Below are 84,785 nucleotides of genomic sequence, written 5' to 3' on the forward strand. Positions count from 1 at the left end.
TGAATTGAGACGCACGCCGTCGATGAGCACGACGATGGCGCGTCCGCGCATGTTCATGCCGTAGTTGGTACGCCCCTGGCTGCTGACATCTATCCCGGGGATCAGCTGCGCGAGGACATCTTTAAACTCTTTACCACCCTGAACCTGTTGCTCAATCTCCTGGCCTTCAATCACCCAGGTGGTTTGCGCCATCTCGGCGACGGTACGGTGGTTACGGTTGGCGCTGACGATAATATCGTCTTCATCGGCGGCCTGCGCGGTAAAGGCTGGCAGGGCGGTGGCCAGCAGCAGAGGATTGAGCAGCCAGAGGCGCTTGTTCATTCGCATTCCTTGATATGAGTTAGTCATTACTGTTGTTATTTTTTTCAGCCACAGGCGCGGCTGTTACAGCGTGAAACATATAGAAAAACAAATGCGAATTTTGCACATATTGATTATCGTTATCAATATCATTTACAACAAATCAACATAATGAAAATATTGAGAAATGTAAGGTTATTCAGCAGATGGGGAAAAAACCGGCGAGCGACGGCCGCCGGTAGGGGATTAAGGTTGCAGGATTTGCGGCCACAGGCGCAGCGTCGTGTCACTAATCTGTTTCAGGGTGGCAAAATCAGCGCCTTCGCGCGCACTGATCGACATTCCTTGCAGCATGCAGTTTAAAAACTGCGCCAGCTGCAAGACATTGCCCTGCGCAGGGAGTTCGCCGCGTTGCTGACGCTGCTGTAAAAATTGCGTCAACGTTTGTTCCTGCACCGCGTGCCGCGACTTAATGGTGTTGGCGATATCGGTTGAAGAGGCGGCCAGCGCCGCGGAGGTGTTAATCATAAAACAGCCTGCCGGGGTATCTTTGCTGGTAAAGCAGGTGGCGACAGCGGTGAAATAGTCGCGCAGCGCCTGATCGACGGTTTTGTGGTCATCGAATAGCAGGGCTTCGTGTTTGGCGGCGAAGCGGGAAATGTAGCGATCCAGCACCGCGCGGAATAAGCCTTCTTTGTTCACGAACTCGGCGTATAGCGTCGGGGCTTTCGCACCGGTCGCTTCGACGAGATCGGCCAGCGAAGTTGCTTCATAGCCGTGCTGCCAGAAAAGTGTCATGGCCTTGTCCAGCGCCGCGTCCCTGTCGAACACTTTAGGTCGGCCACGGCTTTTTTTTGCGCAACTTTGAACGTCAGTTGTCATGATGCCGTTGTACCTATGTTGGGTTGTTGAACGGCCATTATAAAAATAAACGTGTCACGCTACCAGCGGCAGAAGTCCAAAAATAAATAATTCATATATGTATGAAAATTAAGCATTTTATAAATAGTTAAATGATCGTTATAAAAATGAGTTGACCTGTGACCTGGATCACATTATCATTTACCTATCGATCGTTAAGTTAATTCTTGCGACCCTACTATAAAAATCATCTGCATAGGTATAATAATCATGAAAAACGTCCAAAAACTGGCACTTGCTGCCGTACTGAGCTCACTCTCATTCGCAAGTTTCGCCGCTGTTGAGGTGCAATCCACCCCAGCAGGTCAACATAAAATCGGTACCGTTTCCGCATCCGCCGGCACCAATCTGGGTTCGCTTGAAGAGCAGCTGGCGCAGAAAGCCGACGAGATGGGGGCGACCTCTTACCGTATTACCTCGGTAACCGGTCCTAATACCCTGCACGGTACCGCAGTTATCTATAAATAAATGTTGTAACCCCTGTCATGCCACTGACAAAACGCGTTCCTGACCCCCTTCAGCAGAACGCGTGTAGTAAGCAGTAAAAGTCGTTCCCTTTGTTATGCCACTCTCGCGACGCGGTCCACACCCCTTCATGGGACCGCGCCCCGCGAAACCTCGTCAGCGAAGCTGGCGATTGCCACAAAAAAACCCGCCGTGCCTGGCGGGTTTTTTACATTCTACCATCCGGAAATGCACTACATGGCTTGCTCAGCGGGAAGCTGATGGCGGGTCACATCGACCGGCATTCCGGAGCGCAGCTCCATCGCGTATTCCATCACCTGCTGATTGGTCTGCGGTGCCTGTTTAAAGTTCTTCATGCCGGCATTCAGGACGATTGGCAGCGTCTGCGGATCGTCATTGATATGTTCGGACAGCGGCTGGTGGACTTCCACCAGACGGGTACCGTTTGGCTCTACCGAAACTTTGATAGGTTCGTTGATGATATTCACCCTGGTGCCCGGCGTGATTTTGTTATACAGAGACTTTATATCAGCATCGCGCAGGCGGATACAGCCTGAACTGACGCGCATCCCGATACCAAAATCGGCGTTGGTGCCGTGCAGTAGATAGACGCCGCCGTAGGCCGCGAGACGAATCGCGTGATGTCCCATCGGGTTATTCGGCCCGGCAGGGACTACGGCCGGCAAATCGATCCCCATCGCTTTATATCGCGCGCGGATGTTGGCGGTTGGTGTCCAGGTGGGGTTGGCGCGCTTATCGGAAACGGTAGTGACCATCGTCGGGGTCAGGGTATCGCCGCCAAGCTGGCCGATACCTATCGGATAAACGGTCACGCTATTCTGTCCAGGTGGATAGTAGTACAGGCGCAGCTCGGCGATATTGAGCACCAGACCTTCACGGGGGGCGTCAGGCAGCAGCGTCTGCAGCGGGATGGTCAGCACGCTACCGGCGCGCGGCACATAAGGATCGACCCCGGGATTAGCCTGCAGCAGCGCGAGAAAACCAACGTTGTATTTTTTGGCAATCGCTTCCAGCGATCCGCCGTTATCCTGCACTACATGAAACTGATTCTGCCCGACCAGACGGCTACCGCTCGGCGGTAACGGCCAGGTATTGGCGCGGGCGGGAAGGGCCAGCGTCGCCGCGAGAGCGAATGCCGTAAGCCAGGTTGAAACACGCGAGATATTTATCATTACCATAATTCCACAATAAACAAATGGTTATTTTTATAAGATAATCAATGTCAATTATGGCGCGGGAGAGTGTTGGGAAATCCAGGTGGATTGCAAAATGTTTGTAAAGTTTGCTAACTGTGACAGGTAAAGAGATGCGGTTCTGACAACCGCATCTCTTTTTTATCAAGCGGTGGCGTTTTCTTCCAGCTGACGCATAAACTGGCGTACCCAGTCCATACGTGTTTTACGCTCATCCAGCTCCTGGAAGAATTTAAGACGAGTTGGCCCATCCAGCCGGTAATGCTGCGGCTGCTTCTGCAGCAGACCGATAAGCCAGACCGGGTTCACATTATTTTTCTCGTTAAACTCGATCACGCCGCCTTTTTCATTGCACTCCAGCTTACGGATCCCCAGCTTTTGCGCCTGCTGGCGTAGGCGCGTGATATCCAGCAAATTACGCGCCGCATCCGGCAATGTGCCAAAGCGATCGATCAGCTCGACTTTGATCTCATCCAGATCGTGTTCGTTTTTGGTGCTGGCGATACGCTTATAGAACGACAGACGGGTGTTCACGTCGGGAATAAAGTCATCCGGCAGCAACGCCGGCATGCGCAGCTCCACTTCCGTCTGCTGGCTGGTGAGATCTTCCAGCGACGGCTCGCGACCCTCTTTCAGGGCATCGACGGCGTTCTCCAGCAGTTCCATATACAGCGAGAAGCCGATAGTTTCCATCTGTCCGCTCTGACCTTCTCCCAGCAGTTCGCCGGCGCCGCGAATTTCAAGATCGTGGGTCGCGAGGGCAAAGCCGGCGCCGAGGTCTTCCAGCGAAGCGATAGCTTCCAGGCGTTTCTGCGCGTCGGTAGTCATCGCTTTCGGATGCGGGGTGAGCAGCCAGGCGTAGGCCTGATGGTGCGAACGGCCCACACGGCCGCGCAGCTGGTGCAGCTGGGCAAGGCCGAAGTGATCGGCGCGCTCAATGATGATGGTATTGGCGGTCGGGATATCGATGCCGGTTTCAATAATTGTCGTACAGACCAGCACGTTAAAACGCTGGTGATGGAAATCATTCATCACCCGTTCCAGTTCGCGTTCGCGCATCTGGCCGTGACCGATGGCAATTCGCGCTTCCGGTACCAGTTCAGCCAGACGATCCGCCGCTTTCTGAATATTTTCAACATCGTTATACAGATAGTAAACCTGACCGCCGCGCAGGACTTCACGCAGGATCGCCTCGCGAACCACCAGCGCGTCATATTCGCGGACAAAGGTTTTTACCGCCAAACGGCGAGCTGGCGGGGTGGCGATAATGGACAGATCGCGCATTCCGCTCATCGCCATATTCAGCGTACGCGGGATCGGCGTGGCGGTCAGCGTCAGGATATCGACGTCCGCGCGCATCGCCTTGATGCGTTCTTTATGACGCACCCCGAAGCGGTGTTCTTCATCGACGATTAATAACCCCAGGTCGCGCAGCTTGACTTCATTTTGCAGCAGCTTATGGGTGCCGATCAGAATATCGATTTTACCTTCTGCCGCCTGTTCGAGGATCTGCGCCTGCTCTTTGGCGCTGCGGAAACGCGATAGCATCTCAATGCGTACCGGCCAGTTGGCGAAGCGGTCGCGGAAGTTATCGTAGTGCTGCTGGGCGAGCAGGGTGGTCGGCACCAGCACGGCCACCTGTTTGTGGTTTTCGACGGCGAGGAAGGCGGCGCGCATCGCCACTTCGGTTTTCCCGAAGCCAACGTCGCCGCAGACCAGGCGGTCCATTGCCAGCGGCTGGCACATATCGCTGAGAACGGCGTTGATTGCCTGCGCCTGATCTGGTGTGGTTTCGAACGGGAAACCGTCGCAGAATAATTGATACTGCTCGCGGTCATGCTTAAAGGCGAAGCCTTCTTTGGCCGCGCGTTGGGCGTAGATATCCAGCAGTTCGGCGGCCACGTCGCGCACTTTCTCCGCCGCTTTTTGCCTTGCCCGCGCCCAGGCATCGCCGCCCAGTTTGTGTAGCGGCGCATTTTCCTCCGCGCCGCCGGCGTAGCGGCTAATCAAATGCAGTGACGATACCGGGACGTACAGTTTGGCGTCGTTGGCGTAGGTCAGCATCAGATATTCGCCTTTGATGCCCCCGGCTTCGAGGGTGGTCATCCCCGCATAACGACCCACCCCATGTTCAAGGTGCACCACCGGCTGTCCGATATGCAGTTCCGCCAGGTTGCGAATGAGCGTATCGGGGTTGATGGTACGGCGGGAATCCTGACGACGGCGGGCGACGCGTTCGCCCAGCAGATCGCTTTCGCAAATCAGCGCCAGATTAGCCTGGCTGTCGATAAATCCGTGCTCGGCGGCGCCGATCATCAGGAAACGACCATTGCCGCTGGCTTCCTGCAGGCGCAATATATGTTTTGGCGCAACTTTGATGCGCGCCAGCATCTCGCCCAGCGCCTCGCGGCGGCCTTCGCTTTCAACGGAGAAAATCACCGGGCCGCTGAAGGATTCAAGGAAGCGACGCAGATTGTCCAGCGGCGCTTTATTCTGCGCCTGAATCGCCAGCTCGGGCAGGGGTTGATAGCCGAGATTAGTATGAGCGGCTTTCTCCGCCAGACGCTCGGTTTTTAACTGGACCCGCGGCCATTTTTTCAGCTCGCTAAAAAGTTCGTCGCTGCGCAGCCACAGTTGTTCCGGCGGTAGCAGCGGGCGCATCGGATCGACGCCGCGGTTTTCAAAGCGGGCGCGGGTTTCATTCTGGAAACGCTCGGCGCTGTGCTCCAGATCGCCGGTATTCACAATCAGCGTACTGGAGGGGAAATAGCTAAACAGCGGCGGCAGCGGCTCGTTGAAGAACAGCGGTTGCCAGTATTCGATCCCGGCAGGCAGGGTACCTTTGCTTACCTGCTGGTAGATATGTTCCGGATCGCGCTTCACGTCAAAGCGATCGCGCCACTGGCTGCGGAACAGTTCGATCGCCGCCTGGTCGGTTGGGAACTCATGCGCCGGCAGCAAATTGATGGCCTCGACTTCTTCCAGAGTACGCTGGCTATCAACATCGAATAACCGCAGGCTGTCTATTTCGTCATCAAAGAAATCGAGGCGATAGGGCTGCTCGCTGCCCATCGGGAAGAGGTCGAGCAGGGCGCCGCGGGTCGCGTATTCGCCGTGTTCCATTACCTGATCGACATGGCGGTAACCGGCGCTGTCCAACTGCGTGCGTAGCGCATCGCGCGACAGACGCTGCCCTTTTTTCATTACCAGCGCGTGACTGTGCAGATAATTATGCGGGCAGACCTTCTGCATCAGAGTGCTGACCGGAACGATAAGCACGCCGCGCTGCATGGTTGGCAACTGGTATAAAGTCGCAAGGCGCGAAGAGATAATATCCTGATGTGGCGAAAAGCTATCGTAGGGCAGGGTTTCCCAGTCAGCGAGGCCGATCACCATGCTATCGGTAAATTGCCTGATTTCATCATTCAAACGCAGGGCGTTTTGCATGTCAGGCGCCACCAGCACCACCGGGCCATGATGGCGTTCGGCCATTTCGGCTACCAGCGTGGCGCAGGCGGCGCCGGTGAGTTCGCCAAGCTGGCGCTGATCGCCGGCTTTGACCGGCAGAGTATAGCGATATTGTTCAGGCATAACGGTTGTCAGGATCCCTTAGCGCCTATCCCATCAGGCGATTGTGTGTACTGTTTGGCCGCAGTCGGCCAACTCGCTCTTCGATGTAGGGGCAAATTGCTGATATTCAATGTCTCTGATTATCCGCAATTGGTCTGATTTCGCCAACCCGAATGGCCTTCTGCGCCATGTTTTCTACAGCGCGTGGCGATTGATAAATATATACACTCTAAATTAACTTTCTGATTTAAAACTATTATTTTGTTATTTTGGCGAAAAAATCTACCGTATCAGCGATTTACGCGTTGGGCTATGCCATATATACTCGAACATCGGCTATCAGCAACCAGATGGATTACATGTACCAACCTGCCGCACTATTTATCGGCCTTCGCTACATGCGCGGGCGCGCAGCCGACCGCTTCGGCCGTTTCGTCTCCTGGCTTTCGACCATCGGCATTACGCTTGGCGTGATGGCGCTGGTGACCGTCCTGTCGGTGATGAACGGTTTTGAGCGCGAGCTGCAAAACAACATCCTGGGGCTGATGCCGCAGGCTATCATTAGCGCCCAGCAGGGCTCTATCAACCCGCAAAAAATGCCGGAAAGCGCCGTTAAGCTGCAGGGCGTGACGCGCGTCGCGCCGATCACCACCGGTGATGTGGTGCTGCAAAGCGCCCGCAGCGTCGCCGTCGGCGTGATGCTGGGTATTGACCCGGCGCAAAAAGATCCGCTGACGCCTTACCTGGTGAACGTGAAACAAAGCGATTTGCAGGCCGGCAAATATAACGTCATTCTCGGCGAACAGCTGGCGGGTCAGTTGGGGGTTAACCGCGGCGATCAAATTCGCGTGATGGTGCCTTCCGCCAGCCAGTTTACCCCGATGGGCCGTGTCCCGAGCCAGCGTTTGTTTAACGTCATCGGCACCTTTGCCGCCAACAGCGAAGTCGATGGCTATCAAATGCTGACCAACATTGATGACGCCTCCCGCCTGATGCGCTATCCGCTGGGCAATATTACCGGCTGGCGTCTGTGGCTCAGCCAACCGCTGCAGGTTGATACGCTCAGTCAACAGAAGCTGCCTGATGGCACCAAATGGCAGGACTGGCGTGAGCGTAAAGGCGAGCTGTTCCAGGCCGTGCGGATGGAAAAAAATATGATGGGGCTGCTGCTGAGCCTGATCGTCGCCGTTGCCGCTTTTAACATTATTACCTCGCTTGGCATGATGGTGATGGAGAAGCAGGGCGAGGTGGCTATTCTGCAGACCCAGGGGCTGACGCCGCGGCAGATCATGGCCGTCTTTATGGTACAGGGCGCCAGCGCCGGGATAGTGGGCGCGCTGCTTGGCGCGCTGCTCGGCGTGCTGTTGGCCAGCCAGCTGAATAATTTAATGCCGATTATCGGCGCGTTTTTGGACGGCGCGGCCCTGCCGGTGGCGATTGAGCCGCTGCAGGTGATTATTATCGCTCTGGTGGCGATGGCGCTGGCCCTGCTGTCTACGTTGTATCCTTCCTGGCGCGCTGCCGCCACCCAACCCGCTGAGGCTTTACGTTATGAATAAGATCCTGCTGCAATGCGACAACCTGTGCAAACGCTATCAGGAAGGCAACGTGCAAACCGATGTGCTGCACGATGTCAGCTTCAGCATTCAAGAGGGTGAAATGATGGCGATTGTCGGCTCTTCAGGCTCCGGCAAAAGTACGCTACTGCACCTGCTTGGCGGGCTGGATACGCCGACCTCCGGCGATGTTATTTTCTCCGGTCAGCCGATGAGCTCGCTCTCCGCCGCGGCTCGCGCCGATCTGCGTAACCGCGAACTCGGGTTTATCTATCAGTTCCACCATCTGCTGCCGGATTTTACCGCGCTGGAAAACGTGGCGATGCCGCTGCTGATTGGCAAGAAAAAAGCGGCGGATATCGAACGCCAGGCGAAAGCGATGCTGCAGGCGGTCGGCCTGGAACACCGTAGCCACCATCGTCCGTCTGAGCTTTCCGGCGGCGAGCGCCAGCGCGTGGCGATTGCTCGCGCGCTGGTGAACAAACCGCGGCTGGTACTGGCGGATGAACCGACCGGCAACCTCGACGCCCGCAATGCCGACAGTATTTTTGAGCTGTTGGGCGAGCTCAACGTGGCGCAGCGTACCGCTTTCCTGGTGGTGACCCATGACCTGCAGCTGGCGAAACGCATGAACCGCCAGTTGGAGATGCGCGATGGCCGCCTGACGGCTGACCTGACCCTGATGGGGGCCCAGTAATGGCTTCACCGTTATCGTTACTGATTGCGCTGCGTTTTAGCCGCGGCAGACGCCGCGGCGGTATGGTCTCGCTGATTTCCGTCATCTCTACTATCGGCATCGCATTAGGGGTGGCGGTACTGATCGTCGGCCTGAGCGCGATGAACGGTTTCGAGCGCGAGCTCAACAACCGCATTCTGGCGGTGGTGCCGCACGGCGAAATCGAGCCGGTTAACCAGCCGTGGAATAACTGGAACGAAGCGCTGACGAAAGTTGAAAAAGTGAAAGGCATCGTCGCCGCTGCGCCTTATATCAACTTTACCGGGTTGGTGGAGAGCGGCAGCAATATGCGCGCCATTCAGGTCAAGGGCGTCGATCCGCAGCAGGAGAGCCGCCTGAGTTCGCTACCAAACTTTGTGCAGAACAACGCATGGGCCAACTTTAAGGCCGGCGCGCAGCAGGTGATTCTGGGTAAAGGCGTCGCCGATGCGCTGCACGTGAAGCAGGGCGATTGGGTGTCGATCATGATCCCCAATTCAGATTCCGAGCACCAGCTGTTGCAGCCGAAACGCGTCAGGCTACACGTGACCGGGATTCTGCAACTGAGCGGCCAACTGGACCATAGCTTCGCGATGATCCCAATGGCGGACGCCCAGCAGTATCTGGATATGGGCAGCAGCGTGACCGGCATCGCCATTAAAGTCACCGACGTGTTTCACGCGAATACGCTGGTACGCGACGCCGGCGAGGTGACCAACAGCTACGTCTATATCAAGAGCTGGATCGGCACCTACGGCTATATGTACCGTGATATTCAGATGATCCGCGCCATTATGTATCTCGCCATGGTACTGGTTATCGGCGTCGCCTGTTTCAACATTGTCTCGACGCTGGTGATGGCGGTGAAAGATAAAAGCGGCGATATTGCGGTGCTGCGCACGCTTGGCGCGAAAGACGGCTTAATCCGCGCGATTTTCGTATGGTATGGTTTATTGGCCGGTTCGGTCGGGAGTCTGATCGGGGTAGTGATCGGCGTGATAGCCGCGCTGAAGCTGACATCGATTATCAACGGTATCGAAGCGTTGATCGGGCATAAATTCCTTTCCGGCGACATCTATTTTATTGACTTCCTGCCGTCTGAATTGCACTGGCTGGATGTCGTTTATGTGCTGGTGACAGCACTGTTGCTGAGTTTGCTGGCCAGCTGGTATCCCGCCCGCCGCGCCAGTCGTATTGACCCGGCGAGGGTGCTGAGTGGCCAGTAATTTATCGTCGTGGCCCGTCAAACGCCGCATCCCTTAGGCCAGTGCTGTGAAAGCAGATACAGCCCAAAGGATGAGGGGTTGGGGCCAATAAGAGGAATGGCTGAAATGTACTACGGATTTGACATTGGCGGCAGCAAGATAGCATTGGGCGTATTTGATAACGCCCGGCAACTGCAGTGGGAAAAACGCGTCCCCACTCCAACGGAAAGCTATGAGGCTTTCCTGCAGGCGATTGAAGCGCTGGTTCGCGAAGCCGATCGGCGCTTTGGCGTGGAGGGCGCGGTCGGTATCGGTATCCCCGGCATGCCGGAAACCGCGGAGGGCAAGCTGTATGCCGCCAACGTACCCGCCGCCAGCGGCCAACCGCTGCGCGTTGATCTCAGCGCGCGCCTGGGGCGTGAAGTGCGTCTTGATAATGACGCCAACTGTTTTGCGTTATCTGAAGCGTGGGATGATGAATTTACCCAATATCCGCTGGTGATGGGATTAATCCTCGGCACCGGCGTGGGCGGCGGGATCGTGCTTAACGGTAAATCGATAACCGGCCACAGCTACATCACCGGCGAGTTCGGCCATATTCGTCTACCGGTAGACGCCCTGGAAGTGGTGGGGCGCGATTTTCCGCTGACCCGTTGCGGCTGTGGTCAGCTCGGCTGCATCGAGAACTATCTTTCCGGCCGCGGATTCGCCTGGCTGTATCAGCATTTTTATCACCAATCCTTAACTTCGCCGCGGATCGTCGATCTGTGGCTGCAGGGTGATGCGCAGGCGCGGGAGCACGTCGAGCGTTATCTCGATCTACTGGCCGTTTGTCTGGGCAATATCCTCACCATTGTCGATCCGGATCTGCTGGTGTTGGGTGGCGGATTATCTAATTTTACTGCTATAACCGAAGGGCTGGCGCAGCGCCTGCCGCGTCATTTGCTTCCAGTCGCCCGGGTGCCGCGCATTGAGCGCGCGCGTCATGGCGACGCCGGAGGTATGCGCGGTGCGGCCTTCCTTCATTTGACTCATTAATTACAGGGGTAGCTATGCTGTCGCGCCGCTTACATCGCTTAAGCCGTTTCCGCCGTAAAAAACGCCAGTTACGCGATCGCTTACGGCAACGTGTCTTCTTCGGCGAAGACAAAACGCCGCCGCAGGCAATAGATAAACCGCGGGTGGTGGTGTTAACCGGCGCCGGTATTTCGGCAGAGTCGGGGATTAAAACCTTCCGCGCCGCCGACGGTCTGTGGGAAGAACACCGGGTGGAGGACGTGGCGACACCGGAAGGTTTTGCCCGCGACCCGGCGCTGGTGCAGGCGTTTTATAACGCCCGCCGCCGCCAGTTGCAGAGCGCGGAGATCGCGCCTAATGCCGCGCATCTGGCGCTGGCGAAGCTGGAAGAGGTGCTTGGCGATCGTTTTCTGCTGGTGACGCAGAACATCGATAATCTGCACGAGCGCGCGGGTAACCGCCGGGTTATCCATATGCATGGCGAGTTGCTGAAGGTACGCTGTTCGTGGAGCGGGCAGGTGCTAGAATGGACCGGTGACGTGACGGTGGATGACAAATGCCACTGCTGCCAGTTCCCGGCGGCGCTGCGCCCGCACGTGGTATGGTTTGGCGAGATGCCGCTGGGGATGGATGAGATCTACAGCGGGTTGGCCGAGGCCGATATATTTATTGCTATCGGAACCTCTGGTCACGTTTATCCGGCGGCGGGTTTCGTCCATGAAGCCCGTCTGCACGGCGCGCATACCGTCGAGCTAAACCTTGAACCCAGCCAGGTCGGCAGCGAATTCGCTGAGAAACATTACGGGCTGGCAAGCGAAGTAGTGCCCGAGTTCATTGATAAGCTGCTGAAAGGACTTTAGTGGTCATACGCCGCGCCTTTTACTACGGGCGCGGCTTTCTGGTTCATTGCCCGCGGTTTTACTCTTGCGTAATCCCTCAATCGTTCCCCGGTAACTCAAATTTTGTGCGTTAGCGCTGATTTCCGTACGTTTTTTTGCGCGCAGCGACGAATCTGAACCAGATTTAAAGGCACCAGCTTTAACTCAGATAATCCCAGCAGCTATATCCTCAGCCTGTCCAGGAGCTTCAGTGATGCCTTCGCCGATGATTTATCAGCACTTAACTACCTCAGCGCTACTCGAACACGCGGCGCAGTATCATCGCGAGACGGAAATCGTCTCGGTGAGTACTGCCGGAAAAATAGAACGTAGCAGTTGGGGAGAAGTGGCCCGCAACGCCCGACGGCTGGCCTCGGCACTGGCGACGCTGGGCCTGCCCGCTGGCGCCCGCTGCGGTACGTTAGCGTGGAATAACCGTCGTCATCTCGAAATCTATTTCGCCGTCGCGTCCGGCGGTTGGGTGACACACACTATCAATCCGCGGCTGTCGGTCGAACATCTGTTGTATATCATCAATGATGCCGCCGATGAGGTGCTGTTTATTGACCAGACTTTCCTGCCATTAATACGGCAACTGCAGCCACAGCTACCGACGGTTAAACATATCGTATTGATGGAGCCGCATAGTGAAGACGCGCAGGATCTGCTGCCGTCGTTACGCTTTTTTGACCAGCTGTTGCAGCAGGGGGATGCCGACTATTGCTGGCCTGGGTTGAATGAGCTGACGTCTGCTTCGCTTTGTTATACCTCAGGGACCACCGGCAGGCCGAAAGGCGTACTGAATACCCATCGCTCGCTGGTGCTGCATGCGCTAAGCGGCAACCAGCCGGACGGTGCAGGCATTTCAGCGCAAGATTCGCTGTTGCCGGTAGTGCCGATGTTCCACGTCAACGCCTGGGGAACGCCGTTTATTGCCGCGATGGTCGGCGCGCGGCTGGTGTTGCCGGGGCCGCACCTGGATGGCGATAGCCTGTTGCGTCTGCTGAGCGCCGAGAAGGTCAGCGTGGCTTTTGGCGTGCCGGTGATTTGGGCCGGACTGCTGGCGGCGCTGCGTAAATCGGATCTTCGCCTGCCTTATTTCAAGCGCTCCTTCGTCGGTGGCTCGGCGTTACCGCCATCGATGAGAGAAGCGTTTAAGCGCGATTATGATATTGAGCTGATCCATGCCTGGGGGATGACGGAAACGTCGCCCATCGGTACGATCAATACGCTGCTCAGTAAGCACGCCGTACTCCCGGCGGAGCAGCAGCGTCAGCAGAGTGATGGGCAGGGACGGCCGATTTTCGGTATCGATCTGCGGGTGGTGGATATCGACGGGAAAGCGCTGCCTTGTGATGGCAAAAGTCAGGGATATTTGCAGGTTCGTGGCCACTGGGTGGTCGATCACTATTTTGGTCGCGATGAGAGTGCGCTGACCGCTGATGGCTGGTTTGATACCGGCGATATCGGAACCCTCGACGTTAACGGCTATCTGGTTATCCACGATCGAGCGAAAGATATTATTAAATCTGGTGGGGAGTGGATCTCGACCGTCGAGCTGGAGAATATCGCCATCGCCCATCCAGCGGTGCGCAGCGCCGCAGCGATTGCCGCACGTCATCCGCGTTGGGATGAACGCCCGGTGTTGCTATGCGTCCGCGCTGACGGGGGCGAAGTCGAAGAGGCCGATCTGCTGGCCTGGTATCAGGAGCGGGTGCCGAAATGGCAGATCCCCGACCGCATAATTTTTATCGATGCGTTGCCGGTTAGCGCCACCGGTAAGGTGCTGAAGAATCGCCTTCGTGACGAGTACGGCCAGATTTTAATGCGCGAGGAAAGATGACCACTGCTGAGTCTGTGCATTATCTACAGCATCGGGCGGGCAGGGGGAAAAAGGCGGAACCAGGGTTCCGCCTTACGGGGTTAGCGCCCGGCTTTCAGTTTCTGGTAATACTCTTCATAAATGGCGCTGGCGCTGCCGACGTCATTTTGCCATTCGCCTTTTTCGATAGTGGCGGCATCCGGATACAGCGATTTATCGTTGGCGACTTCCGGGCTGAGCATTTTGCGCGCGGCCAGGTTTGGCGTCGGATAGCCGATAGTTTCGGCTACCTGTTTCGCGACATCAGGGCGCAGCAGGAAGTTAATCAACTTCAGCGCGCCGTCAACGTTTTTGGCATTCGCCGGAATCGACAGGCTATCCATCCAGAAAATGCCGCCTTCTTTTGGCCAAATCACTTCCAGCGGGGTACCTGCCTGACGCGCGACATAAGCGGAACCGTTCCAGACCATGCCAAGGTTCACTTCGCCTTCCATATACGGGTTTGCCGGGTTATCGGAGTTGAACGCCGCGACGTTTGGCATCAGCTTTCTCAGCTCGTTATAAGCCGCTTCAATCTCTTTTGGATCGGTGGTGTTGCCGGAATAGCCCAGTTTGCGCAGCGCCATCTGGAACACCTCGCGCGCGTCGTCGGTCAGCAGCAGGCTGCTTTTATATTCCGGTTTCCACAGGTCGGCCCAACTGGTCACGGTTTTCGGGTCGATAGCATCGCTATTGACGCCGATTGCCGTCGCGCCCCAGATGTAGGGAATCGAGTAGTCGTTATTTGGGTCGAAAGGTTTATTCAGCATCTGCGGATCGAGGTTGCTGAAGTTACTCAGCTTGCTCTTGTCAATCTTTTGCAGCATGCCTTCTTTGCGCATTTTGTCGACGAAATAGGTTGATGGCACCACCAGATCGTAAGCGCCGTCTTTATAGGTTTTGAGCTTGGCGTACATGGTTTCATTCGACTCGTAGGTCGAATAGATCACCTTGATGCCGGTCTCTTTGGTGAACTGTTCCAGCAGGCCTGGCGGCACGTATTCAGTCCAGTTATAGAAGTAAAGCGTTTTGCTATCGTCCGCCTGCGCGGCGCCCATGCCCAAAGCCAGAGCGCCCGCGGCGAGCAGGTGGCGTGACCATTTTTTCATTTTAACGTCCCCTGAGTTTTATCACGTGCAATTAACTGACTGGCGATAACCATCACCAGCGAAAGAACCAACAGAATCGTCGCCAGCGCGTTCACTTCTGGTGAAACGCCGACCTTCACCATGGAGTAGATCTTCAGCGGCAGGATTTCATAACCCGGACCGGTGACAAACGAAGAGACCACCACGTCATCCATCGACAGGGTAAAGCTCAATAGCCACCCGGCCGCTACCGCCGGCAGCGCCAGCGGCAGGATGATTTTGCGCAGGATGGTCATCTCGCTGGCGCCGAGATCTTTCGCCGCTTCCAGCATGCGCACATCAAAGCCTTTCAGGCGAGAGAACACGGTCACCACCACGAATGGCAGGCAGAAGGTGATATGCGAAAACAGCAGCGACCAGAAACCCAATTGAATACCGATCAGCATAAACAGCACCAGCAGGGAGATAGCCATCACGATATCCGGCGACATCATCACGACGAATAGCATTCCGCTGACGAACGGCTTACCGCGAAAACGGTAGCGATACAGCGCCACGGCGGTGAGCGAGCCGATAAGCGTGGCGAAGGTTGCCGACAGCACCGCCATGGTCAGCGAGTGCTGGGCGGCCTGCAGCAGGCTATCGTTATTCATCAGCAGGCTATACCAGTCGGTGGTGAAGCCTTGCCAGTTAATGCCAAAGCGCGAGCGGTTAAACGAGTTAACGATCAGAATAATAATAGGGATGTAGAGATACGCGTAAATGGCGGTCATAAAGCCGCCGCGCAGCAGTCGACCGATCATTCCAGCTCCACTTTTTTATTCAGCAGGCGCGCCGCGCGCCAGTAAATCAACAACATCAGCCCCATCACCAGCGTTAAGGTAATACTGGTTGCCGCGCCGAACGGCCAGTCGCGGATATTAAGGAACTGACTCTTAATAACGTTGCCGATCAGCAGGTTTTTGGCGCCGCCCATCAGGTCTGAGACGTAAAAGAGCCCCATTGCCGGCAGCATCACCAGCAGACAGCCGGCGATAATTCCCGGCATGGTCAGTGGAATAATGATGCGGATAAAAGTCTGCAGCTTGCTGGCGCCGAGATCTTTTGCCGCCTCCAGCAGCGGGCGATCCAGTTTCTCAATGCTGGAGTAGAGCGGCATCACCATAAACGGCAGCAAAATATAGACCAGGCCGATAATCACTGCCGATGGCGTGTACATAATGCGTACCGGCGTATCGATAACCCCCAACCACAGCAGGAACTCGTTCAGATAGCCTTTGGTGCTGAGGAAAATCTTCAGCCCATAGATGCGGATCAGCGAGTTCGTCCAGAACGGGACGATCAGCAAGAACAGCAGCAGCGGGCGTACCTTTTGCGGCAAGCGCGCCAGGAACCACGCGAACGGGTAGCCCAACGCCAGGCAGGCGAGGGTCGCCAGCAGCGCCATATTCAACGAGTGCAGCAGCACATCGTAATAGAGCGGATCCAGCAGCCGCGAGTAGTTATCCAGCGTGAAGACCATTTTGACGAAGTTCGCATCGTCGCGGGTCAGAAAGCTGGTGGCGATGATCATCAGGTTGGGCAGGAAAACGAACAGCACAAGCCAGCCCACGATGGTGGCGATCACCACATTCTGGAATTTACTGGTGTTCTTCATCGGCCAGCACAACCTCCCAGCTTTCTACCCAGTTAATCGCCATTTTCTGGTCGAGCGAGTGGTCAAAGTCCGGATCGTCTTCATTGAAGAATTCGCTGACCATAACCATCTTGCCGTTTTCCAGCTCAACAACCGACTCAAGGGTCATCCCCTTGTAGTTGCGCTCGCGCACGTAGCCGATAAGGCCGTCAGCTTCGCTGCCGTGATGAATTTCATCCACGCGGAGATCTTCTGGACGCAGCAGTACGTTCAGCTGTTGCCCTTTTTCAACGGCGAAGTTGACGTAGATATTGCACTCGCGGCCTTCGACGCAGGCGCGTACGCGCTGTTCATCCAGACGGTCAATGACGGTCGCGTTGAAGATGTTGATTTCGCCTATAAAACTGGCGACGAACAGATTCTTCGGCTCTTCGTAGATTTCACGCGGAGTGCCGTCCTGCTCGATTTTGCCATCGCGCATCACCACAATGCGGTCGGACATGGTCAGGGCTTCTTCCTGGTCATGGGTGACGAAAACAAAAGTGATGCCGAGCTTGCGCTGTAGCGCTTTGAGTTCGTTCTGCATCTGCTTACGCAGCTTGTAGTCGAGCGCCGAGAGGGATTCATCAAGCAGCAGCAGACGCGGTTTGTTGACCACCGCCCGGGCGATGGCGACGCGCTGCTGCTGGCCGCCGGAGAGCTGGTGGGGCTTACGCTGGGCAAACGCCTCCAGCTGTACCATTTTCAAAGCGTCCATCACCCGCGGGGTGATTTCTGCCGCCGGGGTTTTCTGCATCCGCAGGCCGAAGGCGACGTTTTCAAACACGGTCATGTGCGGGAAAAGCGCATAGCTTTGGAATACGGTATTGACGTGGCGGTTTTCCGCCGGAACATGGGTGATATCCTGGTCTTCAAGGTGGATACGTCCGACATCGACGCTTTCCAGACCAGCGATTAGACGAAGAACGGTTGTTTTACCGCAGCCAGAGGGGCCAAGCAGGGTGAGAAATTCACCATTATTGATGGTTAAGTTGAGATCGGAGATAACGGTCTTACCATCAAAGCTTTTGCGAATTCCCGCCAGTTGTACCAGCGGAGAAAGCGAACGCGGTTGTATATTCAATTTTTGACTCTGTCCCATGTAGACGCAACGGAAAAGGGATCGCTGCGGGGTTTGTGATTAACCACCTTTGGGGTTGCACATAATTAATAAGGGCCAGCATTTTACGGCAAACGATTGTAATCGCCAATCATTGTTGTACCGCGGTGTACCACCTTTACACATAATGCATGTAAATGTATTAAATTTTGGTTTACGGGCTAAAAATGACCTGACGCAATATTTGTCTTTTCGCCCTTATTGATAATGTTGTCACAAAAAAAGAGGGTGGCCACATGGATAAATTGCTTGAGCGTTTTCTGCAGTATGTTTCTTTAGATACGCAATCGAAGCCTGGCGTGCGTCAGGTTCCCAGTACCGAAGGGCAGTGGAAGCTGCTGCGTTTGCTGCAGAGCCAGTTGGAAGAGATGGGGCTGGTCAACGTGACGCTAAGTGAAAAGGGCACGGTGATGGGGACGCTGCCGGCCAACGTCGCAGGCGAAATCCCGGCCATCGGTTTTATTTCCCACGTTGATACCTCGCCGGATTTCAGCGGCAAGAACGTGAATCCGCAAATTGTCGAAAACTACCGCGGCGGCGATATCGCCCTCGGCATCGGCGATGAAGTGTTGTCGCCGGTGATGTTCCCGGTCCTGCATCAGCTGTTAGGCCAGACCCTGATCACCACCGACGGTAAAACGCTGCTTGGCGCCGACGATAAAGCGGGCATCGCAGAGATCATGACGGCGCTGGCGACGCTGCAGGCGAAAAAGATCCCTCACGGCGATATTCGCGTCGCCTTTACGCCGGATGAAGAAGTCGGCAAAGGCGCGAAGCACTTTGACGTCGCCGCATTTGATGCCCGCTGGGCGTACACCGTGGATGGCGGCGGGGTCGGTGAGCTGGAATTTGAAAACTTCAATGCCGCGTCGGTCACTATCAAAATCGTTGGCAATAATGTGCATCCCGGCACCGCGAAAGGGGTGATGGTTAACGCTTTATCGCTGGCGGCGCGAATTCATGCCGAAGTGCCCGCCAATGAAGCGCCTGAAACTACCGACGGTTATGAAGGCTTTTATCACCTGACCAGCATCAAGGGCAGCGTCGACCGGGCGGAGATGCACTACATTTTGCGCGATTTCGATCGCAAGCAGTTTGAAGCGCGCAAACGCAAAATGATGGAGATCGCCAAAAAGGTCGGTAAAGGGCTACATCCGGATTGCTACATCGAACTGGTGATCGAAGATAGTTATTACAACATGCATGAGAAGGTGATTGCCCATCCGCATGTAGTGGACATCGCGCGTCAGGCGATGGTGGACTGCGATATCGAGCCGCAGATAAAGCCAATCCGCGGCGGTACGGACGGCGCCCAGCTCTCTTTCATGGGCTTACCGTGCCCGAACCTATTTACCGGCGGCTACAACTATCACGGTAAGCACGAGTTTGTCACTCTGGAGGGCATGGAGAAAGCCGTGCAGGTGATTGTGCGGATTGCGGAGCTGACGGCAAAACGTTAAACCCAGAGCCCGGTCCTGTAGGCCCGGTAAGCGCAGCGCCACTGGGCAGGGTGTAGGTTGATGCCGTTTGTAGGCCCGGTAAGCGTAGCGCCACCGGGCAGGATGCGGGTTGATGCCGTTTGTAGGCCCGGTAAGCGCAGTGCCACCGGGCAGGGTGTAGGTTGATGCCATTTGTCGGCCCAGTAAGCGTAGCGCCACCGGGCGGGGTATGGGTTGATGCCGTTTGTCGGCCCGGTAAGCGCAGCGCCACCGGGCAGGGTGTCGACTCAGTCCTCGAAGAACCAGTATCCGCTGTTGACCAGCGCCGCCAGCATGGCGAGGAAAGATGGGTCTTCCAGCGCATCGCCGAAATGTTCGGCGCGTAGCGACAGATGCGTTGCCAGGGCGTCAAGCGCCGGGCGATGCGGAGAGTCGATTTTCTCGCCGTTAACGAACACTTCGCCATCGATCCGCAGCACGCGCAGGCCGCCAAGGCGGGCGAGCTTATCGCCCTGCTGCAGCGCATCGTAAATTTCATCCGGCTGGTATGGCGGCTCCGGCGGCGCTACGTCAAGCTCGTGGCGGGATTGGGTAATGAACTCGCCAAACCACTGCTTAAAGTGTTCAGGTTGGTTAATCAGCCCCAGCATCATCTCACGCAGGCGATCCAGTTCAACCGGCAGAATATCGGCCGGATGGTCGCGGGATGGCACGTCCGGATCGGCATAGCGCTGGCTGCCCAACTCTCGTTGCAAAATATAGTCAGCAAAACCGCTGAACAGCTCGCGGGCATTCGGCGCACGATAGCCGACCGAATAGTTAAGCGAATTTTCCAGAGAATAGCCTTCATGTGGGAATCCTGGCGGAATGTAGAGAATATCGCCAGGTTCCATCTCTTCATCGATGATGGCCTCGAATGGATCAACCTGTAGCAGATCGGGATGCGGGCAGTGCTGCTTCATCGGCACCTTTTCGCCCACGCGCCAGCGCCGGCGCCCGGTGCCCTGAATAATAAACACGTCGTATTGATCAAGGTGTGGACCCACGCCGCCGCCGGGAACGGAGAAAGAGATCATCAGGTCATCGATACGCCAGTCCGGCAGGGCGCGGAAGGGATGCATCAATGCCGCCGTCGGCTCGTGCCAGTTGTTTACTGCTTGCACCAGCAGCGACCAGTTGTTCTCGCTAAGATGATCGTAGCTTTCAAATGGACCATGGCTGACCTGCCATTTTCCGTCCTGATGGCTCACCAGGCGGCTGTCGACCTCACTCTCCATGGCCAGGCCGGCCAGTTCATCCGGGCTGATTGGGTCGATGAAATTGGCGAAGCCGCGCTTTAACACTACCGGGCGTTTTTGCCAGTAGCGTTCGATGAAGTCGGGCCAGTTAAGCGTTAATTGATAGTCCATATTTATATTCCACAGCAGGTGTCTGTCTGGGATTATAACGGATGCGGCGCCGCGGCGATGCAGGCGCCGTTAAAAAACTGTTGCGTTAGCTCTCTTTATCATCAGGAAGCTGGCGGCCAAAGATAACTTCCATGCAGGCGCCGCCGAGCAGGCTGTCGCCGGTCAGGATATCGCCGTCGTACTGTTCGACGATATCGCGGGCGACAGACAGGCCTACCCCCTGACCCGGACGCAACGTATCGGCGCGCTGGCCGCGATCGAACACCGCCGTGCGTTGGTTGCGGGGGATACCGGGGCCGTCGTCCTCCACCAGAATATGCAACTGGTTGTCGTTGGTCTGGCGTACCGAGACTTCGACAAACTCCAGACAGTACTTGCAGGCGTTATCGAGAACGTTGCCCATCACTTCCATAAAGTCGTTCTGCTCGCCGACAAAGCTTATCTCCGGCGAAATATCCAGCGTGATGTTGACCCCTTTACGCTGGTAGACCTTATTTAAAGCAGAGGTCAGGCTATCCAGCAGCGGGGCGATGGGGTGCAGTTCCCGGCTGAGAAGCGCATTGCCGCTGCGCATGCTGGCGCGGTGGAGATAGTAGCCGATTTGCTGCGAGATGCGGCTAATCTGCTCCAGCATTACCGGCTCAGCTTCGCTGACGCTGATTTTCTCGCCGCGCAACGAGCGCAGGGTACTTTGCAGCACCGCCAGCGGCGTTTTCAGGCTGTGGGTTAAGTCAGTGAGGGTGGTTCGGTATTTGTCATAGCGGTCACGCTCGCTTTTCAGCAGGCGATTGAGGTTACTGACCAGGCCGGTAAGTTCACGAGTGGTGTGAGAATCGAGCCTCTCGCGATGATGTTCTTCCAGCTCGCGGACCTCTTTCGCCAGGGATTCGATAGGGCGTAAACTCCACCAGGCGGCAAGCCACAGCAGCGGAATGACCAGCAACAGGTTGGCCGCCAGCACGTAAATAAACCAGCTCCACACCATATAAGAGCGTTTTAGCTCCACCGGAATGGTGTCGACCACCACAATACTCAATTGCGGCATCGTCGCGGTGGCTGGATAGAGATTAATCGCCACCGAGTGCGTCATCTCCGAGGAGTCGTCTTCCTCGCGGATGGCGTCAAGCTGTTCGCGCATTTCATCATTATTGCGCAGCAGCAGACTACTGCTGCCAACATCGGCTTCTATTTCATGAAAGCCGTTGCTTTTCAGCCATTCAGGTTGGATCCGCTTCACCAGCCACGGGACGTCATGCTGCGCCCACAGCAGTTTACCTTTGGCGTCGTAAATCAGCGTCACCGTCGGGCTCTGCATGTTCAGGTGTTCGGGGATATCGACATCGATGTGGTTATTTTCCCACTTCGCCAGCATGTAGAACAGGTTGCTCTCGCCGCGCAGCAGGCGGAAGGTGGTTTTATCAAAGCTCACGCTGTAGCCTACCAGCGCAACCATGCCGTACGCCAACGACAGGATCAGTACCACGGCGGCGGTCGCCAGCAGAAAGCGGACGCGCAGAGAAAGCGGAAGAATATGTCGTAACACGCTTTTCATCCGCGCAGTTCGAATAAGTAGCCCTGGCCGCGCACGGTGGTGATCACGTCCTGCGGATATTGCGCCTGGATTTTCTTACGCAGCCGCCCCATCAACACATCGATGGTGTGGCTTTCGCGGAGTTCGGCATCCGGGTAGAGCTGCAGCATTAGCGAATCTTTGCTCACCACTTTGCCGCGGTTACGGATCAGCGTTTCCATGATGGTGTACTCAAAGGCGGTGAGCTTGATCGGCTGTTCATTGACCGATAACTCGCGGCGCGATAAATCCACCTGGAACGGCGGGATCGAGATAACCTGCGAGGCCAGACCGCTATTGCGACGCAGCAACGCCTGCATGCGGGCGGCGACCTCTTCGATATGGAAGGGTTTGGTGACGTAATCATCGGCGCCAGCGCTCAGCACCTCAACTTTATCCTGCCAGCCTTCACGGGCGGTCAGCACCAGTACCGGTACCGATACGTCGTGACTGCGCCAGCGGCGGATTAGCGACAGACCGTCTTCATCCGGTAGGCCGAGGTCAACGATGGCGACATCCGGGATGTGCTCGCCCAGGTAGTAGTCTGCTTCCTTTGCATCTTCCGCAGCATCCACCTGATGCCCCAATTCCTGTAGCTGGACCTTGAGGTGATGGCGCAGCAGAGCATTATCCTCAACGACGAGTACGCGCATGCCCATTCTCCATTTCATTTTCGATTTTAATAGTTTAACGCCATTATGTGGGGCTGGGGGTAAACATTATTTAAACCAGGCGGGAGAGCGCGTTTTTCTGCGTGGAAAGCGGGGGATTGCCAGGTAGCATGCGCGAAGAGATTGCCCATGCTACCTGAGTCAGGCCGGTTACTTCAGCTCGTCGACCATGGTGGTCGCGCGGCCGATGTAGTTAGCCGGGGTCATCGCCTTCAGGCGGATTTTTTCTGCTTCCGGCAGCGGCAGGCCGTCGATGAACTGCTGCATGCCTTCGGCATCAACGCGCTTACCGCGGGTCAGCTCTTTCAGCTTCTCGTACGGTTTTTCGATACCGTAGCGGCGCATGACGGTCTGGATCGGCTCAGCCAGCACTTCCCAGTTGTGGTCCAGTTCGTCCAGCAGACGATCCTGGTTCAGCTCCAGTTTGCTCACGCCTTTCAGCGTGGATTGGTACGCGATCAGCGCATAACCGATACCTACGCCGAGGTTACGCAGCACGGTGGAGTCAGTCAGGTCGCGCTGCCAGCGGGAAACCGGCAGTTTGCTGGCCAGATGCTGCATCACGGCGTTCGCCAGGCCGAGGTTGCCTTCGGAGTTTTCGAAGTCAATCGGGTTCACTTTATGCGGCATGGTCGAAGAGCCGATTTCGCCGGCGATGGTTTTCTGTTTGAAGTGGTTGAGCGCAATGTAGCCCCACACATCGCGATCGAAATCGATCAGGATGGTGTTGAAGCGCGCCATGCAATCGAACAGTTCGGCAATGTAGTCGTGCGGCTCGATCTGGGTGGTGTACGGGTTCCATTGAATGCCAAGCGAAGTAACGAACTCTTCACTGAACTGGTGCCAGTCAACTTCCGGATAGGCAGCGATGTGGGCGTTGTAGTTACCGACCGCGCCGTTGATTTTACCGAGGATTTCCACCTGATTCAGCTGACGGTACTGGCGCTCCATACGGTAGGCGACGTTGGCCATCTCTTTGCCCATGGTGGACGGGGTAGCCGGTTGACCGTGGGTACGAGAAAGCAGCGGCACGTCACGGTATTGGGTCGCCAGATCTTTAATCGCGTCAATCAGCTTGCGCCAGTACGGCAGCACCACTTCGTCACGTGCGGTTTTCAGCATCAGCGCGTGCGACAGGTTGTTGATGTCTTCAGAAGTACAGGCGAAGTGAATGAATTCTGACACCGCGTGCAGCTCGGCGATATCGGCGACTTTTTCCTTGAGGAAATATTCTACCGCTTTCACGTCGTGGTTGGTGGTGCGTTCGATGGTTTTGATACGCTCCGCGTCCTCTACGCTGAAGTCGGCAACGATTTTATCAAGGAAACCGTTTGCGTCGGCAGCAAAAGCAGGAACTTCCTTGATCGCTGCGTGCGCGGCCAGTTTTTGCAGCCAGCGGACTTCTACCTGTACACGGAATTTCAGCAAACCGAATTCGCTGAAGATACCGCGCAGCGCGCTGACTTTATCGCCGTAGCGGCCGTCTACGGGGGAAACGGCGGTCAGTGAGGATAATTCCATAAATCATAACTCCGGGGTTAAATGAGCAAGAATTTGTTTTGCCTGGTTAACCAGACGATTGCGAGAAAACATGAGCTGCAGACGTCCGCCGCCAACCTGATGCCATAGCACGGCGGAACGAATGCCGGCGAGCAGGGTAGAACGGACTTTCGCCTGAACCTGCGGGCTTTGCAGCACGGCAGGGGAACCTGTGACCTGAATGCGCGGCCCCAGTGGGCTGATGACGTCAACGTAAATGCCGGCCATCGCGCTGAGCAGCGTTTCAGATTGTAGATCAAAATGTTCTAACTGACGGCGCAGGCCGCCGATGCGGTTGCCGAGGGTATCCATCGCCCCTTTGCTGGCGGCGAGTTTACGTTCCAGCACCATCAGGCTTAATGTGTAGCGGGTGAGCTCCGCGTTGAGGCCCTGACGGCTGCTGGTATTCAGCACGCCGAGCAGAGTCTCAAGCCCGAGACGAAGATTGGCTTCACTCCCACCGAATACCGCCAGCGTTGAATCCGGGTCGAGATCGATGATGCTGTTCAGCGAAACGTGCAGGGCGTCGCTGTCGCAATGCCCCTGATGCGCCAGTTGCTGAACCAGCCGCGCCGCCTGGCATACGCCCGCCAACGCCAGAGTGATGTCATAATAATTCTTCGCCACGCTTACTCCTTGTAACCCGCCGGGCGTTAATCAGGCATCCGGCGGAAAATGGTCGATCAAGACGCCAGCGGCAGACGCTGTTCGATAATTCCGCCGCCGAGACACACTTCGCCGCTATAGAAAACAGCCGACTGTCCCGGCGTCACGGCGGCGACGGGTTCATCAAAGATAACCTCGATGCGGTCGTCATCCAGCGCCTTCACGGTGCAGGGGATGTCGGTCTGGCGGTAGCGGGTTTTCACCGTGCAGCGAAGGGTGCCCTGCAGCGGCTGACGATCGACCCAGTGTAACTGCTGGGCAATCAGGCCGACGGACATCAGACGCGGGTGATCGTGACCCTGGGCGACGATCAGCACGTTGTTTTCCACGTCTTTATCGACCACGTACCACGGATCTTCGCTACCTTCTTTGGTGCCGCCGATGCCGAGCCCTTTACGCTGGCCGAGGGTGTGATACATCAGCCCCTGGTGTTCGCCGATCTCATCGCCGTCGACGGTGATGATTTTGCCCGGCTGCGCAGGCAGATAGCGGCCCAGGAAGTCGCGGAACTTACGCTCGCCGATAAAGCAGATGCCGGTAGAGTCTTTTTTCTTCGCGGTGATAAGATCCAGCTCTTCGGCGATTTTACGCACCTGCGGTTTTTCCAGCTCACCGACCGGGAACAGACTTTGCGCGATTTGTTCGTGGCTGAGGGTGTAGAGGAAATAGCTCTGGTCTTTATTGCCGTCGAGCCCGCGCAACAGTTGGCTTTTGCCGTTGACATCGGCGCGGCGCACGTAGTGACCGGTGGCGATGTAGTCAGCGCCGAGGTCTTCTGCGGCGAACTCAAGGAAGGCTTTGAATTTGATCTCTTTGTTGCACAGGATATCCGGGTTCGGCGTACGGCCTGCTTTATACTCTTCGAGGAACAGCTCGAAGACGTTATCCCAGTATTCTGCGGCAAAGTTGACGGTATGCAGTTCAATACCGAGCTTATCGCAGACGGCTTGCGCGTCGGCGAGGTCGGCAGCGGCGGTGCAGTATTCCTCACCGTCGTCTTCCTCCCAGTTCTTCATGAACAGGCCTTCCACCTTATACCCTTGCTGTTGCAGAAGGTAGGCGGAAACAGAGGAATCGACGCCGCCGGACATGCCGACGATCACTTTTTTTGGACTTTCTGACATTGGAATACTCACCACATTGAACTTCAAGGCGGCGTATTCTAGCACGCGTCAACCGTTCAGGCACCCCCTGTGAACGGCCAGTTAAATTCCGCAATCAGCGACAGCGGATGCCGCGGATCCTGCTGATAGCTGCGAATGCTTTCCGCCACCAGCGGCGAGCGCAGGTTTTTAGCGTTAAGAATTTCCTCAGCGCTGAGCCACAGACAGCGATCGATGTCGCTGTCGTGCGGTTCAGTAGCGCACGTATCGTTAAGCTCAATGGCAAACAGGAAGCGCAGGAATGGCGTATTATCCGGGGCCTGCCACTGGTGCATGCGGATGAAGTGCTGCGGCGCGGCGCGAATACCGGTCTCTTCCCACAGTTCGCGCTCGGCGGCCTGCGCCAGGGTCTCATTGGCCTCAAGATGACCGGCTGGCTGGTTCCATAGCGCTTTGCCGTTAATCGTCTCTTCAACAATCAGGAATTTGCCTTTGGCGTGTACCACGCAGGCGACGGTGACGTGCGGTTTAAACATCGAGCTTCCTTATGAATGCGGTTATTCGGTTTGACGCCACTCGCCGTTGGCTAAACCATCAAGCGTATAGCCGCCCATGGCGTAGCGAATTAGCCTTAGCGTCGGAAAACCGACGTGGGCGGTCATCCGGCGAACCTGACGGTTGCGTCCCTCATAGAGGGTGATTTTTAGCCAGCGAGTGGGAATCGATTTACGCTCGCGAATCGGCGGATTGCGCGGCCAAAGCCAGGCGGGTTCATCCACCAGCTCCACGCCGGCGGGTAGGGTGGGTCCATCGTTTAGCGTCACTCCGTCGCGCAGCGCGCGGATCGCTTCTTCTGTAGGTTCGCCTTCCACCTGAACGAAATAAATCTTGCCGGTGCGCTTGCCGGGCTGGGTCAGTTTTGCCTGTAGCGCGCCGTCGTTGGTCAGCACCAGCAGACCTTCGCTGTCGCGGTCAAGGCGACCGGCAGCGTAAACGCCGGCGACAGGGATAAAATCCTTCAGCGTGCGACGCCCGGACTCGTCGGTAAACTGCGGCAACACATCGTAGGGTTTATTGAACAAGATCACAGTTTTAAGCTGGCGTTCTTTACGTTGTCTGGTCACTTGTTGTGTGCTGAATCGCTCAACGCGATGTTTTCTAAATGAAGTTTTCTGCATGGTATTTTCAGGCTCTCTCAATTGCCGCATTATAGCCTAATTACGAATGCCTTTCATGGACGCAAACATTCAGGTAGTATTGACATGCTCATTACAAATTATTAACAAAAAATTGCTCAAACCGATTCGCAATACAGGCAGGAAGGCAACACGGACGCGAATCTCCGGTTAGCGGGGCAACCCGGTACTCAGGAGTAGGCCGACTAAGCCAACACCAGGCTCGCGTGAAGAGGGAAGAGCAGAACCAGAAGCGCTCGAAGGAGAGGTTAATGGAAAGCAAAGTAGTAGTTCCGGCGGAAGGTCAGAAAATCACCCTGCAAAACGGCAAACTGAACGTCCCTCATAACCCGATTATCCCGTTCATTGAAGGCGACGGTATCGGTGTTGACGTTACCCCAGCGATGCTGAAAGTGGTTGATGCCGCCGTTGAGAAAGCCTATAAAGGCGAGCGTAAAATTTCCTGGATGGAAGTTTACACCGGTGAAAAATCTACCCACGTTTACGGCCAGGATGTCTGGCTGCCTGCTGAAACCCTCGATCTGATTCGTGATTACCGTGTTGCTATTAAAGGTCCTCTGACGACGCCAGTTGGCGGCGGCATCCGTTCTCTGAACGTGGCGCTGCGTCAGGAGCTGGATCTCTACGTTTGCCTGCGTCCGGTACGTTACTATCAGGGCACCCCGAGCCCGGTTAAACACCCGGAGCTGACCGATATGGTTATCTTCCGTGAAAACTCCGAAGATATTTATGCGGGTATCGAGTGGAAAGCAGACTCTGCCGAAGCTGACAAAGTTATCAAATTCCTGCGCGATGAGATGGGTGTGAAGAAAATTCGCTTCCCGGAACATTGCGGTATCGGCATCAAGCCGTGCTCTGAAGAAGGGACCAAACGCCTGGTACGCGCCGCTATCGAATATGCGATCACTAACGATCGTGATTCCGTGACCCTGGTGCACAAAGGCAACATCATGAAGTTCACCGAAGGCGCGTTCAAAGACTGGGGTTACCAGCTGGCTCGCGAAGAGTTCGGCGGTGAGCTGATCGACGGCGGCCCGTGGGTGAAAATCAAGAACCCGAAGACCGGCAAAGAGATCGTGGTTAAAGACGTGATCGCCGATGCGTTCCTGCAGCAAATCCTGCTGCGTCCGGCTGAATACGATGTTATCGCCTGTATGAACCTGAACGGCGACTATATCTCTGACGCCCTTGCGGCGCAGGTTGGCGGTATCGGTATCGCGCCGGGCGCCAACATTGGCGACGAGTGCGCGCTGTTCGAAGCCACCCACGGTACCGCGCCGAAGTATGCCGGCCAGGACAAAGTGAACCCAGGTTCCATTATCCTATCTGCAGAAATGATGCTGCGCCACATGCAGTGGTTCGAAGCCGCAGACCTGATCGTTAAAGGCATGGAAGGCGCCATCGCCGCCAAGACCGTGACCTATGACTTCGAGCGTCTGATGGAAGGCGCGAAACTGCTGAAATGCTCTGAGTTCGGCGACGCGATCATCAAAAACATGTAATCCATTTTTCTGTATTAATGCGAAACGGGAGCCTAAGGGTTCCCGTTTTTATTTGTTGTGTACCGGGTTATCCATAATTAAATAACAGTGAGCTATTCATGCCCGCTGCCGCTTGCTACGGTAAATCATCCATTGGCTGTATTTATTGCCATATTTTGCCTGGTTTTTTTCAGGTTATTATTATTAGAGGTGATATTATGAAAAAGATTATTCTGACCCTGGTATTAGCATCAGCAAGTATTTCTGCCTTCGCGGGTTACCATCCGGTCGCAAGGACCGCAGCTGTAGCCTCAGCCGATCATCCAGTGGCGGTCGCGGCGGCAACCAGCGATAATGGCAACCATCCGGTGGCGCGTACTACGGCTGTCGCCACAGCGGACCATCCGGTGGCGGTGGCGGCGGCAACCAGCGATAACGGTCGCCATCCTGTGGCGCGTACCACGGTTGTCGCTTCAGCGGATCATCCGGTCGCGGCGGCGGCAGTGACCAGCCATTAATAATCATCTTCCCGGCGCCACGCCGGGATTTTGCCCCCGCCACCTCAGCGCATCGATTTCCTTTCCTGCTCCGTTTTACGCTATATTGGCGTTATTATCGTAAATTCTCTCTTTATCACAGGTAACATCTGCCATGGCTTTGATCCCCAAAAACTACGCCCGCCTGGAAAGTGGCTATCGCGAGAAGGCGCTTAAAATTTATCCATGGGTATGCGGACGCTGCTCGCGCGAATTTGTCTACTCCAACCTGCGTGAACTGACGGTACATCACATCGATCACGATCATACCAATAACCCGGAAGATGGCAGCAACTGGGAGCTATTGTGCCTCTATTGCCACGATCATGAGCACTCCAAGTACACTGAGGCCGACCAGTACGGTACCAGAGTGGTGGCCGGTGAAGATGCGCAAAAGGATGTCGGTGAAGCCACCTACAATCCTTTTGCCGATTTAAAAGCCATGATGAACAAGAAGAAGTAGTCACGCTTCGTCGTAATTGCACACCGCCTGGCGGTTAATTAACACCCAGGCGCAGGGCTAAAGCCTGCGGGTAGGGATCAAAATAGTTTTGCGTCTGCAGATAGCGATCAGGATACTCGGCCAGGTAATGCTTAAGCAGCGTAAGGGGCGCCAGGATTGGGAGCAGCCCCGCGCGATAATGCAGTATCACGTCACGCAGCTCGCCGCGCTGGCGGCTATTCAACCGTTCGCGGAAATAGCCCTGAATATGCATCAGCACATTGGTGTGGTTTTTCCTGGAGGCGGTGTTTTTCAGGATCGCCATCAGCTTATCGCGGTAGGCGACGAAAAAGGCATCCAGGTCTTGCCATTGATGCATCGACGCGACGAAAGGGCCAATTTCGCGATAGCCGGCCTGATGATGCGCCAGTAGCTGCAGTTTATAGCGGCTATGAAAATCCATTAACGCCCGACGGGTCAGGCCATTGGCCCGCAGCGTATTCAGTTCATGCAGGGCGAAAAGACGCTCGACAAAATTCTCTCTTAACTGCGGGTCGTGCAGTCGTCCATCCTCTTCTACCGGCAACCACGGATAGGCTTCCATCAACGCGTGGGTAAACAGGCCGGTTCCTTCTTTGCGCCCGCGGTTGCCTTTTTCATCATACAGGCGCACGCGTTCCATGCCGCAGCTCGGTGATTTGGCGCAGACGATAAAACCTGCTAATTCGCCAAGCCCAGGCAGGTAACCGGCGGTAAAGTCCGCCATTTTGCCCGTGACATCGTCATGCGGCTCGCTGCTAAAACGCATCTGAATCTCACCTTCGTCGGTCCGCACCAGGCGCAGAGCCGGACGAGGAGAGCTGAGACCGATGGCCATTTCCGGACAAATGGGTTTGAAGGTTACCCACGGCGCCAGTTCATCCATCGCAAATGGCAATCGTTTATGTCCGCCATCAAAGCGCACGGACGAGCCGGTTAAACAGCCGCTGATGCCAATGACAGGTTGCTTATTCATGGCGTACTCCTCGCTTTGTTCTCACTGGATGGGCCATCGCGCAAAAACGTTTAGCCCGATACATTAAACTTACACAATCACGTATTTTTGTCCAAGTTTTTGGCGTGCTTTTTTAGCGGAGAACATGGCGTAGGGGAGCAAAGCTTTTTTACAAGAAGATAACGTCCAGAGAAATAACCAATTGACGCCAGAGATCTATCTGTCTCTGGCGTGCGGCGGTGAGCTGGCCCGTGGTCACCAGCAACCAGTGGCGTTGAGGAAATATTTCCGGGGCCAGCGCGGTGGACGGCATCGGTAGCACATCGATGCGATGACCTTGTCCGGTACGCATGAGCGCTTCCAGCCAGATTTCACATGGGTCGCTCAGGTGCCAGCCGGTAATCAGAGAGTTATCGCCCGGCGCGCGTTTATCGCCTTCAAGACAAAAAGAGGTGTAGGAGATAATGATGCCGTCGAGGATCTCACGTAGGGTCTGCATCGCCGGCACATTAGCCGATACTTTACTGCGTAACGGGCGCAATACGTTGGAAACCAGCTCAGGGCGGGGATTTTCCCGACCGGCATCGTAGATCAGCTGGCGCAGGGATTCGATTTTTCCCTCTTTCAGCCGCTGCAGCATATTGTCCTGCAGGACAAGCCAGTTATCACCAGGGCCGGCGTCAGGACGGGTCAACAGCGGTTTAACCTGGCTTACAGGCACGCCTTTTTTTACCCAGTCGAGAATTTTTAGCGCCAGTTGGACATCATCATCGTTATAGAGGCGGTGGCCTCCATCGGTACGTTCGGGTTTTAGCAGGCCGTACCGGCGTTGCCAGGCCCGCAGCGTGGTCGCATTGATGCCGCAAAGACGGGAAAATTCGCCGATGGAGTAGGACATTCCGTATACCTGATAACAGAGATTGTTTTTAATATACTACGAATTACGGTCGGTTGAATGCCATGCTGCTGGTAATAAAGCGCTAGTCTTATGCTTTAAAATCAATACTGGTATTTTTAAACGTCTGATAAGCGTCATCATCCGGCGCGGCGGGAATGTCTGCTTGCATAAATGCGGCTACAACAGTGTTGCATAGTTCTTCATCACCCTTTTCCACGGTAGCGGAATTTACGGTGCCATCACGCTGCAGCGACAAACGAATCCGACAGGTTTGCCCGGGATACTCCACGGAATCAGGCATTTTTGCCCTGATGGCGGTCATTATCTGTCGGGCGTAGGTAGCCCGACTTGATGGTTTCGACGAAGGGAGGCTGGCGAACAGATCGTCTACTTCAGTGGCGCTCGCCGCCGCGCGCGGCGTGGGCTGATGATGGTGACAACCTGCCAGCAGTAAAGGGAACAATAACAACACCAACGGCGATTTGTTCAGCATGGTAACGCGTCCTTGTTTGTTTGGTATGGGCCAATCATAACGGTAGGCGCTACGCCCTGATAGCTGCTAAACATAGGTGCTTCTACTGTTCGCTCGCCGATTCCCTGAGGACGATTATCACGACGGTTATTACGACTGTTAGCGTAAATGCTGTGTTTCTGCGCCGCAGATACTGCGTCGCCAGGCGCCGGGCGCCTGACCATACTGGCGCTTGAAGCTGCGGTTAAAGGATTGCTGGGAGTCGAAACCCAGTGCGATCGCCACGTTTAAAATAGGCTCGTCGCTGTTGGCTAAGCGTTCGACCGATCTTTGTAGCTTATGCATGCGAATATATTCAGCGAGAGGGTAACCGGTGTGCTCCTTGAAGATCCGCTGCAGGTGCCATTTCGAATAGCCCGCACGCCTGGCAACGGTCTCAATATCCAGACGGCTCTCGAGATTGTTGTCGATCCAATCGAGTAGATCGTGAATAACCGCAGCAGTGTTCATCTTGTTGCTCCACGCAGATAATAAAAGCATCTTTAATTGTTGCATTTAAGGTGGCCCGTTTTAGCATTAATTGCAAGTTTTATTGTTGCAATTAATCCCCTGCCTGAAATGGGCTTTTTTCGATCCAGAAGAATAGCACATAAAGTGCAACAATTATTCTTGCACTTAGTTTAGCGCCTTCCTACAATCGCCGCGATAGTGTATTCGCAACTGTTACAGTTTTGTGGCGATGAACGACACAAATGGCCTCAAGCCTGCCCGGACAAAGGAAGTGGCGCAGCGTCTCCCGCAGCGTCTTGCCCGGCGGCGACAATTACCGGAATAAAAATAATGAGCCTGCAAAAAACCTGGGGAAAACGTCATCTGACTGCAGTAGGTATGGTGCTACTCTCGGCGCTGCTCACCGGCTGCGATGAAGGCGTCGCGCAAAACGCCGCGCCGCAAGCGCCTGCCGTCAGCGCCGCTGAGGTGGTGGTGAAATCCATTAGCCAGTGGGATAGCTTTAATGGCCGGATTGAGGCGGTGGAAAGCGTGCAGCTACGTCCCCGCGTTTCTGGTTATATTGATAAAGTGAATTACACCGACGGTCAGGAGGTGAAGAAGGGGGAGGTGTTATTCACCATTGACGATCGAACCTATCGCGCGGCGCTGGAACAGGCGCAGGCAACCCTGGCGAGAGCGAAAACGCAAGCCAGCCTGGCGCGAAGTGAAGCAAACCGTACCGATAAATTAATCAATACCAATCTGGTTTCCCGTGAAGAGTGGGAGCAGCGCCGCTCCGCTGCGGTCCAGGCGCAAGCGGATATTCGCGCCGCCCAGGCGGCGGTTGATGCCGCGCAGCTTAATCTGGATTTCACCAAAGTGACCGCGCCCATCGACGGCCGCGCCAGCCGCGCGTTGATCACCAGCGGTAATCTGGTCACCGCTGGCGATACCGCCAGCGTGCTCACCACGCTGGTGTCGCAAAAAACGGTTTATGTCTACTTTGACGTGGATGAGTCGACCTATCTTCACTACCAAAATCTTGCCCGTAGCGGGCAAGGGGCCTCCAGCAGTCACCAGGCATTACCGGTTGAGATCGGCCTTGTGGGCGAAGAGGGCTACCCTCATCAGGGTAAAGTGGATTTTCTGGATAATCAGTTAACGCCGAGCACTGGTACGATCCGCATGCGCGCGCTGCTGGACAATTCGCAGCGTCTGTTCACGCCAGGGCTCTTTGCCCGTGTCCGCTTGCCGGGCAGCGCTGAATTCAAAGCCACGCTTATCGACGACAAAGCGGTACTGACCGATCAGGACCGTAAATATGTCTATATCGTTGATAAAGAGGGTAAAGCCCAGCGTCGCGATATTGCGCCGGGGCGGTTGGCTGCCGGTTTACGTATCGTCAAGCAGGGGCTGAACCCTGGGGATAAAGTCATCGTCGATGGTTTGCAAAAAGTGTTTATGCCGGGAATGCCGGTTAACGCGAAGACCGTTGCCATGACCACCAGCGCCGCCCTCAACTGATCCCTTATCTGAGAATCCGCCATATGGACTTTTCCCGCTTTTTTATCGACAGGCCGATTTTTGCCGCCGTGCTGTCGATTCTGATTTTTATCACCGGCTTGATCGCCATTCCGCTGTTGCCGGTCAGCGAATATCCTGATGTCGTACCGCCTAGCGTGCAGGTGCGGGCGGAATATCCCGGCGCCAACCCGAAAGTGATCGCCGAAACCGTGGCGACGCCATTGGAAGAAGCCATCAACGGCGTCGAAAATATGATGTACATGAAGTCCGTCGCAGGCTCTGACGGCGTATTGGTCACTACCGTCACTTTCCGTCCGGGAACCGACCCCGATCAGGCGCAGGTTCAGGTGCAAAACCGGGTCTCGCAGGCCGAGGCGCGTCTCCCGGAAGATGTGCGCCGTTTAGGCATCACCACCCAGAAGCAATCGCCAACGCTGACGCTGGTGGTGCATCTGTTTTCACCCGGCGGTAAGTACGATTCACTGTATATGCGTAACTACGCCACGTTGAAAGTAAAAGATGAACTCGCGCGTTTGCCAGGCGTCGGGCAGATCCAGATTTTTGGCTCGGGTGAATATGCGATGCGCATCTGGCTGGATCCCAATAAGGTTGCGGCGCGCGGGTTAACAGCATCGGATGTGGTGACGGCGATGCAGGAGCAAAACGTTCAGGTTTCCGCCGGACAACTGGGCGCCGAGCCGCTGCCGAAAGAGAGCGATTTTTTGATCTCTATTAACGCCCAGGGGCGTCTGCATACGGAAGAAGAGTTTGGCAATATTATTCTGAAAACGGCGCAAGACGGTTCGCTGGTGCGCCTGCGCGACGTGGCGCGTATCGAAATGGGCTCGGGTAGCTATGCGTTACGTTCCCAGCTTAACAATAAAGACGCGGTCGGGATTGGTATTTTCCAGTCGCCGGGGGCGAATGCTATCGATTTGTCTAACGCCGTACGCGCGAAAATGAACGAACTCTCCACCCGTTTCCCGGAAGATATGAAATGGGCGGCGCCGTACGATCCGACCGTGTTTGTGCGCGATTCGATTCGCGCGGTGGTGCAAACGCTGCTGGAAGCGGTAGTGTTGGTGGTGCTGGTGGTGATTTTGTTCCTGCAGACGTGGCGCGCGTCGATTATTCCGCTGATCGCGGTGCCGGTATCGGTGGTGGGTACCTTCAGCATTCTTTATCTGCTGGGCTTTTCGCTGAATACCCTGAGTCTGTTCGGGTTGGTACTGGCGATCGGTATCGTCGTGGATGATGCCATCGTGGTGGTGGAAAACGTCGAACGAAACATCGAAGAGGGGCTGGCGCCACTAGCGGCGGCGCATCAGGCGATGCGCGAAGTCTCCGGGCCGATTATCGCTATCGCGCTGGTGTTGTGCGCGGTGTTTGTGCCGATGGCGTTCCTCTCCGGGGTAACGGGGCAGTTTTATAAGCAGTTTGCGGTGACGATTGCGATATCGACGGTGATCTCCGCCATCAACTCCCTGACGCTCTCGCCAGCGCTGGCTGCGCTGCTGTTAAAACCGCACGGCGCGGCGAAAGACTTCCCGACCCGGCTTATCGATCGCTTGTTCGGCTGGATTTTCCGTCCGTTTAACCGTTTTTTCCATCGTAGCTCAAACGGCTATCAGGGGCTGGTAGGCAAAACGCTCGGGCGACGCGGCGCGGTGTTTGTGGTCTACGTTCTGCTGCTCTGCGCCGCTGGCGTGATGTTTAAAGTCGTACCCGGCGGGTTTATTCCGACGCAGGATAAACTGTATTTAATTGGCGGCGTGAAAATGCCCGAAGGCTCTTCACTGGCGCGCACCGACGCCGTGATCCGCAAAATGAGCGAAATCGGTATGAATACCGAAGGCGTGGATTATGCGGTGGCTTTTCCGGGGCTTAATGCGCTGCAGTTCACCAATACGCCGAATACCGGGACGGTCTTTTTTGGTCTGAAACCGTTCGATCAGCGAAAACACACCGCAGCGGAAATTAATGCCGAGATTAATGCCAAAATCGCGCAAATTCAGCAGGGCTTTGGTTTCTCGATTCTGCCGCCGCCGATTTTAGGGCTGGGTCAGGGTTCCGGCTATTCACTGTATATTCAGGATCGCGCCGGTCTGGGTTATGGCGCGTTGCAAAACGCAGTGAACGCGATGTCGGGTTCGATTATGCAGACGCCGGGGATGCATTTCCCGATCTCGACCTATCAGGCGAACGTGCCGCAGCTGGATGTGCAGGTCGATCGAGATAAAGCGAAAGCGCAGGGCGTGTCGTTGACCGACCTTTTCGGGACGCTGCAAACTTATCTGGGGTCATCGTATGTGAATGACTTTAACCAGTTTGGGCGTACCTGGCGCGTAATGGCGCAGGCTGACGGGCCGTTCCGCGACAGCGTGGAAGATATTGCTAATTTACGCACCCGCAATAATCAGGGCGAAATGGTGCCGATTGGCAGTATGGTGAATATTAATACCACCTACGGACCGGATCCGGTGATTCGCTACAATGGTTATCCGGCGGCGGATTTGATTGGCGATGCCGATCCCCGCGTGCTCTCGTCCACGCAGGCGATGACGCTGCTGGCAGGCATGTCTAAGCAGATACTGCCGAATGGGATGAATATTGAGTGGACGGATCTCAGCTTCCAGCAGGCCACGCAGGGCAATACGGCGCTGATCGTCTTCCCGGTCGCGGTATTGTTGGCGTTCCTGGTGCTGGCGGCGCTATATGAAAGCTGGACGCTACCGCTGGCGGTGATCCTTATCGTCCCGATGACCATGCTCTCCGCGCTGTTTGGCGTCTGGCTGACCGGCGGCGACAATAACGTATTTGTGCAGGTGGGGCTGGTGGTGCTGATGGGGCTGGCCTGTAAAAACGCGATTCTGATTGTCGAGTTTGCCCGCGAACTGGAAATTCAGGGCAAAGGGATTATGGAAGCGGCGCTGGAAGCCTGTCGTCTGCGTTTACGCCCGATTATCATGACCTCGATTGCCTTTATTGCCGGGACGATTCCGCTGATTCTTGGCCACGGCGCGGGGGCGGAAGTGCGCGGCGTCACCGGGATCACGGTGTTCTCCGGTATGCTCGGCGTGACGCTGTTTGGGCTGTTCCTGACGCCGGTGTTTTACGTGACGCTGCGAAAACTGGTGACGCGCGGCGAACCGGTTAGGGACGTCCTGCCTGAGTAGGTCGCTGCTAATAACAAAAAAACGCCTTTTCGTTTAAGGCGGTTTTTTTTCGCAACAAGAAAAGTTAATGCGCTTCTTTATAGCGGGCAGTCAGCTCAGGCAGCGGATCGCAGCCGCTGGTATCGGCTTTTTTGACCTCTTCCAGGGCGCTTGCCACGGTATGGCGAGCTAACACCGCGAGCGACGCCTGCTCGGCTTCATCGGCTACGGACTTAAAGTACCAGCAGGCGTTGGCGCTGATCACGCAGCGAGCCGGGACATCAGGGCGGGACGCCCACAGTTTTTTATCTTCAATAACGGAAAGATAGATATCACGCAGCGTGATTTGATCGGCAGGACGGCCAAGATGAATAGAGCCGTTGCGGCCAAGCGTGGAGACGATGATGCCGTCGCGGGTGAGCGGAACCATGAGTTTACGGATAAAGCTCGGGTTGGCTTCCAGGCCGTAGGCCAGGATCGCACTCGTCGAACGTTCACCCAATTGCTCCGCCATCGCTACGCTGAGAACCATCTGCAAAGCTGTCGGGAAGCGGTAATCTAGCATTTTCTTGTCCTGGGTTGCGGTGAATCTTGTTCTTTTTGGCACCGCAGAGGTAAATAATCAGTGAGTAACACTATAACAAATACGGTAATTTTTTTGAAGCAATCTTAGCCAGGCCCCTCGCTTCCAGCCGCCAGCAGCGGCACGACGACATCGCTGATGGGGGTGGCAACGCCCAGCGTTCGGCCATAGCGCTGTACAACTCCGTTGCGAATGTCCCATTCCAGCGGACGATTGGCCTGACGGTCGGCAAGTATCGAGGTGCTTAAATCCGCCGGCGCCTGATGAAACCCATCAACAATTTCCTGCGGCACGCTATCGGCGAGTACCGCCCCTGCGGCGCGGGCCACCGCCAGACACTCGTGTAGATAGGCCAGCGCCAGCCCGGTGATGTCCTGGCGCGAAAACATCCCGGCGCGGCGATTCGCCAGCACCATCAGGCCAGCGACGGCATTTTGCAGCAGTTTCCGCCAGGCGACCGATGCGAAATCTGCCGTCAACTCAACCGCGCAGCGGGTACCGTCGAGAACCTCGGCTATCTTCTTCCCATGCGGCGTATCGGGTAGCGTCAGACGCGGTTTGGCGCGTAACCATACCGAAGCATCCGCCTCCCGTTGTGCCGGAAACCAGACAACCGAAGGCAACACCTTTGCGCCGTTAACATAAGGGTCAAGCAGGCTTTCTTGTTCGACACCGTTCTGTAGTGCGCAGACCACCGTGTTTTCATCGCACAGCGCGTTAAGCCAGAGCGCGCAATCCGCTACCTGGGTGGTTTTCACCGCCACAAACAGCAGCTCAATCGGGTGTTCCAGCGTATGTGGATCGGTCAATACTGGTCCTGGAATAATCGTTTCGCCGTCATCGTGGCGTAAAATCAACCGCTGATGCGCGGTGCGCCCGCAGAGCAGCGGTTTGCGGCCCGCTTCATGCAGTACGGCGGCGATGGTCGTGCCGATAGCGCCAGGACCTAGCAACGCAATGGAGGGTAGATTAGGCATCATGCATTCTCCTGAATGAACCGTACTCATTAATGAATCAAATTTTCGGCAAAAGCCAGGATCAATTGCCGATATCAGGCAACACTTAGAGCAAAGGCATGGTCTACGCTGGCATTGTGCTTTAAACTGCGCGCTGCAAAATTGAGTAGATAAACGATTAATCAGGCGGTAATGGCGATGAACGGTACGATCACAACGTGGTTTAAAGATAAAGGTTTCGGATTTATCAAAGATGAAAATGGTGATAACCGCTATTTTCACGTGATTAAGGTCGCCAATCCGGAGCTGATTAAGAAAGATGCGGCGGTCACGTTTGAACCTACGACCAATAATAAAGGCCTATCGGCTTACGCGGTGAAGGTCATCCCGGAAAGCAAACATCTGTATATTGCCGGTGAGCGCCTGAAGCTGACATCGATTAAGTCTTACCTGGTCTACAGTGAGGAAGTGCCAGCAGATACGCATATCGACAAGGAAAATGCGGTGCTCTCCGTGGGGCTGCTGATGAACAGCATCAAGCCCAAAGCGAGCGTGAAGCCGGGCGAAATGCGTACGCTGAAAAAGCTGGCGATCACTACCTTTCAGGGCACCACGCTCATCTTCTCTGAAGATGAAATCGACATCGACGCCACGGTGAAGCTCCTGAAAGTCTGACCCTGATTTACCGTATCCAAAACATCATTCAAACGATTGTAGAAACGACGATGACAAAACTTACCTTACAAGAGCAGATGCTGAAAGCGGGTCTGGTCACCAGTAAAAAGATGGCTAAGGTTCAGAGAACGGCGAAAAAGTCACGTGTTCAGGCGCGTGAAGCCCGCGAGGCCGTTGAGGAAAACAAAAAAGCCCAGCTTGAGCGCGACAAGCAGCTCAGCGAGCAGCAAAAGCAAGCGGCTTTAGCAAAAGAGTATAAAGCGCAGGTTAAGCAGCTGATCGAAATGAACCGAATCACGATTGCGAAAGGCCATATCGCTTTTAACTTTACGGATAATAATCTCATCAAAAACATTGATGTGGATAAAACCACCCAGGCGCAGCTCATTAGCGGCCGTCTGGCGATTGCCCGCCTTGCTGTTGATAATAACGGTAAATATGAATACGCGATTATCCCTGCCAGCGTGGCGGATAAAATCGCCCAGCGCGACGCCGAGAGTATTGTGTTGAACAGCGCCCTGAGCCAGGAAGCAGAGGACGAAGACGATCCGTACGCTGACTTTAAAGTACCTGATGATTTGATGTGGTAATCAGGAGCAATGCGTTGCTGCCATTCATTGTGCGCCTTTCGTCATGGGGCGGGGGCGCAATTTCAGATACCGATCACAATTTTCCCGTTTATAAATATCCTTTCTGTCACTGGATGTTATCATCCAGCCGGTAAATACCTTTCAACTCTACCGAGGCTTTGATGCTGGAGAATGTAATCATCTGATAATCAGTTTACCGACCTTTCAGGCCGGGCTGGTTATCACTGCGCTGAAATCGAATGCGGACACCGCTGCGTGTTTGCACGTTTTGCACATGATGATTAAACAGGTTTTCCAGTATGAATTTATCCCGTCAGGAACAACGTACCTTACACGTTCTCGCGAAAGGCGGACGTATTGCGCACATTCGCGATACCTCAGGCCGCGTCATCGCCGTGGAGTGCTATAGCCGCGAAGGCCTACTGCTCAGCGACTGTACGCTCGCCGTCTTCAAAAAACTCCGCACTAAAAAACTGATTAAATCCGTTAACGGCCAACCATACCGCATCAACACCAGCGGGCTGAATAACGTTCGCGCCCAGCCGGATAACCGCTAAGGAGAGTGACATGACCACAACTATCGATATCCCACGTATCTTTACCATCAGCGAAAGTGAACATCGTATCCATAACCCCTTCACGGTGGAAAAATATGCCACGCTTGGCCGCGTACTTCGCCTGCAGGCGGGGGCGCAGATCCTCGACCTTGGCAGCGGTTCTGGTGAAATGCTCTGCACCTGGGCGCGGGACCATGCTATCGGCGGTCTGGGCATTGATATGAGCCCATTGTTTACCGCGCAGGCTAAACAACGCGCCGCAGCGCTTGGCGTTAGCGATCGCGTCACTTTTCTCCATAGCGATGCGGCAGGTTACGTTGCCGAACGGCAATACGATGTAGCGGCCTGTATCGGCGCGACGTGGATTGCCGGCGGCGTCGCTGGAACCGTGGCGCAGTTAGCCCGCAGCCTTAAGCCTGGCGGTATGCTACTTATCGGGGAACCCTGGTGGCGTAAGGTACCCGCCACAGAAGAAGAAGCGCGCGCCTGCGGCGTTTCTGCGGTGGCCGATTTGTTGCCGCTTCCAGCGCTGGTCGCCTCTTTTGGCGAACTGGGCTATGACATCGTTGAGATGGTGCTGGCTGACCGCGAGGGGTGGGACCGTTATGAAGCTGCTAAATGGCTGACGATGCGCCGTTGGCTGCAGGCGCATCCGGATGATGAATTTGCGGCTGAGGTCCGTGCGGAGCTCAATGCCGCACCGCTTCGCCACGTCACTTATACCCGGGAATATTTCGGTTGGGGCGTTTTTGCGCTGATGCAGAAATAACCGTCGTTATATTTGGTCAATTTATTTGAACCATTCTGTTAAATAAACGCCATTTATACATTTTGGCTAAGGGGTAGAGTAGGAGAACCACAAGCAGACGCGGAACGTTATCTCCGCGTCTGCTGAATGTTTTGCCGAAATCAGGGGCTATCCTCATGAAAAAGATTGGATTTTTGTCATTTGGCCACTGGACGCCATCGTCGCAGTCGGCGACCCGTTCCGCTGCCGACACGCTTTTACAATCCATCGATCTGGCCGTTGCCGCCGAAGAGTTAGGCGCGGACGGCGCCTATTTTCGGGTGCACCATTTCGCCCGCCAGCTCAGTTCACCGTTCCCGCTGCTGGCCGCTATCGGCGCGAAAACTAAAAAGATTGAGATTGGCACCGGCGTTATCGATATGCGCTACGAAAACCCGCTATATATGGCGGAGGATGCCGGCGCTGCAGATTTGATAGCCGGTGGGCGTTTACAGCTTGGCATCAGCCGGGGCTCGCCGGAACAGGTGATTGATGGCTGGCGTCATTTCGGTTTTCAACCGCAGGATGGCGAGTCCGACGCTGATATGGCGCGGCGCCACACTGAGGTACTGTTGGACGTGCTGCGCGGCGAAGGTTTCGCTAAACCTAACCCGCAACCGATGTTCCCCAACCCGCCGGGATTGCTGCGCCTTGAGCCGTATTCCGCCGGACTACGCGAGCGTATCTGGTGGGGCGCGGGCTCTAATGCCACGGCGATGTGGGCGGCGAAGCTCGGTATGAACCTGCAGAGCTCGACGCTGAAAGATGATGAGACGGGCGAACCATTTCATATTCAACAGGCGAAACAGATCCGCGCTTATCGTCAGGCCTGGACGGAGGCGGGGCACACGCGTACGCCGCGGGTATCGGTCAGTCGGAGTATTTTTGCCCTGATGGACGATCGCGACCGGATGTATTTTGGCTCCAGCCGGGATAACAGCGACAGTATTGGTTTTCTTGATGAGAAAACCCGCGCCATTTTCGGCCGCAGCTATGCCGCTGAACCCGATAAGCTCATCGAGCAACTGAAACAGGATGAGGCGATCGCAGAAGCGGATACTTTATTGCTGACGGTGCCGAATCAGCTGGGCGTGGATTATAACGCTCACGTGATTGAGTCTATTCTGAAGCACGTTGCACCGGCAATGGGGTGGCGTGATTAAAAGAATGCCACGCGGGGCATTAATTGATGCTCCGCGATGACATAAAAATATTAGCTTTGTTTATCTTTTGAACAAAAAGTGTGATCTTGATCAAGCCATACCCGCGCGGACTTAAAGAATATTGCAATGCTGTAACAATATTATTCATGGCGAGGGATTTTATGGCAATTAAGGACTTTTTTGTACAAACTGCACCAGGTCGGCGTCGCTATGGCGTCGCATTATTAGTTGGGGTTATTGCCGGAATTATGTCGGCATTCGTTAAGTGGGGGGCGGAAGTACCTCTGCCGCCGCGAACATTTTCCGGTGGGCGTGATGAATTTAATCCTCCTTATCTCTTTTTACGCGACTATCTTGGCATTGACCCTACACATACCGTGTACACCTTCTCTGAGCATATCATCAATCCGGTAATGGTCACGCATATCATCTTTTCGCTGGTGTTCGCGATTGGCTATTGCGTGGTGGCGGAGATATTCCCAAAAGTTAAATTATGGCAGGGAGTATGGGCCGGGATTGTCGCCACCATTGCGGTACACTGGATTTCATTTCCGCTATTAGGACTTACGCCGTCGTTATTAAACATTCCGGCTGATGAATATATTTCTGAACTGCTTGGCCATATTTTTTGGTTCTGGGCAATTGAAATGATTCGTCGCGATCTGCGTAACCGAATTACCCACGAGCCTGACGCAGAAATTCCGTTAGATGCGCCATTCAGATAATTTAAAGCCTCGCGAGTCATAAAACCTGCGAGGCTTTGAAATGAAAAATCCGCGCCGGAGCGCGGATTTTATCGTCCGGGATTAGACGTTGAACAAGAAGTTCATTACGTCGCCATCTTTAACGATGTAGTCTTTCCCTTCCGCACGCATTTTACCGGCTTCTTTCGCGCCTTGTTCACCTTTATAAGCAATGAAATCTTCATAGGCGATGGTCTGGGCGCGGATAAAGCCTTTTTCGAAGTCGGTGTGGATTTTACCGGCAGCCTGTGGCGCGGTAGCGCCAACCGGAATAGTCCATGCGCGAACTTCTTTGACGCCAGCGGTGAAGTAAGTCTGCAGGTTCAGCAGAGCGTAACCTGCGCGGATCACGCGGTTCAGGCCCGGCTCTTCAAGGCCCAGCTCGGCCATGAACTCGTCACGCTCTTCGTCGTCCAGCTCGGCAATGTCGGATTCAACGGCGGCGCAAACCGGAACCACCACGGAACCTTCTTGCTCAGCGATAGCGCGAACCTGGTCGAGATACGGGTTGTTTTCAAAACCGTCTTCGTTAACGTTGGCGATGTACATGGTCGGCTTCAGGGTCAGGAAGCTCAGATAGCGGATCGCTTCTTTCTCTTCTTTGCTCAGATCCAGCGCGCGCAGCATGCCTGCTTTTTCCAGCTGCGGCAGGCATTTTTCCAGCGCGGCCAGTTCAACCTTAGCGTCTTTATCGCCGCCTTTGGCCTTCTTGGACACGCGGTGAATGGCGCGTTCGCAGGTGTCGAGGTCGGACAGCGCCAGCTCGGTGTTGATAACGTCAATATCTTCCGCCGGATCGACTTTACCCGCGACGTGGATAATGTTGTCATTTTCAAAGCAACGCACTACGTGGCCGATGGCTTCGGTTTCACGAATATTGGTCAGGAACTGGTTACCCAGGCCTTCGCCTTTGGACGCGCCTTTAACCAGACCGGCAATATCAACGAATTCCATGGTCGTCGGCAGGATACGCTGCGGCTTGACGATCTCAGCCAGTTTGTCCAGACGCGGATCGGGCATCGGTACGACACCGGTGTTCGGCTCAATGGTACAGAACGGGAAGTTGGCCGCTTCAATACCTGCTTTGGTGAGCGCATTGAACAGGGTGGATTTGCCGACGTTGGGCAAACCGACGATACCGCATTTGAATCCCATGATTTAAATCACCTTAATCTTTGGATAATCAGTCTGTTATGAATAACAGACTGTAGAAAAGTAAATAGCTTCGCCTATTATACACGGTGTGCGGCAAAAATTCCGCACGTCGGACGCTTATTGCGCTTTAAAGGCGTGTAAACGGTTGGTTGCTTTGGTTAAACCGTCTTTCAGCCACACCTCGGTACAGCGCGCCGCTTCATCAACCGCTTCGTCAATTAGCTTCTGTTCGCTGGCCGGTGGTTTACCCAGCACAAAGCCGACAACTTTATTTTTATCGCCCGGATGGCCAATTCCGACGCGTAAGCGGTGAAAGTTTGGGTTATTACCCAGCTTGCTGATAATGTCCTTCAGGCCATTATGACCGCCGTGTCCGCCGCCAAGTTTGAATTTAGCGACGCCGGGGGGTAAATCGAGCTCGTCGTGGGCGACCAGAATTTCATCCGGATTAATACGGTAAAAGGTAGCCATCGCGGCCACGGCTTTGCCGCTGAGATTCATAAAGGTGGTCGGCACCAGCAGGCGCACGTCTTCCCCAGCCAGGTTCAGGCGCGAGGTATAGCCGAAGAATTTGCTCTCTTCTCGCAGCGGCGCGCGGTGGCGCTCCGCCAGTAAATCTACGTACCAGGCGCCGGCGTTATGGCGCGTTGCCGCGTATTCCGCTCCGGGGTTAGCCAGGCCGACAATCAGTTTTATCGTCACTTTTTATTCCTGCATGGGTCTTTCTTTGCCGCGTAGTGTACTGCCTGCGTCGGCGCTTGACAAAATTCTGCCAGCGAAACGCTACCGTTACTGATAATTTCCACTTTGAACCATTAGAATTTGATGTTGTTCAGTGGCTTATTTGTAAACTTTTGTTGATCAGATGTTCCCGAATGTGATCACTCACGCAATCACTCATATCCCTATTGTCTATACTTAACCTATAAATTTTGGGGATATTCCCATGTAGCCCAAGGTCCGGAGGTGACATATGAAACGCAGAAACGCTTCGTTACTCGGTAACATACTGATGGGTTTAGGGTTGGTTGTGATGGTGGTCGGCGTTGGTTACTCTATTTTAAACCAGCTTCCACAATTTAACCTGCCGCAATTCTTTGCTCATGGCGCGGTGTTGAGTATTTTCGTCGGCGCCGTTTTGTGGCTGGCGGGCGCTCGCGTTGGTGGTCATGAAAGAGTCTCCGACCGCTATTGGTGGGTACGCCACTACGATAAACGCTGCCGTCGCGACCAGCATCGTCACAGCTAACTGAATTCAGCTCGCCGGATATGTTTTCCGGCGAGCTCTCTTTTATTGCGCTAATTCAATGTCCGCCAGCGCCGCGGTACGGTCAGGGTAGAAGCTCAGGCGTCCCGGAATCGGCTGGACGCCTGCGCGCGCCAAAGTACGCAGCGGCTGGAATTCAAGGTTAGACACCCGCAGCTCGCAGCCTTCCGGCAGGCGCTTCACAAAGCGCAAGAAAGCGTCAAGACCGCCGGCGTCCAGCACCGGCACCGCATCCCACTTCAGCACCACCACGCGCTTGCCTGCAATCCGGCTTTCCAAATCGGTGAACAATCCTTCCGCCGCGGCGAAGAACAGCGGGCCGATCACCCGTAGCACCAGTACATCGTCCGGCACTTCAACGTTGACCGGCGCCAGTCGCGTCATGCGCGCGATGCGGCGCATAAACAGCAGCGAAGCCAGCACGATACCGACGCTAATGGCGATGACCATATCGAACAGCACGGTCAGCGACATGCACATCAGCAGCACAACGATGTCGTCTTTTGGCCCGTGGCGTAGCAGGTTAATCACCTTATGCGCCTCGCTCATATTCCACGCTACCATCAGCAGCAGGGCAGCCATGGCCGACAGCGGCAGCCACGAGAGCAGCGGGGCGAGGATTAGCAGCGCGAGGATCACCAGCAGGGCATGGATCACCGCGGAAATCGGCGAGGTCGCGCCGGCGCGCACGTTAGCCGCGGAGCGAGCAATCGCCGCGGTGGCGGTAATGCCGCCAAAGAATGGCGCGATGATATTGCCCAGGCCCTGGCCGACCAGCTCACTATTCGCTTTGTGTTTGGTGCCGGTCATACCGTCGAGCACCACCGCGCAGAGCAGTGATTCAATGGCGCCCAGCATCGCCATAGAGAAGGCGGCAGGCAGCAGCGCGCGCAGCGACGACCAGCTCAGGGTGAACTCCGAGCCCGGCATATCCCACGGCAACACCAGCTGCGGCAGCAATTGCGGGATACCGTTGCCCTGGCTGCCGTCGGCGAGGACATAGTGGAACTGCGAGCCGATGGTCGCCACATGTCCGCCGAGCAAATTAACGATGCCCATCACCGCACAGCCCGCCAGCAGCGCCGGCAGGTGCCCCGGCAAGCGGATGCCCAAACGCGGCCAGAAAATCAGAATACCCAGCGTCACGATACCGATGGCGGCATCGCCAACGTTAATTGTCGGCAGCGCCATCACCAGCGCGCCGACTTTCTGCAGATAGTGCTCTGGGACATGCGCCATCTGCAGACCAAGGAAGTCTTTAATTTGCATGGTACCGATGGTGATGCCGATACCGGAGGTAAAGCCAAGGGTGACTGAAAGCGGGATATATTCAATCAGACGGCCAAAGCGGGCGAGGCCGAAAAGGATTAAGAAGATACCCGACATTAGCGTCGCCACCAGCAAGCCGGCCAGGCCAAACTGTTGTGACACCGGATAGAGGATCACCACGAAGGCCGCGGTGGGGCCGGAAACGCTAAAGCGCGAACCGCCGGTCAGGGCGATGACAATCCCCGCCACCGCCGAGGTGTAGAGTCCATATTGAGGCGCTACGCCGCTGCCAATTGCTAACGCCATCGCCAGCGGGATAGCGATGATCCCGACGGTTATCCCGGCGATGAGATCGCGGGTAAAGCGCGATGCAGTGTATTTTTCTTTCCAGCAAGCGTCGATGAGGGCGCGGAAAGGCATCACATGTGAGGAAAATAATCTATTCACAATAATGTTTCATCCATGAGCGCATCATCTGTCAACTGAATGGCAGGTGAAGGAGGCATTAGTCATACAAATATGAACCAGAGACAAAAAAACCCGCCGCAGCGGGTTTTTCGGCTGGGCTCGATTAGTGCTCGAACATAGCGGAAATGGATTCTTCGTTGCTGATACGACGAATCGCTTCGGCCAGCATACCTGACAGGGTCAGGGTGCGGACTTTGTCCAGCGCTTTGATTTCCGGCGTCAGCGGAATGGTATCGCAGACGACGAATTCATCAATCACAGAGTTTTTAATGTTCTGGATAGCATTGCCGGAGAAGATCGGGTGAGTCGCGTAGGCGAAGACACGTTTCGCACCGCGCTCTTTCAGCGCTTCCGCTGCTTTACACAGGGTACCGCCGGTATCGATCATGTCATCAACCATCACGCAGTCACGGCCAGCGACGTCGCCGATGATATGCATCACCTGAGAAACGTTAGCGCGCGGGCGGCGTTTATCGATGATCGCCATGTCGGTATCGTTCAGCAGCTTCGCGATAGCGCGAGCGCGAACCACGCCGCCGATGTCCGGAGAAACCACGATCGGGTTGTCCAGATTCAGCTGCAGCATATCTTCGAGCAGAATTGGGCTACCGAATACGTTATCAACAGGAACATCAAAGAAGCCCTGAATCTGTTCAGCGTGCAGGTCAACGGTTAGTACGCGGTCAACGCCGACACTGGACAGGAAGTCAGCGACGACTTTAGCGGTGATTGGCACACGAGCGGAACGTACGCGACGGTCCTGGCGGGCATAGCCGAAGTAAGGGATAACAGCGGTGATACGACCTGCAGAAGCGCGACGCAGGGCATCAACCATAACAACCAATTCCATCAGGTTGTCATTGGTGGGAGCACAAGTGGACTGGATGATGAAAATATCACCACCGCGTACGTTTTCGTTGATTTGTACGCTGACTTCGCCGTCGCTAAAACGACCTACAGCGGCGTCGCCAAGAGAAGTGTACAGGCGGTTGGCAATACGTTGTGCTAGTTCCGGGGTGGCGTTACCAGCAAAAAGCTTCATATCAGGCACGAGAAGAACCTCAGGCATGCGTCCAGTGGTGGATGAAACGGGCCATTAAACTGTGCGGGCCGGCGCCATCTCATCCAGGCGGTGTATTAAAGAGCACGATGCAACGTCTGGAACAGGGTGACGTTGTCACCGATACTCTGTTTGCCCGGCAAACTTGCCGTTATTCATGCAAAAAGCAGAATTACTTCAGTAGGGCTTGCTTCAGCGGCGAGACATTTATTCCTCGCGCAACAAAGCCTTGCAGCCATTCCGGGGCTTTTTCCAGCACCTGACGAGCGGCGGATTCGGTGTCAAATTCAGCAAACACACAGGCTCCTGTGCCAGTCAGGCGCGACGGCGCGTATTCTAACAGCCAGGAAAGCGTTGCATCAACCTCACGAAAACGTTTTCTTGCGATAACCTCGCAATCGTTGCCGAATTCACAGTTTAGTAAGGTATTAATTGACCTGCTCGGGGTATTTCGTGGTAACTCCGGATCGCGAAAAATGATCGGCGTCGGGATACTTACGCCCGGGTGGGCGACCAGATACCATTTTTCCGGCGGATCGACCGGGGTGAGAATCTCGCCAACCCCTTCGGCAAACGCCGCGTGACCGCGAACGAAAACCGGGACATCGGCGCCGAGCTGTAGCCCAAGCGTCGCCAGCTGGTCTTCGCTAAGCCCGCAGCCCCACAGATGATTGAGGGCTACCAGCACCGTCGCGGCGTTAGAAGAGCCGCCGCCTAAGCCGCCGCCCATAGGCAGGCGTTTGTCGATGCTGATATCCGCGCCGCTGCCTGCGGGGAGTTGACCGTGAGACTCCGCCGCCGCCATCAGTAGCCTGGCGGCGCGGATAATCAGGTTCTCTTCATCCGGCACGCCGGCGACCGGCGTTAACAACCGCAGTTTGCCGTCGCGGCGCGGTTCAATGGTCAGCGTGTCGCCATAGTCGAGAAACTGAAACAACGTCTGCAGCGTGTGATAACCATCGGCGCGTTGACCGGTGATATACAAAAACAGATTCAATTTTGCGGGGGCGGGCCAGCGACTCATCATTTCACAATCCAGTTATCCATTTTCAGCTTGATGCGCTGGCTGCCGTTGTTGAGTTCCATATTAGACGGCAGGGTGGGTTTGGTGTCGCTGGAGTAGCCGCTGTAGGTCACGTGCCAGGTTTTACCATTCTGCGTGTAGTTGAGTTCGCGCAGGCGGTACTGGTCATCCAGCGAATAGTCGGTGGCATCGCCCGGCAGGCCGATAATCCACTGACGCAGGCTGTTAAGCGGGATCGGCATGCCGGTCAGGCGGCCAATCATCTCTTCGGCATCGGTGGCGTTGTAGGTCTGGCCTTTGTTGTCAATCAATTGGACGCCGCCCGGCTGCGCGGTTAATGACAGTTCGGTGCTGCCAAGCGGGTTGGTCAGCAGCAGGCGGTAGCGGTCCTGGCCGGTTTGTTGCCAGAAGAAACGGGCATACACTTTCTGCTCATCGGAAAGATAGGCAAACGCCCCGCGGGTCTGGAACTGGTTAAGGTTGCGGACATCCTGCTGGTGCTGGCGCCATTGCGGGGAGTCCGGGCTTTTGCCGGGCCCTTGCGGCGGAGTATTGATTGCACAGGCGGTCAGAACGAGGCTTGCCAACGGCAGCAGGCGGAACAGTCGATTCATAATGATGACAAATCCTTGATGTCTACAGTGAAATGCGGCGACTGATGGTTCGCACACCGATTTGTGTAGCGGGTTGCAATAATAACCCTTAATGCTAGCGTCGCTGGCCGATAGCGTCTACGTTCAAGTTGTCTGAAATCAAAAAATTACCGTTAGTGGCTATTAAGCCCTGACTATTACTCCAAAAGGGGGGCGTCTCTTTTATTGAGTACGCGCATCCTGTATGATGCGCTCAGACTAACCTTAGCAACGCTGGTACTATTCCCTCACCATGACCCTTTTAGCTCTTGGCATCAACCACAAAACAGCTCCGGTAGCGCTGCGAGAACGCGTAACGTTTTCGCCGGATACGCTCGACAAGGCGCTGGAGAGCTTATTGGCTCAGCCGATGGTGCAGGGCGGGGTGGTGTTATCAACCTGTAATCGCACGGAGCTGTATCTCAGCGTTGAAGAGCAGGACAACCTGCAGGAAGCGCTGATCCGCTGGCTATGTGACTTCCACGGCCTGAATGAAGAAGACCTACGTAAAAGTCTTTATTGGCATCAGGATAACGACGCCGTCAGCCATCTGATGCGTGTCGCCAGCGGCCTGGATTCGCTGGTGCTTGGCGAGCCGCAAATCCTCGGGCAGGTGAAAAAAGCGTTTGCGGATTCCAGCCGCGGCCATCTGAACGTCAGCGAACTGGAGCGTATGTTCCAGAAATCGTTTTCGGTGGCTAAACGCGTACGGACCGAAACCGATATCGGCGCCAGCGCCGTTTCCGTTGCCTTCGCCGCCTGTACGCTGGCGCGACAAATTTTTGAATCGCTCTCCAGCGTCACGGTGTTACTGGTTGGCGCGGGGGAAACTATCGAACTGGTCGCCCGCCATCTGCGCGAACATAACGTTCGCAAAATGGTGATTGCCAACCGCACCCGTGAACGCGCCCAGGCGCTGGCGGATGAAGTCGGCGCGGAAGTTATCGCCCTCAGCGATATCGACGAGCGTTTAAAAGACGCCGATATTATTATCAGTTCTACCGCCAGCCCGCTGCCGATCATCGGCAAAGGGATGGTCGAGCGCGCGCTGAAGGCGCGCCGCAATCAGCCGATGCTGCTGGTGGATATCGCGGTGCCCCGCGACGTCGAGCCGGAAGTCGGCAAGCTGGCCAACGCCTATCTGTACAGCGTTGATGACCTGCAAAATATCATTCAGCACAATCTGGCGCAGCGTAAGGCCGCGGCGGTGCAGGCGGAATCGATCGTCGAGCAGGAAACCAGCGAATTTATGGCCTGGCTGCGCGCCCAAAGCGCCAGCGAGACTATCCGCGAATATCGTTCCCAATCCGAGCAGGTTCGCGAGGAGCTGACGGCGAAAGCGCTTGCCGCGCTGGAACAGGGCGGCGATGCGCAGGAAATTATGCAAGATCTGGCCCGTAAGCTGACCAACCGCCTGATCCACGCTCCAACCAAATCTCTTCAGCAGGCTGCCCGTGACGGGGATGATGAACGCCTGCATATTCTGCGCAACAGCCTCGGGCTGGAATAGCGCACATTTCTCTATTTAAAGACAGGGTGAATTCACGCCTATGAAGCCTTCTATTGTTGCTAAACTGGAAGCTCTGTACGAACGCCATGAAGAAGTTCAGGCGCTGCTTGGCGACGCCGCCACCATTGCCGACCAGGACCGTTTCCGCGCGCTGTCGCGCGAATATGCGCAGCTTGGCGATGTTGCCCGCTGCTATACCGACTGGCGCCAGGTGCAGGACGATATCGAAACCGCGCAGATGATGCTCGACGATCCGGAAATGCGCGAAATGGCGCAGGAAGAGCTGCGCGATGCCAAAGAAAAAAGCGAAGCGCTGGAACAACAGCTGCAGGTGCTGCTGCTGCCGAAAGATCCGGACGATGAACGTAACGCTTTTGTCGAAGTTCGCGCCGGTACCGGCGGCGATGAAGCGGCGCTGTTCGCCGGGGATCTCTTCCGCATGTACACCCGCTACGCCGAAGCCCGCCGCTGGCGGGTCGAAATCATGAGCGCCAACGAAGGCGAACATGGCGGATTTAAAGAAGTGATTGCCAAGATCAGCGGCGACGGCGTCTATGGGCGGCTGAAATTTGAATCCGGCGGCCATCGCGTCCAGCGCGTTCCGGCGACCGAATCCCAGGGGCGTATCCACACCTCCGCCTGTACCGTGGCGGTGATGCCGGAGCTGCCGGAAGCCGAAATGCCGGATATCAATCCGGCGGACCTGCGTATTGATACCTTCCGCTCCTCGGGCGCGGGCGGTCAGCACGTCAACACCACCGACTCCGCTATCCGTATTACCCACTTGCCGACCGGTATCGTCGTTGAGTGTCAGGACGAACGTTCACAGCATAAAAACAAAGCCAAGGCGCTGTCGGTGCTGGGTGCGCGTATTCGCGCCGCCGAAGTCGCCAAGCGTCAGCAGGCGGAAGCGTCTACCCGCCGTAACCTGCTGGGCAGCGGCGACCGCAGCGACCGCAATCGTACCTACAACTTCCCACAGGGGCGCGTGACCGACCACCGTATCAACCTGACTCTTTACCGTCTGGATGAAACCATGGAAGGCAAACTGGATATGCTGATCGAACCGATTGTGCAGGAATTCCAGGCTGACCAGCTGGCGGCGCTTTCCGAGCAGGAATGATGACCTTTCGACAGTGGCTTACTCAGGCAATAGCCCGGCTCGGCGCGAGCGACAGCCCGCGTCGCGACGCCGAGATCTTACTGGGGCACGTCACCGGCAAAGCGCGGACCTGGATCCTCGCTTTTGACGAAACCGTATTGACGGCGGAACAGTTGGCGGAGCTGGAAGCATTGCTGGCGCGCCGCCTCAACGGCGAGCCGGTGGCTCATCTGGTTGGTCAGCGCGAGTTCTGGTCGCTGCCGCTGTTTGTCTCGCCGGCGACGCTGATCCCGCGGCCCGACACCGAATGCCTGGTCGAGCAGGCGCTGGTACGCTTGCCGCAGACGGCCTGCCGTATCCTGGATCTTGGCACCGGCACCGGCGCTATCGCCCTGGCGTTGGCCAGCGAGCGGGCGGACTGCAAGGTCACTGCCGTTGATTTTATGCCTGACGCCGCGGCGCTCGCCGCGCGCAATGCCGCCCATCTCGCTCTCAACAACGTGACCGTGCTGCAGAGCGACTGGTTTAGCGCGCTCAAGGGGCAGAGGTTCGCGATGATTGTCAGTAATCCCCCCTATATCGATGAAACCGATCCGCATCTTGCCGAGGGCGATGTCCGCTTTGAGCCGAGAACGGCATTGGTCGCCGCCGACCAGGGGCTGGCCGATTTAGCGCATATCATCCGTGAAGGGCGTCAGTACTTGTTACCCAACGCTTATATGCTACTGGAGCATGGCTGGAAGCAGGGCGAGGCGGTACGCGCATTGTTTAATGAAGCAGGTTATCTCGATGTCGAGACCTGCCGCGATTATGGCGATAACGAACGTCTGACTCTCGGGCGTTGGCCGCACAAGGAGCAAGCCGGCGAATGAATTTATTTACTGCAGTACTCTATTTGCATATTGCCTGCGTGGTGACATCCGTCGGGCTTTTCGTGCTGCGTTACTGGTGGACCTACAGCGGCAGCGCGATGCTCAACCAGCGCTGGGTGCGTATCGCGCCGCATTGTAGCGATACGCTGCTGTTTCTCAGCGGCGCGGGATTAATGGCGATTACGCACTATCTGCCGTTTACCGAAGATGGCGCATGGCTGACTGAAAAGCTGTTTGGCGTTATCATTTACATCGCATTAGGATTTATTGCGTTGGGCCGACGTCGCCCGCGCCGCCAGCAGACCCGGTTCATCGCCTTTCTGCTGGCGCTGGTGGTGTTGTTCTTCATCGTTCAACTCGCCATCACAAGAATACCGTTACTGGGGTAAGGCATGAGGTCATTAGCTGATTTCGAATTTAACAAAGCGCCATTATGCGAAGGCATGGTCCTCATTTCTGAATTGATCCGCGACGACTTTCCGACGCACTTTGTGCAGGATGAGTTGCAGCGGTTGTTAACACTGGCGCAGGAAGAGATTGCCACCTCCTGGGATCAGGAGCGTCAGCTCGACCGGCTGCTGGAATTGTTCTATCACGAGTGGGGCTTCGGCGCGTCGCAGGGCATTTATCGTCTGTCCGATGCGTTATGGCTGGATAAAGTGCTGGTGAATCGCCAGGGGAGCGCCGTGTCGCTGGGGGCGATTCTATTATGGATTGCCCAGCGTCTGGATTTACCGGTGGTACCGGTTATTTTCCCCACGCAGATGCTGCTGCGCGCCGACCCGGAAGCCAGCGAAGAGATGTGGCTGATTAACCCATTCAACGGCGAGACGCTTGATGAACACACGCTTGAGGTGTGGCTGAAGGGGAATATCAGCCCGGTGGCAGAACTGTTCAATGAAGATCTCGATGAGGCCGATAACGCCGAAGTGATCCGCAAACTGCTCGATACGCTGAAATCGGCGTTGATGGAAGAGCGGCAGATGGAGCTGGCCCTACGCGCCAGCGAAGCGCTGCTGCAGTTCAATCCCGAAGACCCGTATGAAATTCGCGACCGCGGGCTTATCTATGCCCAACTGGAGTGCGATCACGTGGCGCTGTTGGATCTCAATTATTTCGTTGAGCAGTGTCCGGAGGATCCGATTAGCGAGATGATCCGTGCGCAGATCAACACGATTTCACATAAACAAATTACATTGCATTAGTCTGGAACCATTCCGGTTACACCCTGATAAGGCGATCTTATGAAACAAAAAGTGGTTAGCATTGGTGATATCAACGTAGCAAACGACCTGCCGTTCGTGCTGTTTGGCGGAATGAACGTGCTGGAGTCCCGCGATCTTGCGATGCGTATCTGCGAACACTATGTGACCGTCACGCAAAAGCTGGGCATTCCGTATGTGTTCAAAGCCTCTTTTGATAAAGCCAACCGTTCTTCCATTCACTCCTATCGTGGGCCGGGTCTGGAAGAAGGGATGAAGATTTTCCAGGAGCTGAAGCAGACCTTCGGCGTGAAAATCATCACCGACGTCCACGAAGCCAGCCAGGCGCAGCCGGTGGCCGATGTGGTTGACGTGATTCAGCTGCCAGCGTTCCTCGCGCGTCAGACTGACCTGGTGGAAGCGATGGCTAAAACCGGCGCTGTCATCAACGTCAAGAAACCGCAATTCGTCAGCCCGGGCCAGATGGGCAACATCGTTGATAAATTTATTGAAGGCGGGAACGACAAAGTGATCCTGTGCGATCGCGGCGCTAATTTCGGCTACGACAACCTGGTCGTTGATATGCTCGGCTTCGGCGTAATGAAGAAAGCGTCCAACAACTCGCCGGTCATCTTTGACGTGACCCACGCCCTGCAGTGCCGCGACCCGTTTGGCGCTGCTTCAGGCGGTCGCCGCGCTCAGGTGACGGAACTGGCTCGCGCCGGGATGGCGGTGGGTATCGCCGGTCTGTTCATTGAAGCGCATCCGGATCCGGATCACGCGAAATGTGACGGCCCGTCCGCGCTGCCGCTGGCTAAACTGGAACCGTTCCTGAAGCAAATGAAAGCGATCGACGATCTGGTGAAAAGCTTCGACGAGCTGGATACCAGCAACTAAGTTTCGCTGAGCTGTAAAAAAGCCTGCCGGTTTCGCCACCGACAGGCTTTTTTTTGGGCTTTATTACTGATTACCCGGTCAGGCAAATATCGTCATCAGGTAGGCGGCGAACAGCGCCAGATGCGCCGCGCCGTTAAGGACATTGGTGCGCCCGGTTGAGAACGAAATGTGGCACAGCACCAGCGACGCCACCATCACCACCATTTCCGGCGCTCCCAAACCGAAGCGGAGTTCATTGCCGGTAAGGAAGGCGATAAGCGTGACGACAGGCACCGTCAGGGAAATCGTCGCCAGCACCGAACCGAAGAACAAATTCATCGCGCGCTGTACCTGGTTGTTCAGCACCGCTTTCAAGGCGCCGAGTCCTTCCGGCGAGAGAATCAATAGCGCCACCAGGAAACCGGTAAAGGCCACCGGCGCGTTCATGCTGGTCAACAGCGTTTCCAGCGGATTAGCGTTCATTTTGGTAACGGCGATAACCGCAACCAGGTGTACCAGTAACCAGGCCGTGTGCCAGCCGCTGCTATGCGCCGAGGGCTTACCGTGATGCGGGTCGTCATCGTCGCTGTCATCTTCATGCTCGTACACAAACAGGCTCTGGTGTGTTTTGGTCTGAATGAGCAGGAATACGCCATACATGGCGGCGGAAATCAGCGCCACCAGTAGCGCCTGGCCGGTGCTGAAATTGGCGCCCGGTAACGCCATCGGGAATACCAGTACGATAATCGCCAGCGGGAAGAGGGCGATCAGATACTGCTTGATACCAAACAAATTCATATACTGCGTGGCGAATTTACGTCCGCCCAGCAGTAAAGAGAAGCCGACCAGACCGCCGGTGACGATCATAATGATTGAATATAACGTATCGCGCATTAGCGTTGGCGCGGCGTCGCCGGTCGCCATTAATGCGGAAATGAGGCTCACTTCAAGAATGACCACTGACAGGCTCAAAATTAATGAACCATAGGGCTCGCCGAGGCGGTGAGCAAGAACGTCGGCATGGCGAACCACGCTAAATGCGCTACTCAGAATCCCGACCAGCGCCAGAATATTAATCGCAACGACCACTGGTAGTGATTGACTGCTTCCCCAGAGAAACAGCACCACCAGTGCTAAAACCGGAAAAACGAGGGAGGTCTCCTTGTGGCGGGTCTTAACCGCCTCATGTGCATGTGTCATGAACCATCTCCATTTATGCAGGTGTTATAATTATAGATAACGTAAGTTGATAAAATAACAGACATTGATAGGTTTAATTTGTATTTTTACTTAAATTTACCACTCTTGCATAAGAAATGCGTTGGTCTGCTAAAAAAGGCTATTACGTATGTTTTATACATACTTTTCAGATGATTACTAAAAATCATTTCTCAATATTCCTTTCATTTGCCAACCCGGGAATTGTGTTCCAGACTTAGCTTTTACCCTGATTCTGGAGGTCATTATGCCTTACCGTAGTAAACAAGAACTTCCCGATAGCGTTCAGCACGTCTTGCCGGAACACGCGCAGGAAATTTATAAAGAAGCTTTCAATAGCGCGTGGGATCAATATAAAGATAAAGCCGACCGTCGCGATGATGCCAGCCGTGAGGAGACGGCGCATAAAGTCGCCTGGGCGGCGGTGAAAAATGATTACCAAAAAGGCGATGACGACAAATGGCATAAGAAAAAGTAATCACTTTTGCGATCTAATTTTTTGTCAGCCCCCTTGTCAACGCTCCGTTAATTGCTTATTGAGTAATAAAGCTGGATAATAATTCAGCAATATTCACGGATGGCACAGATTATCGCCGGGAAGCAGGCAGTGGCGGAGGTAGTAGAAAGTGTTAACTCGTGATTTCTTAATGAATGCGGATTGTAAAACGGCGTTTGGCGCGATTGAGGAATCGCTGCTGTGGTCGGCGGAGCAGCGGGCGGCCTCGTTGGCGGCGACTCTGGCCTGTCGTCCGGATAACGGTTCGGTGTGGATTTTCGGCTACGGTTCGTTGATGTGGAACCCGGCGCTGGAATACAGCGAATCCTGCACCGGTACGCTGCCGGGTTGGCATCGCGCGTTTTGCCTGCGCCTGACCGCCGGTCGCGGCAGCGCACATCAGCCGGGCAGGATGTTGGCGTTGAAGGAAGGCGGGCGTACCACCGGCGTGGCCTATCGTCTGCCGGATGAGACGCTGGAGCAAGAGCTGACGCTTCTGTGGAAGCGGGAAATGATCACCGGCTGCTATTTGCCAACCTGGTGCCGTCTTGAGTTGGACGATGGGCGTACGGTGAATGCGCTGGTGTTTATTATGGATCCGCGCCACCCACTGTATGAATCTGATACCAGCGCACAAACCATCGCGCCGCTGATAGCCCGCGCCAGCGGGCCGCTCGGCACCAATGCCCAGTATCTCTTTTCGTTGGATCAGGAATTACGCAAGCTTGGCATGCGCGACGCCAGTCTTGACGATCTGATTATCCAGGTGCGACATCTGGTCGGCGAGGCGAGCCAACCCGGGCTCGCATAAAACGCCCGGTTTACCGGGCGTGGAGATTCAGGCGGGAACGTAGCTAATGGAGTGCTCGAGGGACTGACTATGGCTGTCGATCAGCACGTTCCAGGTGCCGCTGTAGGGCACGGTGAGATAAGCGCTGTCCCTGTCCTGCACGCTAAAAATATCGGCGTGGCTGTCGCCGGCGGCCTTGGCGCTCATTAAGTGAATATGACAGCGCTCTGAACAGCGCACCACCAGCGTATCACCGCCGAATAACGTTAAACTTGCTTTTACCATTGCCATTTTCATACCCCGTTTCTGTCTCTGAATTCATCAACCCGCGCGTGATATCGTTCACACTTTGCTCGTTGCATAACACCAAAGGGGGAGCGTGTGGATGATGATTTCGATCAACAAAATGGATAACGATTAAACAAAAATGACAATCTTCCTGAAAGCGTTCAGCTGGCGTACTTTTGCATCAGCAATGCCCACCAGCCTGACATTTAATCCTGTTAATGGCGGTTAATTCAGAAGGTCAGCACTTTATCCGCCGCCAGCGTCCACTGCGCCAGCTCGACCAGCGTTCCCACTTCCACGCCATCTACTAATGGCAAATGGGTGATCCCGCGTCCGTCCGTACAGGTCTTGCAGAGTTTTACCGGCACATTCTGCGCGGTGAGGATCTCCAGCATCTGCTGGATGTTATAGCCTTCCGCCGGTTTCTGCCCGCGTAGCCCGGCGGTCACCGCATCGGACATTAAAAACAGCTTCAGATCGAGGTCTGACTCCTGCTCACGCAGGGCGATAGCCAGGCGCAGGCTATTAAACAAGGATTCACTGCCGTAAGCGGCTCCGTTGGCGACAATCACAATACGTTGCATAAAGACTCCTTTTATCAGGCATGGTTATTGCTTAGCTTTATCTAAAGACGTAATTCGGGAGGGGGTATGAATAATACGACCGGCATGACGCCTGAAGCAATCGGCTGGTTTCATTATGCGCGCCAGCTACAAAAACAGCAGCTCCGCAAGCTAACGCAGCAAGGGACGCTGGCGAGCGAAATAAGTGGGTTGGTCCATATGCTGCAGTGCGAGCGCGGCGCCTCCAATATGTGGCTCTCTTCCGAGGGCCGCTTGTATGACGCCGAGCGTCGGGCTGGCGGGGCGCTGGTGGACGCGCGCTTAAGCGCTTTTTATGCCGCGCTACAACCGGCGCGGGAATCCGCCAGCAGCGCGCTGTGTTGGCGTATAGCCAGCGCGGTATGGTATCTGGCGCAGCTTCCGGCGCTGCGAGCGGCGGTGCAAGGCCGCGCGGTGGACGCTCAGGAGGCCACTCAGCGCTTTAGCCGTATTATTCGCCATTTATTGAATATTGTGCCGCAGTTGAATGACACCATAGACGATCCGCAGATCGCCGGGCGCATGGTCGCCCTGTACAGCTTTATGCAGGGTAAAGAGCTGGCGGGCCAGGAGCGCGCGCTGGGAGCGTTGGGCTTCGCGCGCGGCCAATTTAACGGCGAGCTCCGTCAGCAGTTGGTTGACCGCATTGACGGTCAGCAGCCCTGTTTTGACAGCTTTCAGGCGCTCTCCGGTCTGCCGCGGGCGCTTGAGCTGCTGCAGGGTTGCGAAGCCGGGCGCGAGATTGAGCAACTGCGGCGCATCGCCTGTACCCGCCAGCCCTCGGCGGACGAAGGGGCCGCGGCGCAGCGCTGGTTTAGCCTGCAAACTGAACGGCTTGAGCAGATGCGCAGTCTGGAGGAGGCGTTGATTGCCGACCTGCTCAGCGCGACCCGGCAACTGCTCGAACGTGGAGAAGACGATATGCCGCCGCTGCAATGGCCTGAAGAAGAGTGCGGCGATAGCCTGACTTTGCGCCTGGATAAGCAGCTGCTGCCGCTGGTCCGCCAGCAGGCGTGGGAACTTGAGCAACTCTCCGGCCAACTGGCCTCGCTGCAAGCCGCGTTTGAGGAGCGCAAGATTATAGATAAAGCGAAAGCGCTGCTGATGAGCCATCAGGGAATGCAGGAAGAACAGGCCTGGCAGGCGTTGCGTAAAATGGCGATGGATAAGAACCAGCGGATGGTCGAAATCGCCCGCGCGCTGCTGACGGTGAAAGCTCTGCTGCCGGACTCATCGTCAAATTGAATGCACAATCAGCGGGCAGGCATTGCCTGACGATGGTGCAATAGTTGACGCGGAGAGCGGTAAAACAACGTCTGGCGGGCAATAACACAAATTGGCATCCGCTTTGCATTACTGAACTTGAGTGAATCAACAATTTGAGACAACGGACCAACGGCGGTCTGAAGGTCTCTGGATAAAGGCGTCCTGCGGTGCGAAAGCACTGCCGGGCGCTTTTTTTTGCGCGTTCTGGAGCGGCTATGGGCGATAAAGTTTTCATTTCACGACGGCGCTTTTTGCAGGCCGGGGCGGCGCTGGGCGGCGCTATGCTGCTGCCCGGAGTGATGCAGGCGGCGTGGGCGGCGGGTTCCGATAAGCCGGAGTTGGCCACCGTGCGGGTCGGATTCATCCCGCTAACCGACTGCGCGCCGCTGGCGATTGCGGCATTGAAAGGATTCGATAAAAAGTATGGCATTAGCCTGCAGCCAAGTAAGGAGGCCAGCTGGGCGGCGGTGCGCGATAAGCTGGTCGCCGGCGAACTCGATGCGGCGCATATCCTCTACGGCATGCTGTATGGCCTTGAGCTTGGTATTGCCGGCAAACCGCAGCAGATGGCCAACCTGATGACCCTGAACCGCAACGGTCAGGCAATCACCCTTTCAAGTGACCTGCAGGCGCAAGGCGTGAGCGATGGTCATGGGCTCAAGCGGCTGATCGACCAAAAAGCGCCGGGCAGCTACACCTTCGCCCACACCTTTCCTACCGGCACCCATGCGATGTGGCTCTATTACTGGCTGGCGAACGCCGGTATCGACCCCTTCGCCGATGTGCGCATGGTGGTCGTGCCGCCGCCGCAAATGGTGATGAACATGCGCATCGGCAATATGGTCGGCTTCTGCGTCGGCGAACCGTGGAACGCGCGGGCGATCAACGATCGCATTGGTTTTACGGCAGCAACCAGCCAGCAAATCTGGGCGGATCATCCGGAAAAAATCCTCGGCGCGCGCAGCGATTGGGTGGCGCGCTACCCAAATACCGCAAGGGCGCTGGTGGCGGCGCTGCTGGAGGCCCAGCGCTGGATTGAAGCGTCTGCCGACAACACCCGCGAAACCGCGCGGATCCTCGCCAGACGGGCGTGGCTCAACACCAAAGAACAGTACCTTAGCGGGCGCATGCTTGGCGAATACGACAATGGCATCGGCAAACGCTGGCGCGACGCTCATCCCATGCGCTTCTTCCAGCAGGGGGAAGCCAGCTATCCGTGGCTCTCCGACGGCATGTGGTTCTTAACCCAATTCCGCCGCTGGGGCCTGCTGAAAAGCGCGCCGGATTATCAGGCGGTAGCGCAGCGTATCAACCGCATCGACCTGTGGAAAGAGGCGGCGCAGGCCGTGGGCGGCATCACTGCGCCAACGCAAACTTTACGCAGCAGCACGCTGCTGGACGGCAAAGTGTGGAACGGCGTCGACCCGGAAGGGTATGCCGCCAGTTTCGCCATTCAACATAAGGGGGCATGAGATGAAACCAGCCATTAACACGCAGCCGCGCGCGCAGACCTCAACCGCGCCGGGCGAAATCATTGTCCTGCCGCCGCTGCAGGTGCGCAAAGCTACGCCGTCCGCCAGGTGCTGGCTGAACGCCGCGCTGCAGCGTCTACTGCCGCCGCTGCTGGGCCTGGCTCTACTGCTGCTCGGCTGGCAGCTGGCGGCGATTGGCGCGAAAGGCTTCCCGACGCCGTTGAGCACTCTGGATTCGGCGCTGACGCTGTTTTCCGACCCCTTCTACCGCGACGGACCGAACGATATGGGCATCGGCTGGAACGTGTTGGCTTCGCTACAGCGGGTCGCGGTGGGCTTTGGTTTAGCGGCGCTGGCCGGTATTCCGCTGGGCTTTCTTATCGGCCGCTCGCTGTTCTTTGCGCGAATGTTTAACCCGTTCATCGCGCTGCTGCGCCCGGTGAGTCCGCTGGCGTGGTTACCGATTGGCCTGCTGCTGTTCCAGAAGGCGGAACCGGCTTCCAGCTGGACCATTTTTATCTGCTCTATCTGGCCGATGGTCATTAACACCGCGGAAGGCGTCAGGCGTATCCCGCAGGACTATCTCAATGTGGCTCGCGTGCTGCAGCTGTCGGAATGGACGGTGATGCGCAAAATCCTCTTTCCGGCAGTGCTGCCCGCGGTATTAACCGGCGTGCGGCTGTCGATAGGCATTGCCTGGCTGGTGATCGTCGCCGCCGAGATGCTGACCGGCGGGTTGGGTATCGGGTTTTGGATCTGGAATGAATGGAACAACCTCAATGTGGAAAACATCATCATCGCCATCGTCATTATCGGCGTTGTCGGCCTGCTGCTAGAACAGGGGCTCATATTGCTCGCCCGCCGCTTCAGCTGGCAGGAAAAATAAGGAGTCGCTATGAAACCATTAATTCAGGTACAGGCCGTCAGTCAATGCTTTAACACCGCCAGCGGCGAGTTCCTGGCGCTGCAAAACGTCTCTTTTGATATTCACGAAGGGGAAACCATCAGTCTGATTGGCCACTCCGGATGCGGCAAATCCACGCTGTTGAATCTGATCGCCGGGATTACCCAGCCCACTGAGGGCGGGCTGCTATGCGATAACCGTGAAATTTCCGGCCCGGGACCGGAGCGGGCGGTGGTGTTCCAGAACCATTCGCTGCTGCCATGGCTGAGCTGTTTTGACAACGTGGCGCTGGCGGTGGATCAGGTGTTTCGCCGTACCATGAGCAAGGCAGAGCGCCGGGAGTGGATCGAACACAATTTACAGCGAGTACAGATGGGGCACGCGCTGCACAAACGGCCGGGGGAGATCTCCGGCGGTATGAAACAGCGGGTTGGCATCGCGCGCGCGCTGGCGATGAAGCCAAAAGTGTTACTGCTTGATGAGCCTTTTGGCGCGCTGGACGCGCTCACCCGAGCCCATCTGCAGGACGCGGTAATGCACATCCAGCAGGAACTGAACACCACCATTGTCGTGATCACCCACGACGTCGATGAAGCGGTGCTGCTTTCCGACCGGGTGTTAATGATGACCAATGGACCGGCCGCGACGATCGGCGAGATCCTTGACGTTAATCTGCCGCGTCCGCGTAACCGGGTCCAGCTGGCGGAAGATAACCACTACCACCACCTGCGTCAGCAGATCCTCCATTTCCTCTACGAAAAGCAGCCGAAAGCGGCCTAAGGCGGAATGATGCGGCGACTGGTAATTATCGGCAACGGTATGGCGGCAACCCGGCTGGCAGAGAAGCTGGCGGCGCGCGCGCAGGGGCGTTTCATCATCACGCTTATCGGCGATGAACCGCAGCCGGCCTACAACCGCATTCAGCTCTCGCCGGTACTCGGCGGGGAAAAAACGGCGGCGCAAATCCAACTGCTGCCGACGGAGTGGTACGCACAGCATGGTGTCCGCGTGCGGCTTGGCGAGGCGGTCAGCGAAGTGGATGTCGCGGGGCGGAGGCTGCGCGTCGGCGGCGACTGGCTGGAATGGGATGAACTGGTGTTCGCCACCGGGTCGCAGCCGTTTATCCCGTCGCTGCCGGGTATTGAGCGCCCGCAGGTATTCGCCTTTCGCACCCTGGCGGATGTTAAAGACATCCTGGCAATCCCCGGCCCGGCGGTGGTAATCGGCGGTGGCGTATTGGGCGTGGAGGTCGCGGCGGCGCTGCGCCGTCACGGTGGGGAAGTGACGCTACTCCATCGCGGTAGCGGTTTGATGGAGCCGCTTACCGATGCTTTTGCCGCGGAACAGTTAAAACAACAGCTTGAGGCACGCGGCATCCGCTGCGAGCTGGAGAGCCGAATTGCCGCTATTGACGAGCAGCATGTGCGGCTGGAGGACGGGCGCGCTTTTGCCGCCAGCCGGGTGGTGTTGGCCACCGGAGTGCGGCCGGATATCCGTCTGGCGGCGCGCAGCGGCGTAGCCTGCCAGCGGGGGATTATCGTCGACCGACGGATGGCGACCTCGCTGCCGGGGATCAGCGCTATCGGCGAGTGTTGTGAGATTGACGGCCAAACCTGGGGGCTGGTGGCTCCCTGCTTGCGCCAGGCCGATGTGTTAGTTGAACGCCTGTGCGGGGCTCCCGGCGAAGAATTCAGCTGGCAGGACGGCGGCACCCGGCTGAAGGTCACCGGTATCGAGTTTTTTAGCGCCGGCGAACAGCGGGCCGGCGAGCAGGACCAGATCTACAGCAGTTGGGACCCCATCGATCGCCACTACCGTCGCCTGCTGATCCGCGATGGCCGGTTGCACGGCGTGCTGCTGCTGGGCGACTGCCAGCAGGCGGCGCCGCTTACCGCGCTGCTCGGCAGCGATAGGTCCCCTTCAGCGGAGTGGCTTTTTGACCCTTCTATAACGCAGCCGCGGGCTGCAGGAAAAATGACGATGACTAAACCTGTATTAGTGCTGGTCGGACACGGCATGGTCGGCCACCATTTTCTTGAGCAATGCGTGAGCCGGAACCTGCACCAGCAGTACCGTATCGTGGTTTTTGGCGAAGAGCGCTATGCCGCCTATGACCGGGTTCATCTCTCGGAATATTTCGCCGGGCGCAGCGCAGAGTCGCTATCGCTGGTAGAGGGAAACTTTTTTAGCCAGTACGGCATTGAGCTGCGGCTAGGAGAGACGATCGCGGAAATCGATCGTCCGGCGCGAATCGTGCGCGATGCCCACGGCCATGAAACCCATTGGGATAAGCTGGTGCTGGCGACCGGCTCCTATCCCTTCGTGCCGCCAATCCCCGGTAACGATGAAGAAGGCTGCTTCGTCTATCGTACGCTTGACGATCTTGACCGCATTGCCGCCCGCGCCGCCACTGCGCAGAGCGGGGTGGTCATTGGAGGCGGGCTGTTGGGGCTGGAAGCCGCCAACGCGTTAAAACAGTTGGGGCTTAAGACCCATGTGGTGGAGTTCGCCGCCAACCTGATGGCGGTGCAGCTGGATAACGGCGGCGCGGCGATGCTGCGGGAGAAAATTCTCGATCTGGAGGTTGGCGTGCACACCAGCAAAGCGACGACGGCGATAGTGCGCACCGCCGACGGGCTGCAGCTTAACTTCGCCGATGGCGGCACGCTGCAGACCGATATGGTGGTCTTTTCCGCCGGGATCCGCCCGCAGGATGCGCTGGCGCGCGGCGCAGGCCTGGCAATCGGCGAACGCGGCGGTATCGGTATCGATGACCACTGCCGGACCTCGGACGCAGATATATTGGCGATTGGCGAATGCGCGCTGTGGGACAACAAAATTTATGGCCTGGTGGCGCCGGGCTACCACATGGCGCGCACCGCGGCGGCGCAGTTGGCCGGCGAAACCGCCCGCTTTAGCGGTGCCGATATGAGCACCAAACTCAAACTGCTCGGCGTGGATGTAGCGTCGTTTGGCGATGCTCACGGACGTACAGCTGGTTGCCAGAGCTATCAATGGACCGATGGTCCGCGGCAGATCTACAAAAAGATCGTTGTCAGCGCTGATGGCAAAACGCTGCTGGGCGGCGTATTGGTGGGCGATGCCGGTGACTACGCGACGCTGTTGCAGATGATGCTGAACGGCATGGCGCTACCGTCTCGTCCGGAAAGTCTGATCCTCCCTGCCATGGATGGGGCCACGACGAAAGCGCTGGGCGTGGCGGCACTGCCGGATAGCGCGCAGATTTGCTCTTGCCATAACGTCAGTAAGGGGGACATTTGTCAGGCGGTCAGCGCCGGAGCGGGTGATATGGCGGCAATCAAAAGCTGCACTAAAGCGGCGACCGGCTGCGGCGGCTGTAGTGCGCTGGTCAAACAGGTGATGGAACACCAGCTTGCCGGGCAGGGCGTCGAGGTTAAAAAAGATATCTGCGAGCATTTTCCGTGGTCGCGGCAGGAGATCTATCATCTGGTACGAGTCAACCACATCCATACCTTCGATCAGCTCATTAGCCGTTACGGGCAGGGCCACGGCTGTGAAGTGTGTAAACCGCTGGTGGCGTCGGTACTGGCCTCCTGCTGGAATGAGTATCTGCTGAAACCGGCGCATCTGCCGCTGCAGGACACCAACGATCGCTACTTCGCCAATATTCAGAAAGACGGTACTTACTCGGTGGTGCCGCGGATGGCCGCAGGCGAAGTTACGCCGGACGGGCTTATCGCTATCGGCCAGATCGCCAAACGTTACCAGCTGTACAGTAAAGTGACCGGAGGACAGCGTATCGACCTGTTTGGCGCGCGGCTGGAGCAACTGCCGGACATCTGGCGCGAGCTGGCGGCGGCGGGATTTGAAACCGGACACGCCTACGGCAAATCATTACGCACGGTAAAATCCTGCGTCGGCTCGACCTGGTGCCGCTATGGGGTTCAGGATTCAACGGGGCTGGCGGTAAGGCTTGAACATCGTTACAAGGGGCTGCGCGCGCCGCATAAAATCAAAATGGCGGTCTCGGGCTGTACCCGCGAATGTGCCGAAGCGCAAGGTAAAGACATTGGGGTTATTGCGACTGAAAAGGGCTGGAATCTTTACGTCTGCGGCAACGGCGGGATGAAACCGCGCCATGCGGACCTCTTTGCGAGTGACCTTGATGACGCCAGCCTAATCCGTACCGTCGATCGGTTGTTGATGTTTTATATTCGCACCGCCGACCGCCTGCAGCGCACCAGTAGCTGGATGGATAACCTTGAAGGCGGCGTGGCGTATCTACGCGAGGTGATCTTGCACGATAGTCTCGGTATCGGCGATGAGCTGGAGCAGGAGATGGCGCGGGTGGTGGATAGCTACCAGTGCGAATGGCAGACCACCCTGAACGATCCACAGCGGCTGGCGCTATTCCGTTCCTACGTTAACAGCGATGAGGCCGATGAGGCGGTGCAGCGGCAAATCCTGCGCGGTCAGCCGCAGCTGGTGGCGCCGCAAGGGCTTGGGCAACCGGCCCTGCCGTCGCGGCCGTGGCAGGCGATCTGCGATCTGGATGCGATTCCGCCGCAGGCGGGGATCGGCGCGCGCCTCGGCGAGCGGCAGATTGCGCTGTTCCGCTTCGGCGAGCAAGTTTATGCACTGGATAACCAGGAACCCGGCAGCGAGGCCAACGTGTTATCGCGCGGCATTTTAGGCGACGCGGGCGGCGAGCCGATCGTTATTTCGCCGCTGTATAAACAGCGGATTCGCTTGCGAGATGGTCGCTTGTACGACAGCGGCGAGCCGTCGGTGCGCGCGTGGCCGGTGAAGATCGAACAGGGCAAAGTGTGGGTCGGCAACCAGGCATTGCTGCTGCGCGCGGAGGCGAGCTGATGAGCGAAACCCGAACCACCTGTCCATACTGCGGCGTCGGCTGCGGAGTTATCGCCCGCGTTGAACCCAGTGGAACCGTCACGGTTCGCGGCGATGAAAACCATCCCGCTAACTTTGGCCGCTTGTGCGTAAAAGGGGCAGCGCTTGGGGAAACGACCTCGCTTAGCGGGCGGTTATTACACCCTGAAGTCGATGGCCGGGCGGTCGGCTGGCCGCAGGCGCTGGCGGAGGCGGGTTCACGTCTGCGCGACATTATTGAGCGCTACGGCCCGCAGGCGGTGGCGTTTTACGCTTCCGGTCAGCTGTTAACTGAGGATTATTACGCCGCCAACAAGCTGATGAAGGGCTTTATCGGCGCCGCCAATATCGATACGAATTCGCGGTTATGTATGTCATCGGCGGTCACCGGCTATAAGCGGGCGCTCGGCGCGGACGTCGTGCCGTGCAGCTATGAAGATGTCGAGCAGAGCGATCTGGTGGTGCTGGTGGGCTCCAACGCCGCCTGGGCGCATCCGGTTCTCTATCAGCGGTTGGCGCAGGCGAAACGCGATAATCCGCGGTTGCGGATCGTGGTGGTGGATCCGCGACGCACCGCGACCTGTGATATTGCCGACGATCATCTGGCGTTGGCGCCCGGTAGCGATGGCGGGCTATTTGTCGGCCTGCTAAATGCCATTGCCGCCAGCGGTGAAATGGCGGCGGGTTTTCGCGACCAGCGGCAGGCGCTGACCATCGCCGCGCAATGGAGCGTGGAAAAAGCGGCCGCTTTCTGCGGCCTGGCGCCGGAGCAAGTGGCTCGCTTTTATCGTGATTTTATCGCTGCGCCGCGCGCCATCACGCTGTACACCATGGGAATTAATCAGTCCGCCAGCGGCAGCGATAAGTGCAACGCGATTATCAATGTCCATCTTGCCAGCGGGAAATTTGCCCGCCGCGGCTGCGGGCCGTTTTCGCTGACCGGTCAACCCAACGCTATGGGCGGGCGTGAAGTGGGGGGGCTAGCGACGATGCTGGCGGCGCATATGAATTTTGAGCCGCAGGACCTGCAGCGATTAGCGCGCTTTTGGGGCAGCGAGCGACTGGCGCAGACGCCGGGGCTAACCGCCGTCGAACTCTTCGCCGCGATTGGACGCGGCGAGGTTAAAGCGGTGTGGATTATGGGGACCAATCCGGTGGTCTCACTGCCCGATAGCCACGCGGTGAGTCAGGCGCTGTCCAGGTGTCCGCTGGTGATGGTCTCCGATGTCGCCGCCAATACTGATACGGGGCGCTTTGCCCATATCCGCTTTCCGGCGCTGGCATGGGGCGAAAAAAACGGTACCGTGACCAACTCGGAGCGGCGAATTTCGCGTCAGCGGGCTTTTTTGCCGCCGCCGGGGGAGGCGAAAGCCGACTGGTGGATCATTTCCCGTCTCGCCGCCGAATTAGGTTATGCCCGGGCTTTTTCATGGCAACATCCGCATGAGGTATTTTGTGAACACGCGGCGCTCTCAGGGTTTGAAAATGACGGTCAGCGGGCGTTTGATATTGGCGGGCTGGCGGACCTCAGCCGGGAGGCGTGGGATGCCCTGGCGCCGGTGCGCTGGCCGGTGAGCCGCAGCGCCGCGCCCTGGCGGTTAACGGAGGGCTGGCACGGCGACGGCAGGTTGCGGATGGTGCCGGTGTCGCCGCAGCCGACCCGGGCGCAGACCGAGGCATTTTATCCATTAATCCTCAATAGCGGACGTATTCGCGATCAGTGGCATACCATGACCCGCACCGGCGAAATACCGCGGTTGATGCAGCACATTGCCGAACCGGTCGTCGAGGTGGCGCCTGCCGATGCGCGTCGCTTTCAATTACGTGAGGGAGAACTGGCTCGCGTCTGGTCGCGCCACGGCGTGATGATTGCGAAGGTGATAGTCAGCGAAGGGCAGCGCGCCGGTTCGCTCTTTGTGCCCATGCATTGGAATAATCAGTTTGCCCGTCAGGGACGGGTCAATAATTTACTGGCGGCGGTCACCGATCCGCATTCCGGCCAGCCGGAGAGCAAGCAGTCGGCGGTGGCGATAGCGCCGTGGCGGCCGGCGTGGCAAGGGGAGCTATTATCTCGCGAGCCCTTACCGTTGCCATCCTCGCTGCACTGGCGGCGACGGGCGGCGGTAGGGCTTAGCCATTTGTCGCTGGCCGCGGATACCGGCCCGCAAAGCTGGCTGACCGAGTGGTGTCGCAAGCAGGGATGGCAGTTGCAAATTGCCGAGGGCGGCGGGCTGTGGAACCTACTGGCCTGGCACGACGGGCAATTGATGCTCGGCTGCTGGAGCGATATTAAGCCGCCGCAAATCGATGCTGAATGGCTGTATACGGCGTTTCGGACGCCGCCGCAGACCGCCGGGCTACGCCATGCGTTGCTCAGCGGCCGTAAGGGCGGCGACAGCGCGCCGCGTGGGCAGACTATCTGTAGTTGCTTTAGTATCGGCGAGCGGCAGATCGGCGAGGCTATTGCCGGCGGCTGCGTCAGCGTAGAGGCGCTTGGCGCGAAGCTCAAGTGTGGCACCAACTGTGGTTCCTGTATTCCGGAACTCAAAGCGCTGCTGGCGGCTAATCAAACCCGAACGCCGGTTTGATGATCGGGGAAAGCAAACGCCAACCGGTTTCAGTTTATTCCTGGAATGGCCCACAGGGCTGCGGGGAAGGGTAAAAAACGATAAACTAACGTGATGTTGTTATTCCCCGTGAGCTTACGTTAATTCGTTTGATGCCTTTGCCGTACCGCTTAACCCCATCACTGACGCTTCTCCTGCTGCTGACAGGCGCTCCCGCCTGGGCGCTGATTGCTAACGATAACAGTATGCCGCCGCAAACGACGCTGCCCGATTTAGGAATAGCGCCGCAGGTCGACGACGATGCCAAACATTTCGCCGAGATGGCCAAGAAATTCGGCGAAGCCAGCATGAGCGATAACGGACTCACCACCGGCGAGCAGGCGCGGATGTTCGCCATCAGCAAAATCGGCAATGAGTTCAGCCATCAACTGGAAAACTGGCTGTCGCCGTGGGGTAATGCCAATATCGACCTGTTGGTGGATAAAGAGGGTAACTTCACCGGCAGCAAGGGTAGCTGGTTTGTGCCGCTGCAGGACAATGAGCGTTACCTCACCTGGAATCAATATTCGGTTACCCGGCGCGAGAACGATCTGGTTGGCAATGTTGGGCTCGGCCAGCGCTGGCGTGTCGGTAGCTGGCTGCTGGGTTATAACTCGTTTTACGACAAAGTGCTCAGCGAGAGCCTGGCGCGCGGCAGCATCGGCGCGGAAGCCTGGGGCGAGTATTTGCGCTTATCGGCCAACTATTACCACCCACTCGGCGACTGGCAGTTACGCGAAAATCAGACCCAGGAGCAGCGGATGGCCGTTGGCTATGACGTAACTGCCCAGGCGCGATTGCCGTTTTATCAGCACATCAATACCAGCGTCAGCGTCGAACAGTACTTCGGCGATAGTGTCGATCTGTTTCATTCCGGTACCGGATACCATAATCCGGTGGCGGTTTCGGTGGGACTGAATTACACCCCGGTACCGTTGGTGACGGTCACCGCTAAACACAAACAGGGTGAAAATGGCGTCAGCCAGAATAATGTCGGCCTGAAGCTGAATTATCGTTTTGGGGTTCCGCTGAAACAGCAACTGGCGGCGGATGAAGTGGCTATCAGCAACTCGCTACGCGGCAGCCGCTACGATAGCCCGGAACGCGATAATCTGCCGGTAGTGGAGTATCGACAGCGTAAGAATCTGACGGTCTATCTGGCGACTCCGCCGTGGGATCTGCACTCCGGCGAAACGGTACAGCTGAAGTTGCAAATTAATAGCCTGCACGGCATTAAATCGCTGCATTGGCAGGGGGACACTCAGGCGCTAAGCCTGACGCCGCCGGTTAATGCCAACAGTGCGGATGGCTGGAGCATCATTATGCCGGTGTGGAACAGCGAGCCGGGCGCGGTGAATCGCTGGCGTCTGTCGGTGGTGGTTGAAGATAAATCGGGTCAGCGCGTCTCTTCCAATGAGATCGCACTGGCGCTGACCGAGCCGCTGGTGACGTTTACGGCTCCCGACGTTTCCTGGACGGAATCGCCTTAGAAGATCCGTTCCTGGTGAACCCAGACGGCGGCTTCAACCCGTGATTTCAGCTTCATTTTCTTCAGCATGTGTTTCACATGCACTTTAACGGTGCTTTCGGTGATATCCAGGCGGCGGGCAATCATTTTGTTCGGCAGGCCCTGGGCAATCAGCTTCAGAATATCACGCTCGCGCGGGGTCAACTGGCTGATGTCGCGGTCGGACGTTGCACGATTAGCGCGCAGGCTGGCGGCCAGTACCGGGGTTAACGCTTCGCTTAATACCATTTCGCCTGCAGCGGCCTGCTGCAGCGCTTTCAGCAGATCTTCTGGTTCCATATCTTTCAGCAGGTAGCCGTCGGCGCCGCGTTTCAGGGCGGTCACTACGTCCTCTTCATGATTGGAGACGCTGAATACCACCACGCGGCCGGAGAGCGATTTTTCCCGCAGCTTGTCGAGCGTTTCGAGGCCGTTCATCCCTGGCATATTAAGGTCCAGTAGAATCAGGTCCGGATCCAGCGATTCCGCCAGTTCGATACCTTGTTCGCCATTACTGGCTTCGCCGATAACCTGAATGTCCGGCGCCATGCTAACCAGTTGCTTTACGCCAGTGCGCAGCATGGGATGATCATCAATGAGAAGGATGGTTGCCCGTTCCTGTTGACTCATAGGGTTCTCCTTATTGGATTGAAAACGATTTTTCCGGGATAAATGTCACCACGACTTCGGTACCGCCGGTCTCCCGGCGGCGCACCTGACAGTCGCCGCGCAAGCTTTGCGCGCGATCCCGCATAATAATTAAACCGTAATGGTTACTTCGCTCCGCGTTTTCCGGTACGCCGCGGCCGTTATCGGCAACGACTAAACGTACCTGATTATCGCGTTGTGACACGGTCACGATGACTTCCGTCGCGTTAGCATGCTTCAACGCATTGCTTAACGCCTCGCGGGCGATCTGCAGCAGGTGAATCGCCTGATGCGACGGGACAAAGCGCGGCGGCAACTGGTAATCCAGTTGTACCGTGAAACCAAAGTGCGCGCTGTACTCCTGACAACTGGCCTCCAGCGCCGGGCGCAGACCCGCCTCGGTAAGCTGCAGGCGGAAGGTGGTTAACAGCTCCCTTAGCTGCGCCCAGGAGGTATTGAGTTCGTTGCGGATCTGCCCCAACAGCAGCCGGCTTTCATCCGGCAGGCTATCGCCCTGCATCTGCAGACAGCTTACCTGCATCTTCATGCACGAGAGCGACTGGGCGATAGAGTCGTGAAGCTCGCGGGCGATGGTGGCACGCTCTTCCATCACGATGAGCTGCTGCTGTTTTTCCTGATGGCGATCCAGCGCCAGGGTGCTGGTCAACTGCTCCACCAGCGTGTCGACCAGTTGCTGTTGGTCGTGGCTCAGGTGGCGGCCAACCGGCAGCGTTGCCAGCAGGATGCCATACTGGTTATGCGCGTCTGATAGTCGCCATTTCAGCGTTGTGCCGCCATCCGGCAGCGGGGGAAGATCGCGCGGACATAGATAGCAGCCTTTATCATCGCATTCGATATCGGAGTGGCAGGCAAACTCCTGATGATTGTCTTCATCCTCGAGGTCATACACCCGCACTTCAATATCTCGTAACAGCGTCAGCCCCTGCAGACCGTTCAGCACCGGTGAGATGCGCTCGCACAGCGGGGCGCTGGAGTGTAACCGACGGTTGGCCTGCCATAAAAAGGCCAGGATCTCGTTTTTCTGCTCGAGGCCGGCGGTCTTTTCCTGTACCCGCCGTTCAAGCACGGCGTAGCTTTCCGCCAGCTCTTCCGACATGTTATTCAACGCCATGCCGAGGGTCGCCATTTCGTTGCGACCGCTGATGTGCGCGCGCTGGGTAAAATCGCGCTGGCTGACCGCCCGCGCCATACCCAGTAACTGTTTCCATGGCCGCAGCAGGCGGGCGCGCAGCCAGATAATGGTAAAGATCAGCAGCAGCGCCATGCCGATGGCGAGGATGCGGTGGATCCAGACCACGCGCTCGATACGCTGTTCGGTGGTGTGGTCGAAAGCGGTAACCAACTGGTCAATACGGTCGACAAAGTCGGCGACATCCTGTGCCACGTCGCTTTGCCTGACGGCCTGTTTCATGCCCGGTCCCAGCGACAACTGCCAATATTGCTGCAGCGCTTTCAGCTGTACTTCCTGGCCGTCACGACGCGCGGAGTATTGCAACTCCGGGCTAAATACGGTAGCGGTCATATCGTTAAACAGCTTTTGATCGTTGGCCGTCAGCGGAATAGCCGCCAGCAGGCGGTAACTCTGCATACGCAACGAGCCTGCCTTGTTAATGGCGTGGGCGCTGCCCTGCACTCCATGCACCAGGCGGGCGGATATCGCCATACCGGCCACGCCAATAATGGTGGCGAGCAGTACGATTAACGCCAACTGATTAACCAATGTGAGCGGCGTAAACAAACGTTTTAACATGGAATGGGTGGCTCCTGATGGGTCATCTCTCCGGGAGTGGCGCTTATTCTCGGCTATCCCCTGGAGTATACCCATACCCCTAAGGGATTACCCCTTAATTGTCGGTGGTAGGTGGCGTGGTGGGAGGGATAACCACGAACCCAGCAGTCGCGTGAAAAACCACACTTTTTTTCTCATAATTATCTACTCACTTCGGAGCATGATTTATTTTTGTACAAAATGGCTCGCGCTTTTCCTTTGATTTATATCAACTTACAGCCTTGAGCAACCCCTAAGGTAGCATCAGGAAATATGAATAATCAGAGGTATCTATGAGTCAATCTTCAATCCCGGAGAAGGCTAGCAGCTCAGTCATCACCGACTGGCGTCCTGAAGATCCTGAGTTTTGGCAACAGCGCGGCCACCGTGTGGCGAGCCGCAATTTATGGATCTCCGTTCCCTGTCTTTTACTGGCGTTCTGCGTCTGGATGTTGTTTAGCGCCGTCGCGGTAAACCTCAATAAAGTGGGTTTTCAGTTCACTACCGATCAGCTGTTTATGTTAACCGCATTGCCAGCGCTTTCCGGCGCGCTGCTGCGCGTACCTTATGCCTTTATGGTCCCGCTGTTCGGCGGCCGCCGCTGGACGGCGTTCAGTACCGGTATCATGATTATTCCGTGCGTTTGGCTTGGCTTTGCGGTACAGGATACTTCCACACCGTTTAGCGTGTTCGTGATTATCTCTCTGCTGTGCGGCTTTGCCGGCGCTAACTTTGCTTCCAGTATGGCGAACATCAGCTTCTTCTTCCCGAAAGAAAAGCAGGGCGGCGCGCTGGGGGTTAACGGCGGTCTGGGTAACATGGGCGTCAGCGTGATGCAGCTGGTTGCGCCGCTGGTAGTCTCGATTTCTATTTTTGCCGTTTTTGGCGGTAGCGGTAGCGAGCAGCCGGATGGCTCAATGCTGTATCTGGAAAACGCCGCGTGGATCTGGGTTCCATTCCTGATCATCTTTACCCTGGCCGCGTGGTTCTTTATGAACGATCTGTCGGCCTCAAAAGCATCGCTGAGCGAACAGTTGCCGGTACTTAAACGCCTGCATCTGTGGATTATGGCGCTGCTGTATCTGGCGACCTTTGGTTCCTTTATCGGTTTCTCCGCCGGGTTTGCGATGCTGTCAAAAACCCAGTTCCCGGACGTGCAGATTCTGCACTACGCCTTCTTCGGTCCGTTTATTGGCGCGCTGGCGCGCTCGATGGGCGGGGCGATTTCCGACCGTCTCGGCGGGACCCGCGTAACGCTGGTGAACTTCGTGGTGATGGCTATTTTCTGCGCGTTACTGTTCCTGACTCTGCCGACAAATGGTCAGGGCGGCAACTTCATCGCCTTCTTCGCGGTATTTATGGTGCTGTTCCTGACCGCCGGGCTGGGCAGCGCCTCTACCTTCCAGATGATTTCCGTGATCTTCCGTAAGCTTACGATGGACCGTGTGAAAGCGCAGGGTGGCAGCGAAGCGCAAGCGATGCGTGAAGCGGCGACGGATACCGCCGCGGCGTTGGGCTTTATTTCGGCGATTGGCGCGATCGGTGGTTTCTTTATTCCGAAAGCGTTCGGTATTTCGCTTGATCTGACCGGCTCGCCGGCCGGGGCAATGAAAGTCTTCCTCGTTTTTTATATTGCCTGCGTAGTAATCACCTGGGCGGTATACGGCCGTAAACAGAAATAAGTCTTTTCTTAATGTGAAGTGACAGGGCGCGCCACAGGGTGCGCCCTTTTTATTATTTGTTGTTAGTTACAACATACTTTTACTTGTGCAAAGCTGTTGAATTCAGGGAAATAACTATCGGTACGTCATCTACCACTTAATACCTAAGCGTGGCATAAATCCCGGTTAACATTCTGTCATATTTAAAATAATCCTTATAAAACAATTGGATATTTAATAAATATCGTTACTACTTTGGTGGTATCTGCGGGTTGGGTGCGGATTTATAAGCTATTTCGCATTGATCGCCATCAATTCTCCTCTTCCGGCATGGCGCTATTTTCGCTGCAAATCCAGCAATGTCGATTTATCAGAGAGCCGTCAGGCTCCATATCAGGAGAAACCCGATGAGTAAATTTCTGGACCGGTTTCGCTACTTCAAACAGAAGGGTGAAACCTTTGCCGATGGGCACGGCCAGCTTCTTAAAACCAACCGGGATTGGGAGGATGGATACCGCCAGCGTTGGCAGCATGACAAAATCGTGCGTTCCACTCACGGTGTGAACTGCACCGGCTCATGCAGCTGGAAAATTTATGTCAAAAATGGCCTGGTCACCTGGGAAACCCAGCAAACTGATTACCCGCGTACCCGCCCCGATCTGCCGAACCATGAACCACGCGGCTGCCCGCGCGGCGCCAGCTACTCCTGGTATCTGTACAGCGCTAACCGCCTGAAATATCCGCTGATGCGTAAGCGTCTGATGAAGATGTGGCGTGAAGCGAAAGTTCAGCATAGCGATCCGGTTGAGGCATGGGCTTCAATTATTGAAGATGCCGATAAAGCGAAAAGCTTTAAACAGGCCCGCGGTCGCGGCGGTTTTGTTCGTTCTTCATGGAAAGAAGTGAACGAACTGATTGCCGCTTCAAACGTCTATACCGTCAAAACTTACGGTCCAGACCGCGTGGCAGGCTTTTCGCCGATCCCGGCGATGTCGATGGTTTCCTATGCGTCCGGCGCCCGTTACCTGTCGCTGATTGGCGGTACCTGTCTGAGCTTCTACGACTGGTACTGCGACCTGCCGCCAGCCTCGCCGATGACCTGGGGCGAACAGACCGATGTGCCGGAATCTGCCGACTGGTATAACTCCAGCTACATCATCGCCTGGGGCTCCAACGTCCCGCAGACCCGTACCCCGGACGCGCATTTCTTTACCGAAGTTCGCTACAAAGGGACCAAAACCGTGGCGATTACTCCGGACTATGCCGAAATCGCCAAGCTCTGCGATCTGTGGCTGGCGCCGAAGCAGGGTACCGATGCCGCGATGGCGCTGGCGATGGGCCACGTCATGCTGCGTGAGTTCCACCTCGATAAACCGAGCCAGTACTTCACCGATTACGTACGTCGCTACACCGACATGCCGATGCTGGTCATGCTCGAAGAGCGCGACGGCTACTATGCCGCTGGCCGTATGCTGCGCGCTGCCGACCTGGTTGACTCCCTGGGCCAGGAGCAGAATCCGGAATGGAAAACCGTCGCCTTTGACGAGAAGGGCGAAATGACCGTACCTAACGGTTCTCTGGGTTTCCGCTGGGGCGACAAAGGCAAGTGGAACCTCGAACAGCGCGATGGTAAAACCGGCGAAGAAATTGAGCTGCGCCTGAGCCTGCTTGGCAGCCATGATGATATCGCCAACGTCGGTTTCCCATACTTTGGCGGCGAAGGTTCCGAGCATTTCAACAAAGTCGACCTCGAAAACATTCTGCTGCACAAACTGCCGGTAAAACGCCTGCAGATGGCCGATGGTTCCACCGCGCTGGTGACTACCGTTTATGACCTGACCATGGCGAACTACGGCCTGGAACGCGGTCTGAACGATGAAAACTGCGCGACCAGCTACGATGACGTCAAGGCGTACACTCCGGCCTGGGCAGAAAAAATCACCGGCGTATCCCGCGCGCACATCATCCGTACCGCGCGCGAATTTGCCGATAACGCCGATAAGACCCATGGCCGCTCGATGATTATCGTCGGTGCGGGCCTGAACCACTGGTTCCATCTGGACATGAACTACCGCGGGCTGATCAACATGCTGATCTTCTGCGGCTGCGTTGGCCAGAGCGGCGGCGGTTGGGCGCACTACGTTGGTCAGGAAAAACTGCGTCCGCAGACCGGCTGGCAGCCGCTGGCGTTCGGCCTTGACTGGCAGCGTCCGGCACGCCACATGAACAGTACATCGTACTTCTATAACCACTCCAGCCAGTGGCGCTATGAAACCGTCACCGCGCAGGAACTGCTGTCGCCGATGGCGGATAAATCCCGCTACAGCGGACATCTGATCGACTTCAACGTGCGCGCTGAGCGTATGGGCTGGCTGCCGTCGGCGCCGCAGCTGGGCGTGAACCCGCTGCGTATTGCTGACGAAGCGAAGAAAGCCGGCATGACGCCGGTCGATTACACCGTGAAATCGCTGAAAGAGGGGTCTATTCGCTTTGCGGCCGAGCAGCCGGAGAACGGTAAAAACCATCCCCGTAACCTGTTTATCTGGCGTTCCAACCTGCTGGGCTCCTCCGGTAAAGGCCATGAATATATGCTCAAGTACCTGCTGGGTACCGAGAACGGTATTCAGGGCAAAGACCTTGGCAAGCAGGGCGGCGTGAAGCCGGAAGAAGTCGAATGGCGGGATAACGGTCTCGACGGCAAACTGGATCTGGTCGTCACGCTCGACTTCCGTCTGTCGAGCACCTGTCTGTACTCCGACATCGTACTGCCGACCGCAACCTGGTACGAAAAAGACGATATGAATACCTCGGATATGCATCCGTTTATTCACCCGCTGTCTGCCGCCGTTGACCCGGCCTGGGAATCCAAAAGCGACTGGGACATCTATAAAGGTATCGCTAAGAAATTCTCTGAAGTCTGCGTAGGCCACCTCGGCAAAGAAACCGACGTCGTGACGCTGCCGATTCAGCACGATTCCGCCGCGGAAATGGCGCAGCCGTTTGACGTTAAAGACTGGAAAAAAGGCGAATGTGACCTGATCCCAGGTAAAACCGCGCCGCATATTATTCCGGTCGAGCGTGATTATCCGGCGACCTACGAGCGTTTCACCTCTATCGGCCCGCTGCTGGAAACCATCGGCAACGGCGGTAAAGGTATCGCCTGGAATACCCAGAGCGAGATGGACCTGCTGCGTAAGCTCAACTACACCAAGGCGGAAGGCCCGGCGAAAGGCCAGCCGAAGCTGGAGACCGCTATTGACGCCGCTGAGATGATCCTCACTCTCGCGCCGGAAACTAACGGTCAGGTAGCTGTGAAGGCGTGGAAAGCGCTGAGCGAATTTACCGGCCGCGACCATGCGCATCTGGCGCTGAACAAAGAAGACGAGAAGATCCGCTTCCGCGATATTCAGGCGCAGCCGCGTAAGATCATCTCCAGCCCGACCTGGTCTGGCCTGGAAGACGAACATGTCTCCTATAACGCTGGCTACACCAACGTCCACGAGCTGATACCGTGGCGTACGCTGTCCGGCCGTCAGTCGCTGTATCAGGATCACCAGTGGATGCGCGACTTTGGCGAAAGCCTGCTGGTCTATCGTCCGCCGATTGACACCCGTTCGGTGAAAGCGGTGATGGGCGAGAAGTCCAACGGCAATAAGGAGAAGGCGCTGAACTTCCTGACGCCGCACCAGAAGTGGGGGATTCACTCTACTTATAGCGATAACCTGCTGATGCTGACTCTGTCGCGCGGCGGGCCGATCGTCTGGATGAGCGAAGCGGATGCGAAAGATCTGGGTATCGAGGATAACGACTGGATCGAAGTCTTCAACGCCAACGGCGCCCTGACGGCGCGTGCGGTAGTGAGCCAGCGCGTACCGGCAGGAATGACCATGATGTACCACGCGCAGGAACGTATCGTTAACCTGCCGGGTTCTGAAGTTACCGGTCAGCGCGGGGGGATCCACAACTCGGTTACCCGTATTACGCCAAAACCGACCCATATGATCGGCGGCTACGGCCACCTGGCGTACGGCTTTAACTACTATGGCACCGTCGGTTCCAACCGCGATGAGTTTGTTGTGGTACGTAAGATGAAGAACATTAACTGGTTAGACGGCGAAGGTAATGACCAGGTACAGGAGAGCGTAAAATGAAAATTCGTTCACAAGTCGGCATGGTGCTGAATCTCGATAAATGCATCGGCTGCCACACCTGCTCCGTAACCTGCAAAAACGTCTGGACCAGTCGTGAAGGGATGGAGTACGCCTGGTTTAACAACGTAGAAAGTAAGCCGGGCGTCGGTTTCCCGAACGACTGGGAAAACCAGGAAAAATGGAAAGGCGGCTGGATCCGTAAAATCAACGGTAAACTGCAGCCGCGCATGGGCAACCGCGCGATGCTGCTGGGTAAAATCTTCGCCAACCCGCATCTGCCGGGAATCGATGATTACTACGAGCCGTTTGATTTTGACTACCAGAATCTGCATAACGCGCCGGAAAGCAAACATCAGCCGATCGCTCGTCCGCGTTCGCTGATTACCGGCCAGCGGATGGACAAAATTACCAGCGGCCCGAACTGGGAAGAGATCCTCGGCGGCGAGTTTGAAAAACGCGCCAAAGACCAGAACTTCGAAAACATGCAGAAGGCGATGTACGGCCAGTTCGAAAACACCTTCATGATGTATCTGCCGCGCTTATGCGAGCACTGCCTGAACCCGGCGTGCGTCGCGACCTGCCCGAGCGGTGCCATCTATAAGCGTGAAGAAGACGGTATTGTCCTGATCGACCAGGATAAGTGCCGCGGCTGGCGTATGTGCATCACCGGCTGCCCGTACAAGAAGATCTATTTCAACTGGAAGAGCGGGAAATCCGAGAAATGCATCTTCTGCTACCCGCGTATTGAATCCGGGATGCCGACGGTGTGTTCCGAAACCTGTGTGGGACGTATTCGCTATCTCGGTGTCCTGCTCTACGACGCGGACGCGATTGAAAACGCAGCCAGCACCGAGAATGAGAAAGATCTGTATCAGCGTCAACTGGACGTCTTCCTCGATCCTAACGATCCAAAAGTGATTGAACAGGCGTTAAAAGATGGCGTACCGCAGGGCGTAATTGAAGCCGCGCAGCAGTCGCCGGTTTACAAAATGGCGATGGACTGGAAGCTGGCGCTGCCGCTGCACCCGGAATATCGCACCTTGCCAATGGTCTGGTACGTGCCGCCGCTGTCGCCGATTCAGTCCGCCGCCGATGCGGGCGAACTGGGTAGCAACGGGATCCTGCCGGATGTAGAAAGCCTGCGTATTCCAGTCCAGTATCTGGCGAACCTGCTGACCGCGGGCGATACCCAGCCGGTACTGCTGGCGCTGAAACGTATGCTGGCGATGCGCCACTTCAAACGTGCGGAAACCGTCGACGGCGTCGTCGATACCCGCGCGCTGGAAGAGGTTGGGCTGAGCGAAGCGCAGGCGCAGGAGATGTACCGTTATCTGGCCATCGCCAACTACGAAGATCGTTTCGTGGTGCCGAGCAGCCATCGCGAACAGGCCCGCGATGCTTTCCCGGAGAAGAGCGGTTGCGGCTTTACCTTCGGCGATGGTTGCCACGGTTCTGACAGCGAATTCAACCTGTTTAACAGCCGTCGCATTGACGCCATTGACGTTACCAGCAAAACGGAGCCGCACGCATGATTGAACTCGTGATTGTGTCGCGTCTGCTCGAATACCCTGACGCTGCCTTATGGCAGCATCAGCAGGAGATGTTCGAGGCTCTCGCGTCATCGGAAAAACTCGCCAAAGAAGATGCCCAGGCGCTGGGCGTTTTCCTGCGCGATTTAGTGGCTCAGGATCCGCTGGACGCCCAATCGGCGTATAGCGAGCTGTTTGACCGCGGCCGCGCCACCTCGCTGCTGCTGTTTGAACATGTTCACGGCGAGTCCCGCGATCGCGGGCAGGCGATGGTCGACCTGATGGCGCAGTACGAGCGCCACGGTCTGCTGCTGGATAGCCATGAGCTGCCGGATCACCTGCCGCTGTACCTTGAGTATCTGGCGCAGTTGCCGGAAGAGGAAGCGCTTGGCGGCCTGCGGGACGTTGCGCCAATCCTTGGCCTGCTCAGCGCGCGTCTGCAACAGCGCGAGAGCCGCTATGCGGTGTTGTTCGAGCTGCTGTTGAAGCTTGCCAATACTCAGGTCGATAGCCAGAAAGTGGCGGAGAAGATTGCCGACGAGGCCCGCGACGATACACCGCAGGCGCTGGATGCCGTCTGGGAAGAAGAGCAGGTCAAATTCTTTGCCGACCAGGGCTGCGGCGAGTCGGACATCTCCGCTCACCAGCGCCGTTTTGCCGGAGCCGTGGCCCCGCAATATTTGAATATCTCTAACGGAGGACAGCACTAATGCACTTCCTGAATATGTTCTTCTTTGACATCTATCCGTACATTGCGGGTTCAGTGTTCCTTATTGGCAGCTGGCTGCGCTACGACTACGGCCAGTACACCTGGCGCGCCGCCTCCAGTCAGATGCTGGATCGTAAAGGGATGAACCTGGCGTCAAACCTGTTCCATATCGGGATCCTGGGTATTTTTGCCGGTCACTTCCTCGGCATGCTGACCCCGCACTGGATGTATGAGTCCTTCCTGCCGATCGACGTGAAGCAGAAAATGGCGATGTTTGCCGGCGGGGCGTGCGGCGTGATGACGTTGGTCGGCGGTTTACTGCTGCTCAAGCGCCGTCTGCTGAGCCCGCGCGTTCGTGCTACCACCACCACAGCGGATATCCTGATCCTCTCGTTGCTGATGGTGCAATGCGCGCTGGGTCTGCTGACCATTCCATTCTCCGCCCAGCATATGGACGGTAGCGAAATGATGAAACTGGTCGGCTGGGCGCAGTCGGTGGTGACCTTCCACGGCGGAGCTTCGCAGCATCTCGATGGCGTAGCTTTTGTCTTCCGAGTTCACCTGGTGCTGGGGATGACGCTGTTCCTGCTGTTCCCGTTCTCGCGCCTGGTTCACATCTGGAGCGCGCCGGTCGAGTACCTGACGCGCAAATACCAGATTGTGCGCGCGCGTCGCTAGTTCATTCGCGACGGCTGACTTACCCCGCCATGGCGGGGTTTTTTTTCGCCCCAGCCAAGGTTGTTGCCCGCCGCAGCAAACAAAATCAGCACCCCTCCAGCCAACTGCAGCGGCGTGAGCGCATGATGGAAAACCAGATAGTCAACCACGATAGCCATCAGCGGATAGATAAACGAGAGCGAACCAGTGACCGGCGTCGGCAGCTTTTGAATTGCACTATATAAAAGTTGATACATAATCCCGGTATGGACGATGCCGAGGATCAGCAAATAGCGCCAGGGAAAATGGCCGTTAAACTCGGGGGCATGAACCAGCGGCAAAAGCATTACCGTACCGACGATAACCTGAATAAAAGCGATATGCTGCGCCGGTAGCGGCTGCAGCTTGCGGGCGATAATGGCGGTCAGGGCATAAAAAAACGCCGCGCATAACGCCAGTGCAATGCCAGTAACGAGATTGTCTCCGTGGGTGGGAGTTAGTTCGCTCGATAGCAGAATCACCACGCCGCCGAAGGCCAGCAGTAACCATCCCCATTTTACCGCGCTTACCCTTTCACCTAGTATCATGCTCAGTAATACCAGCATAAAGGGCTGGGTGTTGTAGACCACGGTGGCCATCCCGATAGAAACGCGTGAGTAGGCGGCAAACAGCAGCAGCCAGTTGATCACCAGCGCGACGCCGCCAAGGACTGCCAGCGCCAGAGTGAGGCGCGTCAGGCGGCTGAAGGGTTGCCGGCTTAACAAAATAAACAGCAATAATGTGACCGCGCCGATAAGACAGCGCCAGAAAACCACGTCGATTACCGGCAACCCTGAGAGCAGCACGAATGCGCCAATCGAGCCGGAAATGATCATCGCCAGGCTCATCTGCCAGACACCACGAGAAAGCTGCATATTTCACCTCCAGAAGTTTTCCATTATTGTCGTGAAAAGCCTGACAGCTTGATATATCTGAAATAAGGTAAAAACAGATGAATGCCTTTATTAATTAGGTGAAATAAATGGAATACGTAATTGATGAAATAGACCGGGCTATTCTGACCTGCCTGACACAAGATGCCAGAGTTTCGCTCAAGGTATTGAGCGCGCAGGTGGGATTGACCTCGCCGAGTACCGCCGAGCGGGTAAAACGCCTTGAGGAAAAAGGGGTTATTGAGGGTTATGGCGCGCGGGTGAATCTGGCGGCGCTGGGATATAGTCTGCAGGCATTAGTACGAGTGAGACCGCTACCGGGATTGCTGCAAAAAGTGGATAAATATATCCAGGCTATGCCGGAGTGTATTGAAAGTGACAAGGTCACCGGAGAGGATTGTTTTGTTATGCGTCTTGTGGTCCGTGATATTGCGCAGCTGGATACGATACTGGATGGTCTCGCAGAGTATGCGCAGTGCAATACGTCGGTGGTGAAGAGTTCACCGGTAAAAAGACGATTGCCCCCGCTGTGAGTTTTCCCGGAGGCGGTGCTGCGCACCTGTCCGGGCTACCAAACGGCACCACCTGTAGCCTCGCTAAGCGAAGCGCGAGCGAGGAGATAGCAGTGCAAGTGGCTGAGAGAGTGCGAGAGTGTGTAGCCTCGCTAAGCGAAGCGCGAGCGAGGAGATAGCAGTGCAGGTGGCTAAAGAGAATGCAACAGTAGTGGGGGAAGGATTACTCGGCGCTAAAGCGCCTCGCCCTTCGGGCCGTTGCCTGCGGCAACGTTCTCTCACTGACGCTCGAGTCGAACCTTAGTCGAAGCTTCTCATCCTTCCCCGTAGGGCAGAACATAGAATATCGCAGGTAGATTAAGCTGAACATGACATGAGGAGATGGTGGTGGGGGAAGGATTACTCGGCGCTAAAGCGCCTCGCCCTTCGGGCCGTTGCCTGCGGCAACGTTCTCTCGCTGACGCTCGAGTCGAACCTTAGTCGAAGCTTCTCATCCTTCCCCGTAGGGCAGAA

At 56.3% G+C, this 84,785-nt stretch carries 75 protein-coding genes, 2 other RNA genes and 1 pseudogene (1 of these 78 cut by a window edge); 41 read left to right on the top strand and 37 right to left on the bottom strand.

Going from position 1 to position 84,785, the window contains the following annotated elements:
- From ABLV07_RS18090 to ABLV07_RS18100, 3 genes and pseudogenes are all read right to left on the bottom strand, one after another.
- Positions 1 to 321: the start of a TonB-dependent siderophore receptor gene (locus tag ABLV07_RS18090; RefSeq protein ID WP_020079138.1), read on the bottom strand. Its footprint begins 1,869 nt before the window's first position; 321 of the gene's 2,190 nt are visible here — the first part of the coding sequence; the start codon lies at positions 319 to 321; the stop codon falls past the left edge of the window.
- Between the two features lie 225 nt (positions 322 to 546).
- On the bottom strand, positions 547 to 1,182 hold the full coding sequence (locus tag ABLV07_RS18095) for a TetR/AcrR family transcriptional regulator (RefSeq protein ID WP_015705049.1): 636 nt from the start codon (positions 1,180 to 1,182) through the stop codon (positions 547 to 549).
- Positions 1,183 to 1,244: 62 nt separating this feature from the next.
- Positions 1,245 to 1,307, bottom strand: a pseudogene (locus ABLV07_RS18100) (hypothetical protein); the annotation flags it as partial.
- A gap of 124 nt (positions 1,308 to 1,431) precedes the next feature.
- Between ABLV07_RS18100 and bhsA the strand changes: the two are divergent.
- Complete coding sequence (bhsA, locus tag ABLV07_RS18105) at positions 1,432 to 1,689, top strand: multiple stress resistance protein BhsA (RefSeq protein WP_015705050.1); 258 nt, start codon at positions 1,432 to 1,434, stop codon at positions 1,687 to 1,689.
- 230 nt (positions 1,690 to 1,919) lie between these two features.
- Here the strand turns inward: bhsA and ABLV07_RS18110 are convergent, their stop codons facing one another.
- Positions 1,920 to 2,879 (bottom strand): L,D-transpeptidase family protein, encoded by a 960-nt coding sequence (locus ABLV07_RS18110; RefSeq protein ID WP_015705051.1) that lies wholly within the window; start codon positions 2,877 to 2,879, stop codon positions 1,920 to 1,922.
- A 165-nt stretch (positions 2,880 to 3,044) separates the two neighbouring features.
- Positions 3,045 to 6,491: a transcription-repair coupling factor gene (gene mfd / locus ABLV07_RS18115; protein ID WP_046883763.1), complete on the bottom strand. Its 3,447-nt coding sequence runs from the start codon at positions 6,489 to 6,491 to the stop codon at positions 3,045 to 3,047.
- 338 nt (positions 6,492 to 6,829) lie between these two features.
- On the opposite strand from mfd, the gene lolC reads away from it, so the two are divergent.
- From lolC to ABLV07_RS18145, 6 genes are all read left to right on the top strand, one after another.
- The gene (gene lolC / locus ABLV07_RS18120; protein ID WP_015705053.1) at positions 6,830 to 8,029 is read left to right on the top strand and encodes a lipoprotein-releasing ABC transporter permease subunit LolC; all 1,200 of its coding nucleotides are present in this window, start codon (positions 6,830 to 6,832) and stop codon (positions 8,027 to 8,029) included.
- Entirely contained in the window at positions 8,022 to 8,723 is a 702-nt protein-coding gene (lolD, locus tag ABLV07_RS18125) for a lipoprotein-releasing ABC transporter ATP-binding protein LolD (RefSeq protein WP_015367168.1), read from the top strand. The genes lolC and lolD overlap by 8 nt, the downstream gene beginning before the upstream one ends.
- The gene (lolE, locus tag ABLV07_RS18130; protein WP_042892237.1) at positions 8,723 to 9,967 is read left to right on the top strand and encodes a lipoprotein-releasing ABC transporter permease subunit LolE; all 1,245 of its coding nucleotides are present in this window, start codon (positions 8,723 to 8,725) and stop codon (positions 9,965 to 9,967) included. The genes lolD and lolE overlap by 1 nt, the downstream gene beginning before the upstream one ends.
- Positions 9,968 to 10,072: 105 nt before the next feature.
- Positions 10,073 to 10,984, top strand: a complete 912-nt coding sequence (gene nagK, locus ABLV07_RS18135; protein ID WP_015705055.1) for an N-acetylglucosamine kinase — start codon at positions 10,073 to 10,075, stop codon at positions 10,982 to 10,984.
- A gap of 14 nt (positions 10,985 to 10,998) precedes the next feature.
- On the top strand, positions 10,999 to 11,823 hold the full coding sequence (gene cobB, locus ABLV07_RS18140; RefSeq protein ID WP_042892240.1) for a Sir2 family NAD+-dependent deacetylase: 825 nt from the start codon (positions 10,999 to 11,001) through the stop codon (positions 11,821 to 11,823).
- Between the two features lie 232 nt (positions 11,824 to 12,055).
- Positions 12,056 to 13,684: a long-chain fatty acid--CoA ligase gene (locus ABLV07_RS18145; RefSeq protein WP_348853525.1), complete on the top strand. Its 1,629-nt coding sequence runs from the start codon at positions 12,056 to 12,058 to the stop codon at positions 13,682 to 13,684.
- Between the two features lie 80 nt (positions 13,685 to 13,764).
- Here the strand turns inward: ABLV07_RS18145 and potD are convergent, their stop codons facing one another.
- The 4 genes from potD to potA are packed head-to-tail and all read right to left on the bottom strand — an operon-like array spanning position 13,765 to position 17,567.
- Positions 13,765 to 14,811, bottom strand: a complete 1,047-nt coding sequence (potD, locus tag ABLV07_RS18150; protein WP_015367153.1) for a spermidine/putrescine ABC transporter substrate-binding protein PotD — start codon at positions 14,809 to 14,811, stop codon at positions 13,765 to 13,767.
- Positions 14,808 to 15,593: a spermidine/putrescine ABC transporter permease PotC gene (potC, locus tag ABLV07_RS18155; protein ID WP_012968557.1), complete on the bottom strand. Its 786-nt coding sequence runs from the start codon at positions 15,591 to 15,593 to the stop codon at positions 14,808 to 14,810. Before potC ends, potD begins: the two co-directional genes overlap by 4 nt.
- Positions 15,590 to 16,447, bottom strand: a complete 858-nt coding sequence (gene potB / locus ABLV07_RS18160; RefSeq protein ID WP_015705059.1) for a spermidine/putrescine ABC transporter permease PotB — start codon at positions 16,445 to 16,447, stop codon at positions 15,590 to 15,592. The genes potC and potB overlap by 4 nt, the downstream gene beginning before the upstream one ends.
- Positions 16,431 to 17,567, bottom strand: coding sequence for a spermidine/putrescine ABC transporter ATP-binding protein PotA (gene potA, locus ABLV07_RS18165; RefSeq protein ID WP_047058277.1), 1,137 nt, complete (start codon positions 17,565 to 17,567; stop codon positions 16,431 to 16,433). Before potA ends, potB begins: the two co-directional genes overlap by 17 nt.
- A gap of 254 nt (positions 17,568 to 17,821) precedes the next feature.
- On the opposite strand from potA, the gene pepT reads away from it, so the two are divergent.
- Positions 17,822 to 19,045, top strand: a complete 1,224-nt coding sequence (pepT, locus tag ABLV07_RS18170) for a peptidase T (RefSeq protein ID WP_045361297.1) — start codon at positions 17,822 to 17,824, stop codon at positions 19,043 to 19,045.
- A 266-nt stretch (positions 19,046 to 19,311) separates the two neighbouring features.
- Here pepT and ABLV07_RS18175 read toward each other — a convergent pair whose 3' ends face one another.
- The 8 genes from ABLV07_RS18175 to rluE all read right to left on the bottom strand — a co-directional run bounded on the left by ABLV07_RS18175 (position 19,312) and on the right by rluE (position 27,190).
- Positions 19,312 to 20,433 (bottom strand): cupin domain-containing protein, encoded by a 1,122-nt coding sequence (locus tag ABLV07_RS18175; protein WP_015367148.1) that lies wholly within the window; start codon positions 20,431 to 20,433, stop codon positions 19,312 to 19,314.
- A gap of 85 nt (positions 20,434 to 20,518) precedes the next feature.
- Positions 20,519 to 21,985, bottom strand: a complete 1,467-nt coding sequence (gene phoQ, locus ABLV07_RS18180) for a two-component system sensor histidine kinase PhoQ (protein WP_015705063.1) — start codon at positions 21,983 to 21,985, stop codon at positions 20,519 to 20,521.
- Positions 21,982 to 22,656, bottom strand: coding sequence for a two-component system response regulator PhoP (gene phoP, locus ABLV07_RS18185; RefSeq protein WP_015367146.1), 675 nt, complete (start codon positions 22,654 to 22,656; stop codon positions 21,982 to 21,984). Before phoP ends, phoQ begins: the two co-directional genes overlap by 4 nt.
- 168 nt (positions 22,657 to 22,824) lie before the next feature.
- Positions 22,825 to 24,195: an adenylosuccinate lyase gene (gene purB / locus ABLV07_RS18190; RefSeq protein WP_015367145.1), complete on the bottom strand. Its 1,371-nt coding sequence runs from the start codon at positions 24,193 to 24,195 to the stop codon at positions 22,825 to 22,827.
- Between the two features lie 3 nt (positions 24,196 to 24,198).
- Complete coding sequence (gene hflD, locus ABLV07_RS18195; RefSeq protein ID WP_015367144.1) at positions 24,199 to 24,840, bottom strand: high frequency lysogenization protein HflD; 642 nt, start codon at positions 24,838 to 24,840, stop codon at positions 24,199 to 24,201.
- A gap of 56 nt (positions 24,841 to 24,896) precedes the next feature.
- Positions 24,897 to 26,003, bottom strand: a complete 1,107-nt coding sequence (gene mnmA, locus ABLV07_RS18200; RefSeq protein ID WP_015367143.1) for a tRNA 2-thiouridine(34) synthase MnmA — start codon at positions 26,001 to 26,003, stop codon at positions 24,897 to 24,899.
- Positions 26,004 to 26,059: 56 nt separating this feature from the next.
- The gene (locus ABLV07_RS18205) at positions 26,060 to 26,518 is read right to left on the bottom strand and encodes an NUDIX hydrolase (protein ID WP_015367142.1); all 459 of its coding nucleotides are present in this window, start codon (positions 26,516 to 26,518) and stop codon (positions 26,060 to 26,062) included.
- Between the two features lie 21 nt (positions 26,519 to 26,539).
- Complete coding sequence (gene rluE / locus ABLV07_RS18210) at positions 26,540 to 27,190, bottom strand: 23S rRNA pseudouridine(2457) synthase RluE (protein ID WP_032705674.1); 651 nt, start codon at positions 27,188 to 27,190, stop codon at positions 26,540 to 26,542.
- A gap of 239 nt (positions 27,191 to 27,429) precedes the next feature.
- Here rluE and icd point away from each other — a divergent pair, with 239 nt between their 5' ends.
- The 3 genes from icd (at position 27,430) to yajD (ending at position 29,658) form a co-directional block, all read left to right on the top strand.
- Positions 27,430 to 28,680, top strand: a complete 1,251-nt coding sequence (gene icd / locus ABLV07_RS18215) for an NADP-dependent isocitrate dehydrogenase (RefSeq protein ID WP_015367140.1) — start codon at positions 27,430 to 27,432, stop codon at positions 28,678 to 28,680.
- 197 nt (positions 28,681 to 28,877) lie between these two features.
- Entirely contained in the window at positions 28,878 to 29,177 is a 300-nt protein-coding gene (locus ABLV07_RS18220; RefSeq protein WP_015367134.1) for a hypothetical protein, read from the top strand.
- 133 nt (positions 29,178 to 29,310) lie between these two features.
- The gene (gene yajD, locus ABLV07_RS18225) at positions 29,311 to 29,658 is read left to right on the top strand and encodes an HNH nuclease YajD (protein ID WP_015367133.1); all 348 of its coding nucleotides are present in this window, start codon (positions 29,311 to 29,313) and stop codon (positions 29,656 to 29,658) included.
- A gap of 34 nt (positions 29,659 to 29,692) precedes the next feature.
- Here yajD and ABLV07_RS18230 read toward each other — a convergent pair whose 3' ends face one another.
- The 4 genes from ABLV07_RS18230 to ABLV07_RS18245 all read right to left on the bottom strand — a co-directional run bounded on the left by ABLV07_RS18230 (position 29,693) and on the right by ABLV07_RS18245 (position 32,511).
- Complete coding sequence (locus ABLV07_RS18230) at positions 29,693 to 30,652, bottom strand: DUF523 and DUF1722 domain-containing protein (protein WP_015367132.1); 960 nt, start codon at positions 30,650 to 30,652, stop codon at positions 29,693 to 29,695.
- A 148-nt stretch (positions 30,653 to 30,800) separates the two neighbouring features.
- On the bottom strand, positions 30,801 to 31,529 hold the full coding sequence (locus tag ABLV07_RS18235; RefSeq protein WP_045367215.1) for a MerR family transcriptional regulator: 729 nt from the start codon (positions 31,527 to 31,529) through the stop codon (positions 30,801 to 30,803).
- Between the two features lie 88 nt (positions 31,530 to 31,617).
- A complete protein-coding gene (gene tolA / locus ABLV07_RS18240; protein ID WP_015367130.1) occupies positions 31,618 to 32,022 on the bottom strand; it encodes a cell envelope integrity protein TolA in 405 nt (134 codons plus the stop codon).
- A gap of 138 nt (positions 32,023 to 32,160) precedes the next feature.
- Complete coding sequence (locus ABLV07_RS18245) at positions 32,161 to 32,511, bottom strand: helix-turn-helix domain-containing protein (protein ID WP_015367129.1); 351 nt, start codon at positions 32,509 to 32,511, stop codon at positions 32,161 to 32,163.
- A gap of 330 nt (positions 32,512 to 32,841) precedes the next feature.
- Between ABLV07_RS18245 and ABLV07_RS18250 the strand changes: the two genes are divergently transcribed.
- Together ABLV07_RS18250 and oqxB are read left to right on the top strand one after the other, a co-directional pair.
- On the top strand, positions 32,842 to 34,017 hold the full coding sequence (locus ABLV07_RS18250) for an efflux RND transporter periplasmic adaptor subunit (protein ID WP_126027503.1): 1,176 nt from the start codon (positions 32,842 to 32,844) through the stop codon (positions 34,015 to 34,017).
- 23 nt (positions 34,018 to 34,040) lie between these two features.
- Positions 34,041 to 37,193, top strand: a complete 3,153-nt coding sequence (gene oqxB / locus ABLV07_RS18255) for a multidrug efflux RND transporter permease subunit OqxB (protein WP_045386296.1) — start codon at positions 34,041 to 34,043, stop codon at positions 37,191 to 37,193.
- Positions 37,194 to 37,257: 64 nt separating this feature from the next.
- Here oqxB and ABLV07_RS18260 read toward each other — a convergent pair whose 3' ends face one another.
- Positions 37,258 to 37,737: an Rrf2 family transcriptional regulator gene (locus ABLV07_RS18260; RefSeq protein ID WP_042892257.1), complete on the bottom strand. Its 480-nt coding sequence runs from the start codon at positions 37,735 to 37,737 to the stop codon at positions 37,258 to 37,260.
- A 104-nt stretch (positions 37,738 to 37,841) separates the two neighbouring features.
- Positions 37,842 to 38,732, bottom strand: coding sequence for an oxidoreductase (locus ABLV07_RS18265; RefSeq protein ID WP_045361330.1), 891 nt, complete (start codon positions 38,730 to 38,732; stop codon positions 37,842 to 37,844).
- A gap of 171 nt (positions 38,733 to 38,903) precedes the next feature.
- On the opposite strand from ABLV07_RS18265, the gene ABLV07_RS18270 reads away from it, so the two are divergent.
- The 6 genes from ABLV07_RS18270 to ABLV07_RS18295 all read left to right on the top strand — a co-directional run bounded on the left by ABLV07_RS18270 (position 38,904) and on the right by ABLV07_RS18295 (position 43,208).
- Positions 38,904 to 39,386 carry a cold shock domain-containing protein gene (locus ABLV07_RS18270; RefSeq protein WP_015705072.1) on the top strand — a complete coding sequence of 161 codons (483 nt, stop codon included), beginning with the start codon at positions 38,904 to 38,906 and terminating at the stop codon, positions 39,384 to 39,386.
- Between the two features lie 50 nt (positions 39,387 to 39,436).
- Positions 39,437 to 39,976 carry a DUF2058 domain-containing protein gene (locus ABLV07_RS18275; protein ID WP_015367123.1) on the top strand — a complete coding sequence of 180 codons (540 nt, stop codon included), beginning with the start codon at positions 39,437 to 39,439 and terminating at the stop codon, positions 39,974 to 39,976.
- 299 nt (positions 39,977 to 40,275) lie between these two features.
- A complete protein-coding gene (locus ABLV07_RS18280) occupies positions 40,276 to 40,533 on the top strand; it encodes a YjhX family toxin (protein ID WP_015705074.1) in 258 nt (85 codons plus the stop codon).
- Between the two features lie 10 nt (positions 40,534 to 40,543).
- Positions 40,544 to 41,302, top strand: coding sequence for a class I SAM-dependent methyltransferase (locus ABLV07_RS18285; RefSeq protein WP_072051195.1), 759 nt, complete (start codon positions 40,544 to 40,546; stop codon positions 41,300 to 41,302).
- A gap of 155 nt (positions 41,303 to 41,457) precedes the next feature.
- Positions 41,458 to 42,483 carry an LLM class flavin-dependent oxidoreductase gene (locus ABLV07_RS18290; protein ID WP_032714285.1) on the top strand — a complete coding sequence of 342 codons (1,026 nt, stop codon included), beginning with the start codon at positions 41,458 to 41,460 and terminating at the stop codon, positions 42,481 to 42,483.
- Positions 42,484 to 42,644: 161 nt separating this feature from the next.
- Positions 42,645 to 43,208: a DUF1440 domain-containing protein gene (locus ABLV07_RS18295; RefSeq protein WP_015367118.1), complete on the top strand. Its 564-nt coding sequence runs from the start codon at positions 42,645 to 42,647 to the stop codon at positions 43,206 to 43,208.
- An 81-nt stretch (positions 43,209 to 43,289) separates the two neighbouring features.
- Here the strand turns inward: ABLV07_RS18295 and ychF are convergent, their stop codons facing one another.
- Positions 43,290 to 44,381 carry a redox-regulated ATPase YchF gene (gene ychF / locus ABLV07_RS18300; RefSeq protein ID WP_015705079.1) on the bottom strand — a complete coding sequence of 364 codons (1,092 nt, stop codon included), beginning with the start codon at positions 44,379 to 44,381 and terminating at the stop codon, positions 43,290 to 43,292.
- A 117-nt stretch (positions 44,382 to 44,498) separates the two neighbouring features.
- Positions 44,499 to 45,083: an aminoacyl-tRNA hydrolase gene (pth, locus tag ABLV07_RS18305; protein ID WP_015705080.1), complete on the bottom strand. Its 585-nt coding sequence runs from the start codon at positions 45,081 to 45,083 to the stop codon at positions 44,499 to 44,501.
- Between the two features lie 271 nt (positions 45,084 to 45,354).
- Here pth and ychH point away from each other — a divergent pair, with 271 nt between their 5' ends.
- Positions 45,355 to 45,630: a stress-induced protein YchH gene (ychH, locus tag ABLV07_RS18310; RefSeq protein WP_015367115.1), complete on the top strand. Its 276-nt coding sequence runs from the start codon at positions 45,355 to 45,357 to the stop codon at positions 45,628 to 45,630.
- A 42-nt stretch (positions 45,631 to 45,672) separates the two neighbouring features.
- Here ychH and dauA read toward each other — a convergent pair whose 3' ends face one another.
- The 4 genes from dauA to lolB all read right to left on the bottom strand — a co-directional run bounded on the left by dauA (position 45,673) and on the right by lolB (position 50,083).
- The gene (gene dauA / locus ABLV07_RS18315) at positions 45,673 to 47,364 is read right to left on the bottom strand and encodes a C4-dicarboxylic acid transporter DauA (protein WP_072050073.1); all 1,692 of its coding nucleotides are present in this window, start codon (positions 47,362 to 47,364) and stop codon (positions 45,673 to 45,675) included.
- A 124-nt stretch (positions 47,365 to 47,488) separates the two neighbouring features.
- Entirely contained in the window at positions 47,489 to 48,436 is a 948-nt protein-coding gene (gene prs, locus ABLV07_RS18320) for a ribose-phosphate diphosphokinase (RefSeq protein ID WP_015367113.1), read from the bottom strand.
- 181 nt (positions 48,437 to 48,617) lie between these two features.
- Positions 48,618 to 49,469, bottom strand: a complete 852-nt coding sequence (ispE, locus tag ABLV07_RS18325) for a 4-(cytidine 5'-diphospho)-2-C-methyl-D-erythritol kinase (RefSeq protein ID WP_015367112.1) — start codon at positions 49,467 to 49,469, stop codon at positions 48,618 to 48,620.
- Positions 49,469 to 50,083 carry a lipoprotein insertase outer membrane protein LolB gene (gene lolB, locus ABLV07_RS18330; protein ID WP_015367111.1) on the bottom strand — a complete coding sequence of 205 codons (615 nt, stop codon included), beginning with the start codon at positions 50,081 to 50,083 and terminating at the stop codon, positions 49,469 to 49,471. Before lolB ends, ispE begins: the two co-directional genes overlap by 1 nt.
- Before the next feature lie 271 nt (positions 50,084 to 50,354).
- Here lolB and hemA point away from each other — a divergent pair, with 271 nt between their 5' ends.
- From hemA to kdsA, 6 genes are read left to right on the top strand one after another with little or no spacing between them, the layout of a single operon-like run.
- Complete coding sequence (hemA, locus tag ABLV07_RS18335; protein ID WP_015367110.1) at positions 50,355 to 51,611, top strand: glutamyl-tRNA reductase; 1,257 nt, start codon at positions 50,355 to 50,357, stop codon at positions 51,609 to 51,611.
- 40 nt (positions 51,612 to 51,651) lie between these two features.
- The gene (gene prfA / locus ABLV07_RS18340; RefSeq protein WP_015367109.1) at positions 51,652 to 52,734 is read left to right on the top strand and encodes a peptide chain release factor 1; all 1,083 of its coding nucleotides are present in this window, start codon (positions 51,652 to 51,654) and stop codon (positions 52,732 to 52,734) included.
- A complete protein-coding gene (prmC, locus tag ABLV07_RS18345; protein ID WP_045410870.1) occupies positions 52,734 to 53,585 on the top strand; it encodes a peptide chain release factor N(5)-glutamine methyltransferase in 852 nt (283 codons plus the stop codon). The genes prfA and prmC overlap by 1 nt, the downstream gene beginning before the upstream one ends.
- Positions 53,582 to 53,974, top strand: a complete 393-nt coding sequence (gene sirB2 / locus ABLV07_RS18350) for an invasion regulator SirB2 (RefSeq protein ID WP_015367107.1) — start codon at positions 53,582 to 53,584, stop codon at positions 53,972 to 53,974. The genes prmC and sirB2 overlap by 4 nt, the downstream gene beginning before the upstream one ends.
- A gap of 3 nt (positions 53,975 to 53,977) precedes the next feature.
- The gene (gene sirB1, locus ABLV07_RS18355; protein ID WP_015367106.1) at positions 53,978 to 54,790 is read left to right on the top strand and encodes an invasion regulator SirB1; all 813 of its coding nucleotides are present in this window, start codon (positions 53,978 to 53,980) and stop codon (positions 54,788 to 54,790) included.
- A gap of 39 nt (positions 54,791 to 54,829) precedes the next feature.
- Complete coding sequence (kdsA, locus tag ABLV07_RS18360) at positions 54,830 to 55,684, top strand: 3-deoxy-8-phosphooctulonate synthase (RefSeq protein WP_015367105.1); 855 nt, start codon at positions 54,830 to 54,832, stop codon at positions 55,682 to 55,684.
- Between the two features lie 78 nt (positions 55,685 to 55,762).
- Here the strand turns inward: kdsA and chaA are convergent, their stop codons facing one another.
- Entirely contained in the window at positions 55,763 to 56,863 is a 1,101-nt protein-coding gene (chaA, locus tag ABLV07_RS18365) for a sodium-potassium/proton antiporter ChaA (RefSeq protein ID WP_015367104.1), read from the bottom strand.
- Between the two features lie 265 nt (positions 56,864 to 57,128).
- On the opposite strand from chaA, the gene chaB reads away from it, so the two are divergent.
- Together chaB and ABLV07_RS18375 are read left to right on the top strand one after the other, a co-directional pair.
- Complete coding sequence (chaB, locus tag ABLV07_RS18370) at positions 57,129 to 57,359, top strand: putative cation transport regulator ChaB (RefSeq protein ID WP_015367102.1); 231 nt, start codon at positions 57,129 to 57,131, stop codon at positions 57,357 to 57,359.
- 148 nt (positions 57,360 to 57,507) lie between these two features.
- Positions 57,508 to 58,188, top strand: coding sequence for a gamma-glutamylcyclotransferase (locus ABLV07_RS18375; protein WP_015705085.1), 681 nt, complete (start codon positions 57,508 to 57,510; stop codon positions 58,186 to 58,188).
- A gap of 27 nt (positions 58,189 to 58,215) precedes the next feature.
- Here the strand turns inward: ABLV07_RS18375 and ABLV07_RS18380 are convergent, their stop codons facing one another.
- Complete coding sequence (locus tag ABLV07_RS18380; protein WP_015705086.1) at positions 58,216 to 58,458, bottom strand: DUF1883 domain-containing protein; 243 nt, start codon at positions 58,456 to 58,458, stop codon at positions 58,216 to 58,218.
- A gap of 227 nt (positions 58,459 to 58,685) precedes the next feature.
- Positions 58,686 to 59,039, bottom strand: coding sequence for a DsrE/DsrF/TusD sulfur relay family protein (locus ABLV07_RS18385; protein ID WP_015367099.1), 354 nt, complete (start codon positions 59,037 to 59,039; stop codon positions 58,686 to 58,688).
- Positions 59,040 to 59,105: 66 nt separating this feature from the next.
- Here ABLV07_RS18385 and nasR point away from each other — a divergent pair, with 66 nt between their 5' ends.
- The 7 genes from nasR (at position 59,106) to ABLV07_RS18420 (ending at position 71,667) form a co-directional block, all read left to right on the top strand.
- A complete protein-coding gene (nasR, locus tag ABLV07_RS18390; protein ID WP_015367098.1) occupies positions 59,106 to 60,302 on the top strand; it encodes a nitrate regulatory protein NasR in 1,197 nt (398 codons plus the stop codon).
- Positions 60,303 to 60,538: 236 nt separating this feature from the next.
- The gene (locus ABLV07_RS18395) at positions 60,539 to 61,795 is read left to right on the top strand and encodes an ABC transporter substrate-binding protein (RefSeq protein ID WP_045410872.1); all 1,257 of its coding nucleotides are present in this window, start codon (positions 60,539 to 60,541) and stop codon (positions 61,793 to 61,795) included.
- 1 nt (position 61,796) lies between these two features.
- Positions 61,797 to 62,681 (top strand): nitrate ABC transporter permease, encoded by an 885-nt coding sequence (gene ntrB, locus ABLV07_RS18400; RefSeq protein ID WP_348853528.1) that lies wholly within the window; start codon positions 61,797 to 61,799, stop codon positions 62,679 to 62,681.
- A 9-nt stretch (positions 62,682 to 62,690) separates the two neighbouring features.
- Entirely contained in the window at positions 62,691 to 63,479 is a 789-nt protein-coding gene (locus ABLV07_RS18405) for an ABC transporter ATP-binding protein (RefSeq protein ID WP_045361322.1), read from the top strand.
- 6 nt (positions 63,480 to 63,485) lie between these two features.
- Complete coding sequence (nirB, locus tag ABLV07_RS18410) at positions 63,486 to 67,553, top strand: nitrite reductase large subunit NirB (RefSeq protein ID WP_163374434.1); 4,068 nt, start codon at positions 63,486 to 63,488, stop codon at positions 67,551 to 67,553.
- Positions 67,553 to 70,159, top strand: a complete 2,607-nt coding sequence (locus ABLV07_RS18415) for a nitrate reductase (RefSeq protein ID WP_045410875.1) — start codon at positions 67,553 to 67,555, stop codon at positions 70,157 to 70,159. The genes nirB and ABLV07_RS18415 overlap by 1 nt, the downstream gene beginning before the upstream one ends.
- Positions 70,160 to 70,290: 131 nt before the next feature.
- Positions 70,291 to 71,667 (top strand): YchO/YchP family invasin, encoded by a 1,377-nt coding sequence (locus ABLV07_RS18420; RefSeq protein ID WP_032711419.1) that lies wholly within the window; start codon positions 70,291 to 70,293, stop codon positions 71,665 to 71,667.
- Here the strand turns inward: ABLV07_RS18420 and narL are convergent.
- Positions 71,664 to 72,314: a two-component system response regulator NarL gene (gene narL / locus ABLV07_RS18425; RefSeq protein WP_015705094.1), complete on the bottom strand. Its 651-nt coding sequence runs from the start codon at positions 72,312 to 72,314 to the stop codon at positions 71,664 to 71,666. The two genes, ABLV07_RS18420 and narL, sit on opposite strands and share 4 nt — an antisense overlap.
- A 10-nt stretch (positions 72,315 to 72,324) precedes the next feature.
- Positions 72,325 to 74,103: a nitrate/nitrite two-component system sensor histidine kinase NarX gene (gene narX, locus ABLV07_RS18430; RefSeq protein ID WP_015367089.1), complete on the bottom strand. Its 1,779-nt coding sequence runs from the start codon at positions 74,101 to 74,103 to the stop codon at positions 72,325 to 72,327.
- A 311-nt stretch (positions 74,104 to 74,414) separates the two neighbouring features.
- On the opposite strand from narX, the gene ABLV07_RS18435 reads away from it, so the two are divergent.
- From ABLV07_RS18435 to narI, 5 genes are all read left to right on the top strand, one after another.
- Positions 74,415 to 75,803 carry a NarK family nitrate/nitrite MFS transporter gene (locus ABLV07_RS18435; protein ID WP_015705095.1) on the top strand — a complete coding sequence of 463 codons (1,389 nt, stop codon included), beginning with the start codon at positions 74,415 to 74,417 and terminating at the stop codon, positions 75,801 to 75,803.
- Between the two features lie 386 nt (positions 75,804 to 76,189).
- The gene (locus ABLV07_RS18440) at positions 76,190 to 79,933 is read left to right on the top strand and encodes a nitrate reductase subunit alpha (protein WP_015367086.1); all 3,744 of its coding nucleotides are present in this window, start codon (positions 76,190 to 76,192) and stop codon (positions 79,931 to 79,933) included.
- Positions 79,930 to 81,465, top strand: coding sequence for a nitrate reductase subunit beta (narH, locus tag ABLV07_RS18445; protein WP_015367085.1), 1,536 nt, complete (start codon positions 79,930 to 79,932; stop codon positions 81,463 to 81,465). Before ABLV07_RS18440 ends, narH begins: the two co-directional genes overlap by 4 nt.
- Complete coding sequence (gene narJ / locus ABLV07_RS18450; RefSeq protein ID WP_015367084.1) at positions 81,462 to 82,172, top strand: nitrate reductase molybdenum cofactor assembly chaperone; 711 nt, start codon at positions 81,462 to 81,464, stop codon at positions 82,170 to 82,172. The genes narH and narJ overlap by 4 nt, the downstream gene beginning before the upstream one ends.
- On the top strand, positions 82,172 to 82,849 hold the full coding sequence (narI, locus tag ABLV07_RS18455) for a respiratory nitrate reductase subunit gamma (RefSeq protein WP_015367083.1): 678 nt from the start codon (positions 82,172 to 82,174) through the stop codon (positions 82,847 to 82,849). The genes narJ and narI overlap by 1 nt, the downstream gene beginning before the upstream one ends.
- On the opposite strand, the gene ABLV07_RS18460 is transcribed toward narI, so the two are convergent.
- Complete coding sequence (locus tag ABLV07_RS18460) at positions 82,846 to 83,742, bottom strand: DMT family transporter (RefSeq protein WP_047041474.1); 897 nt, start codon at positions 83,740 to 83,742, stop codon at positions 82,846 to 82,848. The genes narI and ABLV07_RS18460 overlap by 4 nt on opposite strands.
- A 107-nt stretch (positions 83,743 to 83,849) precedes the next feature.
- Here ABLV07_RS18460 and ABLV07_RS18465 point away from each other — a divergent pair, with 107 nt between their 5' ends.
- A complete protein-coding gene (locus ABLV07_RS18465; protein ID WP_015367081.1) occupies positions 83,850 to 84,293 on the top strand; it encodes an Lrp/AsnC family transcriptional regulator in 444 nt (147 codons plus the stop codon).
- A 185-nt stretch (positions 84,294 to 84,478) separates the two neighbouring features.
- Here the strand turns inward: ABLV07_RS18465 and ABLV07_RS18470 are convergent.
- Both ABLV07_RS18470 and ABLV07_RS18475 read right to left on the bottom strand, forming a co-directional pair.
- A non-coding RNA gene (locus ABLV07_RS18470) (RtT sRNA) lies at positions 84,479 to 84,611 on the bottom strand.
- Positions 84,612 to 84,654: 43 nt separating this feature from the next.
- Positions 84,655 to 84,785: non-coding RNA, RtT sRNA (locus tag ABLV07_RS18475), on the bottom strand.

This window comes from Klebsiella sp. CN_Kp097, assembly GCF_040064495.1.
Taxonomy (GTDB): Bacteria; Pseudomonadota; Gammaproteobacteria; order Enterobacterales; family Enterobacteriaceae; genus Klebsiella; species Klebsiella aerogenes.

Bases quoted from the DNA above. Each gene is read 5' to 3' on its own strand.
- narJ (WP_015367084.1), top strand. From the start codon at position 81,462: ATGATTGAACTCGTGATTGTGTCGCGTCTGCTCGAATACCCTGACGCT.
- mnmA (WP_015367143.1), bottom strand. From the start codon at position 26,003: ATGTCAGAAAGTCCAAAAAAAGTGATCGTCGGCATGTCCGGCGGCGTC.
- ABLV07_RS18290 (WP_032714285.1), top strand. From the start codon at position 41,458: ATGAAAAAGATTGGATTTTTGTCATTTGGCCACTGGACGCCATCGTCG.
- kdsA (WP_015367105.1), top strand. From the start codon at position 54,830: ATGAAACAAAAAGTGGTTAGCATTGGTGATATCAACGTAGCAAACGAC.
- ABLV07_RS18230 (WP_015367132.1), bottom strand. From the start codon at position 30,652: ATGAATAAGCAACCTGTCATTGGCATCAGCGGCTGTTTAACCGGCTCG.
- potA (WP_047058277.1), bottom strand. From the start codon at position 17,567: ATGGGACAGAGTCAAAAATTGAATATACAACCGCGTTCGCTTTCTCCG.
- lolC (WP_015705053.1), top strand. From the start codon at position 6,830: ATGTACCAACCTGCCGCACTATTTATCGGCCTTCGCTACATGCGCGGG.
- narH (WP_015367085.1), top strand. From the start codon at position 79,930: ATGAAAATTCGTTCACAAGTCGGCATGGTGCTGAATCTCGATAAATGC.
- phoP (WP_015367146.1), bottom strand. From the start codon at position 22,656: ATGCGCGTACTCGTCGTTGAGGATAATGCTCTGCTGCGCCATCACCTC.
- ABLV07_RS18205 (WP_015367142.1), bottom strand. From the start codon at position 26,518: ATGTTTAAACCGCACGTCACCGTCGCCTGCGTGGTACACGCCAAAGGC.
- oqxB (WP_045386296.1), top strand. From the start codon at position 34,041: ATGGACTTTTCCCGCTTTTTTATCGACAGGCCGATTTTTGCCGCCGTG.
- ABLV07_RS18265 (WP_045361330.1), bottom strand. From the start codon at position 38,732: ATGCCTAATCTACCCTCCATTGCGTTGCTAGGTCCTGGCGCTATCGGC.
- ABLV07_RS18385 (WP_015367099.1), bottom strand. From the start codon at position 59,039: ATGCAACGTATTGTGATTGTCGCCAACGGAGCCGCTTACGGCAGTGAA.
- chaB (WP_015367102.1), top strand. From the start codon at position 57,129: ATGCCTTACCGTAGTAAACAAGAACTTCCCGATAGCGTTCAGCACGTC.
- ABLV07_RS18275 (WP_015367123.1), top strand. From the start codon at position 39,437: ATGACAAAACTTACCTTACAAGAGCAGATGCTGAAAGCGGGTCTGGTC.
- ABLV07_RS18175 (WP_015367148.1), bottom strand. From the start codon at position 20,433: ATGGACTATCAATTAACGCTTAACTGGCCCGACTTCATCGAACGCTAC.
- tolA (WP_015367130.1), bottom strand. From the start codon at position 32,022: ATGCTGAACAAATCGCCGTTGGTGTTGTTATTGTTCCCTTTACTGCTG.
- ABLV07_RS18235 (WP_045367215.1), bottom strand. From the start codon at position 31,529: ATGTCCTACTCCATCGGCGAATTTTCCCGTCTTTGCGGCATCAATGCG.
- ABLV07_RS18095 (WP_015705049.1), bottom strand. From the start codon at position 1,182: ATGACAACTGACGTTCAAAGTTGCGCAAAAAAAAGCCGTGGCCGACCT.
- purB (WP_015367145.1), bottom strand. From the start codon at position 24,195: ATGGAATTATCCTCACTGACCGCCGTTTCCCCCGTAGACGGCCGCTAC.
- narX (WP_015367089.1), bottom strand. From the start codon at position 74,103: ATGTTAAAACGTTTGTTTACGCCGCTCACATTGGTTAATCAGTTGGCG.
- potC (WP_012968557.1), bottom strand. From the start codon at position 15,593: ATGATCGGTCGACTGCTGCGCGGCGGCTTTATGACCGCCATTTACGCG.
- hemA (WP_015367110.1), top strand. From the start codon at position 50,355: ATGACCCTTTTAGCTCTTGGCATCAACCACAAAACAGCTCCGGTAGCG.
- ABLV07_RS18465 (WP_015367081.1), top strand. From the start codon at position 83,850: ATGGAATACGTAATTGATGAAATAGACCGGGCTATTCTGACCTGCCTG.
- ABLV07_RS18415 (WP_045410875.1), top strand. From the start codon at position 67,553: ATGAGCGAAACCCGAACCACCTGTCCATACTGCGGCGTCGGCTGCGGA.
- prfA (WP_015367109.1), top strand. From the start codon at position 51,652: ATGAAGCCTTCTATTGTTGCTAAACTGGAAGCTCTGTACGAACGCCAT.
- phoQ (WP_015705063.1), bottom strand. From the start codon at position 21,985: ATGAAAAGCGTGTTACGACATATTCTTCCGCTTTCTCTGCGCGTCCGC.
- ABLV07_RS18395 (WP_045410872.1), top strand. From the start codon at position 60,539: ATGGGCGATAAAGTTTTCATTTCACGACGGCGCTTTTTGCAGGCCGGG.
- ABLV07_RS18460 (WP_047041474.1), bottom strand. From the start codon at position 83,742: ATGCAGCTTTCTCGTGGTGTCTGGCAGATGAGCCTGGCGATGATCATT.
- ABLV07_RS18405 (WP_045361322.1), top strand. From the start codon at position 62,691: ATGAAACCATTAATTCAGGTACAGGCCGTCAGTCAATGCTTTAACACC.
- potD (WP_015367153.1), bottom strand. From the start codon at position 14,811: ATGAAAAAATGGTCACGCCACCTGCTCGCCGCGGGCGCTCTGGCTTTG.
- prmC (WP_045410870.1), top strand. From the start codon at position 52,734: ATGACCTTTCGACAGTGGCTTACTCAGGCAATAGCCCGGCTCGGCGCG.
- sirB2 (WP_015367107.1), top strand. From the start codon at position 53,582: ATGAATTTATTTACTGCAGTACTCTATTTGCATATTGCCTGCGTGGTG.
- lolE (WP_042892237.1), top strand. From the start codon at position 8,723: ATGGCTTCACCGTTATCGTTACTGATTGCGCTGCGTTTTAGCCGCGGC.
- nasR (WP_015367098.1), top strand. From the start codon at position 59,106: ATGAATAATACGACCGGCATGACGCCTGAAGCAATCGGCTGGTTTCAT.
- ABLV07_RS18220 (WP_015367134.1), top strand. From the start codon at position 28,878: ATGAAAAAGATTATTCTGACCCTGGTATTAGCATCAGCAAGTATTTCT.
- ychH (WP_015367115.1), top strand. From the start codon at position 45,355: ATGAAACGCAGAAACGCTTCGTTACTCGGTAACATACTGATGGGTTTA.
- ABLV07_RS18260 (WP_042892257.1), bottom strand. From the start codon at position 37,737: ATGCTAGATTACCGCTTCCCGACAGCTTTGCAGATGGTTCTCAGCGTA.
- ABLV07_RS18380 (WP_015705086.1), bottom strand. From the start codon at position 58,458: ATGGCAATGGTAAAAGCAAGTTTAACGTTATTCGGCGGTGATACGCTG.
- ABLV07_RS18295 (WP_015367118.1), top strand. From the start codon at position 42,645: ATGGCAATTAAGGACTTTTTTGTACAAACTGCACCAGGTCGGCGTCGC.
- narL (WP_015705094.1), bottom strand. From the start codon at position 72,314: ATGAGTCAACAGGAACGGGCAACCATCCTTCTCATTGATGATCATCCC.
- ABLV07_RS18280 (WP_015705074.1), top strand. From the start codon at position 40,276: ATGAATTTATCCCGTCAGGAACAACGTACCTTACACGTTCTCGCGAAA.
- icd (WP_015367140.1), top strand. From the start codon at position 27,430: ATGGAAAGCAAAGTAGTAGTTCCGGCGGAAGGTCAGAAAATCACCCTG.
- lolB (WP_015367111.1), bottom strand. From the start codon at position 50,083: ATGAATCGACTGTTCCGCCTGCTGCCGTTGGCAAGCCTCGTTCTGACC.
- ABLV07_RS18285 (WP_072051195.1), top strand. From the start codon at position 40,544: ATGACCACAACTATCGATATCCCACGTATCTTTACCATCAGCGAAAGT.
- ispE (WP_015367112.1), bottom strand. From the start codon at position 49,469: ATGAGTCGCTGGCCCGCCCCCGCAAAATTGAATCTGTTTTTGTATATC.
- cobB (WP_042892240.1), top strand. From the start codon at position 10,999: ATGCTGTCGCGCCGCTTACATCGCTTAAGCCGTTTCCGCCGTAAAAAA.
- ABLV07_RS18440 (WP_015367086.1), top strand. From the start codon at position 76,190: ATGAGTAAATTTCTGGACCGGTTTCGCTACTTCAAACAGAAGGGTGAA.
- lolD (WP_015367168.1), top strand. From the start codon at position 8,022: ATGAATAAGATCCTGCTGCAATGCGACAACCTGTGCAAACGCTATCAG.
- ABLV07_RS18110 (WP_015705051.1), bottom strand. From the start codon at position 2,879: ATGATAAATATCTCGCGTGTTTCAACCTGGCTTACGGCATTCGCTCTC.
- ABLV07_RS18435 (WP_015705095.1), top strand. From the start codon at position 74,415: ATGAGTCAATCTTCAATCCCGGAGAAGGCTAGCAGCTCAGTCATCACC.
- ABLV07_RS18270 (WP_015705072.1), top strand. From the start codon at position 38,904: ATGGCGATGAACGGTACGATCACAACGTGGTTTAAAGATAAAGGTTTC.
- nirB (WP_163374434.1), top strand. From the start codon at position 63,486: ATGATGCGGCGACTGGTAATTATCGGCAACGGTATGGCGGCAACCCGG.
- nagK (WP_015705055.1), top strand. From the start codon at position 10,073: ATGTACTACGGATTTGACATTGGCGGCAGCAAGATAGCATTGGGCGTA.
- mfd (WP_046883763.1), bottom strand. From the start codon at position 6,491: ATGCCTGAACAATATCGCTATACTCTGCCGGTCAAAGCCGGCGATCAG.
- ABLV07_RS18145 (WP_348853525.1), top strand. From the start codon at position 12,056: ATGCCTTCGCCGATGATTTATCAGCACTTAACTACCTCAGCGCTACTC.
- narI (WP_015367083.1), top strand. From the start codon at position 82,172: ATGCACTTCCTGAATATGTTCTTCTTTGACATCTATCCGTACATTGCG.
- ABLV07_RS18250 (WP_126027503.1), top strand. From the start codon at position 32,842: ATGAGCCTGCAAAAAACCTGGGGAAAACGTCATCTGACTGCAGTAGGT.
- sirB1 (WP_015367106.1), top strand. From the start codon at position 53,978: ATGAGGTCATTAGCTGATTTCGAATTTAACAAAGCGCCATTATGCGAA.
- pepT (WP_045361297.1), top strand. From the start codon at position 17,822: ATGGATAAATTGCTTGAGCGTTTTCTGCAGTATGTTTCTTTAGATACG.
- ntrB (WP_348853528.1), top strand. From the start codon at position 61,797: ATGAAACCAGCCATTAACACGCAGCCGCGCGCGCAGACCTCAACCGCG.
- yajD (WP_015367133.1), top strand. From the start codon at position 29,311: ATGGCTTTGATCCCCAAAAACTACGCCCGCCTGGAAAGTGGCTATCGC.
- potB (WP_015705059.1), bottom strand. From the start codon at position 16,447: ATGAAGAACACCAGTAAATTCCAGAATGTGGTGATCGCCACCATCGTG.
- ychF (WP_015705079.1), bottom strand. From the start codon at position 44,381: ATGGGATTCAAATGCGGTATCGTCGGTTTGCCCAACGTCGGCAAATCC.
- rluE (WP_032705674.1), bottom strand. From the start codon at position 27,190: ATGCGGCAATTGAGAGAGCCTGAAAATACCATGCAGAAAACTTCATTT.
- chaA (WP_015367104.1), bottom strand. From the start codon at position 56,863: ATGACACATGCACATGAGGCGGTTAAGACCCGCCACAAGGAGACCTCC.
- ABLV07_RS18420 (WP_032711419.1), top strand. From the start codon at position 70,291: ATGCCTTTGCCGTACCGCTTAACCCCATCACTGACGCTTCTCCTGCTG.
- ABLV07_RS18245 (WP_015367129.1), bottom strand. From the start codon at position 32,511: ATGAACACTGCTGCGGTTATTCACGATCTACTCGATTGGATCGACAAC.
- bhsA (WP_015705050.1), top strand. From the start codon at position 1,432: ATGAAAAACGTCCAAAAACTGGCACTTGCTGCCGTACTGAGCTCACTC.